The sequence below is a fragment of the Elusimicrobium simillimum genome (assembly GCF_049639735.1).
Lineage (GTDB): Bacteria > Elusimicrobiota > Elusimicrobia > Elusimicrobiales > Elusimicrobiaceae > Elusimicrobium > Elusimicrobium simillimum.
In genome coordinates this window covers 1,669,403-1,784,745 of the sequence record NZ_JBEVVA010000003.1, presented here as the reverse complement: position 1 = coordinate 1,784,745, position 115,343 = coordinate 1,669,403, and the positions used below count along the sequence as shown (strand labels likewise).

Sequence of the window (115,343 nt, the reverse complement as noted above, 5' to 3'; positions counted from 1 at the left end):
ATATGTATAAGGGCTGCCTGGCGGTATTCTTATCTGTTTTTATAACGGCGCTGGCGTACCAGCAGGGCAAATTAAATAAGTATTACATTGCCGCGCCATTTGCGCTTTTTGCCGTTATGCTGCCGTTTAATTTACCTATAATTTACGGTGTTATTTACCTGCTTATAGGCCAGTATTTTAGAGATATTAAAATAAAAATCTTATCTTACGCAGTGCTTACGGGCGGTATAATTTACCTGTATTATAATTTAGACACAACTTTGCTGGCAAAGTCAGTACTGCTTATGGCCAGCGGCGCGGTTGTACTGGCGGCGTATTATTTAATAAAGAGGTTTAACTATGCGCGCTAAACTTTTTTTAATTTTTTCAGGTGTAATAATTCTTATATTTTTGGGCATGATAGCGCAAAAGCAGTATGTGCTGGCCAAAGGCAAAACTTTTTATATGGAGCTTGCCCCCGTTGACCCCCGCTCTCTTATGCAGGGCGATTATATGGCGCTAAACTACAGGATAAACACCAACACAGTTAACCCAAATAAAAAAGACTATGTCTGCCTTATTTTAGATTCCAAAAGCATAGGCAGGCACTTAGAAGACCTTATATCTGAAAAGTGCACGGGCGACGCAGTGTGGCTGAAAGTTTACAAAAAACGTTACGGCTACCGCTTGGCGCCGGAATCATTTTTCTTCCAAGAAGGCTATGCCAAGTTATATGACAATGCCAAATACGCCGTGTTAAAGGCCGACGGTAAAGGCGGCGTAGTGCTTAAAGATTTAGCAGGCGCAGATTTAAAGGAGATTCACCCGTAATGCCGCAATATTTAGCAGACATTAACGCAGACATTTTTACTATAACAGGTGACGAAGCCAAACACCTGGCCGCCGCCATGCGCGCGCAAGCGGGCGACAGTATAAAAATATTTGACGGCAACGGCAAAAAGTTTGCCGCCGTAATAAAAAATGTCAGCAAAAGCCTTGTCAGCGGCACTATTGAGCGCGAACTGCCCGTTAAACTGCCGTACTACAACCTTACGCTTTGCTTTGCCCCCGTCGGGCGTGGTGAAGTGGAAGAGATTTTAGACAAAGGCACGCAGCTTGGCGTAAGCAGGTTTTTACCTATAATAACAGCCCGCACTGAGCATGACGTAATTAAAAAATGGGATAGTAAAAAAGACCGCTGGGAAAGCATTATTTTAGCCGCCGTAAAACAGTGCGAAACAGGCAACATTCCCGCCTTGCTTGCCCCCGTAAAATTTGCCGCCGCGCTGGAAAATGACGGCGTAAATATAATGGCGTACGAACGCGAGGAAGCAACCACTCTTTTAAGCGCCCTGGGGCAAGAAAAAAGCATTAACATTTTTATAGGCCCCGTAGGCGGTTTTACTGATGAAGAGGCCGCGCTTGCGTTAAGCAAAGGCGCAAAACTTTGCACGCTTGGCGTAAACATAATGCGTGCAGAAACCGCCGCCATAGCGGCCGCCGCCATAACTTTGCAAAAAAGCTATTAACAGATTTTTATATTCAGTTATTTATAAGGTAGGGGCGGAGCTTGTCTCCGCCCGCATGTCACATAGATTTTATTAATGGAAAGTAAAAAATGAAAGTATTTATAAAAACATTCGGCTGCCGTGTTAACCAGGTAGAGTCGCAGGCTATAAGAGAGCAGTTTACACGCGGCGGGGCAGATTTTGTTGCCAATTTTGAAGAGGCTGACCTTTGCCTGCTTAACACCTGCACCGTAACAGCTAAGGCAGACAGCGACGTGGAAAAACTTACCCGCCAAATCTCTTCCCGCAACCCGGCCGCGCGCCTTATACTAACAGGCTGCTACGCCGCCGCGCATGAGGGCAAAATAAAAACCGCTTTCCCCAACGCCGAAATTATTAATAAGTACGACATAGGCAAAGAAGTTTTTCATACCGAGGACGTTTGCTGGACAGTCAGCGGCGCCGAGGGCCGCAGCCGCGCTTTTGTAAAAATACAGGACGGGTGCGACTGCTTTTGCTCATACTGCATAGTGCCTTTTGCCAGAAACAGAAAAGTTTCTAAACCTATGTTAGACACACTTTTTGAAATAGAAAAATTAGTGGCCGCCGGCTTTAAAGAAATTGTGCTTACCGGTATAAATATAGGTAACTATAAATGCCCGGTTACGGGCGTTGACCTGGCCGTGCTGGCGGGGGAAATTTTTAAGCTGGAAGGCAAGTTTAGAATAAGATTTTCATCAATAGAACTTAATACCGTGACGGACGCTTTACTTAAAGCTGCTAAAGAGGGCGGCGATAAATTTTGTAATTACTTTCACATTCCGCTGCAAAGCGGCAGCACAAAAATTTTGAAAGATATGAACCGCCACTATAGTACCGAGCAGTACGCCGCACGTATTGCCCAGATTCGCGCTATGTTTCCGGGCATTGGTATTTACGCCGATATTATAGCGGGTTATCCTACCGAGACTGAAGAAGACTTTACCGCCGCTTATAAATTTGTAGAAGAGTTAGAGCTTAGCGGGTTACATGTGTTTAGTTATTCCAGCCGGCCCGGCACGGCGGCAGCGCAGCTGCCGCAACACAGTGCGGAAGTAATTAAACAACGCGCGGACAAACTGCGCGAACTTGACGCAAGCCTGCGTGCCAATTTTGCCAAAGCGCAAATAGGCAATAGTGTACAGGTGCTTATAGAGCGCACCAAAAACAGCGTTACCACCGGCGTAGCCGGCAATTTTGTAAGAATAAATTTCAATACCCCAGCCAGGCAGGGCGACCTGGTAAACGCCAAAGTAATATCATCAAACGATGCGGAGTGCACGGCTGAATATGAAAAATAAAAAAATACTTTTTATACTTTTGTTTCTATTCTTTATTTTCCCATTTTCCTACGGTGGGGAACTGCGCGGCGTGTGGATAGCCACAGTGGAAAATATAGACTGGCCTTCCAAGCAAGGCCTTAGCGCGGAAGAACAAAAGGCGGAACTCGCCGCCATGCTGGACAGCCTTAAAGAAATGGGTTTTAACACAATATTTTTACAGGTAAGGCCAACGGCCGACACATTGTGGCCGTCTAATTTAGAGCCGTGGTCACAATGGCTTAGCGGTGAGCAGGGCAAATACCCGGGGTATGACCCGCTGGCTTTTGCCGTGTATGAAGCGCACAAAAGAGACATGAAGATACATGCTTGGTTTAACCCGTTTAGAGTTGGCAAAGCAAAACTAACCAAAACGCACCCCGCCCGCCAACATAAAGACTGGGTAATAAAATACGGTGACAAAAAATATTTTGACCCCGGTAACCCGGCGGCAAGAGCGCATAATATTAATGTAATTATGGAAGTGGTTGAAAAGTACGATATTGACGGCGTGCATATAGACGACTACTTTTACCCATACCCAATAGAAAAGAAAGACAAAAATATACCTTTTAAAGATAAAAAAAGCTTTAAACGCTATGCCGCCAAAGGCCAGCCGCTTGACGACTGGCGCAGGCAAAACATTAATACCTTTATAAGAGATTTAAAAACCAAAATAAAAGCCGCCAAGCCCGGCCTCCCCTTTGGCATAAGCCCGTTTGGTATATGGCGAAATAAAGAGGATGACACCGCAGGCTCGGATACTACGGCTTTTAGCAGTTACAGCGGTATTTACGCGGACAGCAGGCTTTGGGTTAAAGAGGGGTTGGTTGACTATATAGTACCGCAGATTTACTGGCATTTTGAGCATGAGAAGGCGCCATATGGTAAAGTGCTTGACTGGTGGCAGGGGGAAATTGCCTGCCTGGATAACGCCCCGCAGCTCTATATCGGCCTGGCAGCCTATAAGCACGGTACGCCGCAGTGGGCTGATAAATATGAAATATCCCGCCAGGTTGCCTATGCCCGTGAAAAGCCCGAGGTTGGCGGCTTTGTTTACTTTAGCGCCAGCAAGGTTTTGGCGGATAATAACGGTATATATGGGCTTATTTGCGATATTCACCGCCCGTTTAACCCCGCGGACCTATTTTAAGCAATACCCCCGCTAATTTGTTATAATAAGTATATACAAATTGCAGTTAAATTCTAGGCAAGAGTAGGTAAAACAATGGTAGCCGGAAAAACAACCAAAAAAAAAGTAGTAAAAACATCTAAAAAATCTGACACAGATTTATGCGTTCTTATCCTTGCCGGCGGCAAGGGTACAAGGATGTATTCCGCTTTGCCAAAACCTTTACACAAAGTAGCGGGTAAACCCATGCTGGCCCACATATTAAAAACAGCACAGCAGTTAAAGCCTTCGGCCATAGGCATACTTACCGGGCACGAGGCTAAACTTACACAAAATTTAATTAAAGAGAGTCTTGCAACCTGGGGTATTAACACCAAGGTTGTTTTTACTTTACAGCGTGAGCTTAACGGGTCGGGCACGGCGGTAAAGGACTCGCTTTCATTTCTTAAAAACTATAAATCAGTACTTATCCTTTCAGGCGACGCGCCTTTAATAAAAACAGAAACTTTAGCGCAAATGTATTTACAATTTAGGGCCGAAAATTCTAAATGTACCGTGCTCAGCGTAACTGTGGATAATCCTTTTGGCTACGGCCGCATAGTGCGTAACGCCAACGGTATTTTTGAGTTTATTGTAGAAGAAACCAGCGCCAGCACCAGACAAAAAGAAATTACGGAAATTAACTCCGGCATGTATTTATTTGACGTGGCCGCGCTTACCGCCGCGCTTAAAAAGCTGCAGCCCAAAGGGCCTAAAAAAGAATATTACCTTACCGATTGTATAGAAATTATTAAGACGGCCGGCGGTACGGTGTCAGTTTTTAATACGGAAGATTCCACCCAGGCGCTTGGCGTTAACAGCAAGGTACAGCTGGCCGAGGCCGAGGCTATTATGCGTGACCGCAAGGTGGTAGAACTTTTAGAAGCCGGCGTAACCATAATGAGGCCCGAGACTGTGGACGTAGACACAGACGCGAATGTAGCGGCGGACGCGGTGATATTCCCAAACAATTTTATCTATGGCAGCACCACAATTGCCACAGGCGCGGTAATAGAGCCTAACTGTTATATAGTTGACTCTGTTATAGAAGAAGGCGCTATTATAAAGGCGGGCTCTTATATAGAAAGCGCCGTTATCGGCCCCAAGGCCCAGGTTGGCCCCTACGCGCACCTGCGCAGCGGCACCGTGCTTAAAGAGGGCGCTAAAGTAGGTAATTACTGCGAAACCAAAAAGTCTGTTATAGGCAAAGGGTCTAAGGTTAACCACCTCAGCTATATTGGCGACACTGTTATGGGCGCCAAGGTTAACGTAGGCGCGGGTACAATAACCTGTAACTACGACGGTGTTAACAAGCACAAAACAACAATTGGAGATAATGTCTTTATAGGTTCTAACACAAATTTAGTTGCACCTGTTACGCTCGCTGACAATAGTAAAACCGGCGCCGGTTCCACCATTACGGAGAATGTGGAAAAGGGCGCCCTTGCTATTGCCCGCGCGCGCCAGGTAATTATAAAGAAAAGAGGAAAGTAAGCCTAATGAAAACAGTTACCGGAGACTTAAAAGTCTTTGCAGGAAATTCTAACAGACCGCTGGCCCTTGAAATATGCAAGCATTTAAATATTGAACTTGGCAGAGCGCATGTGGAAAGATTTGCAGACGGTGAAATTGATGTTCAAGTGTTAGAAAGCGTGCGCGGACATGACTGCTATATTATACAAAGCACTTGCACCCCCGTTAATGAAAACCTGATGGAACTTTTAATTATGATAGACGCTTTTAAAAGGGCCAGCGCCGGTAAAATAACAGCGGTTTTACCTTACTTTGGTTATGCCAGGGCGGACAGAAAGGCCAGCCCCCGCGTGCCTATAACAGCTAAACTTGTTTGTAACCTTATTACCCAGGCGGGCGCCGACCGTGTGATGACTGTTGACCTGCACGCCGGGCAGATACAGGGCTTCTTTGATATCCCGGTGGACCATTTGCGCGCAAGAGGCGTATTTTTAGACTACTTTAGAGATTTAAAAAAGAGCGAAGATTTAGTAGTGGTATCGCCTGACGTAGGCGGCGTGGAACGCGCCAGAAAGTTTGCCGCGCGTATGGACGCGGGGCTTGTTATTATAGACAAACGCCGCCCCAAAGCAAACGAGGCTGTTGTATACAATATTATCGGCGATGTAAAAGATAAAACTTGTATTATTTTTGATGATATCGCTGATACGGCAGGCACGCTTGGCGTAGTGTCAACCAAACTTAAAGAGAGCGGCGCCAAACATATTTACGCTGTTTGCACGCACGGTATTTTGTCACGCAACGGTGTGGAGAAGATTAATAACTCACCCATAGAAAAGCTGGTTATATCAGACTCTTTGCCCGCTAACAGAAACTTAGGTCCCAAGGTAGATATACTTTCTATATCATACTTACTGGCCGAGGCTATTAAGCGTAACCATGACGGCATGTCAATCAGCGACATGTTTAAATAAATAAAAATAAATTTTATAGTAGTAGAAATTCGGAGGAAGTAAAATGGAAATAAAAATAAATGCTGAAGTAAGAGAAAAAGCAGGTGTAAAAGGCGCTCTTAGTTCAATCAGAGCTGCAAAAAACGTACCTGCTGTTATCTATGGCGGCAAAAAAGAGCCGGTGGTCATTTCTATAGCGGAAAAAGATCTCAACTCTATTTTAAAAAGTGGCGCTAACACAATAGTCACCTTAACTTTACCTGCAGGCGAAGAAAAGGCCATTATTAAAGAAGTACAGTACCACGTCGTCAAAGATACACCTAACCATGTGGATTTTCTTAGAATCTCCATGACAGAAAAGATTGAAGTTGTGGTACCTGTTAAACTTATTGGTGAATCTCCCGACGTTAAGATGTACGGCGCTATGGTAAACCAGGTTTTAAGAGAACTCCACGTACGCGCGTTACCCGCTGCAATCCCGCACGAAATCTTGGTAGACATCAAGACACTCACAATTGCTAAACCTATAACAATTGCTGACCTTGGCCTGTCTAAAGATGTAGAAGTAGTAGGCGGCGATGACAGAGCTATCGTCCATCTTATGGTACCCAGAGCGGAAGCTGAAGAAGCCGCACCGGCCGACGCCGCTGCCCAGCCCGAAAGCTCCAGCACCAAAGGTAAAAAAGACGAAGACGGCAACGTAGCCAAAAAATAAACTATGATACGTTTGATTGTCGGCCTGGGTAACCCCGGCGAGCAGTACTCAAATACAAGACACAACGCGGGTTTTATGGTTGTGGACAAGTTGGCCGCCAAGCTTGGCGTAAGGTTTGAATCTTACAAAAACTTGGGGGAGTACGCTAAAGCGGCAATTAACGGCAACACAGTTTATTTGGCAAAGCCTTTGACGTATATGAACGAATCCGGCAAGATGGTTAGTCATCTTGCCGGATTTTATAAAATAAAACCGCAGGAAATTTTGGTTTGTTTTGACGATATGTCTATTGACCTTGGCACCGTGCGTATGCGCCTTAGCGGCAGCGCGGGCGGGCAAAACGGCATGAAGAGTATTATAGCGCACCTTGGCACGCAAGATATACCGAGACTGCGTTTTGGCATAGGTCCCAAGCCAGAAAGGTTTGACGCTGCGGCCTATGTGTTGTCCAAATTTACCTCATCAGAAAAAGAAGTTTTATCTTCCACACTTACCACAGCGGCCGAAGCGGCCGAAGCGGTAGTCACTGACGGCCTGGACCGCGCCATGAATAAGTACAACAAATAATTCCTTATTCCAATACATCTAAGCTTCCATATTTGATTTCTTTTTTATTTTTTTCACACTAACGTACATAATCAGTACGCCGCGCGTGAAATAAAATAAAAAATAAATTCAAATCTGTAAGCGAATGATAAATAAAGCCTGTTTGCCTTCCGTTGTGGTTAAAAATTTTATTCAAACAATGTTCAAAAAGTACCATTAAAACACTTATTGATATTGCCGCTCCTAACGGCGTGGCAAAACAACAAGCACCGAATCACAATACTTTATTATTTTTTATCTTGTATTTTTTTGTCTAATTTTATAATCCATTCCTGGATGGCTTTTGTATCATCCATATCGCCTTTAAATTTATAGTCAGGTTTGTAAGTTTCGTTGTCCTTACGGGGGCGGTTTATATAACCGTTATAGGAAATAGAAAATTTGCCTAAGCCGGACGGCAGTTCTGCGTCCCTCTTTTGCATATATTTTGTGTCGCCGTCGGTTGCTTGGCCTATTTGCGTGATATTGCCAATGCCTTTAATAATATCCATAAAATCTAAGCATGCGCTAAAGCAAACATTGTCTGTTAAAACATATACTCTTGCCGCAACAGGCTCTTTTTGGGCGGAGGAGATATTTTCTTTTTCTTCTTTATACCAGCATATGTCTTTACCATCAGCTATAGCGTCGGCCAGGCAGGCAATTTCATCTTTAGTTTGTTCTTCCACGTCGTAGAATTTAGCCGCTTCTTTAAAGGACTTTAAACTCCACTCTGTGGCGCGGTAATATTCTTTTTCATCTTTAAATACTTGCTGTTTTACGTAGTCTATATATTGTTTGCCATATAAAGCGGACAAAAGCAGCTCGCCATTATAGCTGCTGCCGCCACCATTATAGCGCACGTCAAAAACTATAATATCTTTATTTTTTAGTTTTTTAAGTTCCGGCACTAATTTGCTAAACAGGCCTTCTTTCTCATTAAAAGTATTAATATAAACCCATGCGCTGTTGTCAGCAAAGTTTTCTATGGAAATGGGTTTGCGCAACTGCTTAAAATTTTTTAATGAGGACTTTTTTATAAAAGAACTCATGTATTCTTTATTATTAAACCACACGCTCATGTGTCCGTCTTTAAACGGAGTAAGAAAGCCCCGCAAAGATTTTTGATAGTCAAATTCTGTTTTTGCTTTTAACGCGTTTTTTCTGGCTTTTTTATATTCTTTTTCTAGCTTTTTATTAAAGGTAGGATTCTCGGGGTCAACTCCGCCGGCGTGATTATCCCGGTACATTTGGTGCATATAGTCTAGGTCTGTGACGGCTGTTTTTGCCCAATTTGTTTCACTTTGGGCAAAAATAGAAGATGCTAAAAGTATGCTTAAAAAGAGGAAAGACAGTTTTTTCATATTCAGAAATCCTTTGTTAGTTTTTTATTAGGTAGGTTGCTATTATCACTACGCCCAAAACTATACGGTACACTACAAAAATATTGAAGTTGTGCTTTTGTATATACGTCATTAAAAATTTAATAACCAGCCAGCCGCCTATAAGCGCGGTTATAAAGCCGCATATAAACGCCGTGTTAATATCAGCTATATTTATATCTTTCAGCTTTAGCACGGCCGCGCCTGCTATTACCGGTACGGAAAGTAAAAATGATATTTTGGCACTCTCCTTTCTGGTAAAGCCCAGCAGTAAGGCCGCCGTTATTGTAATGCCTGAGCGGGAAACCCCGGGCATTAACGCCAGCGTCTGCGCTAAACCTATTATAAGCGCGGTTTTTACGGTGAGGATATTGCCTTTAGCTCCGCCCTTTCTATCGGCATAAGCCAAAATGAGCGCAAACACTATTAAAGCAATAGCTATTAAAAAAGGAGAGCGGAAAGTGGTTTCTATAATATCTTCAAGCAACAGCCCCGCTATAGCGGCGGGGACGGTGGCCAATACCAATAGCCACAGCGTCTTACCTTCGGCAGTGGCAGGCTTGGTCAGCCCGTCTTTAATAATATGAAACCATTCTTTTCTAAAATAAAACAGCACGGCAAACAGCGTAGCGGCATGCAGCGCAATGTCATAGGTAACACCTTGGTAGGCGTTGCCCATAAGCCACGGCATCAGCACAAGATGGGCGGAGCTTGATATAGGTAAAAATTCGCCCGCAGCCTGTACTATGCCTAGTAATATCGCGCTGGTTATCGTCATAATGTTGTATAGTCGCTAAGCGGTTTCATGTTGATAACGGTAAAGTCGTCGGTAAAATCGAGTATGGCAAACTCCGCCGGGCTAAGCGCTATGTGTGTGTTAGACAGCGCGGTTACAAGCGCGCTTAAATCAGGGTTGTGGCCCACCACTACTATTACCTCGTTGGGGGCGATATTATCTTTAATAAACTGCCACATATCCGGCATGGGTGTATTGCCGTCAAGTTCCGTGCATACTTCCACGGGCACGTTGTTGCTAAGCCTTTCCGTCAGAATGTCGGCCGTTTGCTTGGCGCGCAGGCGGGGGCTGGTTAATATTTTTTTAGGGTTAAGGGCCTTGGCTTCAAGGGCTATGGCCGCATGCTCCGCCGCTGCTATGCCTTTGTCTGAAAGGGGGCGCAGTGCGTCGGTCTTTACATCTGTATCTACGGCGCTGAGCGCGTAGGAGTGGCGCATAAAAACAATTCTTTTCATGTATAAATTATATATCATTATTGTATGAAGTTGATACACGGTTCTTACCAGTCTCTGGAAAATTATTTTTGCGCCTATATCAAGGAGATTAAGACTAGTCCCCTTGATAAAGTGCTTGTTGTCACGCCGTCCGGCCGCCTGTCGCGCTACCTGGCCGCCGCGCTTACTACGCGTATGGGGGCCACCTCAAATATCAGCTTAATCAAATTTTCCAATATAGCCGCGCGGGTGGATAAAGAGTTTAACCCCGCCGCCCCGCCGTTGCTTGCAAGCAACGCCTTGCAGGACTTTATACTCAAAAATATCGCTGACCCGCACGCAAAACGCGGCTACGTAACCTCGCTTAAATCAACACTGCGTGATTTGGCCGACGGTCTGGTAGACGCCGCCACCGTTAAAGAGCACGCGGCAGAAGGCGCGTTTGGCGCAAAAGAAGATAATGACTATATGGCCGGGCTTATGGATACATTGTCCAAATATAAAACCGCTTTATCCTCTGTGCCCGGCATGCGTTCATATTACGATTACTTTGACGGAGTGTTAGAAAATATTCCGCAGTCTGCCTACCTGGCCGGGTTTAAAAAAATTGTTTTTTACGGGTTTTATGATTTTACCGGTATACAGTTAGAAATTTTTAATACTATTCGCCAACACTACGACTGCGCGCTTTTCTTTCCGTACCAAAAAACGCCGGCGTACAACTTTGTGTCCAAATTTTTTGAGTCTAATATTTTAGGCATGGCAAGTGAAGTTGTTGCGGCTGATGGCGGCGTGCAAACCGCGCTTGGCCGCGCGGCAGACAGTTTGTTTAACCCGTTGGTCAATTTTGAAGGTAAGACTGGCGGTGTAAGCGTAGTAAGCGCCTCCGGCCCGCGCGGCGAACTTTACGGCGCGGCAAAAACAATTTTGGGTTTAGTAGAAACTCACGGTTACAAGTTTGCCGACATCGCCGTGGCCGCCCGTACGGACGCTGAGTATAAAAATGATATTTTTAATATTTTCGAGCAAAACAAAATACCGCTTAATATGTCGGCCGCCACGCCGCTGCTCTCGCACCCGCTGGCGGTGTTTTGTTTTAATTTGCTTAACTTGTCTGCCAACGGTTTTGACAGGCGTGATGTGGGCGCGGTAGTTTCCAGCCCGTATTTTTTGCTTAAAAATAATTGGAAGTTTGTTGTACGTAATTCTCTTGCAGAGCGCGGGCTAAACCAGTGGACAACTTTGCTTGATATTAAAGAGTCTGAAGCCAACTCATCTTTTGTCGCATGGCTTAACAATATAGATAACTCTCTTAAAATGCTTGATAAACCTTACCCTTGGGATATTTTGGCCGATCACGCTTTAACCATACTGCGCTCTTACACGGATGTTGATTTTACCGAGCATGAAAAGTCCGTTTTTGCCGCTGTAGAAGACGCTCTTAACCAAATTAAACAATATTCTCTCATAACCCCCGCCGCCAAAGAGGGTGAGTTTTTAGAAGAACTGCAAAACATACTGGCGGGCCTTACCATAAATAAAGTGGAAGCGGCCGAAATGGGCGTAACTTTTGGCGACGCGCTTGGCCTGAGGGGGCAAAGTTTTAGGGCGGTAATTTTACTTGGCGTAAATGAAAAGGTATTCCCGCAAATTGTGCGCGAGGACCCTATGCTGCGTGACAAATACCGCCGTACCTTACGTGACGTGCAAGGTTATTGGGTAGGGCAAAAGCTGGACAGGTTTGACGAGGAAAGACTGCTTTTTAATTTCTTGGTTACGGCGGCGCGGGAAAAGCTGTTTTTATTTTTCGAGAGGTCTGACGAAGGCGGCAAAGCGCTGGCCCCGTCGCTTTACCTCTCGGAACTTTGCCGCGCGGCCAACATTGATATGGAAGCCGTGCTTACCAATATCAGCCGCCGTGAACTGGAAAAATATTTTGAAACTGCCCAGCCGCTTTTAAATAAAAAGGAAGTATCGGTAAAAATATCCTCACTGCCGGGCGCACAGGAAAGTTATACGGGCGCGGGCTTTGACTACAATAGTTTTGCCGCGCAGTTTACGGCTGCCCAGCGCATAGGCTCTTACGGCGACATCGGCCCGCACGACGGCGTTGTAGACATGAGTGAGGGTAAAGAAATTATGGACAGGGTGAATAATGGCGGCTTTTCCGCCAGCAGTTTACAAATTTTAGCGCAGTGCCCAATGCGATTTTTCCTCACGCGCGGCGTCGGGCTGGAAGATGAAGTTGAAACGCTTAAACGTGACGAACTGGCCTCTAATCTTAAGGGTATTATTTACCACAAAATTTTACAGCGTTTGTATTCAGAGCTCCGCCCGCCCTATACGGCGCCTATGTTGCTAAGCAAGCTTGAGGAAATTATTTCAACCGAACTTGCTTTTGAGCGTTATAAAGAGTTTGGCATGTACCCCGTTGTATGGCGTGTGATAACGGCAAAAATGCGCGGGTACCTTGAGGATTTTGTGCAAAAAGATTTAGCCGCCATGGAAGGCTTTGCGCCGACGGTATTTGAGCTGCCAGCCGTCATGTCCGCCACTTTTGACGACTATACAATAAAACTGCGCGGCTATATTGACCGCGCTGATACGCGCGGCGGCGAGTATAGGATTATTGATTACAAAACCTCGCAGTCTTCAGTTAAAGATTTAACTAAAGTTGTGTTCGCCAAAAAATACTTACAACCTATGGTTTACCCATTACTGGCGGAAAGTTCAGGCCAGTTTAGCGGCAAAACATTTGAAAGTTTTTCTTTCTTAAATATAGAAAAGGGTTACTTCCAACGCACGCTTAGCGCCGACGGGCGTGATATGATAAAAAACAAGTTTGAAAATTTTATGAGCGTGATACTGTCTTTCATAAAATTCGGCAAGTTTTTCTTAAACGACAGCGAGCTGCACTGCCCGTACTGCTCCTTCGCTGGCGTTTGCCGCAAAGGCGGGGCGTACACGCTTATACGCGCCAGAGGCAGCGACTATTTTAAAGAATTAGAGAGTTTTAAAAATGATTAATGTGCGTGACCAAGAGGCCCGTTCCTGCGCTATTACCACTACCGACAAAAACATAGTGGTAGAGGCCGGCGCCGGCACCGGCAAAACAACTTTGCTTATTTCCCGTTTATGCTACCTTATGATTGCTAAGGGTATAAATGTGGAGCGCCTTGTCGCGCTTACTTTTACGGAAAAGGCGGCTACGGAAATTAAAGTGCGTCTTGCCCAACAGCTGCAGAAAATTTTAAAAGAAGTTAATAATCCGGCAACCAAAGATAATATAACAAAAGACCTGCTGGCCAACCTTGACGCCGCCGATATTACCGCCCGTGCGCAAAGTGTGCTGGAGCGGCTGGACCGTGGTTTTATCAGCACCATACACGGGTTTTGCTCGTATATTTTAAGTTCTTACCCTGTAGAGGCGGGCATCTCGCCCACAGCGGTAATAGACGAAGGTTCGCGCCGTGAAAATATTTTTAAACGCCAGTGGTACAAGTGGCTGGACACAGAACTTGCCGAGGACGGCCCGCAGGCGGATAAATGGGCGCGTGTACTTGCCGAAATAAATTTAGAAGACATTTATAATTACGCCTTAGAAATGAGCAGCGGCAAAATTGAGGACTATCACCCGCTCTCACACAGCAAAATGCTTAGCGAAGTCTGCTTTGAAAACGCCAGCGTGGCGGAGCAAATGTCTACCGCTTTTATACCCGCCGGCAAAAGCAGAAAGATTGAGCGCGCCTTAGCGTCGGCCGCGCTTGTCCTGCAGGAAAGCGGTTTTTGTTTAAAGGAAGGCAGGCTGAGCGCGGACAACCCGCCGCCGGACGCCGTTACAAGTTCCGACCAGGCCAAAGGCTGGGACGACGAAAATTTTGAAACCGCGCAGCGCATTGTGGAGTTTGCCCGCGCCATACACCCCGCCCGCCAGGCGCTTGTAAAAGAAGTGTTTGAGTTAGTTGAAACTTTTGTGCGTGACGTGCGTGAGAATTTTGCCAGGCAGGGGCTTATTTCTTTTGACGATTTGCTTGTTAAAACACGCAATCTTTTAAAAAATAATTTAAGTGTGCGTAACGCTCTTAAAAAACAATTTGAAATTTTATTTGTAGACGAGTTTCAAGACACAGACCCTGTACAGGGCGAGCTGCTGCTGTTTTTAGCGGAAGAGGACGACTCCTCCGCCAAAACCTGGCAGGATATTAAACTGAAACCCGGTAAACTTTTTGTAGTGGGCGACCCAAAGCAGTCTATTTACCGTTTTAGAGGCGCGGACATTACCGCCTATCATTTATTTACCGAGCTTATTTTAAAGCAAGGCGGCACACAGTGCTTTTTGCAAACCAATTTTAGAAGTGCGGCAAATATAATAGATTTTGTTAACCGTGTGGGCGATACTGTTATAAGAGAGGCCACCGGCTTTCAGCCCGCCTATGTGCCTATATTCGCGCACAAGACCGTGGCCGACCCTGCTGTAGAAGAAGTTATTATAAAAAGTGATACCAAGCAAAGCGCCAATGATAACCGCCATAACCAGGCCGAGTTTACGGCCAAGTGGATTAAAGATAATGTGGGGGTGTATAAACGGGCCGACGGTAAAACGCTGGATTATAAAGACATTTGTATTTTAATGCGAACATCGGGCGCGTTTAATATTTTTACTGACGCGCTTAAGCGCCACGGCGTAAAATATACAGTGGAAGAAGACAGAAATTTTTATACAGCGCAGGAAATTACGGACCTTCTTACACTGCTTGCCCTATTAGAAAACCCGCGCGATAAAACCGCCTTGGCGGGCGTGCTGCGCACGCCGTTTGCGGGGTTTACTGACAGCGAGCTTTACAATATTTTTAAACTTGAACTTACTGATATCTACGCCAAAGCTTTACCTGCCCAGTATAATAGACTGCGGGAGTTTTACGCCCAGCTCAGGCCGCTGGCCGCGCAGGTGGGCCGTGTTACGCTTGGCGAGTTAATACAAAATATTTTAAACACAACTATGTTTGTGGAATGCGCCCAGCGTGCTTATAATGGCGAGCAAACAATATCTAACATTAATAAATTTGCCGCGCTTACCGCGCGTGAGGCCGCCAACGCGCCGCTTAGTTTGGGCCAGTTTTTAAGTAATATTAAAGACTCCGCCAAGCAAACGCGCGGCGAGGGCGAGTCGCCTTTGGCGGACGAATTTTTAAGTACTGTCAGCATAATGACTATACATAAGTCTAAAGGGTTGGAGTTTCCTGTCGTCTTTCTGGCCGATACCTTTAGAGTGGAAACTAACAAAAGTAATGACTACGCATACAGCTGGTTCCACAATATGCACGGCCTTAAGGCGGGCGGCTTTGCCGACGCCAACTTAGCGTTTTTAGAAGTGCAGGCGGTGTGGCACAGCAAGGCCGAAGAGGCGCGAATATTATATGTAGCGCTTACAAGAGCAAAAGACAAGCTTTTTATACTTGGAAATGCGGAGCAAGGTAAAAAAACAGCTGCCCGGCATTTTATGAACGCAGGTGTGTGGCCGGTGGATATGGACGGGTTTCCCATAAAACCATTGGTTAACGTTGATATTACTTACGAAGACTTTAAAAAGCCCGAAGACTTTATTTATAAAGTAGACGCGAGTGCGTCACAGCAGGGCGCTTTTGAAGGCGGCGATAAATGGCTGGCGGCCTGGAACAAAAGGGCCGCGCTGTATGACGCTGTAAAGCAGGAGCGGCTGTTTATATCGCCAAGTTCGCTGGGTAAACCCGCAGCTGCCGTAAAAACCGCTGCTAACGCCGCCACGCTTACGGGTGACGTTTGCCATAAAGTTATGGAGATGTGGGACTTTAAAACACAAATTACAGCCGAAAATATTGACGCCGCCATAGCGCTGCTTGATGTGCCGCAGGAATTTTTGGGTGAGGTGAGGCACGACGCTATAAATATTTTTACCGTATTTAATTTCTCACCTGTGTTTGATGAATTTACGGAGTTAAAAGTATTGGCCAGAGAAATGCCCTTTACAAAATATGAAAACGGTAAAATTATAAACGGCGTAATAGACTTAGTGGCCGAGTATAAAGGCAAGCTTACAGTATTTGACTATAAAACTGACCGCGCGGAAAACCCGGCTGTTTACCAAGCGCAGCTAGACAGCTACAAAACGACCGCTAAAGAGATTTTTAAGACGGACGCTGACAGTGCCATACTGTTCCTGCGGCTTGGTAAAATTATATAATGTAGTATAAGCAACTCAGGAGGAAATATGTTAGGTAAATTAAAAGATTTATGGCAGTTAAAGGGCCAAATGGCTGAAATTAAAAAACGCCTGGACGCCATGGTTATAAAAGTGGAAAGCCCGGCAAAAATATTTGAAATTACAATTTCAGGTTCGCAAGAAGTGCAGGACGTTAAAATTATGGGCAATTTATCCGCCTATACAAACGCGCAGATTGAGCAAGACATGAAAGAAGCTTTTAACAAAGCGGCCAGAGATTCACAAGCCATGGCCGCACAGGTAATGGGCAGTCTGGCCGGGATAACCCCGCCCCAAGCTTAAGGCGCGTTACCCCAAAGCTTTGGCGAATTTTTTATTTTTCCGGGCCTCACCGTACGCTTCGCCTTAAGTACTTGGTCGGCCCGGAGAAAATCAAAAATTCACTCAAATCTTCGGGGCCCCAGATTTTATGATATTAGTTGGAAAGGAGGGGGATATGGTTGATTTAAAGGGAAAACATGTTACTGTTGTGGGGGTTTCTGAAGACCCTACAAAGTACGGTAATAAAATATTTAAAACATTAAGACAGGACGGCCTGGATGTATACGCCGTTGGCAAACGCGGCGGGCAAGTGGCCGGGGCCGAGGTTTATAAAACCCTTTCCGAAGTTCCCGGTAAGGTTGATTTTGTCATTATGGTTGTGCCCCCGCCGGCCGCTGTGCCTGTGGTGGAAGAAGCCATAAAACTGGGCGTAAAAGAAATGTGGTTTCAGCCCGGCGCCGAAAACCCCGAGGCCGAAAAATTGGCAAATGATAATGGTATAAAAACCACCTCCCGCGCGTGCGTTATGGTGCAAGGCGGTTTTTGGTAATGCAAAAAGTTCTGCTTAAAAGGTCAGGTACCGGGGTAAGCGCGTTGGCGCTGGGTACCTGGGCAATAGGCGGCAAGCAGTGGGGTGAAACAGACGACAATACTTCTATTGCCGCTATAAAAGCGGCGGTTGGCGCAGGTATGACATTTGTAGATACCGCGCCTATATACGGCTTTGGCCATAGTGAAGGACTTGTAGGCAAAGCGGTTAAAGGCATGCGTGAAAGAGTTTTTATAGCAACAAAGTGCGGGCTGATTGGGCAGGGCGGCGGATTTCCTAAAAAAGATCTTTCGGCCGCCAGCATAAATGCTGAGGTTGAAGAATCTCTACGAAGATTAGGTACGGATTATATAGACCTTTACCAAACACACTGGCCCGATAAAAATACTGCGTTAGAAGAAACTTACGGCGCTTTATTAAAACTTAAAGAGCAGGGTAAAATTAAGCACATAGGCGCGTGTAACGTTGGTATAGAACTGCTGCGAGATATAGATAAAATTTGCCCGCTTGATACCGTACAAAACGAGTATTCTTTTTTTAAGCAAAATATGGGCGATGACGTTTTTGATTATTGCGAAAAAAACGGCATCGGCTTTTTAGGCTACGGCCCGCTTGCCGGCGGTATTTTGAGTGGCAAGTATGACAAAGCGCCCAATCTGCCCAATTCTGACCCAAGAAATTTTTTCTACCGTTTGTACAGAGGCGAAGCTTTTGAAAACGCGAAAGCAGCCGTAGCCAGGTTTAAAGAAATTGGTCAAAAATATAATAAACCTACAGCTGCCGTGGCCATTAACTGGGCTAGAGCGCAGCGCCCTTTTATTATACCGCTGGTGGGCGCTAAAACGGCCGCGCAAGCCGCAGAGAACGCACAGGCTGCAACCTTTGAACTTACTAAAACCGACGTGGACTTTTTAAATGGAAATTAAAGATTTGCAGGCGTACCTAACCGCTGTTTTACCCCGTGTGGGTGTAAATAAAACACGCGAGCTGGTGCGCCTTTTATTTGAAATAAATAAACGTGACGGCAGCAGTTTGGCCGACATTTTGCCTGCTTCTAAAAACCTTAATTTTGAATCAGCCAAGAAAATTCTTTTACAAAAACGCTACCCTAAAAACTTTGGTAAAGTGCCGCTTTCCGCTTTTTACCTGCCCAGTTTAGATTTAGATTTTTACTCTAAGGCGGAACTAAACGGCGGGGATTTTTACCCTAAAGATATATTTATTGACGCCGCCGTAAAAGACACGCCGCTGGCTGTGCGGGCGGTAAAAATGTTTCCGCTGGCTAACGTAACAGTGCTTGATAAAAAGCGGCAGGTTGGGGATAAAGACTATTCCAAACGTACAAAGACACTGTATATTTCAGAAGAGAAATTTGATTTTATTAAACGCTGCCCATGCACTGCCGGGGCGGCCGGGTGCGGGTATAACTTGGTTAATTTGGGCTTTGGGTGCGTGTATGAGTGCGCCTATTGCTTCCTTCAGCAATACCAAAATTTACACGCGGTTATGTTGCCAGCCAATATAGATTCTTTTTTAGAAAAAATAGACTGCGCGGCGCTTAACAAAGGCCCTTTTGAGCGTATACGCATAGGCAGCGGGGAGTTTACGGATTCGTTGGTTTTTGACCATATTACGCAGTATTCTACCGATATTATTAACTTTTTCCGCACTCGCCCGCATATAGATTTTGAGTTTAAAACCAAAAGCGTAAATATTGATAATATTTTAGCGCAAGAACCGTGTGAAAACATAGTTGTAGGCTGGAGTGTAAACACCCCTAAAATTATTGAAACAGTGGAATTTTTAACGCCGAATTTACCAACCCGCCTGGCCGCAGCTAAAAAGGTGGCAGCCGCAGGGTTTGGCGTGGCGTTCCATTTTGACCCCGTTATAATTTATGACGGCTGGCAAGAGGATTATAAAAACGTTATAAAACAAATTTACGATACCGTGGGGCATGCCGCCGTGCGCTGGATAAGCGTGGGCACCTTGCGCTTTAGCCGTGAACTTAAAAAGATTGTAGAGGCCCGCCACCCGGGCGTAAATATGCTGCTGGAGGAGTTTTTGCTGGGGTACGACGGTAAAATGAGGTACTCTGACCAGGACAGGACGGCGGTATATGACATTATGATGACGGAACTTAAAAAACACTTTCCTAAAGCGGTAGTTTACCTGTGTATGGAAAACGCCGGGATTAATAAGATTTATAAATAAATATTACATAAAGTCATGTTGAGGAGGTGCGGTAACATGTGTATCTGCTGCTTTTAAGCGGGCGGAGACTAGCTCCGCCCCTACGGTTTTTATATTGTGTGTTTTCGGATGACTTTATTTATTACAAATAAAAACACCCCCGGCGATATACCGGGGGTGTTTTTAGTTCAAATTACAAAACTTTGTTTATTTCTTCGGCAAAAGGATGCTGCGGGTTGTAGCCGCTCCATATTTTTACCAATTGGTGCTTTTTGTTAAGCAGTACAAAGTGCGGTACGCCGTTAACATGGCATTCCTGCGCCAGTTCCGCGCCGTTGTAAATAACATTAAAGTTAATACCCATTTCTTTTTGGTATGCCGCGGGGCCGCCGGGCACAGGGTCGGCAAATACGCCTAAAATGGCCACGCCTTTGGGGCCGAACTCATTTTGAAGGGTTATAATTTGCGGAATTGAAGCCTTGCAATAACCGCAGCTTGTGGACATAAACATAAGAAACACAGGTTTACCTTTGGCAACTGTTTCGCTGTCAAATTGCGTGCCGTCGATGCTGGGTAAGTTAAAAGCAACCTTAGGCCCGGAGAAACTGCAAGCGCTCATTAAAAGTGTAAGCGCCGTTAAAGCTATTAAATATTTTTTCATAAAAATATTATACTTTATTGGTTGACTAATAGCTATTGAAAAAAGGCATAAAAATGATAAACTATATTATATCCAACAGGAGGATTATTTTATGTTTAATAAGAAAGGTTTTACATTAATTGAGCTGCTTGTAGTAGTGCTTATTATAGGCATACTCTCGGCCGTCGCGTTGCCCCAGTATACAAAAACGGTTGAAAAGTCCCGCGCGTCGGAAGCTATTTTGAACCTTAAGGCTATTACAGATTCCGCCAATAGATATTATATGATGAAAAACAAATATACAGGCATTGTGCTTGGCTCAACCACAGACACGGAAGGTAAAGGCAATTTAGATATTGAACCGCCCGTGGCCGGCGCAAACAGCAAATATGATTATTTTCATGTCTCCCCCGCAGCAGCCAATTTTGTAATTTATGGTTGCAGAAGATCAGGCACAGATGCTGTGTTAAACCTGACAGACGCTACCACAAAAGCGTTATACTGCTTGCAGTTTAACAGCGCGTCTGGGCAGTTAACAAACAGATATTGCGTGGAAGATAAAGATAATTACTGCAATACAATTAAATTAGACTAATAGTATTTTTTACAAAATAAACCCCACGGGTCAAATGGACCCGTGGGGTTTTTATTGTGTTGTATTCAAATCTTACATACTCCAGTGCGGGGTAAAAGAGTTGCCTTTTACATCCACCAGTAAGTGCGGGGCGGAGCCGTCGGCGTCCATCACGTATATCTGCCTTCGGCCTTTGCGGGTGGTGGTAAACGCTATAAAGCGGCCGTCGGGGGACCAGGTAGGGTCCTCATTATTGGCGGAGTCTGAGGTTAACTGCCTTATTTGCGTGCCTGTGATATCTACTAAAAAGATATCAATAGGGTTTACGCTTGCGGTACGGCCGGCAAATACTATCCACTCGCCTGTGGGTGACCACTGCGGCGTGTCCGCCCAGTTAAGCGACGCTGTTACGCGCCTTGTTGCGCCGGTGGCAAGTTCCATAACATAAATCTGCGGGTTGCCGGAGCGGTTGGATACAAATGTTATAAAACGGCCATCGGGTGAGTAGGACGGGGAGCCGTCTACCGCCGCGTTGGATCCCAACTGCGTGCTTTTGCCTGTGTCTAAATTAAGTTCGTATATGGTGGGGTTACGAGTGCCTGAACGTGTAAGCACTATTGAGCGGCCGTCCGGTGAAACGCCGCCTATAAGTTCCAGCCCTTTTGTCATTGCCACGGGTTCCACTTTGCCCGCCGCTAAGTCTATGGCGAAAATATCGGGGTTATTATACCTGTATGATGTATAGTATATTTTACCGTCTTTACTCCAGCGGGGCAGTATGGCTATGGATTTGTCCGTAGTAAGTTTTTTAAAGTTATTGCCGTCATAGTCAGCTATGTAAATTTCTTTATTGCCGGTGGCGTTGTTGGAAAACGCTATGCGTGTGTCGGCTATGCCGCGCTTGCCGGTAAGTTCCTTTACAATCTGGTCGCTGGCTATGTGTGATAGGCGGCGCATGGCGTTTTGTTTACCCTTATAGCTTCTGGCGAAAACGGGTGCTTTTGTAATGGCGTTTAATACGTAAATTTTTATAACGTAATCGTCATCGCCCTCTATGGCTACGTCGCCAAATACTACGTATTGTATGCCAAGTTTTTCCCACTGTTCAAGCGGTTTAGTATAGTCTGATATTGTAATTTCGGGGCCGTTTTCTTTAATATCAAAGTGCCTGCTGAACATAAGGTCGCCGCGCATGGTCTCGTGCACCTCTTTAGCTTCTTTTTTTGCGTGCGGGTCATGCTGGTACGCGGCAATGCCAAGGGGCAGCAACTCGCTGCCGCCTTTGGAGTTAATGCCTATATAAACGTCAGTCTGCGCGAGCACAGTGACGGGTAACATCAAAAGTACTAAAATTTTAATTAATCTCATATTGTTTTATTTTATTGCCGCAAGCTCTTTTGCCGCTACTTTGGCTTCCGCGCTTTTTGGGAAGTCCTGCGACACGGACTGCAGGTATTTCTTAGCCTCTGTCTTTTTATTTAAAGGTAAGATTGACTGGGCGTATTTAAGCCTGTAGGCGGCTGTTTTTTTGCTTTTAGGGTATTTTTGCATCAGCGTGGCGTAAACTACCGCCGCTTCTTTCCATTCTTTTTTGCCGTAGTGGGCGTCGCCTATAAGTGCGTTTGCTTCTTCCACCAGTTCGCCTTCCGGGTACTTGGTAAGGTAGAGGTTAAAGCCTTCTATGGCGGAATCGTACTTCTTTTCATTTAAATTAGTTTTAGCGTTTTCAAAAATTGTTGTGGGCAGCACAATGGCGGCTTCCGCGGCGTGCTGGGCTACCGTTGAGGTTGCTACAGACAGGTCGTCAAGCTTGGCGGAAAGGCGGGTAATCATCTCCCCGGTTTCGTGCATGTTCTCATTGGTTACGTTGATGTCTGTGCTAAGTTCTTCTATTTTATAAGAAAGGTCAGCCTGGTTTTCCTGCATTTCTGAGAGTATTTTGGTGAGTGAGGATATCTGCGTTTTAAGGTCTCTCATATCCTTATCTGTGGCGCAGCCGTAAAAAACAAAAGAGCCCAGACCTAAGATAAAAAATGATTTAAGTAGATTTTTCATATAAGCCCGGGCTCCTTGAAACTAAAAATATTTACAACTTATTTTACTGTTAAGACTGTTTCGGCTCTTCTGTTCTGAGAGTAACATCTTTCGTTTGTCTCGTAGCAGAGAGGTCTTTCTTCACCGTAAGAAACTGTGGTAAGGTTTGTGGCCTTAATACCGAGTCTGGTGTAGTAGTTCTTAACTTCTGTGGCTCTTTTTTCGCCTAAGGCGATGTTGTAGGCGATTGTGCCTCTTTCATCACAATGGCCTTCTACAACCACGTTGAAAACCGCGTTGGCGGCTCTTGTTTTGATAAGTTTAGCGTTGTCGGCTAAAATCTGTTTGGCTGAGTCAGAAAGATTGTACTTATCAAGCGCAAAGTTGACTTGGCGAAGCGCAATTTCTGTGTTCTGAACGTCAACTACGACAGGTGTTTCTTCAACAATTACTTCTACTGTTGTAGGAGCGTTGAGGTTTTCGTCTGTCATCATGTCATCTTCAGTCGTGTTTTTTTTGCAAGCGGCCAAGCTTAAGGCTAAGCAGGCTACTAAAGCAAGTTTTACTAAGTTTTTCATGTGTATCTCCTTTAATAAATAGGGTTTGCACCCCTCATACGTAAATTTTACAAACTTTTTATGCAAAATTGTAAGCAAATAATGATTATGATAAAAGCTTAGCAAATATCCCGTTAAGTATACCGGGGTTGGCTTTGCCTTTGCTCTTCTTCATAACAGCGCCCACAAGCGCGCCTATAGCCTTGGCGTTGCCGGCTTTAACGTCGGCAGCCATTTTGGGGTTTTCTTCTATAGCTTCTTTGGCCCAAAGTTCCAGCTGCGCTGTGTCAGACACTTGCTCCAGCCCCATTTCACGCACAAGCTCGGCGGGGTCTTTTTGCGTTTCCCAAACGGCTTCAAAAACTTTTTTGGCCTGAGCGCGCGATATTTTGCCGCTGTCGCACAGGTTAATAATTTTACCCAGAGCCGCCGCTTTTACGGGGCTGTCTTCCAGGTCCAATTTGGCTGTATTAAGGGCGCCAAGTAAATCAGTGGTAATCCAGTTTGCCGCGCTTTTGGGCTGCGCTTCAGTCTTAACAACATCTTCATAATACTCAGACAAAGCGCGCGCGCTGGTAAGCACACCTGCGTCATAGTCAGATAAAGCGTAGTCGGCAACAAAGCGGGCTTTTCTTGCTAAAGGCATTTCGGGCTGGTTTTTAACAATTGTTTCCAGCCATCCGGCGTCTAAATGTAAAGGTTTAAGGTCCGGGTCCGGAAAATAGCGGTAATCCACGGCGTCCTCTTTAGAGCGCATGGGTACTGTTACGCCTTTATCTTTGTCAAAAAGTACGGTTTGCTGTTTAATTGCCTCACCGTTATTTAACGCTTCGGCCTGGCGTTTTATTTCATAATTTAGAGCGTCTTTTACGGCTTTAAAAGAGTTAAGGTTTTTAACTTCTACCTTTGTGCCAAAAGCGGTTGTGCCCTGCTCGCGCAACGACACGTTTACGTCTACTCTAAGTTCGCCCTTTTCCATATCGCAATTGGACGCGCCCACCCACTGGATATTAGCTTTAAGGGCGGTTAAAAAGTTGTACGCTTCATCGGCGCTGTGCATATCAGGGTCAGACACTATTTCCAGCAGCGGGGTGCCCGCGCGGTTAAGGTCTATTAAAGAGTAAGTGTCGTGGTGGACGGATTTGCCGGCGTCCTCTTCCATATGGGCGCGGGTTATGCCTATTTTGCGGCCGTCTACTTCAATGTAGCCGTGTTCTGATATGGGTCTGAAAAGCTGGGTTATCTGGTAGCCTTTGGGTAAATCCGGGTAAAAATAGTTTTTGCGGTCAAAAACAGATGTCTGGTTTATTTTAAGGTTAAGCGCTAAGGCCGCTTTTACCGCCAGTTCAACCGCGCCTTGGTTAAGCACGGGTAATGCCCCCGGCTGGGCGCTGCATACAGGGCAAACGGCGCTGTTGGGGGCCGCTTCATCAGGCATGCCGCTGGGGCATGAGCAAAAAAGTTTGCTGTTGGTTTTTAACTGCAAATGTATTTCCAGGCCTATTACAGGTTCAAATTGTTTTGTCATATGTAATATAATATCAAATATGAAACGCGTTTTTAATGAGTATTCTTATAAGAAGGGCGCCGCCGTCAGCGTTGCCAGTACCGCGCTGTGGAAGCTGGTGTCTTTTGCCAACAGCATTTTAATAGCGTTTTGGTTTGGCACTTCTTACGGGGCGGACCTTTATTTTTACCTTATTATATTGGCGGGTATTTTTACGCAGGTGTTTTTAAGCTTAAATACCAATAATATTATACCCCAGGCCATGCACCTGGGCGCGGGGGATAAACAGGGCGAAATAAAATTTTTAAATTGCTTTATAGTTTTTTACATGGTGTTTGGCGTTTTGCTGTGCCTGGCGGGCGCGGCAGCGCCCGCAATGTGGCTGGGGCTATTGTCGCGTTTTGACTATGGCGGCATGGCGGCCCGGGCACTTTTTTGCTTGGCTTTGGTTTATTTTGCGCTCTACATTCTTACGCAATTTTTAATTAATATTTTAGAACGCCACAAAGTTTTTGGCATAGCTTATTTTTACCCGCTTAACGCTATTATGCCTTTTATATTTTTAGTTGTTTTGCATGATAAGATAGGTATAGCGGGTATGCTGTGCGGGTTTATAGCGGCGTTAGCTATTCAGGCAATAATATGTTTGGCTGTTATGTTTGGTAAGCTTGGTTGGAAAGTAGAATTTGCGGGTGCGGGTTTTACTAAACAATTTTGGCATAATACGTTGGCGTCTTTGGGGGCGGAGGCTGTGCAGGTGCTTACGTCTTTTATACCGGTGTTTTTTATGAGCGGCTACGCCGCCGGCATAGTAAGCGCGTACAATTATTCCAAGCAGGTTACAGATTCTCCTACAGAAATTATTACAAACCGTGTGGTTAACGTTGCCAAAATTAATTTTAACGATTTGGCCGCCAAAGGCGATAATGCCGGGCTGGCAAAATCATTTTATAAAACGCTTTTAATACTTTTGCTAATAATGTCGCCAATAGCAGTGTTTACGGGGCTGTTTGCGCAAGATATTATAAGGTTGTTTTTTGAGCGCGGCAGTTTTAGCGCGGCTGATACAAAAAATACGGCGCTTTTTGTAACGCTTTTTATGCCTAATATTATTTTACTGTTACCGTCATTTTTACACAGAGCTTTAGCTTCCGCCGCAAGAAAACTGAAAGAGTTTTTCATCTACCAAATTATAAGCATGGCGGTATTTTTACTGGCGATATTTGTTTGCATGGGCCGTATGGAAGCGTACGGTTACCCAGTGGCGTTTATTATAAGTAATATATTTTGGCTGGGGTTTGCGTTTATGTTTATGAAGAGACACTTTAACTTTATCAGCCACGGGCGCACGCTGCGCATATTATTTCAGGTAGCATTTTTAGCGTGCGCTGCTGTAATACCCAGCTTGCTGATAGAAAGGTTTTTTAGTGTTCTTATTGTAAGAATTTTTATTTGCGGCGCGTTATATGTAACGCTGTTTGCGCTTCTGGCGCGCGCGGCGTATATTAAAATTTGGAGGAAGTTATGCCATTAACAACTGTCGCGTTGTCATTTTTGGCTATCATTATTATTGCCATATTTTTTATTAAACCTTATGAAAAGGGGCAGGCCGCCTACAGAAAAGCGGCTATTAAAAAAGTATGGGGCAAAAAACCTTTGCCGCCTGAGGGCAGTGACGCCCGCGCCCTTTTGGAAAATGAAATAGCGGCGGAAATGAACAAAATTACAGTTAAAAAACCAGCTTCAGCGCGTTGGGTTATGCTTCTTATAATACCGTTCATATTTATACTGGCCCGCGATAAAAGTAAAATGATGTATAAAGACACTAAGCTAAAAGTTAAAAAAGTTAATACTCAGCCTGAAAATACTTATAAAAAACCGATAACGCAGCCTGGTTCTAATGCCGCAGCCTCTCAGCCCGCGGTTGCTGTCCAGCCGCGCCGCACGCATGCTCCTGTACAAAAAAGCTATTTAACTATAAATAAAGATTTTATTCCCGCTGCAGGCCAAAGTTATTTGGTGCTTAGAGTGTATAAAGAATGGGCCGATGTTGTAGGGCGCATGGCGGAAAATGTGAATGAACGCGCCGCGCTTTATAACAAAAACTGCAAAATGTCTTTTTTAGGTTTTGACGGCGACAAAATGTATTTTGCTTTGTGTAAAGAAGCCTTGGACAGTAATGTAGATTTTTTTAATTTTATTACACAAAATATATCTTTCTCATTCCCGCGCCACAACGCCAATATAGGCAACGCCATAAGATACGGCGGTGTGCGAAATTACGACGAAAATAAACTTGTGGTTACCGTGTCTGAAGAGTATTCCAAAATGCTTGTGGACAGCCAGATAAAAAACGGTAATGACGAGCTTAAAGGCGGGCGCCTAAACTCATCTTATTACAAAATTAAAGATTTTAAACTTACGCGCGGCGCCAAAGGCGAACTGGTGTTAAATATTTGGTTTAATTCCCGCAAAGATTTAGACGGCTTTTATAATATAGGCATTGCCAGTAACTTAATTACGCAGCCCGAACTTTTTATAGGCGGCCTGCCGGACGATTTGTCGGCCAAAATATCTTTTGAGCCTAAGAAAGAGAAGGAAGTTGACAGCGGCGGTTTTGTATTTATAGACGGTACGGAGTTTTAGATATTTTAATGAGAAATAAAAAAGCGCCAACTTTTGTTGGCGCTTTTTGTATGTATGTCAGATTTAAAATTGGCCCCAGAGTATTTGTTCAAGTTCTAAGGTAACGCCGCTTTTTTCTTTTACTATGCGTTTAACCTCGTCCATCAGGTTTTTAATGTCTTCTGCGGTGGCTTGGTTAAAATTAACTATAAACCCGGCGTGCTTTTCAGACACCTTGGCCCCGCCTATGCTTAAGCCTCTTAAGCCCGCTTCGTCTATCAGCCTGGAGGCGTAGTCCCCCGCCGGGCGTTTAAATACGCTGCCTGCCGAAGGTAAATCTAAAGGCTGGTTTAATATACGTTTGTTAAGCACCAGGTTGCGTGTTTCCGTAAGAGCTTTGTAATCATCTTTTTTAAGTTTAAACGCGGCAGAGATAATAATATAATCCTCAATGCCCGGCACACTGCGGTAGCCGTAATCTATTTTATCTTTAGTTATTATAGACGGGTGCCCGGCGTAATCTATAACCTCAAAATACTCAAGAGAGTCAAAAGTTTCCTGGCCAAACGCGCCCGCGTTCATTCTAACCGCGCCGCCTATGGAGCCCGGTATGCCCGACATTTTTTCCATACCCGCCAGTCCGTCTTCCACGGCAATTTCTATCAGTTTATCCAGCGCCAGCCCTGCCTCCGCCTTTACTGTGTCCCCGGTTATGGAAACTTCTTCCATGCGTTTGGTAGAGCAGGTTATCCCCGGCAGGCCTTTGTCGCTTACTAAAATGTTAGAGCCAAAGCCTATTATCCTTATTTCCGTACAAGTAAGGTTTGCCAGTTTTAAAACAAAACTCCAGTCTTCTACTGTTTTTGGGTAAACAAGCGCCTCGGCCTTACCGCCCGTTTTGTAGGTGGTGTGCTCGCTCATCGGCGCGTCAAACTGGCAGTTCTCGCCAAAAAATTCTTTTAACTCTTCTTTAAAATCCATCTTGCTTCCTTATATAAAGGGCGCGTTGCCGCGCCCCGGTTAACTAAAATCTGGCGCCTACGCCCGCCTGGTAAATTTTGGTGCTGCTGGCTTGTGTATAAGAACCAAAAACGTAGAGGAACGGGAACGGCGTTACATTAAGCCCGGCGGTAAACCTGGTGCCGTCATGGTCATAAGATTTGCCGTCAAAGCTGGTGCCTGTGCTTTTAACTTCCAGATCCGTGTAATCATAACCAACGCCTACGTAAGGCTCAAGTATCAATACTTTTACAGACGCGCTGACTGAGGCGGAAAAGTGGTCCGCGCTGTAGTAATCTGTTTTCATTCTGTCATAAAAAGCGCCGGCTGTAATGTCGGGGAAAAACGGCAATATAGATGCGCCCACCAAACTCCACTTAAGGCCGCCGCCAATGCTGGTAAGACCGTCGTAGGATGTGCCTCTGGCGCTAAGGTTAAGGCCCAAGATAGGCAGTTTGGCGTTGCCGTATACCATAGGCATAAAAACGTAATCGTTATCGGCGTCAGAATCAATTTTATTGTTAGGGTCCATAAAGTTAGCCACTACGCCCACGTCAAAACCCGGGAAAGAAACGGTGGAACCGTTATGAAAGTCCGTCACGCCGGCTATTAAGCCAAGGTCTCTTGCGTAGGACTCAATATCGCCCGCTGTGGCGGCGCTTATATGTTTTTTAAAGTCATCATCAAACCCCGCGTGCGCGGCGGCGGCTATGAATAAACAGCATACTGCTATTAATAATTTTTTCATCCTATCTCCTTTTGAAAAAAAACTCTATATATACTATCATAAAAAATGAAGATTTATAATACAAGGAGTTTTTATGGCAGACATAAACGCGGGTAAATTACCAACCAAGAAGATTGACACAGAACTTCTTAAAAAAGAGTTTTTTAAACCAACGGGGGAAATTGCCAAAGTTAAGTTTGGCACGTCTGGCCACAGGGGGGTGCTGGGGGCGGGTTTTTGCGAGCTGCACGCCAAGGCCATAGCGCAGGCGGTGGCCGATATGCATAACGAGGCCAAAATTACAGGCCCCGTGCTTGTAGGCGGCGACACCAGACTGATGTCACGCACAGTGTCAGAAATTTGCGCCGGCGTTTTGGCCGCCAATAATATACCTGTAATACTACCGGACATCCCGCTGCCTACGCCTGTATTTTCAACAGAAATTTTACTTGGCCGCGCCGTGGCCTGCCTTAACGGCACAGCCAGCCATAATCCGCCCCAAGATATGGGCCTTAAATATAACCCTGCCAACGGCGGCCCGGCGGGTTCTGAAATAACCACAAAAATAGAAAATTACGCTAATAACTATCTTGACCATCCCGAAAAAATAAAAATTATACCGTTGGAAGAAGCTAAGGCAAAAGGGCTTATTAAAAATGAAGACGTTGTAACACCTTATGTAAACGAACTTGCCAGAGTAATAGATTTTGAAGCTATCAGGTCTGCCGGGGTTAAGGCCGCCATACACCCAATGGGCGGTACAAGCCTGCCTTTTTATAAAGCCATAAAAGAAAAGTACGGTCTTGATAATATGACAATAGTGGACGAGACTATAGACCCTACTTTTTACTTTATACCGCTTGACCATGACGGGCAAACCAGGATGGACCCGTCCTCACAGTACCCCATGAAACCGCTTATTGATATTGTGGCCTCGGGCGAGTACGCCTTTGCTGGCGCCAGCGACCCTGACGCAGACCGCTTTGGCTGTGCTACAAAAGATGGCGGGTTAATTAACCCCAACCACGCGCTTTGCGTAATGGCAAAATACCTTATAGAAAAAAGTAACCCAGACGCCAATATGTTCATAGGCCGCACGCTTGGCACTACGCATACTTTGGATAGGATCGCGGGTAAAGCGGGCATAGGCGTGGACGAAAAAAATGTAGGTTTTAAAAACTTTGTTGACGGCATTAAAGCGGGCCGTTACGTACTGTGCGGCGAGGAATCGGCTGGTATGTCTATGAGCGGCTGGACCACTGAAAAGGACGGCATTTTCGCCGTGCTTTTACTGCTTGAAATTATGTCTAAACAAGGCGATATAAGCAAGCTTTACAGTGATATCTGCGCTGAGTACGGCACCTCACACTATACCCGCATAGATATTCCCACAGACGACAAAACCAAAAACACCATAAAAGCGCTTAAAGCTATAGATGTTAAGTTTAAATCCGTAGCGGGCGAGGAGGTGGTAAACGTGCGCGACAGCGACGGTATAAAAGTTTATCTTACCAACTCATGGTTTTTAGTGCGCCCCAGCGGGACGGAAAACATTATCAAGTTTTACTGCGAAACATTTTCAGACGAAAAACATTTGCAGGAAGTTATAAAAGACGGGTCCGCCGCTATGGGGATAAAGTTAGGTTAAGGGGAGATAAATGAAAAAATTAATATTATCTGTTACGGCTTTGGCTTTGGCCGCCGTCAGTTACGGGAGCGCTATGAATACTATGTTTAAGGGGGATGCCCTGCGTTTTAATTACACGCCTGAGGAAGTGCTGGAAATAGAAAGAATAGCTTCTTTAGATTTTGAGACTGAGGTAAATAAAATTACCGCTTTAAGCCCTGCCGAAAGAAATTTTGACAACACGCTGCTTGCCTTTGAACGCGCTTTTACGGCCTATTGGTACGTGCCTAAATCACTGGCGTTGTTAACTTATTTTCACGAGGACGCAGGTGTGCGTGAAGCGGCTGCTAAGCTGGAATCAAAAGGTTCGCAGTTTAAGGCTGATATTTTAGCAAGAAAAAACATTTATAAAGCGTTAAAAGAATACGCCGACAAGCAGCCTAAACTTGCCAAAGAAGAACAAAAACTTTTAGAATTTTGGCTCTCACGTTTTGAGCGCGCCGGCGCGGAATTGGAGGGGCAGGACGCTTTGCGCTACGCCACTCTTACCAGGCAAAAAATGGAAGACATTACCAAGTTTAATGTTAATATTATGAACCATTATGACAAGCTGGAGCTTACCCGTGAGCAATTAGACGGCATGAGCGACGTTTACATAAACCGCCTTGGCAGAACAGAAGACGGTAAATATATCGTCACTTTAAAATACCCTGACTATAACCCCTTTATGGCCAACGCTACCAATGAAGAAGCCAGAAAAGCGCTGCAAATAAAATTTGCCAACCGCGGCGGCGAGGAAAACGTAAAACTGTTAGAAAAAGTGCTTGCCGTACGCTCCGAAACTTCCCGCATGCTGGGCTTTAAAGACCACCCGCAATATGTGTTGGAAGACCGCATGGCCAAAGACGAAAAAACTTTGACCAAGTTTCTCTCAGATATAGAAAAAAACCTAAAACCTATCGGCAAAGACGAGCTTAAACAGTACAAAGCGTTAAAGGCGGAGATGACAGGCAAAAAAGCTAAAGATTTTAACCTGTGGGACTACCCGTACTACTATAACCAGTACATGAAAAAGTATTACAATGTAGACCACGAAAAAATAAAAGAATACTTTACCACGGATACCGTGATAGACGGTATGTTTGATACTTTTGGCAATTTGTTCAGCTTAAAATTTGAGAAGGCGGACCTGCCCAAATGGCACAAAGACGTGCTTACCTATAAAATAAAAGACGCCGCCACAGGCGAGCATATTTCTAACTTTTATATGGACCTTTACCCCCGTGACGGCAAGTACACGCACGCCGCTTGCTGGAGTTTTATTGACGGCCACCTTAAGGCGGACGGTGCGTATCAAACCCCGTCAGTTGTAATAGCGTCCAACATGAACCCGCCGGGCAACGGCATACCGTCGCTGCTTAACCATAGCGAAGTGGAAACATTATTTCACGAGTTTGGGCACGTATTGCAAATGTCGCTCACTCACCCAAAATACGCTTCTTTAGGCGGCGATAATATAGCGTGGGATTATATAGAAACACATTCGCAATTGTTAGAAAATTGGGCGTGGAACAAAAAAGTGCTTGCCAAAATTTCAAAGCATTACAAAACGGGCGAGCCGCTGCCCGAAGCCATGGCGGATAGTTTAATAGCGTCCAAACACGCGGGCGTAGCGCTGCCAATGCTTAGGCAAAACTTTCAGGGCCAGTTGGACTATCAATATCACAAATCCAACAAACCTGTGGACACAACCAAGGTATATGAAAAGCTTATTAAAAAGATTTACATGATACCCGTTACCCCGGGCACGCACCCGCAGGGCAACTTCGCGCACATTATGTCGCTTACTGACCCTTACGACGTGGGATATTATGTATACGCCTGGTCGCTGGTAATAGCGGACGATATATTTTCAAAATTTGAGGCGCATGGCCTGGAAAATAAAGAGCTGGGCGCGGAGCTTAGAAAATATATTTATACGCCTGGCATGACTGAGGACCCCAACGATATGGTAGCCAAGTTCCTTGGCAGGCCGTACAATAATCACGCTTTCTTAAAAAGCTACGGTGTAAAAGTAAAATAAAAAAGTTTGTTGAAAAGCCCCGCCAAACGGCGGGGCGTATTAATAAGTAAAAGTTTTGAAAGTTGTTAAATGCGAAGCATTGTTCAAAACTTAGGTTTTTGCGAAGTAAAAAGCCCCGCCGGTTGGCGGGGCTTTTGTTTTACCTATGGGGTAAAACAAAACACCCGGCCGTATGGCCGGGTGTTAAAGGGGGACTAAAGTATTGCTTAGTTGCCTTCTCTTGAGCTTTGGCATACCACGCAATATCTTGCGAAGGGTAATGCCTTGATTCTCTTTTTAGGCAGTACGGCGCGGCAGTACTCGCATTTACCATAAATGCCTTTGTCAATTTTTCTTAAAGCGCTTTCTATTTGGTCAATGGTTGTCTGCGAGTTGTCGGCCTGCTCAAACAACATTTCTTTGTCTAAGCTTTGCGTGGCCACGTCAATAGGATCGCCAAAGGAAGTGTCCGGCATTTCCATTTCTTTTTTATCTTTAAGGCGGGCCAGTGCGTCGTCGCGCAGGTCAATTAAATGGTTTTTAATTTCTTTAATTTCCGCCGCACTCAGCGTTTCACCGGCGGCCGCTTTTAAGGGCACTATAACAGGTTTTTTGGCCGGTTCAAATCTTTTAACTTCTTTTTTACTGTTTTGACTACGGCCTTTTTTACTGTTTTAACTTTCTTTTCAACAGCCTTTTTAATAGGCTTTATTTGTTTAACAGCTTTTTTTGCTGTTTTCTGCACAGCCTTTTTTACGGTTTTTAACGTTTTAGCCTTTTTGCTTACTGCTTTTTGTACTTTTGCAGCTTTTTTGTTTGATTGTTTTTTTAATGTATTCACTTTTTTTGTCATTTTCTTGATGTCTTTTTTTATAGTTTTTTTAATTTTTGCCGCTTTCTTTGCTATAGGTTTTTTAGGCGCCGTTTTTTTGACGGCCTTTTTAACCGGTTTTACAATCTTTTTAGAAGCGGTCTTTTTTGGCGCAGCTTTTTTGGTTATTTTTCTAGCTGCGGTTTTAATTTTTTTAACAACTTTCTTTGCCATATAATCCCCCGTTTAAAAATTATATTTGACTAATCTACCATATAAAAATATGTTTGTCCACCACCCGCGCGGCATGGGCTGCGCTGGTAATTACATTATAGTCAGTTAAACTGACGGCGCCCCTTGCGCGCCAAAGTCAGCTTATATTTACCTTTATTTTTATAATGCTGTAAAAAATGATAAAATAACTATACACTAATACCGTTTTTGGCGGTTTAAACCCCATGGCGGAATCTAATAAAGTGTATATTTCCTGTGAATACGGAAAATATGATATAATATTATCACTATGTTACCTACATACAGACCAAATAAAAGAAAAAGAGCTAAAAGCGTAGGCTTTAGAGCTAGAATGGAGACAGCCGGTGGCAGAAAAGTGCTCAGCGCACGCAGGGCCAAAGGCAGAAAACACCTTATTGCAAAATAAGGCGGTGTCTAATTACGGCCTTACCAAAGACAACCGTTTACACCTTAAGAGAGATTTTGAGGACATATTTAAAAACGGTAAAAAAGTTTCGCATGGCGGACTTGTTTTATGGTACAGGCCAAGTTCTGCGGGCGGGCATGCCCCGCCGCGGATGGGAATAGCAGTATCAAGAAAGCTGGGCATAGCGCCCAAACGTAACCGCGTTAAAAGACTTCTCAGAGAGGTTTTTAGACTTAACAGACATAAACTTAGTAGCGGCGTGGCGTTCGTCATAAGCCCGCGCGAAAGCGGTAATTTAAAAGATTTGACTTCAGTACAAAATGCTGTTTTTGAACTTTGGAAGAAAGCCGGTATATTAAACTGCGAGGACAATTAAAGTCCGGTAAGCAGGATTAAATGAAACGTATTTCACTTTTAGCAAGAAAAGCTGTTGTATTTTTTTTAGACGTATTTAAAATTTTTGTGCGTCCTGTCATGGGGCCTGCGGCTTGCAGGTTTTACCCGTCATGCACGCAGTATACAAAGCAAGCTATTATGAAGTACGGGCTTTTTAAAGGTAGTTTTCTGTCAGGCAAAAGGATACTTAAGTGCCATCCTTTTCACCCGGGCGGATATGACCCTGTACCTTAAATGTCGCAGTTAAGCTAAAAACCTCTCTAAAAAGAGGATTTATGGATAATAAAAAGTTTATGGTGCCGTTTTTAGTGTTTTTTATAGCGCTAATGGCATATAACCAATTTGTAGCTTTACCCAAAGCGCAAAAGCTGCAAGCAGAAAAAGCGGCCGCCACGGCTGCCTTAGAAGAAGCTCAAACCCAAACTACTGCCCAATCAGTAACCTCCGCCGGTATTATTACCTCAAATGTAATTAAAGACGTTAAAACCTCTGACAAAGAAGAGTTGTATTCTTTTTCTACCGCTACGGCGGACATTGTGTTTACGTCAAAAGGCGCGGGCATTAAAGATTTTGTCTTTAAAGACTGCGTAGGCGATGTTAACCTTACGCCTTACACGGGGGAATCCTTTTACACTACTTTCCCCGGGCTTAACTTTAAAGAAACATCCAAAACAGCAAATTCCATCACATTCGCCGCTAACATTAATAATGTAACGGTGTCCAAGATTTATACCTTTAATGAAAACGGTATAAACAACCTTCAGCTTATCTTTAATAATAACAATAATAAAGAAGTGGCTATAGACCAGTTTTATTTTAACTTTGGTCCGGGTCTTGGCACGGTGGAAAGCGAAAAGTCAGACAACGGCAGAGAAATGAAAGCTGTTTACTCCGTACAGCAGCCGGGCAAAAGCCTCAAGGTTATTAACAGAGGTAAAGAAGACTTAGAAGACAGCGTGCAGGACGGCAATTGGCTGTGGGCAGGTTTAACCAACAGGTACTTTTTGGCGGTTATTATGCCAAAAAACTGGAAATCCGGCATTTTGGAATACGACATTAAACCTGTTGATAAAGTAAAAAGATTTTTTGGTATTTTGGGCACAAGCAAAGTGGAAGGCCCTTTACTTAAAATTGACGTTCCGGCCATGGTATTAGCGGCAAAATCAAAGACAGTGCTTGATTCCGACTTTTACTTCGGCCCTAAAGATTATAAAGAGTTTGAAAAGCTGCCTTATCAATTAGACAGGTCTATTGATTTCGGCTTTTTTGGTACTCTGGGCAAGATGGTGCGCTCACTTTTAGTGACGCTCTATAAATACACGGGCAACTATGGGTTTTCCATAATCATAGTGGCCATATTATTCCAGGCTATCATGTTAAAGTTTACGATTATGCAGCAAAAATCTACACTTACCATGAAAAAAGTACAGCCTGAAATGAAGCGAATTCAAGAACAGTACAAAAACGACCAGGCCGCACAACAGCAGGCGCTTATGGCTCTGTACAAAAAGCACAACTTCAACCCGTTTATGGGCTGTTTACCGCTGCTTATACAAATGCCCATATTCTTAGCCTTGTTCAACGCGTTCCGCACTTCATGGGACTTGCACGGCGCTACGTTTATATTCTGGATAAAAGACTTATCAGCCAAAGACCCGTACTATGTATTACCCATAGTAATGGGCGCTATCATGTTCTTCCAGCAAAAAATTTCCGCCCCTACAGGCGGCGATCCTACACAGACAGCCATGCTTAAATGGATGCCGGTTATATTCACATTTGTGTTTATTAACTTCCCGGCGGGCTTGGTGCTGTACTGGTTGACCAATAGTATCATTAGTTTAGTAATTCAATTAATCATAAACAAAAGGGCGGAAAAAGCCGCTTAATTAATTGCAGAGGATTTATTTTATGGCAAGAAAAACAAAAATACAGGCAAAAGACGTAGACACAGCTATAGCCCAAGGTTTAAAAGAACTTGGCTTAAGGCGTGACCAGGCGGAAGTTACAGTAATCAGCCGCCCCACAAAAGGGTTTTTAGGCATAGGCGCTAAACCCGCGGTTGTGGAAATAAGACAGAAACGCTGGCAGGGCGGCAACCTTGACTCACAGATTTACATGGACGTACCTAAAAAGAGCTCTGGCAGAGGCGGGTCCTCCTCCTCACGCGGCGGCAGAAAAGGCGGCAGAAGCGACAGGAATGAAAGAAGCGAACGTCCGGACCGCGCGGATAAACCTTTTAAATCTGACCGTACGGACAAACCGGCCAGAGGCGAGAGCAGGTTTAAAAAAGGCGGCAGAAAAGGAGCGCCCAAACCGGCCAGAAGAGAGAGAATATCAGAACCTAAAGCCCCCAAAGCTAACGAGGCCCAGCTGTTACCCTCACTCGCAATACAAAACACCGTTATACCTGAAAACCTTAAAGCTCCTATGCAGGATGCCAAAGAACTGCTTAGCAAATTGCTTGAGCATATGGGTGTAAAAACAGAAAACCTTAATGTTTGGTGGGACGCCGCCCAACAAAGAATTTTAATTACCTTTGACTGTGACCACCCGGCCATAGTTATAGGTAAAGAGGGCAAAACGCTGGAGGCTGTGCAATATCTTTTAACATTGTCTCTCAGCAGACATTTTGCCACACCTATATCAGTAATGGCCGACACGCAGAACTACTGGAGAAAGGCCGAAGACAAACTTAACGCCGAAATTGAACGCGGTATAACCACAGTTAAAAACGGCGGTTCAGTATACCGCTTACGCCCTATGCCAGCGCAGATGAGACGCTTTGTACACCGCGCCTTAGAAACCAACGAGTTTGTTGAAACAGCTTCTGAGGGTGAGGGTAAATGGCGCAAAGTTATTATCAAAACCCGTGTTAACCCCATAGGTTCTAATAAACAGACGGAAGAAGAAAAAGCCGCCGATGCCGCCGCAAGAACGCCCATTAAATGCGCCAGCGACGAGCTTGACGCCGAGACAGAACGCGCGGAGCGCAAACTTGACGCGCAGGAAGCGGCCGAAGTTTTAACCGTGGAAGAAAACAGGGCGGAAAACGCCACCCCCGTTATGGTAACGGAATCTGTTTGCGTGGCTGAGGTTACGGTTGAAGGGCAGACAACAAGCGCCTGCGAAATAGAAGTTACCCGTGAAGAAGTTGTGCTTGAAAACGCGCCTAACTCACAGGAACCTATAGAGCAGGAGTCATGCGGATTTCCCGAAGTAAAAACAGAAGGCGACATAGCCGCCAACGTTCAAGAAGCGGAAGCCCAGCAAGCTGAGGAAGAAAATAAAGAAGAAACTCCCGCCGCTTAACACAAAATATATTAAACAAAAACCCCCGCTAATCTGCGGGGGTTTTTGTTTGTAAGCACGTTTAATATGTTGTTGAATATTAAATAAAAAAAGTTTGTCATGCTGAGGAGCAGCCCAAAGCTGCGACGTGAACATCTACCGCTTGAGCCGTTTTGCTTTGCGTAGCAAAGGTTATTAATGCTGTAAAAGATAATACTGATTGCCGGGTACTTTAATTTAAGCGTGTATTTTTTTACGTAAAGCGCGGGTTGTATAAAAAGTTTTTTCTTTTACTTTTATAAAAGCCTGCTTTTGCGCTTTTCTTGTCTGAAAATGGCGTTTTATTGAATATGGTATAGCCACAAAAAACGTTATCATCTGTATTATGGGGAACTGCACGGAGCCCAGCGTATATAACTGTTCTTCTGTTTCCATAAGCGCTTTTATTTGCGTGTAAAACGGGGTGGGGACTTCTTTTAAAGCGGATTTTAACGCTTCTATTTTGCTGTGCAAAAACGCCGCTGTCTGCCCGTCTATATTATAAGAAACAACCATAAAAGGCTGTTTTAGTTTAAGGTACGGAATATCACGCAAAAAGTCTTTTGCCCTTTCGCGCAGCTCGGCCACACGCGGGTCTTTACTCATTACCAGGCTGCCTATATCGGGTACAAATATACCCTGCTCTGCCGCGTATAGGCGTATAAGCTTTTCAAATTGTCTTTCAATATCAGTAGTGTAAGCCAGTTTTTTTACCATGTCAAAATTATAACAATTTTATCCTTTAATATTCTATATTTAACCTCCCAAAATGGTAAAATATGTTTAGGTTCCCAGTACATTTTTAACTCTTGGTTCATTTGCCTAAAAACATGGCGTAAGACCAGTAGGGAAAATGTCCTGGCATTAGGTACCGCCATGTTTTTAGGCAAACCCTAAAGGGCTAAGTGTATTTTTGAAAATTTTAATTTTTTTGCTCCTTAAATACGATAAAGTATTCTCGTCGCAAATAAAATTAAAATTTTCTAAAAATCCACAATAGCGAACCAAGAGTTAAAAACGCACTGGAAACCTATGGAAAATGATACTGTCTGCGCCGTTACAACAGGTGCGGGCGGGGCTGTCGCTATGCTCCGCCTTAGCGGCCCTGCGGCGTGGTCTGCGGTGAAAACTTTGGCCAAGCGGGATTTTGCGCCCGAGCCTAACCGTGTTTATCTTCTTAAACTATACGACGGCGGCGCAGTGCTGGACCAAACGCTTGTAACATTCTTCCAAGGCCCCAAAAGCTTTACAGGTGAGGACGTGGCCGAAATCGCCTGCCACGGCTCACCATATATAAAAGGCAGGCTTTTAGAAATTTTACAGCCCCTTGGCGTACGCCCGGCAAAAAACGGCGAGTTTACTATGAGGGCGTTTCTTAACGGTAAAATGGATATTACCCAGGCTCAAGGCCTTTGCGATTTAATAGCGGCTGACAACGCCATGGCCCACGGCGCCGCCATGCACAGCATGGAGGGCAAATTATCAGAAAAATTTAAAAACATTAAAAACTCCCTTTCAGAACTTCTGGCGCAAATAGAAGTGCGCCTTGACGATGTGGACGAAGAAATGACCCCTCTTGACCCCGCTTACGTAAACGGTATATTGGGCGAGGTTACAACTTCCGTTAAAGACTTAATCGATACCTTCCGCACCGGTAAATTTATAAAAGACGGTATAAAAGTAAGTATAGTTGGCGTGCCAAACGCGGGCAAAAGCAGTTTGCTTAACGCTATACTGGGCTACGATAGGGCGATAGTGTCTGAAGTAAGCGGCACCACGCGCGACACTATTGAGGACGCTTTTGATTACAAAGGCCACAAAATAATTTTAACCGATACGGCGGGCATACGCGCCCACACGCTTGACGCGGCGGAAAAACAGGGCATGGAGCGCAGCCTCTTGGCGGCTAAAAAAGCGGATATTATTATTTTTACCATAGACTCGTCCGTTCGCACCAATCCCGATGAAATTAAATTTTGGGACAGCATTAATACTCTTGGTAAAAAAATAATTTTAGCCTGTAATAAAACAGATATAGCCTTTCACGAGCCAAAACTGCTTGGCGAGTATGACACGGTAAAAGTTTCCTCCACAAACGGTGACGGTATAGAAGAACTTAAACAAGCAATTGTAAACGCCGTTGATATGGGGCATGTGGATTTAAACTCCAATATCATAACCTCAGCTGTGCAGTATGACATGCTGGTTAAGACGGCAACAGAAATGGAAGACGCTTTGAAAACCGTTGCCAGCGGCATAGGCATGGAATTTACGGCCGAGCATATCAGACGCGCATTATTTCATCTTAAAGAAATCATAGGCGAGGTTTACGCCGACGATATTTTAGGTATAATTTTTTCCAAATTTTGCGTAGGCAAGTAATAGCTGTATTTCAACTTTTATTCCCTCGCCCCACCGGGGGAGAGGGCAAGGGTGAGGGGGAAAGTACGCAAAATGTACACAAGCATGCGCCGTACAGCAAAACCTAACTCTCTTATGTTAATGGGCAACACTAAAAGCTTGGCGGATAGTAAAAAGACAGCGGAAAGAATTTAAAAATGTACACACATAAAGAAAATTACGACGTTATAGTAGTAGGCGGCGGGCACGCGGGCTGTGAGGCCGCGTTAGCTTCGGCGCGGCTTGGCGCACGCACTTTATTAATCACGCAAAATTTAGATACTATAGCGCAAATGTCGTGCAACCCGTCCATAGGCGGCCTTGCCAAAGGGCAAATTGTGCGTGAGATTGACGCGCTTGGCGGCGCTATGGGCCGCGTGGCCGATATCAGCGCATTGCATTACCATATGCTTAACACGGGTAAAGGCCCGGCGGTGCACTCCCCGCGCGTACAGTGTGACAAAAAAATCTACCAGTTTACCTACAAAGAACTTTTAGAATCACAGGATAATTTAGAACTAATGCAAGACGAAGTAAAAGAACTTTTAATTGATGGCGCAGTGCTTAAAGGCGTAAGCACGGTGCGCGGTACGGCCTATAACGGCAAAGCTGTTGTGCTTACAACAGGCACATTTTTAGGCGGGGTTATACATATAGGCGGCACCACCATGCAGGGCGGCAGATACGGCGACGCGCCCAGTAATTACCTTACCGCCAGCCTTAACAGCCTTGGCCTAAACGTATTACGTTTTAAGACGGGCACGCCAATGCGTATTAACGCTAAAAATGTAGATTTTACGCCGTTTAGAGAGCAGCCGTCCGATAACCCGTTTGAGTCTATGTCAGTTTTTACAGTTCCGTTCACACGTCATTTTATGTCATGTTATATTACCAGGACAACGGCGGCCACGCATAAAATTTTAGAAGAAAATATGTCCCGCTCCGCCTTGTACTCTGGCCAAATTAAGGCGCTGGGGCCCCGCTATTGCCCGTCTGTGGAAGACAAAATTGTTAAGTTTAACACGGCCGAGTCTCACCCCATTTTCCTAGAGCCTGAGGGCTTTAATACAAAAGAATATTACATACAAGGCCTGTCTACCAGTATGCCTGAGGATGTTCAGCGTGAATTGCTGTTGTCTATACCCGGCCTGGAACGCGCTTCTCTCACCCGACCGGGGTACGCCATAGAATATGATTTTGTTGACCCTATGGAACTTTACCCCACTATGGAAGTTAAAAAACTGCCGGGCCTTTACCACGCAGGCCAAATTAACGGCACAACAGGTTATGAAGAAGCCGGCGCGCAAGGTTTAGTGGCCGGCGTAAACGCCGTGCTTAAAATACGCGGGGCGGAGCCTTTTATACTCAGGCGCGACCAGGCCTATATAGGCGTAATGATTGACGACCTTGTTAACAAAGGCGTTAACGAGCCATACCGCATGTTTACCAGCCGCGCAGAATACCGCATAATGCTGCGTACAGACAATGCCGACCTTAGGCTTACGGATATTGGGCTGGAAGTGGGTAGCGTGCCGGCGCATTATAAAACCGCTTTTGAAAACTACAAAAGCATGGTGGCGGTTTTCCAGAAAGATATTAACGCCGCTACGCCTGATTTAGATATTGCCCCGTGGCGCGCGGCAAGCGCGCGCAGAACCGCGGAAGTTGACAAAATGTACAGCGGCTATTATGACCGCTTTAAGAAAGACGCCGAAAAGCTGGCGCAGGCAGACAACATTGTTATACCTGACGGCTTCGACCCGTCCGCAGTAAAAGGCATTTTAATAGAATCCAGCCAAAAGCTTAAAAAAGTTATGCCAAAAACGCTTGGCCAGGCCGCCAGAATACCGGGCATTACGCCGGCCGATGTACAGCTTTTAGCCGTGCATATAGAAAGATACAGGACAGAAAACAGTGCAAAAAATAAATGATTTTATAAACTTCCTTAACCTGAACTTAACCACAGAGCAAATGACCACTCTTGAGGGCTATGTAGACGCCGTCTGGCAAAAAAAAGACGACATGAACCTGACCAGCGTGGATAGCAAAACCGAGCTTTGGGGCCGTCATATTGCCGACGGCTTGCAGGCCGCCGCCCTTATAAAATCTATGGGCGGGGAAGCCAAAACCATAGCGGACCTTGGCAGCGGTGCGGGCTTTATAGGTATAAGCGTTGCCGTGGCTTTACCAAACGCGCAAGTTACGCTTGTGGAAAGCCTGGAAAAGCGTTGCAAATTTATGCAGTGGGTTGTATTAAAACTTGGCATTAAAAATGTTACTATTTTAAATATACGCGCTGGACAAGGCGAACATGAAAAGTATGACTTTGTGCTTGAGCGCGCTATGGGCAAGTTGGAAGATATTTTAGACATTTGCCTGGGTTATGTTAAGGAAGACGGCTATTTTATACCCTTTCAGTCTGACGCTGAAGCGGGCGAGGGTTACGGCGGCAAAGCTGTAAAATATACATTGCCGGCGGACCAAAGAGAAAGAAGTTTAATTGTGATACATGGACATCGTTAAAAAACTGCAAATAATCTTTTGGTTTTTAGCGGCACTGCTTATAGTGCCGCCGGTGCTGCATTATTTTGATATACCTTTAAACGTAGCCGTAAGGCGCGTGCTCATGCTGCCGCCGGAGCCCGAGAAAGAACCCGAGGTCATTGACCATGACACCGTACACCAGGTTTTTGGCATAGCCAAGAGCGCGGCCGAAGAATCTATACAAGAAGCGCTGCCGCATACTAAAATAAGCCTTACGCCTGAAGAGTACACAGCCCAAACTACTGATATTAAAGACCGTATAACGGGGCTGGAAAAGTACGCCTCGCTGGCTAAAAACCCTGAGTTTAGCACTAGCGGTGTGCCGCCTGTGTTTGAGCAGAAAAAGTTTACCAATAAAATTAAGTGGATAGGCCCGCCATCGGGCTTTACCACTAAAGAAACGTACAATTTTATGGTGTACCGTGAGAAGAAAGAACTGTCACCCAAAATGGCCGCGCTGTTAAATAAAATACATGGCAATCTTATGCTGGACCTTTTGCCTTTTACCATGGTGGTAAAACCCAGCAAAATACTTTTAATGATGTTTAGTAACCAGGAAAGTTACAGCAGTTTTACGCAGCGCCCGCCATGGTCCGGCGCGGCGGCTGATATTGAGCGCGACACTCTTTATGTAGTTGAAAACGACGGCTTTTACCCGCTTTCAGTGCACGAGCTTACGCATTTATATTTTGACGGGTTTTTCTTGCCGGGCCAGGCGCCGCTGTGGCTGTCTGAGGGCATGGCCGTTTATATGCAGTCGCACACCGCGCACGGGGAACCTGAGTGGGTTAAAAGGTCTGTGGCTAAATTTAAAAAGGGCCAGTACATGGCGTTTGAGGATTTTGTAAAAATTACCTCACTTGAGAATTTTACAAGCGAGCAGGCTGAAATGTGGTACTCGCAATCCTACAGTATTGTTAAATACATGATGAATATGAGAACACGTGACGACTTTTATAAATTTTGCGTTAATATTAAAAGTGATATGCCAGAATATCAGGCTTTATACCGCGCTTACGGGCTGCCGTTTACCAGGTTCTCGGTATTAGAAAACGTGTGGCTGCATGATTTGCAAAAAACAGAACAAACGGCTGATTTTGGCGTGCCGCCACAAACACGCGGCGCCCCCGCAAGACCGCAAAGGGGTATAAATGGCTGATAATTGGACACATATCCCCGTAATGGCGGCTGAAATAGTCGAGCATCTGCTTACCAAACCTGACGGTGTTTACGTGGACGGTACGCTGGGCCTTGGCGGGCACGCAAAATATTTTTTACAGCGTCTTGGCCCCGGCGCTAAAATTTTAGGTTTTGATAAAGACGCCGCGGCCATAAAAATGGCTACGGAGCGTGTAGCGGACGGCAGGCTGCAAGCTTTTAATAAAAGTTATGAGGACATGCGTGAAGTAATGAACAGTCTTGGCATATCCGGCGCTGACGGCATACTTTTAGATTTAGGGTTAAGTTCATATCAATTGGACGACGGCGGGCGCGGGTTCAGCTTTATGGCTGACGGCCCGCTTGATATGCGTTTTAATCCGCTGGCACAGTTAACCGCTAAAGAAGTGGTTAATACGTACCCGGTAGAAGAGTTAGAAAAAATATTTGCGGGTTACGGCGAGGAACCGCTGGCCGCCAGAATAGCGGTGGAAATTTTTAGAGCCAGAAGAAACGGCGAAATCGCCACAACCGCCCAGCTGGCAAAGGTGGTAGAGTCTGTGTCGCCAAGGCGCGGCAAAACGCACCCGGCCACAAAAATATTTCAAGCCTTAAGAATAGAAGTAAATGACGAGCTGGGCACAGTGGAGCGCGGGGCCAAAATGCTGCCTGGCTGCCTTGTAAATGGCGGTAGAGCGGCGGTGATAACATTTCATTCTTTAGAAGACAGAATAGTAAAAAATATTTTTAAATCTTTGGCGGCTGAGGGCAGCATAAAACTGGTTAATAAAAAAGTAATAGAGCCCACCTGGGACGAGATAAAAAACAACCCCAGAAGCAGAAGCGCCAAACTGCGTATAGTAGAGAAACTTTAATGAAAACATTTTTTTGGCTTTTTGTAACGGCGGTGTTTTGCCTGATACTGGCGTTCCAGCGTGTTGAGGAGCGCAGGATAGGCATAGAAGTAGCCAAAATAGAAAGTGCGGTTTCTTTAAAAGAATCACGCAACCAGTATTTGCGCTTTCAAATAAATGCGCTTAACTCGCCCGCCATTATTAATAAAAACGCCGAGGAAAAGCTGGACATGCGCCTTACCCCTTTAAAAAACGTTGTGGTGGTTAAATAGTGGACAATTTTAATTACAATACTAAAACCAGGTTAAAAATATGCGGGCTGTTATGTTTGCTGCCCGTGGTGTTTATTTCTGTCAGGCTGGTTTATTTGCAGACATTTAAGCATGAGGAATTTAGCGCGCGCACAGAACGTTCTATTTACGCTTACCTGGCGGAAGACCGCATAAGAGGCAACATCTTAGACGTAAACGGCAGTATTATGGCGGAAAGCTTGCGTACACACTCCTGCGCCGTGCTTAAAAAATATGTTAACGATAAAGACAAAGCCGTGGCCGTACTATCGGCAACGCTCGGCATTCCCAAGGCGGAAATATTAAATAAGTGGAAAACAAAAGACAACTTTTTCTACGTACAAAAAAAGATTAAGCCTGAAGTATACTCCAAACTTTTAGAAGAAATTAAAAAACATAAACTGGCGGGGATTGAGTTAAGCCCCGAGTACGAACGCATACACCCCTATGACCAAATGGCTATAGACCTTATAGGCGCGGCCAATTCAAAAAACTTAGGCCTTTCCGGCATAGAGCAGTTGTTTAATAAAGAGCTTAGCCAAGATATAGGCAGTAAGCGCGCTATGCGCGCGCGCAGAGGGCAGATTATCTACGAACGCGCCATGAAGGAAGAAGAAAAAATTTCTGACGTATACTTAACCATAGACAGCCTGGCGCAGTATTATGTGGAAGATATTTTAAAAAAATACGTAATAGCAAACGACGCCCAGCGCGGCATGGCCATAGTGCAGGACCCTAACACAGGCAATATTATAGCCGCCGCCTCTTACCCGGTTAAAGACGGGCAGTCAATGCCCTTTCAGTTTACGTACGAGCCAGGCTCCACCTTTAAAGCCGTTACTGCGGCCGCCGCGTTAGATTCCGGCATAGCTAATATAAAAGATAAATATAATTTTGAGGAAGACGCCAGATGGATGGTTACCCCCGGTTTTTACGTGCGCGACGCCAGAGTAGCGCAGGGCAAGCAGCTGGGGCTTAGTGAAATTATGGAAGTATCTTCTAACAGAGGCACTGCCAGGCTGGCTGTTGATTTGGGCGCGAAAGACTTTTTCTATTACATAAAGTCATTTGGCTTTGGCACTAAGACAGATATCGGCTTTCAGGGCGAGGCCAGGGGTAATGTGCGCCCGTTTAATAAATGGACTAAAGTTGACACCGCCAGCGCGGGTTACGGGTATGGCGTTTCACTTACCGGCATACAGCTGATTTCCGCCTACAGCGCTATTGCCAACGGCGGGCACCTTATGCAGCCGCATATTATCAGCCGCATTACGGCGCAAAACGGTAAAGTTGTTTATAAAGCTAAACCTAATAAAATAAGAAAAGTTTTAAAGCCCGAGACAACTAAAGACATGAACATGGTTTTAAGAAACGTAGTTACCAAAGGCACCGCTAAAAGGGCGCAGATAGATGGCTTTAGCGTGGCGGGCAAGACAGGCACGGCCGAGAAGTTAGACGAGCACGGCGGTTACGCCAAGGGCAGCCATATAGTGTCTTTCTGCGGTTTTGTACCGGCAAGCAGGCCTGTGTTTACAATACTTTTTGTGCTGGACCAGCCGGCTAAGCCGATATTCGGCGGACAAAGCGCGGCGCCGGCGTTTGCGGAAATAGCGTCAAAACTGCTTTCCATATACGCGGTAGAGCCAGATGATGTACACAAGATTTAAGGAGTTTATTTTATGCATCTTAATTTGACATTAGAAAAATTTAGCAAAATTACTCAGGGCATTATAGTGCAGGGCGACCCGGCGCTTAAATTTGACAGCTTTGTTACTGATACCCGCGTGCTTAAAAAAGGCGACATTTTCTGGGCGCTTAAAGGCGTAAGTTTTGACGGGCACGATTTTATACAAAACGCTATTGATAAAGGCATAACTTTAGTAGTGGCCCGCCACGGCGCAAGCAAGGGCCTTAAACTTAAAAAAGCGGCTTTTATTGAAGTGGAAGACACTTTGCTTGCCTTACAAACGCTTGCGGGGTATCATAGAAAGCAGTTTGATTTACGTTTGGCCGCCATAACAGGTTCCAACGGTAAAAGCACCACTAAACAAATGTTGCTTTCCATATGTAAAACAGCTGGCGTCACACGTGCCAATATGGGCAACCTTAACAACCAATTTGGTTTGCCATTTTCACTTTTAGAAATTGACGCTAAAGATAAATACGGCGTGTTTGAGCTGGGCGCGTCTAAAAAGGGCGACATACTTGAGATTGTAACACCCGCTATGCCTGACGTGGGTATTATCACAAATATCGCCGCCGCCCACCTGGAATTTTTTAAAGATATAAACACGGTTTACGAAACTAAGACGGAAATTATACAAGGCCTGAACCACGGCGGTATTTTGGTGTATAACTCTGACGATCTTATGCTCAGGAAGCTAAAAACAGACTACAAAGGCAAAACGATAACATTCGGTTTTAAAAGCGGCGCGGATATTTTGATAAAAAATAAAAAGAATTTTGAATTTACCTACAAAGGTGAAACATTTTCATTCGATTTAAATTTAGAAAAACACAATAAACTTAACGCCGCCGCCGCCGCTGCCGGGGCCATTGCACTGGGGCTGTACAAAGACAATATAGAGCGCGGTCTTATGAATTACGAGCCTATGCCCATGCGTATGCAGCATGTGGAAAAGAACGGCGTCAACTTTATTTTAGACTGTTACAACGCCAACCCCGCTTCCATGAAAAACGCCATAACATTGTTGGGCAAAGAACACAAAGGCCCCAAAATTGCCGTGCTGGGTGATATGAAAGAACTTGGCAAAGCGTCCAAGCGTTACCACGGCCAGCTGGCCAAGGCGCTTACGGGCAGCCATATTGACTATGCTTTCCTTTCCGGCCCGGAAATGGAGGCCGCCAGTAAAGCTTTACAAGCAAAAAACGCTAATATAAAGGTAAAATATTCTTTAGAATATAAAGGCTGGATTAAAGACCTTAAAAAACTGTTGAAAACTGTTAAAGGCACTTGCCTTATAAAAGCGTCCCGCTCAATGAATTACGAAAATATTTTTAATGAAATTGTTAAATAACCCTAAGGAGCCTTAAATGCTTTACTATTTGTCTTTTTTAAAACACGATATAAGCTTTTTTAACGTATTTAGTTACATCACTTTTAGGGCGGGCGGCGCTATTATTACCGCGCTGCTTATAATATTGGTAATAGGCCCAGCCGTTATACGCAAACTTTCAAGTTATAAAATACAGCAGTTGCAGCGTGACTGTGGCCCGGCGTCGCACCTTAGCAAGCACGGTACGCCGACTATGGGCGGCATACTTATAATAATAGCGTTAATTGTAAGCGTACTTTTATGGGCCCGTCTGGACAGCGCTTATACATGGATACTTTTATTTACATCAGTTATGCTTAGCGCGGCGGGCATTTTAGACGACTATACCAAGCTTGTTAAAAAGAACCCCGAGGGCATGCCGTCTTGGGTTAAGTTCAGCATACAGATTTTAACGTCTTTTGTGGTGGTGTTTTACCTTACTATGTACCCGCCCTCGGCGCAGCACGCCTTTGAAATCAGCGTGCCGTTTTTTAACAAACTTTTTATTAACTTAGGCGCGTTTTATTTGATATTTGCGATGTTGTTAATTGTAGGGTCCTCCAACGCCACAAACCTTACTGACGGTCTGGACGGGTTGGCTGCCGGCTCAATGGTGTTGTGCGCGGGTACTTACGCAATATTTGCGTACCTGGCCGGTAATATAAACTTTGCCGATTACCTTAAAATTATTTACGTGCCGGGCGCGGGGGAAATAACAGTATTTTTATGCGCTATTGTGGGGGCATGTTTGGGATTTTTGTGGTTTAACACGTACCCCGCGCAGGTTTTTATGGGGGATACAAGCTCACTATTTTTAGGCGGTGTTTTAGGCGTAAGCGCGCTTTGCGTAAAGCAGGAACTGCTGCTGCCTATAGCCGGCGGTATATTTGTGATGGAGACGCTGTCTGTTATGCTGCAAATGGGATACTTCCGCGCGACAAAGGGCAAACGCCTTTTTAAAATGGCGCCGCTGCACCATCACTTTGAATTAAAAGGCTGGCCGGAACCTAAAGTAACTGTACGTTTTTGGATAATAGGAATAGTGCTTACACTTTTGGCCTTAGCTTCACTTAAAATAAGATAATGAGAAATAATAATTTGTACCTAAAAAAACCTGTAATAGCCAAAAAGCGCGTGGAACCTAAGCGGGCGCAGTCGCCCTTTCTCATGCCTGACAAAAAGCTTTTGTTTATCATGCTTGCGCTAATGTTGTTTGGTCTTATTTTTACATATTCTTCCAGCGCGTTTGAGTCAGGGTCTCTTTTTAAACGCCAGGTAATTTTTGATACTATGGGCCTTATAGGCGCGCTTATACTCAGCCAGTTCTACACCAAAATCCAACAAAAAATCAGCCCTATGTACGTGCTTTACGGCGCGTGGATATTGCTTGTCATAGTGTTGTTTACCCCAAAAGTAGCTAACGTACACAGGTGGATAAACCTTGGTTTTTTTAATTTGCAGCCCTCGGAACTGGCAAAGCCCGCGCTTATAATTTATATGGCGTATTACTTTGACAATATTTCCGTAAGTATCAGTAAATCTTTCGCCGTTATAGTACCGCCGCTGGTTATAACGGGTATTACGCTGTTTCTTATGATGTTGGCGCCGGAGCTGGGTACGCCTGTGCTGTTATTTTCCGTAGTGTTTTTAATGCTGTTTGTGGCGGGGGCCAAAATAAAACATTTACTTTTGGTTTTGGCGGCCGCTATACCGGTGGTTTTATACCAATTGGTGTTTTATTCCTACAGGTTAAAAAGAGTTTTTTCTTTTTTATCGCCTGAGGCCACGGCCGACTCTACCGGGTACCAGTTGTACCAGTCATTTTTGGCTATAGGTTCGGGTGGATGGTTTGGTAAAGGGTTAGGAAATTCTGAACTGAAACTGCAGTATTTACCGGCGGCGCATACAGATTTTATTTTCGCTATTATCGCGGAAGAAGTGGGGCTTATTGGCGTACTTATAATAATAGCCATGTTTACCTGGCTGCTTGTGTGCGGCATTAAAATAGCCCTAAATTGTAAGAGAACGTTTAACACTATGCTTGTGCTGGGGTTAACGCTTACAATAGTATTACAGGCGTTCTTTAATATGGGCGTGGCCACAGGGCTGCTGCCTACTAAAGGGCTGCCGCTGCCGTTCTTTTCGTACGGCGGGTCATCTGTGCTGGTAACGCTGGCTATGATGGGGATAATACTAAACGTAGCGGCTGTAGAGAGCGAAAACCGCTAAAATATTTATATAATGAAAGTCTAGACTACTAAGAGGTTTTGTAATGAAAAGATTTATAATAGCGTCAGGCGGAACAGGCGGGCATTTTTACCCGGGGTTCTCACTTGGCAAAGAGCTTATTAAAAGAGGGCACGAGGTTTTATTCATAGTAAGAAAAGAAGACTCTGCCATAAAAACACTTGAGAAAAACGGACTCAAGTATAAAGAAATTAATTTTACGGGTTTACCCAGGTCAATTAACCCGCTGCGCTTTATAGCGTTTGGTTTTAAATTTGTAGTCGCGTTCGCGCAGACACGTCGTATTATGGTTAACTTTAAACCCGATGTATGTGTAGGTATGGGCGGGTATATATCGTTCCCGTTAATAGTGTGGGCGCGCGTAAAAGGCATAAAGAGCGCGGTGCATGACTCTAATACCAAAATAGGTTTGGCCAATAAAATATCGGCAAAATTTACAAACCTCTTCCTATTAGGTTTACCAACATCAGACGACATTAAAAATACCAAACTTGTAGGCACGCCTATAAGGGAGGAATTTGGCCTGCCTTTTAACAGAGAAGAAACTTTACGCTCACGCGGCCTTAACCCTGCTTTGGCCACAATACTTGTGTTTGGCGGATCGCAGGGCAGCAAACAGTTAAATATTGCCATAAGCAAAGCGGCTAAAAAAATTGTTAAGAAAAACGATACCGTACAGTTTGTGCATATAAGCGGCGACAAAGGTTATGAACGCTTAAAGCAGGAGTACCGCGGCGTGCGTAATATACGTTTGTTCGCCTATTGCCATGATATATACTTTCTTATGCGCGCGGCGGATTTTGTGGTATGCCGCAGCGGCGCCAGCACGATAGCGGAGCTTTACGCCACACGCAAACCCGCTGTATTAGTGCCTTTCCCGTACGCGGCGGGCAACCACCAGTATTACAACGGGCTGCTTCTTAAAAAAGCCGGGTGTGCCGAGATGTTTGTGGAAAACGAAAACCTTTCCGCCCAGCTTTATGAGTATATAGCCGGCGTAGCCAAAAATAAAAATATTTTAGAATTTATGGAACGCGGCTATGAAATGCTGGAACTGCCGAACCCGCTAAAATCAGCGCAGATTATAGCCGACACCGTAGAAAATTTATAAAAATAAAACCCCCGACTAGTCGGGGTTTTTGCAAGACAGCATTCGCTTAGCGAATGAAATAATTTTAAATAAAATATTAAAGATATTTTATTTAAACAACATGTTTTTTAGGTCTTCCTTAAGCCTGGCTTTTTCCTGTTTTATATAAGCTTCTTTATAAACGTCAAAGTCTCTGATGTGGCGGTCTACAATATCAGTGCTGATTATTTTAAACTCAGAAGAGGTTACCCTGCCGTCTATACTCCATCTCTTAGATAGCACACCGGCCACTTGGCCTATTTTTATATATTCATCCCATGTGCCCAGGCAGTCGTCTGTATAACTCATAATACCGTCGCTGAAGTAATCAAGCGTTTTGTTTGATTCGGTATTAAACTGGCTAAGGTCCACGCCTTCGCTTTGAAGCGCTTTTAGAATAACGCTGTTAATTTTATAATTTTTTCTGGCGGTAACCAGCCTGTAGGTTTTATTTTCAGATGTGCTTGGCCTGAGTATGTACATATGGGCGGAGGTGCCGTCTGTCACTAAACTTCTGATTGTTTCTTGTTTCAGCACAGGTATGCCGTTTTTATAGTATGTTTGATGAGGGCAGAAGCTTTTAAAAAAATGGTCTCTGCCAAAATATTTTTTATCAAACTTGTCTATATAGGCCAGTATGCCGTCCACTTCATCACAGCTCATGTGGCGCATGTATTGCATAAGTCCTGTGCCCGGCGTGACGGAGGCGTGCATAAGGTCTGTTTTAATCGGTTGGCCGTAGTACATAAGTTTGTCTTCTTTAATCAACGCTGAGTTTATTTCTTTTATGCTGATATCGGTATACTGGTCAGCCAAAGTAAAGGCGTGGCCAAGTTCGTGCGCTAAGACTGTAAACGCTGTAAGCGTTTCTCTAAAACCGGTAGCCTGCCATAAAGCGTTTTGCTCACGTGCTGTATATTTTGCGCCTGCCGCCGCTTTTCTGAAAATAGCGGATACCTCTTTAACGTTCTCTTTTTCTTCCGCGGTTAAATCAGAAAAATAAGGCTCCATAATATTGGCGTGCGCACGCGTCATGGTGATAATAGGGTTATGTTCGGCCGTAAAAGAACCGTACACATCCTCCATACCTTCAGGCGCAAAAGAGTCTGATATTATAAAACTTATATCAGCCTCTGCCGTGTTGTGCTTGTAATCAGGAAATAATCTTACAAACTCCGGATAAGCCTGCATATTGCAGGAACGCAAACGTTCAAGTTTAAAAGATTTTTCTAAGGTCTTTAAGGCGTGGTCAAACTCTTTCTCACGCCCGGCGGTTTTAACGCGTAACGCTATACCGTAAGTCCATTCTCTTATAGCGGCGCGTATTTGAACGTTAAGTTGGTCTTCGGTAATAAACTCAGCGGGGCCCTCTGGCAACGCTATACAATATGTAATAGTGTTTGCCCCTCTGAGTATCTTTTCAAGCAGAAACTTTTTGGGTCCCCTTTGCTCAATATCATCTAAATGAGCGTAAGGCGACGCAAGCAGTAACCCCGTCTGCGAAAAAAGTACAACTATTATTAATACTATTTTTTTCACAACTACCCCTTTTTATAAAAAAAGCCTAAATAGAATTTCTTTAGTTGTCTATTTAGGCATGTCTTGCTTTATATAATATAACTATTTTCAATTATTATTTCAAGGGCCAAAAGACCTAATTTTGGATATAGGTCTAAATTCCCTTACATCCAAACACAAGCTGTAAATTAAGGGCGTTTAAATTTTCGCCGCGCATGACGTGTATTCTTTTAATTGGCGCGCTGCCTTTCCACGGCCAAAAACTTATGCCGCGCCTTGTCCCGTAGTCCATTATATAACCGGCCTTAAGTACCAGTGAGCGTACGCGTTTATCTGCGGAGCCAAATGGGTAACAAAAACTTAAACATGGTTTGCCAAGGCGCTCTTCTATTAATTTTTTGCTTTCAGTAAGTTCGTATAAAACTTCCGCGTCGCTAAGTGAGCGCAGCCTAAGGTGGTTCATGCCGTGCGAGGCAAAGCTTACCAGACCAGACGCCGCCATTTCCGCCGCCTGTTCCCAGGTAAGCATACTATCTTTAATGCCTATTTGGGCGGTGTTTAAAAAAATATTTGCCTTAATATTTAGTTTTTTTAGTACCGGGTAAGCGTGTGTGTAGTTGTCTTGCCAGCCGTCGTCAAAGGTTATTAAAATTGATTTTTTTGGCAAGGCTGTTTTATTTATAAAAGCGTGCTCTGCGGTCTCAAAAGATATTGGGGTGTAACCTTTGCTCAAAATATATTTAAGCTGCGTCTCAAAAAAATTTTCATCTATAAAAAAAGGTTCTTCCTGTGTGATTGTAACGGGGCCAAAGTGGTGGTACATAAGGCATGTCAGTTTTGGCGCGGTAAGGTACCAAAGCGTAAAAATAAAGACTGCCGCGCAGGCCAGCATAAGCGTAATTAAAATAAAAAACAAAATTACGCTATTTGCCATTTTTTCTTATTTCCCAAAGTTTTACATATTTTACAAACGGGTATAAAGAGGAAAAGAACGCCCACAAAAAACCTTGAAAGCCGTCTAATATCCCCAGCCTGATTATGTATATTTTAAAGAAATCAAAAGGCGGGCGCAGTATTTGTATGGGGTTAAATTTTTTGCCCTGGTCATATTTTGTTTGAGCGCCAAGTGAGGTGTATTTATTAAATTTATCAAAATATTGGTAAATGCTTGTATAGGGCGTATGGTCTATAACATTTTTTAATTTACCGGTTTTGCCGTCGGCAGTCAGTACTTCATGCACTTTGCCGCCCTCATAACGCGCGTTTGCGCTGCGGCGCACCAGGCGCAGTTTATAGTTGCCTTTAAGGCCGCTGTGGTTCATTTTCCTGCCAAGGAAAATATTTTTAGAAGGTAAAAGAAAACCGTTGCAGTCAGTGTCTTTAACCGTTTCTAAAATCTCTTTTTTAAGTTCTTCTGAAAGTTTTTCATCAGCGTCTAGGTTAAGCACCCAGTCTTTTGTGGCCTGGGCAAGGGCGAAGCCTTTTTGCAGGGTAAAAGAGTCAAACACACGGGTAAAAACTTTAGCGCCAAGGCTCTCGGCTATTTTAACGGTATTATCTGTGGATTGGCCGTCCACAAGAATAACCTCGTCCGCCACGCCCTCTACGCTTTTTAGGCAGGCGGCGATATTATGTTCTTCATTTTTGGTAATTATTATAAGTGAAATTGACATAATTTATTATACATTTATTTCTATAGCTATAGGACAATGGTCTGACCCTTGCACGTCTGACATTATGTAAGACTTTTTAACTTTATTTTTGGATAGGGTATCTATCATAAAATAGTCTATACGCCAGCCTACGTTGCGCTCACGCGCTTTAGTTTTGTAATCCCACCAGGTGTAGTGTCCGCCGTCAGTGGTAAACATACGGAAGGTATCTGTCAGTCCGCCGTCAAAAAATTTATCCAGCCACGCGCGTTCTTTTGGTAAAAAGCCTGTGTTCCCCTCGTTTTCTTTTGGGCGGGCAAGGTCAATTTCTTGGTGGGCGGTATTAACGTCGCCGCAGACAACAACGGTTTTTTTCTTCATTAGTTTTTGGGTAAGCTTTAAAAAAGCGTCGTAAAAGCGCAGTTTATAGTCTATTCTGTGTTCACCTTGGCCGCCGTTGGGGTAGTAGATGTTTATAAAATAATATGAATCAAATTCAAGTACAAGAGTGCGGCCCTCACCGTCTAGGGCTGGGTCTCCTATAGACTCACTCACGCTAAGCGCGGGACTTTTGGAATAGACGGCTACGCCGCTGTAGCCCTTTTTTTCAGCTGTGCTGAAATAGGCATGATAGCCGGCTGGGGACTGTAAGGTTTGGGGCAACTGGTCCGGGGAGGCCTTGGTCTCCTGCAATGCCAAAATATCAGGCGATTCTTTGCTAAACCACTCCTCAAACCCTTTTTTGGCCACGGCGCGCAGGCCGTTAACGTTCCAGGATATAAATTTTTTTGTCATAGCTCCCCCTTTGGTACTTACAACCAATCTTTAATAATGCTAAAATTAATTATAGAAAATTTAACGGAGTACTTTATGATTAAAAAAGGCAAATGTTTATTTACGTCAGAGTCAGTTGGTGAGGGTCACCCCGATAAGATGTGCGACGCTATTTCAGACGCTATACTTGACGCTATTTTAGCCAAAGATAAAAACGCGCGCGTAGCGTGCGAGACTTATGTTACCCGCGGTCTGGTAGTGGTAGGGGGGGAAATAACCACCAACACCTGGGTAGATACAGACGCTATAGCCAGAGAAGAAATTAAAACAATAGGCTATATAGACGCCAAATACGGCTTTAACCACGAGACATGCGCTATTTTAAATGTTATAGGCAAGCAGTCGCCTGACATCAGCCAAGGTGTTGACCACGGCGGCGCGGGTGACCAGGGGCTTATGGTTGGTTACGCGGTAAATGAAACTAAAGAGCTTATGCCCATAACCTTAGTGCTTTCCAATAAAATTGTTAAAGCGCTGGCCGTTGCCAGGCGCGGCGGCAAGCTGCCCTTTATAGGGCCGGACTGTAAAAGCCAGATTACCTTTGAATATGTTGACGGCAAACCTGTAAGGATTGACACGGTTGTAGTTTCCACCCAGCACACGGTTGACGTGCTGGATAAAACAGGCAAACACATGACCGAAGCCGCCAAAAAGAAAATTATTGATGTTGTAGTTATGCCAATAATAAAAAAATGGGCTGATAAAAACACCAAGATTTATATTAACCCGACAGGTAAGTTTGTAATAGGCGGCCCGCAGTCAGATACAGGCATGACCGGGCGCAAAATTATTGTAGACACCTACGGCGGCCGCTGCCCGCACGGCGGGGGGGCGTTCTCCGGCAAAGACCCAACCAAGGTTGACCGCAGCGCGGCTTATATGGCCCGTTATATAGCCAAAAATATTGTTGCCGCCGGGCTGGCGCATGAGTGCACCGTGCAAGTGGCCTACGCCATAGGCAGGGCAGAGCCTGTGGGCTTTTATGTGGACACGCATGAAACAGGCAAAATTGACGAGGGCAGGCTTACGGCTATAGCTAAAAAAGTTTTTCCGCTTACGCCTAAAGGCATTATAGAGCACTTTAAACTCAGGCGTCCCATTTATAAAGCGACCGCCGCTTACGGCCACTTTGGCAGAGAGCAGTTTCCGTGGGAAAAAACGGATAAAGCCGCCGCCTTAAAGAAGGCCGCGGGAATTTAAAATAGAAAACAAAAGCCCCGCTCATTTTTTTGAGCGGGGCTTTTGTTTGTTTAAATTTAAAACTATTTGGTTGCTAACTTAACCTGGTCTCTATATTTAGCCACTACTGTTTTTAATTTTGTGTAATAGTCTTCTTTAGAAATAGGGGTTTTGTTATTGGCCATGTTGGTAAGTTCCGTGTTCATATTGTTAAATACGGAGGTAAGCCTGTCATAGTTGCTGCCGCCTTTCTCGTAGATTAAGGTGTCTAAAAGGTCTTTATTGCTGGCTTTATAAAAAGAAGCTACTTCCGCCGTGGTCATGGTGCCAACGGCATTTTTGCTGAGCATTTTAATATTTTGATTCCCCGCGCATGCCGCAAGTAAAATTGTTGTTAAAGCTAAGGCTATTGTCTTTTTCATATACTCTCCTAATTATAGTTTTTCAAAATCTTATTTATTTTATCGGTATATTTTACAGTTACTTTATCCGCTTTTTTTACAAAATCTTCTTCCCCGGCGGTGTTGTGCATAAGCACCAATAGTTCTTGTTCCATATTGGTAAGCTCTACTTCGCACGCGGTTGCGGCTTGCGCGCCGTATCTGTTTTTAATACTGTTTATAAGCTTTTTGTTATTGTTATTAATAACTGCGAGCTTTTGCATTCTTTTATTTATGTCTTTACTTTTTAATAAAGTTACACCAGGTTGGTTAGCGTTATGCTTTACCTGGGCCGTGGGCACGCTCATCCCCTGCTGCAACATTGCTTGCTGTACCTGCGGGTTTTGCGTAAGCAAATAAAGCTGCACAACATCCACCCCGCACCCGCTAAGCGTAAGCGCGGTAAGCATAGTTAACATAATATAAAAATGCTTTTTCATATATTTATTATATTAAAATTATACAACATTTGATAACCGTCATCTAAATAGATAAAAATAAGAAAATTACCACTTGAATTATAGTTATAAATAACTATAATATATTTTAGCTATATTAATGGGCGGTAAAAATATTGGAAAAAGAATTTTACCAAATGGATTTTGTAGACGAATCCTGCGCGGGTGAAGACGGCGGCATACTCATACTGTGGTGCCGTTTTATGGGGCGGCTGACGCCGCTTTCGGTTAAATGCTGCGTAAATATAAAAGATGAAATACGCCTTTATAACGAAGCGCAGCCTATGCGCCAGAGCGCCAATAACAAAATAATATTTTCTTGTATAAAAACAGCGGTTTCACGGCAAGATAAAGAGGTTTTTTTGAAGGCTATTCACCGCCATTTGCATTATAATATTACGCGTTACGAGGCTTTGTACCACAAAATTTCAACCAGCCCTTCAGTGGGTCTTAAAGGGTAAACAACCCCGCCTTTGGGCGGGGCTTTTTGTATGATAATTCCTTATTCCACGGCACGCCAGGTTTCCATTTTTGGCGGATTTTAAATTTTTTGAAGCTCACCGTAGCTACGCTACTTGAATGTCGCTTAAAGAAAATTTAAACTCCACTCAAAAATGAAAACGATGTATAAATGAAGTGCGGCACACTTTCGTTGTGCAAACTATGTTAAAAATATTTATTTAAAATATTATTTAGACAATAAAAACTCCCCCGGTTTTACCGGGGGAGTTTGTTTTTAAATTTTACTGTACGCCAAGTATGTTTTTAGAGTCTGACGTAAGCGGTGTAAGCTGCTTACTTGTTTGGTTATAATTAAAGCGGTATATAATCCTCAAAGAATCTTTAACATCCGGGTTTGGCGGTACATTTGCTGATATTGAGTAGTTGTCATACCCGTCAGTATCAACTTGCTTGGAGGACCAATTTATTTGTTGTATAAGCGTGGGGTGTTTGGCGTTAATTGTAGCTTCCAGTGTAGAGCCGTTAGGTAAAGTATAGCTTTTTACTTCGTCTATAACAGGGTCAACGCTTGTGATGGGTAAAGGCAGCTGCTCTGTATTACCAAACTCGCCTTCAGGCATGGTTGTGGAGGGCTCATAAGGTATAGGGTCTACTATGGGCTGTTGCGCCGGGGCCGCGGGCTTTTTGCCAAGCAGGCCAAATGAATCCGGCAATATATTTGTGAAAACCAACCCTACGTAAGCAAGCGCAAGTAATATTAAACCAAAAACGGCAGGCAATATTTTTTTGGCGGTGCTTGGTTTAGGCGTGGTTTCTTCTAATGTGCCAAACTGGTCAATGCCGTCAATTCTTTCCGTATTTTCATTAGCCATTTCAGCTTGTTTGGCGGATGATATTAACGGGTTTGTTTTAATGTCGGCCGGTTTAACGCGTTTTAAAACAGGTGTGGCTATAGGCGCGTTAAGGTCAACCTCATTGTCTTCCAGGCTGGAGATAATGTCCTGTGATTCTGAAGAACCTTCTTCTTTCTTTTCTTTTTCTAAGCTGCTTGGCGGCACGAAGTCTGAAATAAGAGAGGTGGCCTCGTTAAGCTGAATTTCAGGCACTGTGTTCATTTTTGTTTGAAGCACAGTTTCATCTTTGGCGCCGTCTTTTACTGCCATTAAATCTTCAAACTCAACCACAGGTTCTTCTTTTTTAGGTTCCGGCTGTAAAAGCGGGGCTTTATATAATGAGTCTAAAGCGGACGCCACTACGGCAGAGTCTTCTTCCGCGTGCTGGGGCGGCTGGGTAAATGTTTTTGTAAGGTTAAGAGTGTCGTGTATTTCCTCAAGCTCGATAGGCTCAAGTTTTATAGGTTCTATAACGGGTTCTTCCGGTTTAAAGTCCGGTAAGGGCGCAGGGGTTTCGTGCGGTTGCAAAGTGTCGGGTTCCGCTTCCTGTACTGGCACAATTTCTTCAAGATTAAGTTCCTCTTTAGTGGCCAGGTCCGGGGTTTCGTTAAGGGGCGCTATGGCGTCCTGCGGGTTTACGATATCTACGGCTTCAGGTTCTATTTCTTTGCCCAGCTCAGGCATATCCGCCGAGCCAAAAGAATCTACAATATTCTCTTCGGCTTTTACTTCCGCGGCCTGCACTTCTTCCTGTGCGGCTTCTTTAACCGCCGCGTTATCAAGCACCGGCGCCATATCCATTTGCGGGGGGTATTGTCTTCCGCTATGGATTCTACCTTAGGTTTGTCTTCCTGCGGTTGCGAGGGGATAATTACGTCGCCATGTTTTTGGGTGTCAAGCTCTGTAATAGCTTTTTCAAAGGGGTCTTCTTCATGGCCGGCGTTTTGTAACGGTAAAGGTGCGGCGTAAGATGTTCTTTCGGAAAGGTTTTGCACTTCATTATTAAGTCTTTCAATTTGTTTGCTGAGCGCGGCAATCTGCTCAAGCAACGCTGCGTTAACCGCGGCTTGTGAAGCGTCTACCGTTGTTGTTTGCGCGGGACGTTTGGAAACGTCGCTCGCCGCTATATAAGTGGCTGTGCCGGTGCCTGTATCAAGGTGTCTTTCAGATACGGCGTCTGTGGTAGCGTCGGGAATATGGATAACTGAGCTTGCTTTAACCCATTCCTGTGACGCGCCTTCTTCTATCACCTCGGAACAGATTAAAGTGTCCGGAGTAAAGCCGTCCAATTGCGGAATTTGGCTTTCCTCATACGGCCCCATAACTTTATCATTTATATAAACCCAATATCTCATAGTTTTTTCCCTTTTTTAAATTTAGTTTGTATATACAAAATAGGATAGCAAATTTTCCGTAAATATCAAACCGTTTTTATGATTCAAAAATTGATGAAAGCGACTCAGCGGCCGCAGGCGGCGCGTTAAGATAATTTGCTTTAATCTGCGCGGCTGTTATTTTTGCTCTGTCCTTAGAGGGGATTTTGGTAAGAATTTCCGATATTTCTTCAAGCTCCGCGCCGTCTTGCAGCTGTTCAAATACAAAATTTGTTATCTCGCCGCTGGAGGTGCCGTTAAGCTGCGCTATAAGCGCCTCAAGCGCGTAAAGATGTTTTTCCTGGTCGGTCTTCCAAAATGAGTAGGGGGTTAAAGAGGAATCAAAAAACGCCATAATATCTTCCGGGCTTAATGTGCCAAGATATTTTTTAAGCACTTCCGGCGCAAGGCCTTCTGTAAGAGATTTTGCCTTAAGGTCGCGCCTGTAGGTGGCTTGGGTGGCGGCCTCGGCCTCTGTTATTTTACCAAGCAGCACCTTTGCGGCAAGGTCATTGTTTTCCGCAGGGCCGCTGCAGTAGTTAAGGTTACCAAGTATTGTGTTAAATTTTTCCAGCAGCTCTTCCACCTTGCTTTTACCGGCGAATTTCTTGGCTATATCATAGGTAAAACCTTCAAAACATTCATGCTTGGCAAGCGCTTTTCTAAAAATACTTCTGTCTTTAAATTTTTGCGCCCTTTTCATGGCTATGTCCAGGCTTTCCTGCGAGCCTTCCGTAAGTACGCCTATGGCAAGGCCAAGGTTTTCTTCTTTTATTTCTGAAAACGGCAGGCGTTTTAAAATAGCGTCCAGCGTGTAAATAACGTCGCGCGTGGTTTTTGTCCTCAGGTAGCGGCAGCCCAATACAAAAATATCATCCTCAGCCACCGCGTAAGGTATTTCTTTTGCCATTGCCGTAAAATTAACGGCGTCCTGCAAAGTAAGAAAACCGTTTAAAGTTTTCACCGTAAGAAAAGATGTTAAAGCCGGCTTATCAAAAATATTTTGCAGTTTTGCCAGAACATCGTCAAAGTCAGATTTAAAATGTTTGGCGCCGTAGGTGGCGTAGATAGACAGTAAGCGGTAACAGTCTTTAAGAGGTATTTTATATTTAAGAGTGTAAGCCTCTATGTCTTCTTTATTTTGTTTGGAATGGTCTTTGGCGTGCTTGGCGTCAAGCGCTTTTTGTTCCAGGCGGTTAACCGCTTCTAAGGCAAGCTCCTGTGATTCTTTTTCTTTATATCCTACGGCAGCTAAAGCCTCTGAAAACTCTTCGTCAAAATTAAAGACGGAGGCGGTGGACGCGTAAAAAGCCGTCAGTAAATCTCTTGTTTTATAAGGCAGGCCGAGCACACGCTGAAACTTGGCTATAGAGTCTTTATTTTTAATAATTCTAAGCGCTTTTGCGGCGGCGGGCACGGTAACTTTATCTAAAAGTATTTTAGCTACGTAGTCTTCACGTTCGGGTATGTTAAAAAGCAAATCTTCTTTAAGTTTATTAACTTCCTGCGCTAACTGTTTGGCGCTTTTTTTGTTGGCGTAGGCGTACGCAATCTTCTCCGCCACGTCGTCCTGCACTTTGGGCAGTGTGGCGGCGATGCATTGGTAAACGGCCTCCAACGAGTTTTGCGCGGCGGTTTGCGTGGGCATTAAGCGGCCTCCAGCGTTTTTACGCTTTGATCTATAGTCTGTTCTAAAAGCGAAACTATAGCGGCGTCTTTTACATAGGGCAAATTGATTTTCATGTTTTCCACACAGCATTTTAAACAGGCGTTAAGCATGTGTACGCCGCTGTTAAGGTCCGACATGATAATGGGGGAAATACCGCTTTTAATATTGTCAGAAAGTTTTAAAGTTTTTAATACTTCCAGCGCGCAGTTAACGGGGATTACGGCTATCTCTTTTAAAGCGGGGGCCATGGATATGGACGGGTCCGCCTTGGCGGCTTTTTTGGTGTCTAAATATTTTTTGTAGGCTACGCTGTCTTCCGACACTAAATTTTTAAATGTGCCCAGACATGCGTTCATTTCACCCAGTACGTTGTTAAGTGCGGGTTTAACGTCTTCCGGCGTGGCTTTTAGTTTAAGAGTGGTGGATATCGCCATCATGATAAGCGCACAGCCAAAAGCGCCCGCCGCCGCCGCGGCGCTGCCGCCGCCGGGCGTAGCGTTGCCTGATGCTAACGCGTCAATATACTGCTCTATACCTGCTTTCCATTCAAACTGTGACATAAGTTACTCCGTTTTACGGTATAACTACTAAAGAGCGGCCGTCTTTTTCAGGCGCGTGCGGGTCCAGTTTTTGCGCACCGTCAACTATAAAAATATATTTATATTCGCCTGGATAGATGATAAAGCTGGCCTGCCATACGCCGTTAATTTTTTTAAGCGGCTGCGGTTTGGCCATGGTAAACCCGCTGGATATGCGCACGTTTTTAGCGTCGTCAAAATATTTGAAGGTAACTTTTCTGGTTTTGCCTTTTGTAGGTTCTATAACAACGCTTTGCTTTTTTTCTACTTTAGGCTGCTCAGGTTCGGCGGGTTTGGGCGTGGTTTGGGGCGCTGGCTGCTGCGCGGGAATATCGTTTAAGGCTGATTGCGGTTTTGGTTCCGCTTTAGGTTCCGGCGTTGGTGTTAGCAGTTTGGGTTCCTGCGCGGGGGCCTGCGCTACGGCTGTGGCGGGCGGGTCGTCTGCGGGAACTTCTTTTACCGGTATATTGTCTTTGCCGGGCGTTGGCGCGGCAAATTTATTGGAAATAGACTGGTACGCTAAAAAGCCGAAAAATACCAAGGCTATTATGTCTACAAAAATAAGAAACAGCCAAAAGTCTTTTGACTTTTTTTTGTTTTCAAGTTTGGGTTCAACATTAAAATCTTCTTCAGACATAGCCCCTCCGACTCAAAATTAAAAATTAAAAAATATATCAAAAGCGGGCGATGGGAATCGAACCCACGTCTAAAGCTTGGGAAGCTCTCGTTCTACCATTGAACTACGCCCGCGTATAAAATCATTCTACAATATATTGGTGATTAAATGAATTAGGAGTTTTTTTAAACATAGTTCCGCTCTTTGAGAGCGGGATTCTTTTTTTATCGTCAAAAAGAATCCAAAACCCTCGCCCCGCTATTTTCGCGCAAGGTACTCTTAAGGGTTTTTGAATAACTCATAAAAAATTTTATTGTAGTACTGCGCCAATAATTTTTTATTCAAGCAGAATTCAAAAAATACCCTTAAAAACTTTATATTGCCGCTCATAAACTGCGGGGCAAAGAAGAAAACTAAAAGCTTGTTAGGAATTATATGACGGCGGCATTTATAGTAAGCTGCTACGCAGCGTGATAAATCCCTCAGCACTGCGTGCCACTCCACTACTAAAGGGAGATAAAAAATTATTTGGTGGTTACGCCTTGGTTTTTTAGAAATGCTATGGCGTCGGCTTTGGTTTTTACTTTGCCCTCAACCTGCGCTATGGCCACCGCTTCCAGCAGTTCGCCCACCAGCGGGCCGGGTTTAAGTTCTAAGGCTTTCATAATTTCTTTACCGTCTATTATTTTAGGCGGGTTGATTTTGGGCGCTTGTTCAAAATATTTTTTAAGCATAAAGTTAAGCACTTGCATATGGCGCAGCGTCTTGCTTACATTGCCGTGGTCTTTACTTTCGTCAATAGTCATAACGCGCTTGGTTGTAAGGGGGAGGATTTTGGCAAGTTCTTTATCCGTAACATAGCTGGCGTAGTCCGCCCAGCACAGCATCAGCATAGGCACGCCCGCGTCGCCCATATCACGGAAAAACTTGTAAATGCCGCGGTCTGTTAAAATATCATTGCTGGCTAAATTGCTTGGGCGCAGGTGTTCGCGTATCATGGCTGATATTAAGCGTATGTCAGCGGTGCTGTAGCGTAAGTTTTTTAAAATATCCTCAGCCATACGCGCGCCTATTTCCTCATGGAAAAAGAAGCGCAGCCTGCCGTCCACCATTTTGGCGGTGGCGGGTTTTGCAATGTCATGGAGCAGCGCAGTCACTTTATATATGGACGGGTGCTCTAAAAACGGTTGTAGTTTTTTATAGTATTTGGGGAAAATTATTTTTGGGTTATTTAGCAGTTCTTCCATACGGCGCACTACTTGCATGGTGTGCTTAAATACGCCGCCCTTGCCGTAGTAAACCTCGGCGCATTTGCGCTGGTCTTCCAGTAACGGAAAAAGCGCTGTAAGCAGGCCCAGCTTGTCCATGAGCTCTATGTATTTGAAAGAATCGGCGCAATTAAAAATCCTCACCAGTTCCTCACGGGTACGCTCGCCCGCGCTTTTGGTAATAAGCTTGGCGTGTTTTTTAATTTGCAAGGCGGTGGCGGGCGCTATTTTAAAGTTTAATTCCGCCGCTGTACGTACTGCGCGTAACGTCCTGATGGGATCGTCTTTAAAAACACTTTCTGAGTTGGAGCGTATTGTTTTGGCTTTTAAATCTTTTACGCCTTTTACAATATCCACCAGTTCAGCGGGTTTTAATTTTGTAATTTTTACGCTTGTTCTGCCGTCTTTTACTATTACCTTAATATCAAGCGGTTTTTGCACGGGGTAGGCAAGCGCGTTTACGGTAAAATCACGGCGTTTTAAATCATCTTCAAAGGTTTTGCCCTGGTATGCGGTAAGGTCAATTTGCAAATTTTCTTTACGGGTAATTACACGCCATACGCCAAACTCCGCGTCCATTTCGAATGCGGCGGCTTTTAGCTTTTTAGCAAGTGCCAGTGCGGCGGGTTTTACGGCTTCTTTAGGTAAGGCTATATCGATGTCGCCGCTTTGGCGTTTAAGCAAAGCGTCGCGCACGCAGCCGCCTACATAGTAGCCGTCTGTTATAACCTGCGCAATTATTTTAGCAATATTATTCATACATAGTTATTTGCTCTCCTCGCCCCACCGGGGGAGAGGAAGTTTTTTCGCGTCGTTTTTTTGCGAAGCAAAAATGCGAAAAAGCAGGTGAGGGGGAATGTGCTGTTATTAAATTAGTTTTCATTCGTTTTAGTCTTACTGCAACTTCCCCCTCACCCTGCCCTCTCCCCCAGTGGGGCGAGGGATATATACGGCTTTTTCTTTTGTTCTAATTTTTTAAAAGCATAGGCCGCTGCAATCTCTTTGCCCTGGGCCGCCAATTGGAGTGCATACGCAAGAGAATAACTCAGGAAAGAACGCTTGTTTTAATACTAACAATCCGCCTAGTAAAATAATAATAAATAAAACCGTAATTATTATTTTTTTCTTTTATTCTTCTTCAGCGGCCGGAGCAAGACGTGTTTTTAGTTTTTCTACGGCGTCTTTTCTAAGCTCGCGTTTTAATATTTTTCTAAGCGAGTTTTTGGGCAGTTCATCCATAAACTCTATGTCGCGCGGGCGTTTGTAGTTGTCCAGACCTTGCCTTAAATATTTTTTAAAGGCCGCTTCGTCAAATTCTATGCCTTTGGCTTTTACGGCGTACAGTTTAATAAACTCGCCGCCTCTGCCGTCCGGCACGCCGATAATGGCGCACTCTTCCAGGCCCGGGAATTCCATTATTTTTGCTTCCACCTGAGCGGAAAATACCTTAAGCCCTTTTATAATAATCATGTCTTTTTTACGGTCTTTAATAAATATAAAGCCTTCATCATCCACCAGGCCGATGTCGCCGCTTTTAAACCAGCCGTCTTTTGTAAAAGCTTCGGCCGTGCCTTGCGGGTTATTGTGGTATTTGTGAAATACGTTGGGGCCTTTTATACAAATTTCACCTTCGGTATTTCTAGGTAAATCTTTTTCGTCGTCATCTTTAATGGCTATTTTTACGCTTGGCAGCGCGGGGCCGACGGAACCTTTTTTATTTTTATTTTCAAGGTTAACGCTTACAACCGGGCTGCATTCTGTAAGGCCGTAGCCTTCTAAGAGTGTAATGCCGAGGTTCTTTTCAAAGTGGTCGTGCGACTCTTTGTTTAAAGGCGCTGCGCCGCTTATGCAAAAGCGTACTTTTCTAAACGCCCAGTATTGCATGTACAGCCTTTTAATGCCTCTGGCCTCTTTAGCAAGTACTGAAAATAACTGCGGTATGGCAATAAATATTGTCACCTTTTCCACGCCCATTAAGTGCAGCCATGTGCCCGGCGGGGTGATATTGGCGGAAATTACGGTTTTTAGGCCCAGGTAAAGCGGCAGCACAACGCATACCATCCACGCGAATGTGTGGAACATGGGTAACAGACAGATAAGCGCGTCTTCGCCGCCTATTTTAAAACTTTGCGCACAGGAAATAATGTTAGACGCCAGGTTGCCGTGTGTGATAACCGCGCCCTTAGGCGTGCCCGTTGTGCCGGAGGTGTAAAGAATAAAAGCGTCGTCGTCAAGTTTAACTTTTACGTTTAACACTTCGTCAATAACGCGGCTGGCCTCAATTTCCTGTATAAAATTTTTAACTTCCGGGTCTTCCTGGTAATTTTCCGGCAGGTTGGTGCAGAAAATGGTTTGCAAGGTTGGTGTAAGCTGTTTAACTTTTTGGTAAATTTTTAAAAAGTCCATTTGCGTTACAACCATTTTAGACTGCGAGTCTTCTAAAATAAATTTGATTTCCTCAATCTTGGAAATCATAAAGTTTATTGGTACAGCCACCGCGCCAATTTTGTATAAAGCGAACGAGGCTATGACAAACCAAATAGAGTTTTTATGTACTATGGCAACTTTGTCGCCTTTTCTTACGCCGTAAGACCAAAACATGTCGGCGCATTTATCTACCTGCATCTGCAGTTCGTGGTAAGTATATTTTTTGCCTTCAAAAACGGCGGCAATACGTTCGGGGTAGCGGTAGGCGGAGTCGGCCAGCGCAGTGTATAAATCTTTTCTTCTTATCATTTAATCCTCACAAATAAAATACAAGGGTGCATTGACGCTGTTTAAGCGCCTGCGTTGAGTCAATTTTGATAAATTTTACATTTTATTTTGCGTGCGGGTATAGCGTAAAGCTATATCCCAGCAAAAAAAATATAAAATTTATCAAAATTGACTCAACCCGTAGGGCCGCACTCCTTTTTTGTAAATTACCACTTTTTTATTCCTCAGATAGCCCACACTATCATCGTCGTAAAAAAGTGGTAATTTACGAAAAAATGATAGCGGCGCAGGTGCTTAAACAGCGTCAATGCACCCTAGTGCTTTAATACTTTTACTTATATTGGTTGCGTCAACTTATATTCTATAAAATTAGTGCTGCCTTGGGTCCAGTATGTCTCTAAAAGCGTCGCCAAGTAAATTCCACCCAAGCACAAACAGCAGCAGCGCCGTACCCGGTATTAATATAGTGTGCGCGTAGGCAAACGGGTTGGAGGATGAGCCCAAAATCCAATTACGCGCCATTGCAATTAACTGCCCCCAATCGGCCGTGCCCGGCGGCGAGCCTAAACCTAAAAAGCTTAGCGAGCTTGCCGTAAGCACAATATACCCAATATCTAAACTTGCCACAATTACGGACGGGTAAATAGAGTTGGGAATAATATGTTTAAAAAATATTCTTGGCCCGCTTGCGCCCATAGTTTTGGCCGCCAGCACGTACTCACGCTCTTTTACGCTGAGCACGTCGCCGCGTATTAAACGCGCGTAACTTGGCCACGCAACGGCGGTTAAAGCTATAATCATATTTTTAAGTTCGGGCCCCAGCATAGCCGCTATCACCATGGCCAGCACCAGGCTTGGTATGGCAAAAACAACGTCTGTCAGGCGCATGAGAACCTCGTCCACCCAGCCGCCGGCGTAGGCAGCGGTGCCGCCAACAATAATGCCTATTAACATGGCAAAAAATACTACCGTTATGCCAACCTTAAACGCCATGCGGCTGCCCCATACTATGGCGTAGAAAATATCATACTGCTGCTCCGTTGTGCCAAAAATATTTTGCGCGCTTGGCGCTACGGGCGCCACGCTGTAGCCGTGTTGGGGCAATTGGTAAGGGTCAAAACTTTGCGGCGGTGCTATGAACGGAGCAAACACAGCTATCAGTAAAAATACAGCCACTAGTGTAAGGCCAACCAACGCGCTTTTGCTTCTGCAAATTCTTTTAAAAATATTATTCATAGCGTATCCTCGGGTCGAACGCTGTGTAAAGCATGTCCGCTATTAAATTGCCTATTACAAATAAAAACGCCACCATGCAAGAAAACCCCAGTACGCCCGGTATGTCAAGCTGCTGGGCGCACGTTACGCCAAAGCGGCCTATGCCGGGGTAGGCGAAAATTGTTTCTATAATAACAGTGCCGCCAAGCAGGCGTACAAACTGTATGCTGGAAAGCGTGACAACGGGGATAATGGCGTTTTTGGCGGCGTGTTTAAAAACCACTTGGTTTTCGCTCAGGCCTTTGGCGCGGGCTGTGCGTATGTAGTCTTTGCCAAGTTCCTCAAGCATGGAGCTGCGCATAACGCGCATCATTAAAGCAAATGAGCCTGCGCATAAAGTAATTGCCGGTAAAAATAAATGCTTAAGCACATCAACAAAAACCTGAAAGTTACCGTTTAAAAGAGAGTCTAATAACAACAGCCCGGTGTATATTTTAAAGTTAGGCCCGTTAATAATAAGGTCAGAAGCAAAAGAATACCGTCCGGGCGCGAACCAGCCCAGCTTGCCGTAAAAAAACATCAGCAGTATAAGCCCCAGCACAAATATAGGCATGGAGAATGTGCCAACGCTAAACAGCCGTATAAGGTTGTCTTGCCACCGGTTCTTTTTAACAGCGCTTATTATACCCAGCCAAACGCCAAAAAATACTACCAAGATCATGGTAAAAAACGCCAGCTCAATAGTAGCGGGCAAATATTGTTTAAGCGCTTTAGCCACAGGCATGTTAGCGGTTTGCGAGTAGCCAAACTGGCCTTTGGCAATGCCGGCAATCCAGCGGCCGTATTGTTTAAAAACGGAATCGTTAAGCCCGTATTTTTCTATAACTTCGTCCAGCGAGCCCATTTGCCTGGGGTCTTCAATATACAGGCTGGCGCGGCGCACGGGGCTTAAAGTTTGCGTTAAGCAAAATAGTAAAAATGTTGCGCCAAGCATTACAAAAGGCAGCATTATAAGGCGGCGTAAAATAAATTTAACCATTGCTTGCTCCCGTAAAATTAATTTGCGGCGTGGCGGCCAGTAGCGTTTTGGTGTAGTCGCGTTTGGGGTTGTCTAAAATGTCGCAGGCCGGGCCTTCTTCTTCCACAATGCCTTTATTCATAACGGCTATACGGTCGCACAGAAACCTGGCGGCGTTAATATCGTGCGAGATAAATAAAACGCTTAAGTTAAACTTTTCTTTAATCTCTTTAAGCAGGTTAAGCACCTGCGCTTGAACTGATACGTCCAACGCGCTGGTAGGCTCGTCCGCTATAAGCAGTTTTGGGTTTAGCGCAAGCGCGCGGGCTATGGCCACGCGCTGCCTTTGTCCGCCCGAAAACTGGTGAGGATAACGGCCTAAATATTCTTGGCTGAGGCCTACGGAAGATAATAGTGAGATTAACTTTTCTTCCCTTTCCTGCTTGCCCAAAAACATTTTGTGTATATTATAAGGTTCTGAGATTAAGGCGCGTACCGTCATGCGCGGGTCCAGGCTGGAGTACGGGTCTTGAAATATGGCGGCGACACCTTTTTTAATTTCTTTAAGTTCGGCCTTGGGGGCGGCAAAAATATTTTTGTTATCTATATATACTTCACCTTTCGCCTCTTCCAGCCCCAGCACAATTTTGGCAAGTGTGGTTTTGCCGCAGCCGGACTCGCCCACCAAACCAAGCACGCTGCCTTGCTTAAGCGTTAAATTTACGCCGTGCAGTACGTCCGCTGTTTTTATTTTGCCAAACAGCAGTCCGGTTTTATAGTAAGACTTAGTTAAGTTTTTTATTTTTAAAATATCAGTCATTTTCACTCAAATAGCATCTGGTTTTTCTGCCGTTTAACGTAAAAACGGGCGGGTTGGACGCGGCGCATTTAGGCATGCGTTTTTTGCACCTTGGCTCAAACGGGCAGCCTGTAAAAACTTCGCCCGCTACAGGCGGTGCGCCCTCAATGGCGTGTAATCTGTTTTGTCCTGTTTTGGCCGGGACTGCGCTTTCTATAAGGCCAAGCGAGTACGGGTGCAGCGGCTTGGAAAATAGTTCGTTTGCTGTAGACTCCTCCGCGCTTTGCCCAGCGTAAAGTACAAGTACATTGCCGCCAAGTTCACTTACTAAAGCCAGGTTGTGGGTGATAAAGATTAAGGCCATGTTACGCTGCGTCTGTAAATTTTTAAGCAGAGTTATAATTTGCTTTTGTATGGTAACGTCCAGCGCGGTGGTAGGCTCGTCCGCTATTAAAATATCCGGCGCGCAGGCCAAGGCCATGGCTATCATAATACGCTGCCTTTGCCCGCCGGAAAATTCGTGCGGGTAGGAGTTGTATTTGGCGCCGCCGTCTTTTATTTCCACTTGCTCAAGTAAATCAATTACCTTGGACTCAACAGTTTTTTTATCAGCCTGGTTGTGGGCAAGCAGCGTTTCTGCAATTTGGTTGCCTATGGTAAGCACCGGGTTAAGGCTGGTCATAGGGTCCTGGAAAATCATGGCTATGCGCCGCCCGCGTATATCACGCATTTGTTTAGAGGAGAGTTTAAGCAGGTTTTTTCCCTCAAAAATTATTTCGCCCTCAACTTTGGCCGTGTCACCCAGCAGGCCAAGTATGCTAAGCGCGTGCACTGTTTTGCCTGAGCCGGACTCACCCACTACAGACAGGGTTTGCCCCGCGTAAAGGGTGTAGTTTAGCGCACTCAAAACTTTTGTTTTTTTGCCAAAAGAATTAAAGCTGACAGAGAGGTTTTTTATCTCCAAAGCGGGTTTTGTAGCACTTTCCATATAAAAATTATAGCAGATATGTATATATTGTATATACATTTGGGCGTTAAAATTTGTAAACTTCTAGTATGAGAAAATTTCTCCTTTTATTACCTTTATTGTTTATAGCCTGCGGCGAAAAGGGCTTGCCTGTTACAACAGTTACCCTGCCTGACGGCATAAAAATTAAGGCGGAAGTTGCTTCTACGCCGGAAGCTACAGAGCGCGGGCTTATGTATAGGGAAAGTTTGGATAAAGACAGAGGTATGCTGTTTGTTTTTGAAGAAGAAGACTATCACATTTTTTGGATGAAAAACACTTTTATAGATTTAGATATGGTGTTTATGAATAAAGACAAAGTAGTGCAGTGTGTTTACATTAATGTGCCCGCGTCTACCGCGTTTACACGCGCAGAAGACGTGGCGTTGGCCGACTGTGACGATACAATGTACGTGCTTGAAGTTGCGGCGGGCGTGGCGGCGGATATTTATTATGGACAAAGGCTGGAGTTTTAATGATTAAGAAAAATTTACTTTTCGCGCTTTTCGCTCTCACTTACGTAAGTGTGAGCGCCGGCGCGTGGGTAAATATGGAAAACACTGCCCGTGACCATTTAGTAAATCTTATAGCTATAGACACCTCTCAGCCCGATGGCAACGAAACCGACGCCGCCAGGTACATATATAAGGTGTTTAACGACCATAATATTGACTGGGAAATTTACCAGCCCGAGAAGAATAGAGCGTCAATTTCAGCCGTAATCAAAGGCAGCGACCCTGAGGCCAAGCCGCTTATGCTGTTAACGCATTTAGACACAGTAGCCGCCGGCGCGGGGTGGGAGCACCAGCCGCTTAAAGCCACCTTTGAAGACGGGCATATATACGGCCTGGGCACTACGGATGATAAAAACTTTACAGCCATTTACCTTACAATTTTTACCTGGCTTAAAAAAAATAACATTACGCCCAACCGGGATATTATATTTTTAGCCACTGCCGATGAAGAGGCGGGTAGTAATAAAGGTATTAAGTGGCTTATCAACAGTTCCTATTGGCAAAACATCAAGCCCGGTTACGCTCTTAACGAGGGCGGCAGCGTTATAATTGAGCAGGATCACAAGCCGCTTGTTTTTGTGGAAGCCGCCACCAAAATGTATATGGATATTAAAATAACCGCAAGCGCAAAAGGGGGGCATTCCTCTACGGCTACGGTTGAAAACAACGCTGTGTATAATTTGTCGCAGGCTCTCTCAAAAATAGAAAAAATGCAGCACAGTTACTCTCTTACCCCGTTTGTTAAAGAATTTTTTGTAAATATTTCCGGCACGCAGGATGAAGACGCCAAGACCACCATACAGATATTGCTGGGGGCTAATAAGGCCGAGGCCGCTATGGCGGCGGGTATAATATCGGACGATCCTTTCTTTAAAACCCAGCTGCAAGACACTATTACCCCCACGGTTTTATCTTCTGGCGTTGACGCTAATGTTAACCCGGAGGAGGCCGTGGCAATACTTAACTGCCGCCTGCTGCCCACCACGGACCCGCAGGCTTTTGTGGAAAAAATAAAAAAGATGTTTGAAGGCGATGAAAATATTTTTGTGGAAGTTGTGGAGGCGCCTAAAACGCCGTTTCCGCAGCCTTCTGACGGTACAGACGGCCTGTACGCCGCTATAAAAGAAGCGGCGAATACTGTTTTCCCAGAGTCTGTTACACTGCTTGGCATGACGCCCGCTTCCAGCGATAGCGAGTTTTTAAGAAGAGAAGGCGTGATAACCTACGGTATAGGCGCCCCGTCTGACCCGGACAGTACGGAGGGCCGCGGCCACGCGCCAAATGAGTTTATTAAAGAGGAATCTTTTTACAAGCAATTAAGGTTTTTTACAAACACGGTTTACAATTTTACTGTGGGTGACGGCAGCCTTGGCGGTTATTTAACAAAGGATAATCCTTCCGAAACAGAGATTGAGAACAAATAAAAAACGGCGGTTTTTATAAGCCGCCGTTTTTTATGTGCAAATTACATAGCGTATATTTTTGTGCTGCCTGATATAGTGGGGGTTGTTCCGTTGCCAAGACCAAGGCAGACCTTGTCCGCGTCGGTATCTTTGGTTGCCTGGCAGGTCATTTTACCGGTATTTTTATTTATTATTATTTTGTAATATTCGTTTTCGCTGAGCGTTCTTGTCGCTTCTACCGCGTTTCCTATTAATGTTATTGTACTGTAATCATTTGTAAGCGTGCTTCTGGGGTTTTCTGACGTGCCGGAATAAGTGCCTTCCAATTCAATATCTAAGTTGTTAAAGTCTGTGACGGACTTAGCAAGAATACTTATATTATTTCTAAATGAGTAACGTTCCATAGAGTTGTAAATATCTCTGGTAAGTTTTACAAGTTCAGTGGCTTTAGCCTTTTCAACGGTAAGTGTGTATTGCGGTATGGCTATAACGGCCAATATAGCCACTACGCATACTACTACTAATAATTCTATTAATGTAAATCCTTCCGCCTTCGCTGTGCTATGGCGCGATTTGTAATTTTTCATGAGTGCCCTCCTAAAATGCTACAATTAGAGTATATGAAAAAGATACTAAACTTACAATGTATAAATTGCGGTAAAGAATACAAAACAAGTGAAGCGGATTTTTTATGCGCGTCGTGCGGCGGCAATTTAGAAATAAATTATGACTATAAACTTATTTCCAAACGTTTTAAAGTCAGCCACATGGCCGATAACCACCAATACGATATGTGGCGTTATATGGACCTTTTACCTATTAATGACCACGACAAAGTGCCACACGTGCACGTGGGCGGCACGCCAATGTATGATAACAAAGAACTGGCGGATGAACTGGGTATAACCAAACTTTTAATTAAAGACGAGGGCCGCAACCCCACAGGGTCCATAAAAGATAGAGGCAGCGCGGTAGCCGTTGCCAGGGGTATAGAACTGGACGTGGACGTTATAGCGGACGCGTCTACCGGCAACGCCAGTGACTCTCTTGCCTGTTTAACGGCCTCACTGCCAATACAATCAGTAGTTTTTACCACCAAAGACGCGCCTTACCCAAAGCTTACGCAGCTGCTTGTTTATGGCGCTAAAGTTTATATGGTAGACGGTTCTTACGATGACGCTTTTGAACTTTGCAAAAAAGCTGTGGAAGAGTACGGCTGGTATTCCCGCGCGGCCGGGTTTAACCCGTTTACGCGCGAGGGTAAAAAAACCTGCGCCTTTGAAATATGCGAGCAACTTGATTGGGAAGCGCCCGATAAAGTTATAGTCGCCGTTGGCGACGGCACCGTTATAAGCGGCCTGTGGAAAGGTTTTGTAGACTTTCAAAAATTAGGCATTTTGGAAAAAATGCCCCAGATGATAGCTGTGCAGGCAGAAGGCAGCGCCGCCATAAAAGAAGCTTTTGAGAACTCCGCTGAAGTGCACTCTGTTAAAGCGCACACGGTGGCTGACAGTATTTTAGTTAACTATCCTAAAGACGCGCAGCTTGCAATTCAGGCGTTGCAAGAATCTAACGGTATGGCTATAACCGTGACGGATGAGGAAATTATTGCCGCCATACCGGAGCTTGCGCGCAAAGCAAATATTTTTGCCGAGCCCGCCGGCGCGGCTGTTTACGCCGGGCTTAAAAAACTGGTGGCGGATGGTAAAATAGAACAGGATGAGACGGTGGCCATAATAATTGGCGGTAACGGTTTAAAAGATACTTATACCATTACCAAAACCTTGTCTAAGCCGGAGATTATAAAACCTGATTTTGAGGCTTTTAAGTTAATAGCTAAGGAACAAGGGCTTATAAAGTAATTTTTAAAAAACGGGGGGCTTTTACAAGTCCCCTTTAGTATGTTAAAATTAATACAATTGTTATTTTAAAATTAAGAGAGAGTTATGGGAAAAAGAAGACTTGCAAGAGAATACGCTTTACAAACATTGTACTTTGTGGACACCGGCAAAATAAATAATGACGGTGTGTCCTCCTATAAAGAAGACTTTAGGGAAGCGCTGGACGCGGATTCTTACAGCTTTTGCGTTTCCATTATAGACGGCACTCTTAAAAATATTGAAGATTTAGACAAAATAATAACCAAGTACGCCAAAAACTGGTCTCTTGCACGCATGAGCGTGGTGGACCGCTCAATACTGCGCCTGGCCGCGTACGAACTTACCGTCAGCGAAGAGCGCACCCCCGTCGCCGCGGTTATTGACGAAGCCATAGAACTGGCCAAAAAATTCTCTACAGAAAACTCCAGCCGCTTTATAAATGGTCTTTTAGACCAAATAAAAAAAGAGCGTAAAAATGGACAAAACTAAAAGTGAAATTGATAAGTTAAAAGCTCTTATTAATTACCACAACAATCTTTACTACAACCAAGATAATCCGGAAATTTCAGACGCGCAGTATGACCAACTATACTCCCGCCTGAAAACGCTGGAAGCGCTTAACCCGGACCTTATTACCAAAGACTCGCCGACACAAAAAATTGGCGGCGTTGCCTCACGCACTTTTACCGCTGTTACGCATTTAACGCCGATGATGTCGCTGGATAACACCTACTCCGCTGAAGAAGTTTTGCGCTGGTACGAGCGCTGCCAAAAAAGTTTGGCGGCAGACACCTTTGATATGGTGGCGGAAGCTAAGATAGACGGCGTGTCATGCTCGCTTACTTATGATAACGGGCACCTTGTTATAGCGTCTACCCGCGGCGACGGTAAAGTTGGCGAAAACGTTACCGCTAATATTAAAACAATTAAAGATATTCCGCACACAATTCCGCTAAAAGAAAAAATAGAAATACGCGGCGAAATTTACATAGAAAAAAAAGATTTGGAACGCTTGAACGCCGAGCAGGAGGCCGAAGGTGAAAACCCTTTTGCCAATACACGTAACGCCGCCGCCGGTTCCATCAGGCAAAAAGACAGCGCGGTTACCGCGCGCAGGCCGCTTAAATTTTTTGCCCACTCTTTTGGCTTTGGCGATATTAAAGTTGGCAGTTTTTCAGAGTTTATTGATTTGTGCAGGTCTTGGGGTTTTGGCATTTCCCCGCAGAGAATTAAGACGGCCATAATACAAGATGTTTTAGATTTTTATAATAACTTTGACGCCGCCCGCCACAGCATACCTTTTGACGTAGACGGCGTGGTAGTAAAAGTAGACAGTTTTGCGCTGCAGCGTGTGCTTGGCATAACGGCCAAAAGCCCCCGCTGGGCAATAGCGTTTAAGTACCCGGCCCCGCAAGCGCAAACGGTGCTTAACAAAATCATATTTTCAGTAGGCAGAACAGGCGTAATTACGCCTGTGGCGCAGCTTGACCCTGTGCACGTTGCTGGTGTTGTAATATCAAACGCCACCTTACATAATTTTGACGAAATAGACCGCCTTGGCGTTAGCGAGGGCGACACCGTTATTATTGAGCGCGCCGGCGAGGTTATACCCAAGGTTGTCAGCGTTGTTAAAAAGGGCAACGGGCAGCCCGTTAAACTGCCTACAAACTGCCCGTCGTGCGGTTCAATACTTTACAAAGATGAGGAAGAGGTTGCGCTGCGCTGCATTAACCCCGCCTGCCCCGCGCAGCTGCGCGGGCACTTGCTGCACTTTGCCTCGCGCGGCGCTATGGATATAGACGGTTTTGGCGACGCTGTGGTAGACCAGGTGCTTGAAAAGGGCTACGTAAAAGATTTTGCGGATATTTACAATTTAACGCTGATGCATCTTATGACGTTGGAACTTTTTAAAGAAAAAAAGGCGGGTAATTTGCTTGCCGCTATAGAGTCCGGCAAGTCACGCCCGTTAAGCCGTTTGTTATATGCGCTTGGCATTAGGCATGTCGGGCAAAAAACGGCCGAAATTATAGCAAACCATTTTGGTAATATGGACGCTGTTTTATCGGCGGAATTGGAAGATTTGCAAAAAATTAACGAGGTCGGCCCCATAGTCGGCCAAAGTATTTTTGATTTTATGCAAAGCGCCAAGGCCAAGGCGGAAATTGAACGCCTTAGAACCGCCGGGGTCAATTTTATACAACCGCAGACCGAGCAGGCGGGCAGTTCTTTAGCCGGCAAAACTTTTGTGTTTACCGGGGAACTTACCGTGCCCAGGACAGAGGCCGAGGCCATGGCAAAATCATACGGCGCAAAAGTGTCAGGTTCGGTATCATCCAAAACCTCTTACGTGGTTGCGGGGGCGGACGCCGGCAGCAAACTTGCCAAAGCGCAAAAATTGGGCGTAACCGTTCTTACGGAAGAAGAATTCCGTGCCATGCTTAAATAGTTATAACAATTTTATCCACAAATAAAAACTGTAGGGGCGGAGCTTGTCTCCGCCCTTTTAATGTGTTTAATATCCGCCTGCTAAACTGGGTAACGGCGGGCGGAGGCAGGCCCCGCCCCTACAGTTTGTATAAACGCACTAAAAACATAAAAAATAACGCCATATAAAATATTCCACAATCAGGTAATAATTAGTAGAATTATATATATGGCAATAATATTCATACAAATTTCTATTTTATTTTTATCTGTTGTTCTGCATGAAATCGCGCACGGTTACACTGCGTACCGCCGCGGCGATGACACCGCTTACCTGATGGGCCGCTTAACTTTAAACCCCGTCAGCCATGTCGATATTTTTGGCACTATAGTTATGCCCGTTTTGTGCTATATATCTGGCTTGCCTATGTTTGGCTGGGCCAAACCTGTGCCAGTTAACACCACCCGCCTGCACCGCCCCCGCCATGACATGGGTGTGGTAGCGGCCGCCGGCCCGCTTACCAACATAAGTATAGCCTTGGTTTTGGCTATAGTTTTAAAAATTTCTTTTCACATCGACCCATCTTTAATTTTTACCGTAAACGAGACCAACCCCAACTTAATAGGCCAGACGGCGTATATGAGCATAATGACATACGGCGTGCTTATCAATATTCTGCTTGCCGTGTTTAACATGATACCCGTGCTGCCGCTTGACGGCGGGCGCGTGCTCAGCGCTATACTGCCCATAAATATGTCTGACAAATACGCGCAGTTTGAGCGTTACGGGCTTATGGTTATAATGGCTTTTGTTGTTTTTGGCGGCGGCAGGTTGTTGTCGCCGGTGGTAAATTTTGCGTACAGCGCTTTAATTTATTTAATTATCGGAGTAAGAGTATGAGCGAAGTTAAAACAAACAATATTGTAGTTTCCGGCATGAGGCCCACGGGGCGTTTACACCTGGGCAATTATCACGGTGCGCTTAAAAACTGGGTTGAGCTGCAGGATAAATATAAATGTTATTTTTTTGTGGCGGATTTACATTCTTTAACCACGGCCTATGACAGAACGGAGAACATAGCCGAGAACAGTTTTAACATGGTGGTAGACTGGCTGACGGCGGGGCTGGACCCTAAAAAATGCACGCTGTTTGTGCAGTCGCACGTGCCGCAAATAAGTGAACTCAGCCTGATACTTGGCATGATAACGCCTATGGGTTGGCTGCTTCGTAACCCGTCTTACAAAGAGCAGCTTATGGAAATTTTTAAGAAAAAGTACGCGGGTCAAGAAAGCAATGTAAGTGTGGAGCGTTCTGAACAGCGTGAGGACGGCAAACTTGTTATGGCGCAAAAAGTTACGCTTGCCGGCGGCCTTAGCGACTTGTCTGAACAAGAACTTTCAGAACTTTCTTCATACGGTTTTCTTGGTTACCCCGTGCTTATGGCTACGGATATTTTAGTGCATAAAGCGGCTTTGGTGCCCGTAGGGCAGGACCAAACCGCGCACGTGGAAATAGCGCGTGATATCGTACGCAGATTTGCAGACACTTACCATACGGATATTTTAATTGAACCTAAACCTTTATTTACAAAAGTTTCAAAGGTGCCGGGGCTTGACGGGCGCAAAATGTCCAAGTCATACAACAACACTATTGAGCTGGGCGAAGACGTAGAGTCTGTACGTAAAAAAGTTATGTCTATGTTTACCGACCCCAATAAAAAACGCGCAAATGACCCGGGTAACCCAGACGACTGTGTGGTATACGCCTTTCACAAAATTTACAACCCCAACTATGAGGCCAGACACGCGGAGTGTAAAGCCGGCGCGCTTGGCTGCGTGGCGTGTAAAAAACAGCTTTTTGAACTTATGGAGCCTGAACTAAAAGGTTTTAACGAGCGCCGCCAAATATTCGCGGCCGACAGGGGCGTAATAGAAGCCATTATAAAAAACGAGGCGAAGGAAGCGCAAAAATCCGCCCAGGCAACCTTGGACGAAGTTAAAAAGGTTATGAGGATTATATGATAAAGGAATCCGTAATAAATATTCAGACCGACGTCTTTGAAGGGCCTATGGACCTTTTGCTGCACCTTATCAAAAAAGACAATTTGAATATTTATGACATCAACATCTCAGACATTACCAAGCAGTACCTGGAATATCTTGAGATTATGAAAAGCCTTAACCTTGAAATAGCCGGGGACTTTCTTGTAATGGCCACCACGCTTATGCAGATAAAGGCAAAACAGCTTTTGCCCTCACAGGCGCCTACCACTGAGGAAGACGGCCCCAACCCGACGCAGGACCTTATTAACAAAATTGTTGAGTATCAAAAGTTTAAAGAAGCCGGCAAATACCTTGACGGCCGTTTTGAGGAATTTAAAGATAACTTTTACCGCAGCGCACCCATTTTTGACAGCGGGGAGCGCGTGCTTAATTTGCAAATGTTTGACCTGCTGGCGGCTGTTAAAAGAGCGTTTGATAAATTGGACGAAAAGCAGCACATGGACATGCTGCAGGTGGAAGAGTTTCCCATTGAAAAAAAGATGGATAAAATAGCGCACATGCTTGGCGCGCGCCCGTGGGTGCTGCTGGACGATATTTTTGCCGGCGAAACAAAAAAACGCGGCATAATAACATGTTTTTTAGCCATGCTTGAGCTTATGAAAATAAGAAAGATTTTAGCCCGGCAAGACGAGAAAAACGGTGAAATACGCCTTTATTTAAACCCTGAAAATAAAAACGTTGATTATAAAGATTTATTCAAAGCGCAGGAGAGTAACGATGGAAACCAGTAACGAAACAGAACTGTTAAAAAGCGAAGACGCTAAAAAAATAATAGAAAATTTACTTTTTATTACCGACCGCCCTTTAACGGCTAAAAGAATAGCCGAAGTTGTGGAAGGCATTAACGCGGGCGACGCGGTGGACGCCGTTACCGCTTTGCAAAAAGAATACGCTGACAGCGGGCGCAGCATACAAATAGTAGAAATAGGCGGCGGGTTCCAAATGTCAACCAAGCCCGAATACGGCCGCTGGGTAAGAAAACTTTATAACGAAAAAATGACGGCCAAACTTTCCAACGCAGCTTTAGAAACGCTGGCTATAATCGCCTACAAACAGCCCGTTACCCGCGCAGAGGTGGAGGCTATAAGAGGCGTGGACATAGGCGGCCCGCTTGAAAAAATTTTAGAACGCGGCCTTGTGCGCATACTTGGTAAACGTGATACAATAGGCAAGCCTATGGTTTACGGCACTACGGACGAATTTTTAAGACTGTTCGGCCTTAACAAAGTTACTGATTTGCCGGACATCGATATTTTTGCCGCCAAAACTGCGCCTGTGGACGAGCAGGGCAACTTGCCTTTTGAAGACAGTTCCAGCGCCGCCATTATCCCGCTGGATGAGGACGATGAGATTACTTTTGAAACGCAGGAAGTTTTTGTAAAAACAGACGCTGAGGGCGGCGTGGAAGAAGTATTAATATCCACCGAAACAGAAACAATTGCCGCCGCAAACACTGACGAAGACGCCGCGGATGAAGAAGAGCAGGAAGAAGAAACGGAAGAAACTGCTGTAAGCGAAACAGAAGAGATAAAATAAAATCAGGAGCGGTTATGAATATAGTTTTAGCTTCTAGCGAGGCATTTCCCTTTTGTAAAACAGGCGGGCTGGCGGACGTGGTAGGTTCTTTAGCTAAAGAGCTTGCCAAATATAAAGGCAACAAAGTTGTTTTGTTTCTGCCGCATTATAAGGATATTAACAGAGTGGCGTCGCTTAAAGTGGTGCCCGGCACGTTCTTAATACCCGTGGGCGACCGTTTGGAAAGCGCGTCTTTGTCTTACCTTAACTGGGGTTCTGTTTTAGTATTCTTTATAAACAACGCCAAGTATTTTGACCGCCGCGGTTTTTACCGTAACGAAACGGGCGACTTTCCTGATAACGACGAACGCTTTATTTTCTTTTCCCGCGCTGTGCTTGAGTCATGCAAATATATAGGCTTTAGGCCTGAGGTTATACACGCCCATGACTGGCAGGCGGGTTTGCTGCCGGCTTACCTTAAAACCGTTTATAAAACGGACGCTTTTTTTACCCGCACCAGAAGTTTATTTACCATACATAACATGGCTTACCAGGGCAAATACCCGTACTCCGCTTTTGTAAAAGCGGGCTTTTACGGCGTGGATTATGTGCCCGAAAGGTTTGAATATTACGGCGGCATAAGCTACCTTAAAAGCGGTATTGTGTACGCTGATTTTGTTAATACCGTCAGCCCTAACTACGCAAGAGAAGTGTCTGAGTCGCAAAAAATGGGCTTTGGCATGGAAGGCCTGCTTAAATACAGGGGCGACACGTTTAAAGGTATACTCAACGGTCTTGATATAGGCGTGTGGGACCCTGAGCATGACCCGCTTACCCCGTTCGCCTATGACAGCTTTTCCCCGGTAAAGGGGAAAGCCTCCTGCAAACAATTTTTACAAAAAATGCTTGGGCTGGAGCAAAACCCCAAAATACCTTTAGTAGGTATAGTTTCCAGAATGGACTACCAAAAAGGACTGGACCTTATACCCGGCGTAGTAGAAAAAATGAAAGGCAAAGTACAGTTTGCCGTAGTTGGCACAGGCGATAAAGGCATGGAACGCGCGTTTGTGTCACTGGCTAAAAATAATGTAGGCAGCGTGGCGTATGTGTCTAAGGTTGATGAAGACCTGGCGCATAAAGTTTACGCCGGTTCAGACATGTTTTTAATGCCGTCGCGTTTTGAGCCGTGCGGCCTCAGCCAAATGATTTCCATGCGTTACGGCACGGTGCCTTTGGTGGCCAATGTTGGCGGTTTGGTGGATACGGTAATTGAGTATAACGGCAAAACCCCGAAGGCGACAGGCTTTTTTATCCACTCTTTTAGCGAGACTGGGATAATAAAAACTTTAGAGGGCGCCATGCAGTGTTTTGATGATAAACGCGTGTGGGGCCTGCTTGTTAAAAACGGTATGGAGACTGATTTTTCCTGGACAAAAAGCGCCCAGGAATACCAGGATTTATACAAAAAAATTATTTCAAAGTAAGGGGAAAGTATGAAGAAAATAGCAGCGGTACTTGCGGTATTATTTTTAGTAAGCGGCCTGGCATACGCCCAGGAAGCCAAAAATATTATTTTGATTATTGTTGACGGCGGCGGCCCGCAGGAATTTGGCTTTTTAGCGCAGTACGCCAGGTACGCGCCCAACTCACCGTATGCCGACAAAACATCTAACCTGGAAAAGTATTTTAATAAATCCAACATAGGTTTAACTCTTACCAATACCTACGCTACATTGGTTACAGATTCGGCCGCGTCAGGCACGCAGATTGCCACGGGGCATTACACATTGCCCGGCGCGGTTGGCATGGATTATGACGGTAAAAAAGTAGGTTCTATTTTAGAGGCCGCGCGTGAAGCGGGTAAATCAACAGGCCTTATCACAACCGTTTATTTACAGGATGCTACGCCGTCTGTTTTTGCCGCGCACCAGATTAACAGGGGCCTTAAAGACGCCATTGCCAAAGACATGCTTAACGCTAATGTTGACGTTATGCTTGGCGGCGGCGCAAAACACTTTAGGCCGTTGTTTAACGATTTTAAAACCAACGGTTATGCAGTGGCCCAGACAAAAGAAGAATTTTTAAATTTACCTACCGAAAAGGGCAGCAAGCTTTTAGGCGTATTTGCGGAAACAGAGTTACCATATGTTATATATAAGGATAACAACGTGCCGACATTAAAAGAAATGACCGAAAAAGCCTTAACACTGCTCAGCAAAAATGAAAAAGGCTTCTTTTTAATGGCGGAAGCCGGCAAAGTAGACTGGGTGCTGCACGCTAATGACGCCGCGTCTACACTGCACGAACTTTTAGAATTTGACGAAACTTTAGGTTATGTTATGGACTGGGCGGCCAAGCGCAACGACACTCTTGTCGTGCTTACGGCAGACCATGAGACAGGCGGTTTTGGCTTTAACTATTTTAAAGTAAAAGGCGAAGCGCTTGAAAAGGCCAAAGCCAGCGGCGAAGTGCTTTACGATAATAACAACACAAACTACGTGCACCCAACAGTGTTTGACGCTCTTATGCAGCATAAAGCGCTTTACTACCACGCCAATGATAAATTTAATTCACTGCCTAAAAAGCAGAAAAAAGAAAAAATGTTAGCGCAAATATTTTCTGAAACAACAGGGCAGGAGCTGCCGCAGTATTTATATAAAGGATGTAAAGATATTGAATGCGTGGCAAAACGCTATGATAAATCTTTAGGCATAGTATGGTCAACGGGCGCACACAGCGCTACGCCGGTTGCGGTAGCGGCCTACGGCCCTACGCAAGACTCTTACAATGGCTTGTACCATACAACAGATTTAAACAAAAAAATGAGAGCCAGCCTTGGTGTAAAATAGGGGTTATATGAAAGAAAGTAAAAAAGTAGCTGAGTTAGAAACTTCTCTTCAGGCGTGCAGGGTGGAGCAGCGCGTTTCGCGCGGGTATAAAAGAGTATTCTTTTTAACCTTGCTTATTGCTTTGCTTATGCAGTCTTTTTGCTTTTTTTACATGCAGGCCCGCCAGGTAAGTGACGTGCTGCACGGGGATTTTAAAATAATTTTAACTTTAAACTCCGCCCTTACGGCGCAGCGTGTTAATGAAATAGGCGAGGCGCTGTCTAATAACGGCGACGTGCTAAGCTTAAAGTTTTTATCGGCGGACGACGCTTTTGAACTTATTAAAGAGCAAAACCCGCGTTTGGCCGAAAACTTTGTGTTTTTAGGCCGCAGGCCGATGGCGGAATATTTTGAGCTTACTGTAAGCGACGCCGTGCTTTCAGACATAGACACCTGGATAGCCGACAATATTACCGCGCAAATACCCGATGTTACGCATTATTACAAAAGCAGCGCGGCCTCGGCGGCGGCGTACTCAAGCAGGCTGATAAAATTTTTAAATTTGGTAGCGGCTATGATGCTGGTGGTGCTGTTCTCCTTTGTACTATTTGTAGAGGGTTACAGTATAAAAACGGTGGAGTCACGCTGGGGCGCGGCGTTTATAGCGCTGCTGTCTTACGGCATTTCTTTTGGCGTTTTTTACCAGCTGCTTTTGCCGCTTAAAGAAGTTGGCGGCGGGTTTTTTATTTTTACGATAGTAGAAATACAGTGCATAATAGCTTTAGCTGTAGCCTTAACGGGCTGGGTGCTTTCTAAATGGAAAAGATTTTAACTTTTATTTTACTGCTGGCGTTATTTACACCTGCGTGGGCGGACCCTTCGCAGAGTGACCTTAGCGCGTTAGAAATAAAAGCAAAAGAAAAAGAAGAAGAACTTAAAAAATACCAGGAAGAAGAAAAAAAGCTTAACCGCGAACTTTCCACCTTAGAAAAGCGGCAGGTGCAAACGCAGCAGCTTATTAATAAAATTGAGTACGATATGAACATTGTTGAGCGCAGTAAAATTACGGCGGCCAACAAAAAAGAAGCGTTAGAGCGTTCGCAGCCGGTGTGGGAAAACTCACTTGAGAAAGAGGCCGAAATTTTTATTACCCAGCTACTTGCGGACTGGAACTATTTTGACAGCGACGATATTGCAACAAACGTTTTAATTAACCGCGCGCTTGAAAAGAAGTCGGCGTTTACATCAGAGCTTAAAAAAGAAAATAAAATAGCGCAAGATAAAATAGAAAGCTTTGAGGAGCGCAACAGGCGCCTGCAGCAGGAAAACGAAAAGGTGGCCCAGCAGCGCTCACTGCTTACAAAAGATTTTCAGAAGGTAAAGGTTGACCTTAACGTTAACAAAAAAAAGTACGACGCGGCCAAAAAAGAACTGGAAGAGCTTAACAAATCCGCTGAGGAAATGAAAAATTTACTTAGCGCGGCCGAAGAAAAACGTAAAAAAGCCGCCACTAAAGAAGCCAAGGCCAAGGGCGACACACAAACACCCGTTGTTAAGGCTGAGATTGACGTAAAGAGGAACACTTTACCGCACCCTGTCAGCGGGGAAGTTTTTAGCAAATTTGGCAAAGAGTATAATAAGAATTTAAATACATGGATTTTCCGTGACGGCGTAAAAATTGGCGCAAGAAAAGGCGAGACTGTTTACACCGTGGCGGAGGGCACAGTAATATACGCGGGCGCATTTAGAAGTTACGGCAACGTTATTATTGTTGATCACGGCAAAGGCTTTTTTACTATATACGGTTATTTAAACAGGATAGACGTGGATAAGGGTGATACTCTGGGTTCCCGCTCTCCAATTGGCGTGGTGGGCGTGGATAATTACCAGGGCTCTATGGGTACGGGCCGTACGGCTTTATACTTTGAAGTGCGCCAGGGCGCCACAGCGGTAGACCCGGAACTTTGGCTGGAATAAATTTACTTTTATTATAAGGATAAACAATGAACAAAAAATTTAATAAACAGGCAATTTTGCTTACAGTAGTATTTTTCTTGGGGACGCTGTTCCCGCACGCTTATTCGGCCATAGATTCAGGCCTGCAAAAGCTTAGAACATTAGTCAATGTTTTGGATTATGTAAAAAATAATTACGTAGAAGACACCAAAACCGAAGACTTGGTAAACGGCGCTATAAAAGGCGTTATGGGCAGCTTGGATTTGTTTTCAGAATATCTGCCGCCCAAAGAATATAAAGAATTACAGACAGGCACTAAGGGCGAGTTTGGCGGCGTAGGCATACGTTTAACGCAAGGCGACGGGTATTTGGAAATTTCTTCACCCATGCCCGGCACGCCCGCGTTTGAAGCAAAAATAATGCCTAAAGACAGAATTATAACTATAGATAACGCCGATGTAAAAGATTTAACTTTAGACGAAGCGGTAGAAAAAATGCGCGGCAAGCCAGGTACCAAAGTAAAACTTACAATTATGCGTAAAAAAGCCGACAGCGAAGATTTTGAAACATTGCCTGTATTTGTTTTAAAGCGTGCCAACATCGTGCCCGAAGTTGTTTATTATAGAATGCTGGAAGATAATATAGGCTATATATATGTAGTGGATTTCTCCGGCCATACTATGGAAAAGCTGCACAAAGCGCTTAAAGATTTGCAGGCCAAAGGTATGAAAGGCCTGGTGCTTGACCTGCGTTTTAACCCCGGCGGCCTTTTGGGCGCGGCGGTGGATATGGCGGGCGTATTTATAGGCGATGAAAAACTTTTAGTTTATACGCAAGGCAGAAGGGCGGAATACTACCAGGAATATAAAGCGCCGTCAAAAGCGCAGTACAAAGATATACCTATGGTAATGCTTGTTAACGAGGCCTCCGCCAGCGGCAGTGAGATTGTAGCGGGCGCGTTGCAGGATTATAAACGCGCGGTAATTGCCGGCGCCAGAACATACGGCAAAGCCAGCGTACAGCAGGTGCAGCCGCTTAACGACGGCAGCGCCATACGCTTAACCATAGCGCATTATTATACCCCGCTTGGCCGCCTTATACACCGCGACCATAAAGATAAAAAAACCAAAGACACCGGCGGCATTTTGCCTAACGTTCTTATCAAACCCAACTCTGATGACATAGCGCAGATATATACAATGTATAACATGGCGGTGCATACGCCGGGTAAAGCAACAGAGTACGCTAAAGTTAACGACGAAGCTTTAGATGTAGCCAAAGACCTGCTTAAAGATAATGCTAAATTTGAACTGGCTTTAGAGGGCAAATACGAACTTCCTAAAAAAGAAGAAAAAAAGGAAGACAAAAAAGATTCTAAAGAAACAAAAGAAGAAGAAGTAAAAAAATAAATATGAAAGAAAATATAACTATACTTGGCATAGAAACCACTTGTGACGAAACTTCCGCCGCTATACTTAAAGGCGGCAGCGAGCTTGTGTCAAATATAGTGCACAGCCAGATAGATATTCATAAAAAATACTGCGGTGTAGTGCCCGAGCTTGCCAGCCGCGCCCACGCCACAAAAGTGGCCGAGGTTGTTAAAGAAGCGCTTGGCACGAGCAAAATAGATATGGTGGCCTTTGCCAGCGGCCCCGGCCTGCCCGGCGGGCTTATGGTGGGCAGAGTAGCGGCTGAGACTGTGGCCACTCTTTACAATGTGCCCGTTATTGGCGTTAACCACCTTGAGGGCCATTTGTTTGCCTGCGAATTTGACGTAATTGACGGCAAAATAAAAGCGGCAAAAAAACTTGAATTTCCACTGGTAGCATTAATAGTTTCAGGCGGACATACTGATCTGTGGTACGTAAAAAATTACGGTGATTATAAAATGCTGGGCCGCACGCGCGACGACGCCGCGGGCGAGGCTTTTGACAAAGTTTCTAAGCTGCTTGGCCTTGGCTACCCCGGCGGGCCTGTTGTAGCTAAAGAAGCGTTAAAGGGCAACCCGGACGCAATAAAATTTCCGCGCCCTATGATGCCCGGCACGTTCGAATTTTCTTTTAGCGGTATAAAAACGGCCGTCAGCTATTACCTGCGTGACCATAAGGATATTAATAAGGCCGACGTTTGCGCAAGCTTCCAAATGGCTGTGGTGGAAACGCTGGTGGCAAAAACTTTTCAGGCGGTAAAAAAGTATAAAGTAAAAAATGTCGCAGTAGGCGGCGGCGTTGCCGCTAACGAACTTTTAAAACAAATGATGACCGCCCGCGGGCAGAAGGAAAATGTAAAAGTATCTTTTGTGCCAAGGGCATTATCATCAGACAACGGCGCCATGATAGCGCTGGCGGGATTTAAAAAAGTCATGTTTTCTGGTAAGATGGATAGTAATATAAAAATAAATCCTAATATGGTTGTAAAAAACTGGGAGTAGCATGTTACTATGGATGATGCCGGACTCCGGCTCAAACACAAAAAAAGATTTTGAGAGTTTTATAAAATCATTTAAAAGCAAAAACCCTGACATACAAGTTAGGGTTGAGTATATTACACGCCATAATTTGTGGAACAAACTTTTTTTAATGCGCTTTGAAAACAGCGGCGAGCAAATGCCCGACATTATTGAAGTGCCGCACAACTGGACACCGTTTTTAATAGCCACCAATCTTATAGAAAACCTTTCCGTATTGGACCCGTCTTTAAGTTTAAATAAATTTTTAGCGCCCTTAATACCGCACTGTTATAAGGCGGGCACCAAAGATATTTACGCGCTGCCGTGGTGGATGGACGTTATGGCATTGCACTACCGCACAGACCATTTAAAAAGAGTAAGCGATGACCCCGTTAAAGATTTAAATACTTGGGAAGGCTTTCTTAACATATGCGGTAAGCTTAAAGAAGAATTTGCCGGTGACCAAAATTATTTTCCGTTGCAAAATAGCGACTGGCGCGGCAGCCTTTCCGTACGCAGTATTTTACCTTGTATTTGGGGCCGCGGCAGCGACTTGTTTGCAGAAAACGGCGAAAAGAGCTGTTTTAATGATATGCAGTTTGTGCTGGGTATGGAAGATTACATAACTTTAGCTACTAAAAATTTTATGCCCGTGCTGCGTGAAAAAGGTTCGCTCGGCACCATGGTCAGCGGGCGCGCAAGCATGTTTATGACGCGCAGGCAAGGTATAAGTTTGTTTGATTCCAAATCAAATAAGCTGGAAGTTAAAACGCTGCCGGTACCTTCAACAGGCGGCGAACATATATCATTTTTATCAGGTATAAACGTGGTGGTTAACCGCAAAAGTACTAAAAAAGAAGAAGCGCTTGAGTTTATAAAATGGCTTATGCAGCGCGAAAACCAAATTAAGTATTCCACCATTATGGAAGTGTTCCCCTCAGACGAAGAAAGCTTTGATGAGTTTATATTTTCATCGCCCGTGCGCATGCAAACATACGCCAAAATTATGGCCAGCGCCAGAACGGTAAGCACCAACCTTGTTACGGCTACCGCAACTAAAATTCTTAATGAAGTTCTGGACCGTGTGGCGTCTGAAATTATTAAAGGCACCTACACCCGGGATATTTTACTGGAACAGCTTTACCGCGCCTCGGTAGAGGCGGATTATTTATTGGATTTGTACGGCAATTAAACAGGATTAACATGTTTAAAAACAAACATAAACCAAACGCGCAGCTTTATTATTTTCATAAAGAACTTAACCAGTCTTTTAAAGACACGTTTTCTCTTTTAAATAAAGCTTTGCCGTTAATGCAGAAGATTCTTGAATTAGACAGAATTTATTTTTTTAACTGGTCTAAAGAAGATGATATGCTGGCGCTAAGCATGTTGTGTAAAGACGGCGAATGCTTTGACATGCAGGAAAATATTTCCACAATTACCCAGGCGCAGTTAATGAAAGAGCTTGTTATGAAAGGCTACGCCGTTTCCAACGAGCTCAGCTACCCGGCGGTTTACGTTCTGCTTAAATGGAAGGCGCCCGGCATTTATGAACACGGCGACACCGCGCAGTCCATGCGCATGCGTTACGGTGTGCTGCGCCTGGAGCGTTTTTCAAAATCTAAAAAGTTTACGCCAAAAGATATTGACCTTGTGCTTGGTCTGGCAAGCGAGCTTTCGCACAACATGATTAATACTGAAATTGACCAGGACAACGCCGAACGTCTGCGCCTGGCCACCAAACTTAACGAGCTTGCCACAGTGTTTGCCAACTCAATGCGCTTTAACGACGCTATCGAAATTATTTTAAAAGGCGTGCAAAAAACTTTTAAATTTGACCGTGTAAGAATGTATCTTTTTGATTACAAAGGCGAACATGTGCGCGCCATGTTAAGCACGGACATCGCGGGCAACGTTGTGCGTAAAGAGGGGGAAATCCCCGCAGAAGAAGTACGCGCGGTAACAGAACAGGAAAAAGATTTTAATTCCCGCGTGCTCAGCCTGCCGCTTAACGTAAGCGGTAAGCGCGTTGGCATTATGATTTTTGACAATTTACTTTCCAGGCGCGTTATTACGGCGCTGGATTTTTCGCACGTAAAACAGTTTGCCGCGCAAATAGCTTTGGCCATAGATAACGCCGTTTTGTTTGAGCGCGTGCAGGATTTATATAATTATGACGAGCTTACCAAACTGCCCGTAAGGCGTTACTTTAACGAAAAACTTTCTGAGGAAATTTACCGCTCCAAACGCTTTGAGCTTACCATGTCCGTTATCATCATAGACATTGACCATTTTAAAAATATCAACGATACTTTCGGCCACCACACCGGCGACATTGTGCTTAAAAAAATAAGCGAGGTTATTTTAGGCAGCCTGCGCCAGACAGATTTTCCGTGCCGTTACGGCGGCGACGAAATTATGATAATGCTGCCCCGCACCAGCGGCAACGAGGCCAAGTTTATAGCCAAGCGCATAGCCCAGCGCGTGCGTGAGGTAGAACTTTCTACGGAATATACAAACGGGCAGGAATACGGTTTGTCCATTTCGCAGGGGATAGCGGTTTTCCCGCAGGACTCGCGCGACGCCATAGATTTGTTTAATAAGGCCGACCGTGCTTTGTATTACGCCAAAAATAAAGAGCGCGGCACCTACGCGTTGTATAACGAAATCCCGCTTGAAGACAGGTAGCCGTCCATACTTGTATTCTACCGTAAAATCTAAAACACTCGTTTCTTTTTCATAAAAAATGTAGGGGCGGAGCTTGTCTCCGCCCCGCTGTCACCTAGTTTAACGGGTGGCAGATAATGGCATGCAGCGCTTTAAGCGGGCGGAGACCAGCTCCGCCCCTACAGTTTTTTGTGTAAACATGTTGGCGCCAAAACAACAATACTTTTTAGATATGATAGTTTGCCGGCAAAACAAGTTGTGTCCATATTTTCTCCCTTTTGTAAAGGGGAGTACCCGCAAAGCGGGGGAGGGGTTTATATATAAAAAGTCTTCTTAAACCCGCTTTGATCTTATATAATAATCATTAATGGAATAAAAATAATTACAATTATTGTTGACAACTGTGAAAAAAGTTGTCAGAATCTATTAGTATGGTTGTATTGTATAATGTATTTGTATAATTTCTTTGAAGTAATAAATGATTTTTATTCGTAAAGTTTTAACAGGTTTTGCGTTTACAGTGTAGTATGTTTCTGTTGGTAAAGCCTGCAATCTAAAATTAAATAGGTTTATGGTAAAAAAAATGATGAGTAAAACAAAAACAAAAACTTCCTCAAATTTACTTCAGAAAAACTTGCTTTATAAAGTAATTTTTTCTTTAATCCTAACAACGTTGTTTACCTACGCCCAAGCGCAAAAAGCCGTAATCGGCGACGTATACGTGGCTTACCCCAGCCAATCCGGGAATATCGCGCTTAACTACTGTAACGGCAGCATTCCTGTTACAGGCGGAATTGATGCAATAAGAAGTTTTTATGAAAAGGCCATTGCCCCGGTGTCTTCCACAGACCCAACCGTAAACTCGGCGTTAATAGAATTTGACAAACCTTTTAATTGGGGCGCTTCCGCCGGACCGGACGGTGATACCGGTTACAGGTACCCCAACCATTGTTTATATCTTTGTATGGATATACAGTGTTCCAGTTCAAGCAGCCCTTCAAATCCCTCACCTTCTTTTCCTATAGAATCAGCAAGGTTTGAAATTTTTAAATTTTTAGAACAAAACAATCCTAATAACGAACAGTCTTCTCCGCCAATCAGAACAATGCAGATGTTTCCTACGACAGGTGCATATAAATGCGCTGGTTACCAGTGGACATTCGCTGCTACAGGCGAAGTTTCTAATACCTCTATTAGACCGGATTTATCTGGCGGTGGCTATCCAACCAACTTGACTTGTAACGATGGTGGTGCTTGTACGGAAACCAACGGCACGAAAATTGATGATTCATCTAACAAACTTACTTTTTGTACAGCGTGGGACGGTTCTTATAATTTTGACAGTGAATTTGCCAAAACAAACGGTACATTTGGTATAAGGGCAAATATTCAATCCTCATACCAACCGCCCCCAACTCTGTCTGAATCTCCTATAGAAATTAACCAGACAGCCACCTACCCCGCCGCTAACCAGCAGCCTATTATGGTTGACGTTACGGACGTGCACTCAGTGCGCGCCACACCTACGGTGGTTGGTAAGTTGGACGCTGTTTTTGCCCAGCCTTATGACATTAAATACAGGCTAAGCAAAGACGCGCTGGTTACCATGAAAATTTTTGACGGCAGCAGGCAAGTACCTATAATTACGGACCCTGCCACATCCGGTTACAATGCCGCGTATTTAAAAAGAACTTTAATACAGAACGAGCCGCGCCTTGGCGAACGTTCACCTGACGGCGGCCAGACATCTGACAACAATAACGTCGCTTTAATTGAAGTAGAACATTGGGACGGCCGCGATGATACCGCACGTTTACTGCCCAGGGGCAACTATTTAGTTTCCACCGTAGCCACCGCCACGGACGAATGGAATACGGATACGGCCAGAGAAAAAACGTATCAAATTTCACTAGACCCCCTTAAAATTACTGATATTCAGGAAATAGGCCTTAACAAGCAATCCACAGGCATTGCCCAGGTTAACTATCTGTTAACAGAGGCTGCCACATCATACTTTAGAGTATACCCCCCGGGTACAACTATTACAGATATGTACACCCCCGGCACAGGCAAAGGCACACCCCCGGCAGTCAGCGTGGGCGCCGCCAACTATATTTACAGCTCTACAGAGCAAAAAGGTTCCAGAGAGACAGTAAACACCAAATGGGACGGCACCTGTAATAACCCTAACGGTTGCACATTAGAAACCATAGCGGATTCTACCTCTATAAAGGTGTACGCTAACGGCGCTTCTATAGTGGCGGCAGATAATCCGGTTATGTGCGCCAATTCCTCATGTGACCTTAATGCCAGCTTTGCCAAGGACGCCCAGTTCCCCGCCACGTCATACGCGGGCGCAGCTATAAGCATATGGAATAAGGTTGGTTACGGTTCCACATTGCCCGCAGGTTCCACAGCGGCAGAAGCCACGGCGATACTTTTAACAGTACCGTCAGGCGATAATTACACAATAAACGACAAATGTCTTTCCGCCAACGGCTGCGCTTATGAAAAGACATATGTTAACAACGCTTCAATCCCGGCGGGTACATGTAATTATGACATGGGTTGTACTATTACAAATGTAAGGTCAGCCACATTACCTTATGCGCCCACAACAGTAAATGTTGGCTATGGCGCGACGTACACTTCACAACTTTGTTACAGCACAGCAGGGTGTAAACTGCAAAACGCCTATACTCAAGGTTCTACAATAACAGCGGCGGACCCTATTATAAGGTCTTCCTACGTTTCCAGGCAATATGCCGCAAACGCTGATATCAGCGGTTTAACCTGCGGGCAGTCCCCTTATTGTAAGGTATCTTCAACAATAGCCAGCGGCGCGGCGATACCGGCCAACAGCTATTGTAACCAGGCCACCTGTAACGCGGACTCTATCTTTACCTTTAATAATGGTATACCAATACCGCTGCCGGCCACCTGCCAGTCAACGGAATGCCAGATACTTACCACAACAGGTTCCGCCACAACGGAAACCAAAAACTACGCCTATGGCCAGTACGTGCCGGACGGCGACTATGTGTACGTGCTGTGGGCGGAAATACCGTACGCCAGCACCTATACCAATATGAACGGCGATAGGTTTGACGGCGTAAAATCCCGCTTGTACCACAACGGTATTTTACCTGTTAACCGCGGGCAGGTAGACATTAACATACAGGCTATTGAATACGCTACAATAGGCTCCAGCCCTATTGCCTACGGTTTAGACCCGTTTGTATTCAAATACACCATTTCACGCGACGCGCCAACAACGGTAACTATTAAGAACTCGGCCAACGTAACAGTAAAAACATTGGCTAAAGACCAGCAGACTGTTGAAAAGCAGGTCAATACCTTAACCTGGGACGGTATAGACGATTACGGCCGTTACGTGGCTGATGGTACATACGTTCTTGAAATTACCGCTAAAGACCCAATATTTACGGATATTATATATTCAAGAAAATCGCTCTTTCCTGTGGATTTATTTAGGGTAGTGGACGTGACCGATACCCCGCTGCTTTCAGACACTCTGTCAAAAGCGACATTATCATATTCGTTATCTAAGGTAATGGACGTATCAGTATATATATATGAAAAAGGTACTGTTATACCTAATGATAAGACAGTGGCCTGGCCCCCTGTTGACGCGGACGGCAGAGTTAATGCCGGCGTGTCGGTTAACGCCATGCCTATCAAAACATTTAGAGGCACCAGACCCGGCGAGGGTAATGCAAGCGTAGAGTCATGGGACGGCACGAGAGACGCTGACTCCAGCTTTGTATCAGACGGACAGTATCCTTATATTATAGTAGCCCGCCCCGCGCAGGAAGCTACAATATACTATGACCAGGACGCCAACCCCATACTGCCCGCCAACTTCGCGGGTAACGCGCCTGCCGACTTAACTTTACCTGCCGGCAGCAGAACCGGCGGTTACGGCGTAATTTATTCTACAGACCATCCTACAGGCTACATAACAGTAGCGCGCGGTCCCGTATACTTCTTAGACGAAGTTACAATAACAGCGGCCAGCCCGCAGTTGGTTAACTCCACAGGTACGGCAGTAAGAATACCGCCTTATACAATTAACTTTACCCCGTCACGTACGGCCAAGGTAGATATTGACGTTCTTTCACCTAACGGTAAAGACTGTTACGGCAACTATGTGTCGGGCAATGACAGAGAAGTTTGCCGCGTACTTAGAGACACAGGCTTTAACGAATATGGCGAACAAAACATTTACGAGGGCAACCTGCTTGCTAAAGTACAATGGGACGGCAGAGACGACAGAGGCAACTATTTAGCATCAGGTCTTTATACTGTAAGGCTGCGCGCTAACGGTTATCCGTTTGCCGTTAACTCACCTGTATATACAGGTAAGATGACGCTTTGTACTGAATCAGGCACAAACTCTACCTATAATAAGTGTACTACGGCGCAAAAGCAGCTTATAGGAGTATGCCCCGACGGTAAAGACGGTGTGTGGGACGCTACCAACCCGTCAGACCGCAAGATTATATGCGACTACAATTATGAAGTAAGAGTAGAAGTGCCCATAAACGCCAATATCTTCCAGATTTACGACAGAGACATTGAAGTAATATCTGAACGTAACCAGGCGGGCGCATTCTTCTACCAGGCTTCAGTGCCTATGAAGGTTGCTATACAAATATTTAAACCGGGCACACGTATTAACAACTATTCTACCGGTGAAGTAATCGGCCCGGATGACCAGACAGCCGCTACCTTATATTGCGACGAGGTTACAGGTGTGCCTAAAAATTGTGCAACCAGCGAAATAGACGATCCTGCGACCGTAGGCACAGGCTGTTATCTTACAGGCGCTGCAGGCAGCGGGCAGCAGGCAATTTACTGCCCCGGCCCCAACGTGTCCTCAGAGCGTGATCTGCTGGTTAAAGCAATTGTGGGTATGAGGCCCAACGCTGTTTCTATACAAGAAGTATGGGACGGTAAAGACTTTGCCATGCAAGACGTGCCGGACGGCACTTATCCTTTCAGGTATGTTACCACGGCTGAAGATAACAGCACGCACATAGACAGCTTTTACGGTGACATCTCAGATACCAAATACATTGCTGACTGGAGCGTGTTTGGCAACATGGTAGGCTGGTTTACCGTGGCGCGCGGCGACGGAAGATTTGTATGCGAAGACTTTAAAAAAGCCACAATCTTCTACCCCAACCCGTTCAGGGCAAATACAGGTAAGTTTGAAGTAACCAAAATACCTGTCCCGGGCGAGTTGACTATTAAGATTTACAACATAGCGGGCGACCTTGTCAGAACAAGCGGTTACCAGTGTACGGACGTAAATAACAACACTATAACGGTGGGCTCGTCTATAGCCATTAACCCTGACAATAATATCAAGGACGCCACCAAGCAGACAGATGACTTTACTAATCTGAGAAACGCGGCCTTACGCTGCGAATGGGACAAGAAAAACGACCACGGCAAAACAGTTGCCAGGGGCGTATACTTGGCCTTGATAGACTTTAAGGCAACAGGCGGCGGCAAGGAATATTGCCAGAAAGTTGTCAAAATCTTAATACCATAGGTAAAATAAAGAATATGAATAAATACTTTAAAAGATTAGTTATTTTGACAATACTGGCAATGTGCTCCACGGCACTATTTGCTAAGGACAGCAAGTGGGCTGGTACCAGCGCCAGCGCGTTCTTAAAAATACCCGCAGGCAGCCCCAGGGCGCAGGCTTTGGGCAACGCTTACGCCTCTTTGGCAGAGGGCGCGGACGCTATTTACTGGAACCCGGCCGGCCTTTCAACAGCCACTACCAAAGAGGTTCACGTTTCATACCTCCAGTGGATTGGCGATTATAAAGCCAGAACGCTTGCCTTTGTGCAGCCTATGGGTAAAACCATAATAGCTTTCTCAGGCAACTACATGGATATTGACGGCTTTGAATGGAAAGACGAACAAGGTATCCCTACCTCTGAGGGTGTTAACGGCGACGTTAGAAACTTTGTAGGTACGGTATCCATAGCCAGAGGATTTTTTGACAATATCCTGCAACTGGGCGGTACGTTTAAATATGTTAACGAAAATAACGTAGGCGAACATTACAATAATATAGCCTTTGACGTAGGCGCTAAATTAGATTTTAACAGAGTGGGCTTAGGTTTTGCCGCTGTTAACCTTGGCGACAGCGATGAAGTGCCCACAGGCCTTAGAGGCGGCGCGCACTTTAAAACCAAGTACTACACCATTGTCGGCGAAGTTATAAAATATACCGACTACAAACTGCAGTACGGCGTAGGCTTGGAAATACATATACCGGAAGACCTGTTACAGGTTGCCCGTTTTGACCTGCGCGCGGGTTACTACTCACGCGATAAAGCTGGTATTAACGAGGACTCTTGGACAGAATCTTTAGGTTTGGATAAAACAAACCAGGTATCATTCGGTTTTGGTTTATACAGCAACGAGATCTTTGGCTACGGTACGTCAATTGATTTCGCTATGACGCCTTTTGGCGCGCTGGGCACGGTGTATAACGTGTCTGTAGGCTTACAGTTTTAATAACGGTGAGTTATGGTGTATGGTAAAACATTAAAAAATAAAAAGGGCCAGGCCGCGGTAGAATATATACTTGTAACGGCGTCACTTTTTATTATGTTTATTATGTTTTACGTTTTCTACACCAATATTGTTCCCGTACAGTTTGAACAAGGCGCGCGTGTAATATTAACTGTGTATGAGCCCAAATAAATTTGTTTTAAAATAGAGTGATTTAAAAAGTAAACGGAGGACGTAAAAATGAAATTAATAGTTAAAATGCAGGTTGCCTTAGCGCAGCTTAAAAACAAAAAAGGGCAAGGCACGGTAGAATACGCCCTTATGTTAGCGGTTATCGTCGGTATCGCTCTGGCGGCCGGCCTTGCTTTGAAACAGTTCATGCCTGAGCTTTTCGAAAACGTCAAACAGAGAGTGCTTGGCGGGCTTGGCGGCATCTAATTTTGCTTATGATACGCAGACGTGGCGGGCAGACAATTGTTGAGTTAATGCTTGTTCTCCCGGTTTTCATGTACATGCTGTTTTTGGTACTGGAACTTGGCAACATAGCATACCACACCATTTTGGCCCACCACTCTGCGTATGAAATGGCAAGAGTAGGCGCGCTTGTAGGCGTAAGAAGATTAGGCGGACCGACGGATAAGAGTTATGTGGACTCTAAGCTTAAAGAGCAGGTGGCGTTAATATTTCAGGCTGCGCAGCTTAAACCCACGTTTACAACAGCGGTAAAAAGAACAAGTTTTGACCCTCAGATATCGGGCAACGCGCACCCTAATGAGGACCTTATAGTAGAACTGACGTACCCGGTAAGGCTGATATTCCCGGGCACAAACATAGTGTTTGCAGACCAGCCAAAACGCGTGGGGATAAAGTATCTTAAAGCCACGGTAAGAATGCCTGTGGAAAGAAGGCATATTAACTAAATTTGTAAATTTATATTTGGAGTAAGGAGTGAGTTAAAATGAAGAAACTAATGCCGATAATTGTTGCGGTAATAGCAGCAGTTGTTTATATGTTTATTTTATCATCTAACCAAAAAAGATTTCAGGAAGACAGCAATATAGAATCAGTAATTGTTGCCGCCAGGAATTTGCCTGAGAGAAAGGTTATTGCCAGGGGGACCTTATGTTTGTGCAGGTGCCCAGCAAATATATACAAAAAGACGCGTACCTTTTTACTAAAGACTCCGATATAACAAAATTAGAAAATAATCTTGTTACCAAAATAGCCATACCCACCGGCAACCAGGTGACCAAAGCGGCATTAACGTCACTCAGCGCGGAGGCGGGGCTTTCCTCTAGGGTGCCGCCCTTATGGAGAGGTTTTGTTTTAACGGACGTTCCGGCCGCCGTAGCCAACCTTATTAAACCGGACGATTGGGTGGACATACTGTTAACATTTGAGGTTAACACAAAAGCGGGCAACAGAGAAAGAATTACCGCTACAATTTTACAGAGAATAAAAGTTTTAGGCGTAGGCAGTGATTTAGGCCAAGGTATGGACGCTGCGCAGTTAAGGGCGACACGTGACAGCAATTCAGCGGCGTCGGCTTTTTCAGATTCTTCCGCAATCAGTCTTGCCTTGGACCCCAGAGACGCGCAGTATTTGGCTTTGGCCAAGTCCGAGGGCGACATTACGCTGGTTGTAAGAAACGCGACAAACACCGGTATACATTCTATTCCGATAGCAAGTCTTACGGAAATGTTTAAATAATAACAGGACACTACAATGAAAAATAAAAAGCTTCTATCTAAAATATTCTTAGCGTCTTTAATAGCGCTGCTTTCTGTGCCAAGCGCCTATGCGCAGCGTAAGACTGACCTTATTTCAGTAAGCGCCGACATAGTTGAAATCAGCGGTTCGCTGCAAAATACCATAGGTTTTTCATGGTACAATATCATAGACTTTGCCGAAAAGGAAATACCGGGCATACTGGAAATAGGTTCCTTTGAGAGAAAAACAGCGCTTAACACCAGGCTTAAATTTATGGAAACAGAAGGTAAAGCGCAGGTTATCTCTAACCCGAAAATTGTTACCAAAAACGGCGTAAGCGCCAACATTTCCGTAGGCGGCCAAATACCTATGCCTGAGGTCAACTCACAGGGCGTGGGCACATCGCTTAATGAATACGGCGTTATGTTAAACGTACTTCCTACAATTATTAGAGAAAGGGGCAATATTATTAACCTTTCCGTAGAGTTAGAAGTTTCCACGCCGGACTACTCAAGAGTAGTTGTGGTAGGCTCCACCACAATACCGTCTTTTAACAAAAGAACAATTAAAACACAAGTTGAGCTTAACAGCGGCGAAACGCTGGTTATAGGCGGCCTTAAACAAAGCAATATTAACGTATCTATAGACAGAGTGCCGTTACTTGGCAGACTGCCTTTAATTGGCCTGCTTTTTAGAAGTAAAGATAAAACGGAAGAACAGAGATCGCTCTTCTTATTTGTTACAGTAGAAATTGTGGAGTAACCCGGTATGGACATGGAACAAGGCAAAAATGAAGGCAAAATAATAGCATTTACCGGCCCTAAAGAGGGTGCAGGGCGCACTACCCTTTTGCTCAATTTAGCCGTGCTTTGGGCAGGGCAGCAGAAGCGCCCGGTGCTTATTGTTCCGTTAGACCCTTTAGCAAGACAAGAACATACATTTTATTTAGATATCAGAACGCCTGTAACGGTGGCTGATATTGTTAAAAGTTTAGGTTCCACCACCATAGCGGTGGCGGGCGGGCTGCTGCGCGGTAAAATATCTATGTCGCAGTACGGCGTTGGCGTTATGCCCCTTGGCAATACCAGGCCGCAGGTTTCAGCCATTACGCCTAAGCTTATTATGCCTATACTTTCCAGGCTTTCGCAAACTTTTGATATATTTTTAGATGTGGATTCATCTTTCCCCATGCAGTCTTTCGCGTTTGATATTTCAGACAAACTTTTTTGGGTCACACAGGCCACGCGCAACCATTTAAACACAACGGTTAAAATGTTTAACGACTATAAGGAAATGAGCTTCCCCATGGAGCGCATGGACGTTGTGTGTAATATGTACGACCTGCCGGGCTCCATACCGCATGAGGAAGTGGACAAATTTTTTACAAGTTTAGGTAAAGACGTTTCAGTTTTTCTGCCGTGGGATGACAGTGTGATGGCGGCGTCTAACAGGCGCGAGATAGAGGCTATTACCAACCCGCAGTCACAATGGGTTAAAGACGGCCTTAGAATTTTAATTGAAAGAATTAACAGCGCTGCCCCCACTCTTAAAGATTGGATGACCAGCGTAAGCGACGAGGAGTTTACCCAAGCCTCTAAAGACGTATGGAACGCTGTTGTGGGCGGCGGCGCCTCGGGCGCGGCCATGCCTACATTTAAGCATGACGCTGAAAGTGAAGACGAAGAAAAAATGTCTTTCTGGGACGAGCTTAAAAAGAAAGTACACAAAGACGTTATTAAAACGCTGGAAGTGGAAAGAATTGTAATTAGCGACGAAACCAACAGCGAGCAAACCAGAAAAAGAGTTTCCGATATTATTGAAGAAATTTTACAGCGCCAGGCAAACTTACAGTTTTCAAGAGAGCAGCGCGTAAGGTTTGCCACGGAGTTATTGGACGAAATTTTAGGTTTAGGCCCGTTGGAAGGCTTGATGAGGGACCCGGGCGTAACAGAAATCATGGTTAACTCTTTTGACAAAATTTTTATTGAACAAAAGGGTAAACTTACGCTTACCAAATACAGATTTAGAAATAACGACCAGGTTGTACAGGTTATTAAAAGAATCGTGGCCCCGCTGGGCAGACGTATAGACGAGTCCGTCCCGCTGGTTGACGCGCGTCTTAAAGACGGCTCGCGTGTTAACGCTATTATAGCGCCGCTTGCTGTTTCCGGCCCGTCGCTTACTATAAGAAGATTCTCACAAAAACCTTTCGGCCCGGAAGATTACTTCCGCTTTGGCACCATTAGCCGCGAGTGTATGGAATTTTTAGAACAGTGCGTTAAAATAAGAAAGAACGTTATTATTTCCGGCGGTACCGGTACCGGTAAAACCACATTCTTAAACGCTTTGTCCAGTTATATTCCGTCTGACGAACGTATTATTACCGTGGAAGATACCGCGGAACTCAGGCTGCAGCAAATACACTGGATTTCGCTTGAAAGCAGGCCGGCTAACATTGAGGGTAAAGGTGAAATTACCATTAAAGATTTAGTTAAAAACTGTCTGCGTATGAGACCTGACAGAATTGTAGTTGGCGAGTGCCGCGGCGCGGAAGCCTTGGACATGTTACAAGCCATGAACACCGGCCACGACGGTTCTTTGGCCACAATTCACGCCAACACCCCAAGAGACGGTCTTACCCGTCTTGAAGCTATGTGTATGATGGCCAGCGCGGAGCTGCCTATTTGGGCTATTAGGGAAATGGTGTCGTCAGCTGTTAACATGATAGTACAGCTTTCCAGGTTTTCTGATGGTTCCAGAAAGGTTACGCATATTACAGAGATAGCGGGCCAAAAAGACGGCAACATTGTTACTAACGACCTTTTTAGATATACCCAAACAGGTATTAACGAGGAAACCGGTAAAGTGGAAGGCTTTTTCGCTCCTACGGGTAATAAGCCGTTATTCTTTGATGAATTTAAATCTAAGGGTATAAATATACCTGAAGAAATGTTCGCGCCGCAGGCACCGTCCGCGCCGCAGCAATAGGTTAATTAATGAAAAAAATATTATTCTTAACGTTATGCGCCGTTTTACTCAGCACATTTGCCAGGGCCGCCGCTTTTAGCAGTGAAGAGCAGCGCATAGTTTCCTGCGCGCGTGAAAGAACATATATTTTATACAGGTTTTTAGACCCTAAAATACCGGTCGCCAACAAGTCTTACACATTATCATCAGCGTGCGGCGGCAGCGAGGATAAACCCATTACCCCGCCGCAGTGGCTGCTTACCGAGCTTCCCAAAATGGAAGAACGCGCCGTAGCGTTTAACCAAAAAGACCAAAAAACGCAGAATGAAGCGGACGTATGGATGATAGCCTTGGCCAACATTATTGAGTATTTAAAAAATACCGAGCAAATGTTTGACCCTAAGTATATTTCCACGCCGGACAAACTGGCGGATTCTTACATGAAGCAGCGCGCGCAGTTTGTGTCTTCAATAGACAAGCTTAACACGCCTATTAAAGTGGGCAAAACATCTTACAGCGTAAGCAATTCTTTTGAGGGCAGAGCCAGAAGTTTAATACCTACCTTAGAGCTTATTAATAATGAAATGGACTCTACCGTTTCAGCGTTCGCGGGTTCTTCAGTAGAGCGCGAGGATAAGTTTAGATTATCGGCCGTTGCCGTGGCTATGCTTGCAAACAACTTTTACGGGCAGTTTTTTATGGACCCGCTGCCTCTTGTCCCCGATCCTAACTCCTACACCCAGCTTAGAACACGTAATAATTTTGCTCTTATTTTAATGATGATAGGCACCGTGGTGGTATTTTTTGGCACGCTTTATTACATAATGGAGACTGAGGACCAAATCAGCGCTTCAATAGATAAATATATGAAGCGTACCAACACCTGGGCGGAAGATTTTAACAGGCAGTTTATAGCTGTTAACGTTAAATATATTGTTATAGGCACGGTGCTGTTCTTCGCGTTTTTTGGTTTACTCTTTGGCTTTGCGATGGGCGGGTTTACCGGTGTTATAGCGTTTTTAATTGTTACGGGCGTAGGCGTATATCTTGGTAAAAACATGCCGGGTTTTGTGCTTAAGAGGATGAAGCAGTTTAGAGGCAGCAAAATAAGTTCGCAGCTTATGGACTCTCTAATTTTACTGTCTAACTCACTTAAGGCGGGTATGGACATTGTGCAGGCTTTTGAAATGGTTTCTAAAGACATGAAACCGCCTATATCGGACGAGTTTGGCCTTGTTATTAAAAACTACCAGTTGGGCGCGTCGTTTGAGGCAGCGCTTGAAACTATGGAAGACCGTATAGAAAACAGAATGTTGTCCTACATGATTAAAGCTATTATTTTACAGCGCCAGGTGGGCGGTAATTTAACAAAGATTTTTGAACGTATAGTTGAAACAATCAGAGAAGAAAGTAAGTTAGAAGATAAGCTTCAGTCCATGACGGCGCAGCAGAGAATACAGTCCATTGTGGTCAGCTTGATGCCGTGGCTGATGGTGGGTGTTATGTTTCTGTTCAGGCCGGACGAAATGTTTGCTTTTTATTCCACGGGTATCGGGTTCTTTCTGCTGCTGTTCTGCTTTATCTGGATTATGATTGGTATGAAGATGATCAGCAAAATTGGGGAGATAAAGGTATAACTTATGACAGTATTTCTTAATATTTGTTTACTTATAGGCGTGTTTGCCACATTCGTGGCCGTCATAATGATTTTCAGCCCCGAAGAAAAGGGCATGGAAGTCACGGACATTCAGGCCAGGCGCGCTAAAGCCACGTCCAGCTTTGCCTCTATTAAAGAGAATACTTTATGGGGTAAATTATGTTTGTATGTTTTAGAGGCTTTTAAGCTGGAAAAATCGCTTGAACAGCAGCATCTTTTACTTGGCAGCCCCGAGAAACCTTTGCCGGTGGATTTATTATACCAAAAGATAGCGGGCGCCATATTGTTGCCTATAATTACATTTTTATTGTTTCAAAGCATAGTGTTTTCATTTATATGTATACCGTTGGGTTTTTATATTCCCACGGCTTTAATTAATTCTAAAATACAACAGCGCCAGCGCAATATTTTGGGCAACTTTTCTACCACGGTTGACCTTATGGCGCTTATTATCGAGTCCGGCCTGGACTACATGACGGCTGCGGACAGAATTATAAAAATAGCCAAAGAAAAAACAGTTTTAGAGGAAGAGCTTGAAAAAATGCTTCAGGAAGTTAAACTGGGCTACTCCAGGCGCGAGGCGCTGGAGCGTCTTGCCGCCAGAACAAACGTGCAGGAAATACGCTCGTTTGTGGGGCTTATTATACAGTCGGACGAGCTGGGTACAAGTTTGGTAGATTTGTTAAGAAATTTCTCTATAGACTTACGTTTTAGAAGGTTAAATAAAGCGGAAAAGCTGGCCGCGCAGGCAAGCACAAAGATGTTGATGCCGTTATTTTTATTTATTTTTCCTACGGTTTTTATTTTAATTTTAGCGCCTATGGCCAGCAGTCTTATTTCAAGCGGCGGCATAGGTTTTTAACATAACTTTGAGGTTTTTATGAATAAAAAAATAATATTAACAGTAAGCACGGTTTTAGCGGTATGTTTTGTAAGCTCCGCCGTTTTTGCCCAGGAGAGACTTAGAACCAGGGGTAAAGAAAACGGTATGATACTGGACCTTACCAGATTCTCTTTGGGCACCATGAACAATGTGGAAGATAAAAAACAGTATCTTTCCACCATACAGTTAGAAAAGCAAAGAATACAAAACTATACTCTTGGCGTGGTATATGAAAACGCCTACACATTTTACCGCCGCGGCGACTATCAGCGCGCGCAGGAACTGGCTCAGGCAATTTTAGCGGTTGACCCGGAATTTAAAAACGCGCGTACTTTGGCCGAGCAAGCGCACCGCATGGGCACCTACGGTACGGTTAGCGAGGCTGAAATTGTCGCCGCCAAAACCGCCGAGGGCCAGCGCCTTTACGAACTTGGCAGACTGGTTGAGGCCAACAGAAAATTTGAAGAAATTTTAGCCATACAGCCAAGCAACGGCGCCGCCAGAAACTGGATAGCCAAAATTGATAAAGAAATAGCCGTTGAGCACGAACGCCGCGGCGACGAAGCCTACGCCGCTAAAGATTACGACAAAGCTTTGGACCAGTGGTACAGCGCTTTGCTTATAAAAAAATCTGACACAGGCCTGGTAAACAAAATTACCAAGACTGAAAAACAGATTAAAGATACGCAGCTGCAGGCCGCCATGAAAGAGGGCGCTGAAAATTACGCCAACGGCAAATATCTTGCCGCTTACAACGCTTTTGACAAAGCTTTAAAAATACAGCCCGGCGAGCCTAAAGCGCAAAAATTTGCCTCACAGCTTAGGACGGAAATCGCGCAAGGTTACGTGGACTCCGGCAACAGAAATTACTACGCGGGTAAGTATGATAACGCCATTGCCAACTGGCAGGCCGCCAAGCAGTGGGGGTATGACTCCGCGCCGTTAGATAACGCTATCAAAAAAGCCAGAAACGCTAAATTGGCGCCTAAGAAAACCACCACCAAAACCACAACAGGCACCAAGACGCCCGATACAACGCCTGTGGAGCCGGATGAATTTAAACCTATTATAGAGGAGCCTGACTTTAAGGCCCCGCTGCCCACGGTAGATTCCGCCAGAGTGTCTGAGGAAAACAGAAGACTTTCGCAGGAAGCGTACACAAGAGGCGCCCGCGCTTTTAACGACGAGGACTACGAAACCGCGCGTAAAGAATGGACGGCCGCCCGCCAGCTTGACCCGGGTAACTCAGACGCTGAACAGGGCTTAAGAAGAGTGCAGGAAATGTTGGAGGTAAGATAAATGAAGCTTAGCTTAAAGTGGTTTGTCTGTTTTGCCGCTACCGCCTTATATGTAATTATAATGGGGGGGCTGTTCTTTTACAACTTGTTCAACTTTATGTTTGACCACAAGCTTCAAAATGAAATTGCCGAGGAAGTGCGTTCACGCGCTTCTGTAATGGCGCACGGCCTTGCCTCACAGCCGGGCTTGATTACCTTTGACGAACTGCAGTTAATGAATAACTGGATAAGAACGGACGACCGTATACAGGGCATAATTTACCTTAACAGCGACGCTTCCATCCGCTGGCACCGCGACGGCAGTTTGATTAAAAAGACTTATGATGACGCCAGAGCGGAGGATATTTTTGCCACAGGCGCCGTAGTGCAGGCGTTTAACAGGGGCGTGGTAAAAACAGTAATGTACGGCAACGGCAATTATTATGATATGGCGTTCCCGCTGCGCGCCGCGCAAAACGAGCTTATAGGCGTGGTTAATATACAAGTGTCCAGAGTGTCGGCCAAGCAATTGGTTAATGACGCGCTGGTAAAATACGCCTACAGCACGTTTATTATTATGATTTTGATGGGCGGTATTTTGTATATTTTCATATACGCAAAAATAGTCAGCCCTTTAGTTAACCTAAGAGGCGCGGTTGAAACGGTTTCTTTAAAAGATTTAAAACTTAATTTTAAAAACCGTAACGACGAAATAGGCGACGTGGCCTCCGCTGTGACAGAGCTTTTGGGTCGCGTTAAAAAAGAATTTAAAGGTATTGAGTCACAATCCAAAAAGAAAAAAGACGTTGAGCAGCTTTGGTGGAAGGCGCTGCTTGCGGTAGCTATTTCCAAAGGTTCCAGAGCTTTAGTGGTGGATAATGACAACAATATTATGTTTGCCAACTTTGAAATTTCTGTTAAAAAAGACGGCCCGCTGCACCTGTTAGATATTTTTGACGGGCAGCAAAGCCAGATAATAGAAATTATTGGCAAAGCAATGGATACCCCGGGTAAAGTGTACAAAGGGGAAGCGTCCGTAGGCGACGGTAAATTTATAATTAGGGCCGTGCAGCTGCCCAGCGCGGAAAACAACGCAAGAACAATGATAGTACTTGAGCCTGAAAAATAAAAAAATTGTATTATTTAGATATAGCTTTGAGGAGATTAACTATGAGAATAGAAATTAAAAAAGTAAGTATTATGTCAATGCTTTTCTCCGCATTACCGATAGCGGTATTTGCGGTTATGCTTATATGGGGGCTCATAAATATTTTTGGCGGCAACCAGACCTCCACTTCAGTTTTTGGGTTAATTATGTCCGCCGTGGCCATGGCCGTGGTAAGGACGCTTATCCTTATGGTTTGCGCTGTGGTGGGCGGCTTTGTTTATAACCTTCTTTGCGCTATAGGCCTTAAAGGCTTTAGAATGGATTTGGAAGATAAATAGGTTAAACTAAAATGAAAAAGACAACATTACTTTTACTCGCGTTAGTATTTGTTTTTGGCGCTTGCTCTAAAACGGCCCAAACAACAACAGCGTCCGCCACGCCTAATGTGACGGAAGAAGTGGCGGCGGTTCCTTTTGATATGGTTATTATAGAAACCCCGGTTTCACCCGGCACCGGTATGGAAGACCCGGCGCTTACGCGCGGGCTTGAAATGTTTGCCAAAGCGCCCGCCAACATTACAAAAGTTGATTATGCTTTAGCTAAAGACGCTCCTGAATATGCCGGTCTTGATATGAGCTATATGCCTTTATATCTTATTAAAAAGAATGAAGCCACCATGGCCGCTTTTAACGAACATATTAAAGCGGGTTATATCAAAACACACGGTGACTTTATAGTATTTGAACGCCAGACAAGAAAGGGTATATATATGGACAAAAAATTACAGTCTAACACACTGGAAATTTTTGTCATGTCACAGTGCCCTTACGGCGCTATGGCGGAAAATAAAGTTATAGACGCGCAAAAAGCCGGTAAAATAGGCAAAGATATTAAAATAAAACTGCGCTATATTGTTACCGATATGGGCAACGGCGATTTTAGAAGTTTGCACGGCCCGGCTGAATGGGAAGAAAACGTAAGACAATTGATTATACAGAAATACTATCCTTCAAAATTATGGAAGTATCTTGAGGAAAGAAATAAAAACTACATTTCTTCCAGATGGGATGTTGCTTTAAAAGCCGCGGGCATACCCGTGAACAATGTCACATCCAAATGGGACGAAGGCGTAAAAATGTTGCAGCAGGACGCTAAGTATTCGCAAGAGTTTAGGGTAAGCGGTTCGCCGTCTTTCCTGTGGGAAGGCAGAACAGTGCTTGACTTTGGCTCTGTCGGCCAGGTAAAGGGCTTAGAGTTTCTTAGCCCCACTGCGCCTGGCGCCGCACCCGGCGCCCCGGCTGTTAACCCCGGCAGCTGCTAAACGGGCAAAATAAAATATTTTGTTTTTTCAGGGGGCATTAGTGCCCCCTTATATATTAAAGAACTATGTCAAGACACCAGTCAAAAAGTTTGTTTACCGCTATTGTTAAGGTGCTGTTAATTACAGCGCTGGTACCTGTTATTGTGTTTGGGGCGTATATGTTTATTATAGACTCCCGCATGATAAAGGCGGAACTTTTTGACAAACAGTCATTTATGAACATGACTGTGGAAAATACGGTAAGAAGCTTTTTTGGTAAAAAACGCGGTTTGCTGCGTTCTTTTTTAAACTTTCATTATGTGTATGCTAAGCACCCCGGTATTAACAGGGGTGACCTGCAAAGTATGATGGGTATGTACCCGCAGGATATTAACGCTATAGCTTTTATGGATAATAAAGGCGTTATAAGGAACGCTATAGGCAATCTTAACCTTACCACAGGGCGCAACGGCGAGCTTAACGCTATTAAATATCTTTCTTTAAATAAAGGGGAAGATTACATTGGTGTTATTAAGACAGAAAGCGGCGGCAGGCACAGTATAGTGATTTCTGTTCCTTATATGGAAAATAAAAAAGTACAGGGTGTGCTTATAGCGCGCATCAGCCTGGCCGAAATGGTGGAAAGTTTAGAAGATATTTTTGTGGAAGGTATGTTTTATGGTATTTTTACCACGGACGGCAATGTTATAGCATCTTCCACGCCGGTAACTGAAGATATTGTAAACGCGCTAAAATCTATGAACGGCAAACGCAGCGTGGAGGCTAAGTTTAGCGACGGCAAAAAGCATCTTATAACTACCAGCGTTATCAGCGCCACAGGCTGGATAGTTTATGTGCAGCAGCCTTCGCAAACCTGGACCAGGATTATCAGCAAAAACTCGGAATCCGTTTACATTGTACTTGGTATGATTGTGGGCGTAATAATATTTGTGCTGCTATTAAGTAAAGTTGCTATTAAACCTATTGTGCAGCCTATGAAGTTGTTGGAAGACGCCGCCGCCGCGCTTAGTAAAGGCCAGTACGATTACCTGCCTAAAATTGACAAAATACCTGACAATGAAGTGGGCGATTTGTTTAGCGCGTTTATAAAAATGTCGCAGTCTCTTAAGGAGCAGCGTGAAGATATTTTAAAAGCGGAAAAAAACCTTTCCGACACCAACGCCATACTTGAGCGTAAGGTGGAAGAACGCACCCGCGCGCTGGGCCGCGCCACAGACGCGCTGGTTAAAAAAGAACGTTTAGCCGCCATAGGTGAGCTGGCTTCTATTATCAGCCATGAAATAAGAAATCCGCTTGCCGTTATCAGCAATTCTTCTAAACTTATTAAAGCTATTGTGGGTGAAGAAAACCCCAAGCTGCAAAAGCAGTTTAATATTATAGACAGCGAGGTCCGCCAAGCCAACAGAATTGTTGAAGAAGTGCTTGGTTACGCGCGCGACAGAAAACAAATTTTAACTGAAGTTGACCTTAATACTTATGTTAAGGAGCTTATTGCCACGCAGCCTGTACCGGAAAATATTAAGGTAGAAACATTGTTAGACGAACAAAGCGCCGTTATTAAAATTGACGCCGAGGAAATGAAGCAGGCTTTACGCAACCTTATAGGCAACGCGGTAGAAGTTATGCCCAGCGGCGGTACGCTTAATATAGGCACTAAAGTAGGCAAAAAAGTTGTATGCATTTGCATAAGCGACGAGGGTGTAGGCATGGGTGAGGACACTCTGCTTAAAATATTTACGCCGTTTTTTACCACCAAAGCAAGGGGCACCGGCCTGGGCCTGGCTGTGGTTAAAAAAGCCGTGGGCAACAATAAAGGCAAAATGTTTGTAGAGAGCGAAAAGGGCAGCGGCACCAAGTTTAAAATATATCTTAGAAGGTAATTATGGAAAAACAAGCAAAAGTATTAGTGGTGGACGACGACAAAAACTTAAGGGAAACTCTGGCTGACCTGCTTGAGATGGAGGGCTACAGCGTGTATCAAGCCGGCGACGGCAAAGAGTGTTTGGACCTTGTCGCGTCCGAATTTTTTAACGTTATAATAATGGACTACAACCTGCCCGATGTGACGGGGCTTGAGATTATTAAACAAATAAGAACCTTTAACTCTGAAACGCAGATTCTTATGGTTACGGCGCACGCGTCTCTCAACGCTATGATAGGCGCCATGCAGGAGAGCGTGTATGACTTTCTTATTAAACCGGTGGATTTTGATTACCTTAAAAGAACAATTAAAAGAGCTTTAGAAAAGTTTTATTTGGAACAAAGCAACAAAGAACTTTTGCAGCAGCTTACCAAAAGTAACGAGGACCTTAAAAAGCTTGATAACATGAAGTCCAGGTTTTTCTCCATCGTCTCGCATGACCTGTCTAACTCTCTCATGACTCTTAAGATGAGTTTTGACATGTTCAAAAAGAAAATTGTGTTAGACGAAGACCAGACAAAAAAACTTGGTTTCATGCAGGAAAGTGTGGACCAGATAGAATTTTTAATACGTGACCTTGTGGACTGGGCGGCTATTGAAAGGGGCAAACTGAGAATAGAAATAAGACCTTTTAACCTTACCGCTGTCGTGCGCAACATTGCCGAGGTTTTTAAAGAAAAAGGCATAAGCACTAAAGGCGTTGCTGTTACGTTTGAGTCCGCCGGCGACATTACCGTCAGCGCGGACGAGAAGAGGATTAAGCAGGTAGTGTCAAACCTGCTGGAAAACGCTTTAAGGCATTCTGATAACAACGGTATGATTGAAGTAAAAATCAGTAAAATTGATGAAAAAAATGCTAAAGTATCGGTTAAGGATAATGGCGACGGCATCGACTCTAAGGACGCGCCGCAGCTTTTTGACAGTTTTTCCCAAATTGGGGAAAAGGGCAAAGTCGGCCGCTTAGGGCTGGGGCTTTCTATATCAAAAGATATTGTTACTAACCATGGCGGCAAAATTTGGGCGGAAAGTGAAGGCAAAGGTAAGGGCGCGACGTTCTCGTTTACCCTGCCGCTTTCCCATTAAAAAATTTAATACATCAAACGGAGCTCAATATTATGGCTGAGAAAAAAAAGAGAGTTAAAATAGTTATAGTGGACGACCAGACCCTTTTTAGAGAGGGTATTAAGGACGTTTTAACTGGAGAAAAATGGATAGAGGTTATTGGTGAAGGCGCCGACGGTGAAGAAGCCGTTGCGTTAGCCAAAAAGCTTAAACCGGATGTGATTCTCATGGACATTAAACTGCCCAAAATGGACGGTATAACAGCCACACGTAAAATACGTGAGGAAAACCCCGACATTAACGTTCTCATGCTTTCCAGCTTTGAGGACGAAGCGCACGTGCTTGACGCCATACAGGCGGGCGCTAACGGTTATTTGTCCAAAATGTTACCCGCGTCCGAACTTTTGAACTCTATCAAAACCTTCACCAGCGAAGGTCTTATGATACCCCAGCAGCTTATGGGCAAACTGCTACACGGGCTTAGAAAGATGGGCGACAACGGCACCCCGTCGCAGGCGCTTCTTACCAAAACAGAAATTAAAGTTATTGACCTGCTTGGCAAAGGCCTTAGCAATAAAGAACTGGCGACAGAGCTTAGCTGCAGCGTCAAAACTATTAAGAACCACCTTAACAGCGCGTTCCATAAACTGGGCGTAAGCAGCAGGACGGAAGCTGTGGTAAAGGCTATTGAAAAAGGTCTTATTTCGTCGGAAGACTCCAGAACCTGCTAGGAGTTACAATGCAGTTAAAAAAGTTTTTTGTTAAAGATAAAAAAGGTCAAAGCACTGTTGAGTTTATGTTGTTGCTCGGCACAGTGGTAAGTTTAATTTTGACCTTTTTTGTCTTATTTCACGAAAAGCTTGCGGGTATGTTTTTTTATCTTATAGGCGGGGTGCTTGGGTAATGATAGGTATATTTAGCACTATGCTTAACGGCTTACGCGGCAAAAGGGGGCAGTTTCTGCTTCCCGCGGTTATGCTTGTGCCTATAGTGCTGCTTATTATTTATCTTATTTACGAGACCGCCAAACTCTCCAGAGAAAAAATTAAACAACAGTTCGCCATAGACTCCTCGGTAGTGGTGGAGATGCAGCCCGCAGCCACCATTCTTAACGCTACCGCCTATATGAACGGCGCTATGCCTTACAGGCTGTTTAGAGGGGAGATGAACATTCCCATCCAGCACAAAGACGGCGGGGAAACTCTTACAATTTACGACTGGTTTTACCGCGGCGGCGCGTTCCCCGGCGCGGGTAATATGGATGATGAAGGCTCTTGGGCGCCTAAAGACACTGACCAGCAATGGGATATTAAGTACGCCGCGGGCATGCGCCCCGGCTGGGATAAAGAGGCCCCTACGCTTGATGAAGACGCCTGGTTAACTCTTACTGACCGTGAGATATCAGACAAATATTATGTTAACAGAACGGTGTTTGGCCAGTTTTTCAAAATGTACATGATTTATTATAACGTACTTGGCGATATACAGAAAGAGCAGTATAACGTTTATAAAGATTTATCTGAGAAACAAAGCTTTTTCAGGAAGTCATACTGTATGAATTTAGGTGAAGATGTTAACATGTCTATATGCGGTAAAGAGGGCGCGCGGTCGTTTAGCGGATTAAATATCAGGATGGATGAGATGCGCCTTAAAAAATTTATAGCCAACTATGCTGAACTTGAACAGTTTGGCACGCAATATTGGCACTTTGGCGCTATTGACCCGCCGACGCAATATGTCATATCGGACTATCATTCCGAGGATTCCGTTTACCAGTTTTCTTTTCCGGACGCGGGCTCAAGAACTGTACTTAAAAAAATGTACAGGGGTGTGGATGTTGTGCAGCCTTTTACGCCGCCTAACAACTATTTTAATATTAATCTTACCCGCTACAACCCGCGCGTAAGGGCAAAAGTTTCTATTCAGTGCGGTAACAAAAATAACAACTGCGTCTGGCCCAAACCCACGTCTAAATACCAGGTGAGGTTAGAGCCATGATAAGAAAGTATTTTGTTGTCAACCGCCGCGGTCAGGCCACAACAGAGGTTGTGCTGCTGCTGCCGTTATTTTTAATTTTTATACTTTTTATGTCCAAAATATTCGCGCTGCTGGTGCTGGTGCAAAAGATGGAAATTGCCGCCACTTATGCCGCGCGCCGCTGGCAGTTGGAGGCGCACCCGGACGAATACTACGCATCCGGCTGGGACAAAAACTTTTTACTTAAAGATATAGAAAAGTCAGTTTCTGAATACATCGGTTTTAACAATATGGCTACAAGAAACTTTTTAAGTTTAAGCACCATGAAGCTGGACGTTAAAAGAACGCAGGTATGGAACGAGATTATTTTAACCGTACACACCCGCCCCGTACGCGCGGGCATACTGTGCAACTACAATAAACATAAAATATGCGAAGACCAGCGTATTAGGGAAAACTGTTACCGCGGGTTCAGCTACCTGTGCGAAGCGGGCGGCCAACTGCCGCCTGTAAGAAAGTTTGTTTCCAACAGAGACAGGCCAAACTCCTTTGAACTTAATATAAGAAAAAGAAAATAATTAATATAAAAAAAATGCCCCGCTCAGTTTGAGCGGGGCATTTTAATTTCAAAAATATTTTACATTAAAAGCGGTACCATAACAAATGACAGCATCATGCCAAAACTATAGCTTGATATATTTGTTACCAGCGCCAGTAGTACAGAGTCGTGCAGGTTAATGCGGCGTTTGTTAAGCAGGTATATCAGCCCAACCTCAATTAAAAAGGTTAGTATCCATATAATATAAGACTGCGCTATATAGCGTGGCAGCAGAAACCATGTGGCGGGCAGCGTAAGAATGTTAGCTATCACTACTGCTTTCATTATAGAGAAAGGCTTTTTCATTACCGCTAAAAATGCCAGCGCGGCCAGAATTTCAAGTATAAAAGAGCTTACTACTGAAAATATAGTGTCCAGCTTAAGCATTTCACTTACGGTGTTGGAAGATTCTTTAAAAGATATTTTAAGGTCGTCGCCGTTTATATCAACGGTGTATTTAGAAAATATTTTTTCGTGCACTTTAAAAACATTGCTTTCTCTTTGTACTCCGTCTGAAAACATTACAAAAAGTTTAGCGTAAGGTTTAAAGTCATAGGTTACTGCGTGGCAGGTGTCGCGGTCGCAATAAAGCTTTTGCATGCCATAATGGCCGAGAGGTTCGCTTTTGTCGCACAGCGCGTCGGCGCATACAATAAGCTCTGAATATTCCGGCACAATTTGCAATTTCTCAGAGTTTTTGTTTGTGAAAATAAAGTCAATCTCGGGCTTTGGTGAAAAGTCAGCATGCGCGCACACAGCCGCCGTCATAAGTAAAAGGAATAGAATTTTCTTCATAAAACACCTTTGTATAAAATCTTATTTTTATTATATCATTATATAAAGAATAGGAGAATCAATATGTTCACAGATAAAGAATTGCAAAAATACGCCCAAGTGCTTGTCTGGGCGCTTAAACAGGCCAGGACGGGGAAATTTAAAAAATATGACTCAATTTTGGTGCGTTATGACGCCGCCGCCACAACGCTTGCGGACAGGGTGTTTGAAATACTTATTAAAGAAAAATTCAATCCTGTTTTACAAATGTTAAACTCAGAAGCCAGC

At 44.6% G+C, this 115,343-nt stretch carries 107 protein-coding genes and 1 tRNA gene (2 of these 108 running past the window's edge); 75 read left to right on the top strand and 33 right to left on the bottom strand.

The annotated features are described in order from the left end of the window. From AAIR98_RS09075 to pth, 9 genes are all read left to right on the top strand, one after another. Nucleotides 1-350, top strand: the end of a protein-coding gene (locus AAIR98_RS09075; protein WP_423971877.1) for a DUF4401 domain-containing protein. The gene continues 691 nt to the left of window position 1, outside the view; only the last 350 of its 1,041 coding nucleotides appear in the window; the start codon falls outside the window, past its left edge; its stop codon occupies nt 348-350. Then, nucleotides 340-810 carry a GDYXXLXY domain-containing protein gene (locus AAIR98_RS09070; protein ID WP_423971876.1) on the top strand — a complete coding sequence of 157 codons (471 nt, stop codon included), beginning with the start codon at nt 340-342 and terminating at the stop codon, nt 808-810. The genes AAIR98_RS09075 and AAIR98_RS09070 overlap by 11 nt, the downstream gene beginning before the upstream one ends. Further along, on the top strand, nt 810-1,508 hold the full coding sequence (locus AAIR98_RS09065; RefSeq protein WP_423971875.1) for an RsmE family RNA methyltransferase: 699 nt from the start codon (nt 810-812) through the stop codon (nt 1,506-1,508). Before AAIR98_RS09070 ends, AAIR98_RS09065 begins: the two co-directional genes overlap by 1 nt. 89 nt (nt 1,509-1,597) lie before the next feature. Further along, the gene (mtaB, locus tag AAIR98_RS09060; protein WP_423971874.1) at nt 1,598-2,827 is read left to right on the top strand and encodes a tRNA (N(6)-L-threonylcarbamoyladenosine(37)-C(2))-methylthiotransferase MtaB; all 1,230 of its coding nucleotides are present in this window, start codon (nt 1,598-1,600) and stop codon (nt 2,825-2,827) included. Next, entirely contained in the window at nt 2,817-3,998 is a 1,182-nt protein-coding gene (locus AAIR98_RS09055; RefSeq protein WP_423971873.1) for a glycoside hydrolase family 10-like protein, read from the top strand. The genes mtaB and AAIR98_RS09055 overlap by 11 nt, the downstream gene beginning before the upstream one ends. 75 nt (nt 3,999-4,073) lie before the next feature. After that, the gene (gene glmU / locus AAIR98_RS09050; protein WP_423971872.1) at nt 4,074-5,510 is read left to right on the top strand and encodes a bifunctional UDP-N-acetylglucosamine diphosphorylase/glucosamine-1-phosphate N-acetyltransferase GlmU; all 1,437 of its coding nucleotides are present in this window, start codon (nt 4,074-4,076) and stop codon (nt 5,508-5,510) included. A 5-nt stretch (nt 5,511-5,515) separates the two neighbouring features. Continuing rightward, nucleotides 5,516-6,463 carry a ribose-phosphate diphosphokinase gene (locus AAIR98_RS09045; RefSeq protein ID WP_423971871.1) on the top strand — a complete coding sequence of 316 codons (948 nt, stop codon included), beginning with the start codon at nt 5,516-5,518 and terminating at the stop codon, nt 6,461-6,463. A gap of 43 nt (nt 6,464-6,506) precedes the next feature. After that, nucleotides 6,507-7,157 carry a 50S ribosomal protein L25 gene (locus tag AAIR98_RS09040; RefSeq protein ID WP_423971870.1) on the top strand — a complete coding sequence of 217 codons (651 nt, stop codon included), beginning with the start codon at nt 6,507-6,509 and terminating at the stop codon, nt 7,155-7,157. A gap of 3 nt (nt 7,158-7,160) precedes the next feature. Beyond that, complete coding sequence (gene pth, locus AAIR98_RS09035) at nt 7,161-7,724, top strand: aminoacyl-tRNA hydrolase (RefSeq protein ID WP_423971869.1); 564 nt, start codon at nt 7,161-7,163, stop codon at nt 7,722-7,724. Nucleotides 7,725-7,990: 266 nt separating this feature from the next. Here the strand turns inward: pth and AAIR98_RS09030 are convergent, their stop codons facing one another. The 3 genes from AAIR98_RS09030 to AAIR98_RS09020 are packed head-to-tail and all read right to left on the bottom strand — an operon-like array spanning nt 7,991 to nt 10,375. Beyond that, nucleotides 7,991-9,106: a S41 family peptidase gene (locus AAIR98_RS09030; RefSeq protein WP_423971868.1), complete on the bottom strand. Its 1,116-nt coding sequence runs from the start codon at nt 9,104-9,106 to the stop codon at nt 7,991-7,993. Between the two features lie 16 nt (nt 9,107-9,122). After that, nucleotides 9,123-9,902, bottom strand: coding sequence for an undecaprenyl-diphosphate phosphatase (locus tag AAIR98_RS09025; RefSeq protein ID WP_423971867.1), 780 nt, complete (start codon nt 9,900-9,902; stop codon nt 9,123-9,125). Next, on the bottom strand, nt 9,899-10,375 hold the full coding sequence (locus AAIR98_RS09020) for a SixA phosphatase family protein (protein ID WP_423971866.1): 477 nt from the start codon (nt 10,373-10,375) through the stop codon (nt 9,899-9,901). Before AAIR98_RS09020 ends, AAIR98_RS09025 begins: the two co-directional genes overlap by 4 nt. A gap of 24 nt (nt 10,376-10,399) precedes the next feature. Between AAIR98_RS09020 and AAIR98_RS09015 the strand changes: the two genes are divergently transcribed. From AAIR98_RS09015 to AAIR98_RS08990, 6 genes are all read left to right on the top strand, one after another. Beyond that, complete coding sequence (locus tag AAIR98_RS09015) at nt 10,400-13,381, top strand: PD-(D/E)XK nuclease family protein (protein ID WP_423971865.1); 2,982 nt, start codon at nt 10,400-10,402, stop codon at nt 13,379-13,381. Beyond that, complete coding sequence (locus AAIR98_RS09010; protein ID WP_423971864.1) at nt 13,374-16,574, top strand: UvrD-helicase domain-containing protein; 3,201 nt, start codon at nt 13,374-13,376, stop codon at nt 16,572-16,574. Before AAIR98_RS09015 ends, AAIR98_RS09010 begins: the two co-directional genes overlap by 8 nt. Before the next feature lie 27 nt (nt 16,575-16,601). Continuing rightward, nucleotides 16,602-16,895: a YbaB/EbfC family nucleoid-associated protein gene (locus AAIR98_RS09005; RefSeq protein WP_423971863.1), complete on the top strand. Its 294-nt coding sequence runs from the start codon at nt 16,602-16,604 to the stop codon at nt 16,893-16,895. A gap of 154 nt (nt 16,896-17,049) precedes the next feature. Beyond that, complete coding sequence (locus AAIR98_RS09000; protein ID WP_423971862.1) at nt 17,050-17,424, top strand: CoA-binding protein; 375 nt, start codon at nt 17,050-17,052, stop codon at nt 17,422-17,424. Next, nucleotides 17,424-18,350, top strand: a complete 927-nt coding sequence (locus AAIR98_RS08995; protein ID WP_423971861.1) for an aldo/keto reductase — start codon at nt 17,424-17,426, stop codon at nt 18,348-18,350. Before AAIR98_RS09000 ends, AAIR98_RS08995 begins: the two co-directional genes overlap by 1 nt. Beyond that, a complete protein-coding gene (locus AAIR98_RS08990) occupies nt 18,340-19,638 on the top strand; it encodes an SPL family radical SAM protein (RefSeq protein ID WP_423971860.1) in 1,299 nt (432 codons plus the stop codon). The genes AAIR98_RS08995 and AAIR98_RS08990 overlap by 11 nt, the downstream gene beginning before the upstream one ends. 172 nt (nt 19,639-19,810) lie before the next feature. Here AAIR98_RS08990 and AAIR98_RS08985 read toward each other — a convergent pair whose 3' ends face one another. Continuing rightward, a complete protein-coding gene (locus tag AAIR98_RS08985) occupies nt 19,811-20,278 on the bottom strand; it encodes a TlpA disulfide reductase family protein (protein WP_423971859.1) in 468 nt (155 codons plus the stop codon). A gap of 91 nt (nt 20,279-20,369) precedes the next feature. On the opposite strand from AAIR98_RS08985, the gene AAIR98_RS08980 reads away from it, so the two are divergent. After that, nucleotides 20,370-20,852, top strand: a complete 483-nt coding sequence (locus AAIR98_RS08980) for a type IV pilin protein (protein ID WP_423971858.1) — start codon at nt 20,370-20,372, stop codon at nt 20,850-20,852. Nucleotides 20,853-20,924: 72 nt separating this feature from the next. Here AAIR98_RS08980 and AAIR98_RS08975 read toward each other — a convergent pair whose 3' ends face one another. From AAIR98_RS08975 to gatB, 4 genes are all read right to left on the bottom strand, one after another. Beyond that, nucleotides 20,925-22,199, bottom strand: a complete 1,275-nt coding sequence (locus AAIR98_RS08975; RefSeq protein WP_423971857.1) for a DUF5050 domain-containing protein — start codon at nt 22,197-22,199, stop codon at nt 20,925-20,927. A gap of 6 nt (nt 22,200-22,205) precedes the next feature. After that, nucleotides 22,206-22,886, bottom strand: a complete 681-nt coding sequence (locus AAIR98_RS08970) for a tetratricopeptide repeat protein (protein ID WP_423971856.1) — start codon at nt 22,884-22,886, stop codon at nt 22,206-22,208. A gap of 38 nt (nt 22,887-22,924) precedes the next feature. Continuing rightward, nucleotides 22,925-23,443: an OmpA family protein gene (locus tag AAIR98_RS08965; RefSeq protein WP_423971855.1), complete on the bottom strand. Its 519-nt coding sequence runs from the start codon at nt 23,441-23,443 to the stop codon at nt 22,925-22,927. Nucleotides 23,444-23,528: 85 nt separating this feature from the next. Beyond that, the gene (gatB, locus tag AAIR98_RS08960) at nt 23,529-24,950 is read right to left on the bottom strand and encodes an Asp-tRNA(Asn)/Glu-tRNA(Gln) amidotransferase subunit GatB (protein ID WP_423971854.1); all 1,422 of its coding nucleotides are present in this window, start codon (nt 24,948-24,950) and stop codon (nt 23,529-23,531) included. Between the two features lie 19 nt (nt 24,951-24,969). On the opposite strand from gatB, the gene AAIR98_RS08955 reads away from it, so the two are divergent. Both AAIR98_RS08955 and AAIR98_RS08950 read left to right on the top strand, forming a co-directional pair. Next, nucleotides 24,970-26,463 (top strand): lipid II flippase MurJ, encoded by a 1,494-nt coding sequence (locus tag AAIR98_RS08955; protein ID WP_423971853.1) that lies wholly within the window; start codon nt 24,970-24,972, stop codon nt 26,461-26,463. Next, entirely contained in the window at nt 26,454-27,575 is a 1,122-nt protein-coding gene (locus AAIR98_RS08950; RefSeq protein WP_423971852.1) for a hypothetical protein, read from the top strand. Before AAIR98_RS08955 ends, AAIR98_RS08950 begins: the two co-directional genes overlap by 10 nt. A gap of 63 nt (nt 27,576-27,638) precedes the next feature. Here the strand turns inward: AAIR98_RS08950 and murB are convergent, their stop codons facing one another. After that, the gene (murB, locus tag AAIR98_RS08945; protein ID WP_423971851.1) at nt 27,639-28,535 is read right to left on the bottom strand and encodes a UDP-N-acetylmuramate dehydrogenase; all 897 of its coding nucleotides are present in this window, start codon (nt 28,533-28,535) and stop codon (nt 27,639-27,641) included. A 43-nt stretch (nt 28,536-28,578) separates the two neighbouring features. Then, complete coding sequence (locus AAIR98_RS08940) at nt 28,579-29,301, bottom strand: hypothetical protein (protein ID WP_423971850.1); 723 nt, start codon at nt 29,299-29,301, stop codon at nt 28,579-28,581. Nucleotides 29,302-29,374: 73 nt separating this feature from the next. Between AAIR98_RS08940 and AAIR98_RS08935 the strand changes: the two genes are divergently transcribed. Together AAIR98_RS08935 and AAIR98_RS08930 are read left to right on the top strand one after the other, a co-directional pair. Next, complete coding sequence (locus tag AAIR98_RS08935; RefSeq protein WP_423971849.1) at nt 29,375-30,928, top strand: phosphohexomutase domain-containing protein; 1,554 nt, start codon at nt 29,375-29,377, stop codon at nt 30,926-30,928. A 10-nt stretch (nt 30,929-30,938) separates the two neighbouring features. Then, nucleotides 30,939-32,990 (top strand): M3 family metallopeptidase, encoded by a 2,052-nt coding sequence (locus AAIR98_RS08930; protein ID WP_423971848.1) that lies wholly within the window; start codon nt 30,939-30,941, stop codon nt 32,988-32,990. A gap of 206 nt (nt 32,991-33,196) precedes the next feature. On the opposite strand, the gene AAIR98_RS08925 is transcribed toward AAIR98_RS08930, so the two are convergent. Together AAIR98_RS08925 and AAIR98_RS08920 are read right to left on the bottom strand one after the other, a co-directional pair. Next, nucleotides 33,197-33,568: a TraR/DksA family transcriptional regulator gene (locus AAIR98_RS08925; RefSeq protein WP_423971847.1), complete on the bottom strand. Its 372-nt coding sequence runs from the start codon at nt 33,566-33,568 to the stop codon at nt 33,197-33,199. After that, nucleotides 33,568-34,014, bottom strand: coding sequence for a histidine biosynthesis protein HisIE (locus tag AAIR98_RS08920; RefSeq protein WP_423971846.1), 447 nt, complete (start codon nt 34,012-34,014; stop codon nt 33,568-33,570). Before AAIR98_RS08920 ends, AAIR98_RS08925 begins: the two co-directional genes overlap by 1 nt. Before the next feature lie 289 nt (nt 34,015-34,303). Between AAIR98_RS08920 and rpmH the strand changes: the two genes are divergently transcribed. Genes rpmH through jag form a run of 5 tightly spaced genes read left to right on the top strand, consistent with a single transcriptional unit; the run spans nt 34,304 to nt 38,149 of the window. Next, nucleotides 34,304-34,441: a 50S ribosomal protein L34 gene (gene rpmH, locus AAIR98_RS08915; protein ID WP_423971845.1), complete on the top strand. Its 138-nt coding sequence runs from the start codon at nt 34,304-34,306 to the stop codon at nt 34,439-34,441. Continuing rightward, nucleotides 34,380-34,817, top strand: a complete 438-nt coding sequence (gene rnpA / locus AAIR98_RS08910) for a ribonuclease P protein component (protein WP_423971844.1) — start codon at nt 34,380-34,382, stop codon at nt 34,815-34,817. Before rpmH ends, rnpA begins: the two co-directional genes overlap by 62 nt. Nucleotides 34,818-34,837: 20 nt before the next feature. Then, the gene (gene yidD, locus AAIR98_RS08905; protein WP_423971843.1) at nt 34,838-35,071 is read left to right on the top strand and encodes a membrane protein insertion efficiency factor YidD; all 234 of its coding nucleotides are present in this window, start codon (nt 34,838-34,840) and stop codon (nt 35,069-35,071) included. A 41-nt stretch (nt 35,072-35,112) separates the two neighbouring features. Continuing rightward, on the top strand, nt 35,113-36,726 hold the full coding sequence (gene yidC, locus AAIR98_RS08900) for a membrane protein insertase YidC (RefSeq protein ID WP_423971842.1): 1,614 nt from the start codon (nt 35,113-35,115) through the stop codon (nt 36,724-36,726). Nucleotides 36,727-36,748: 22 nt separating this feature from the next. After that, a complete protein-coding gene (gene jag / locus AAIR98_RS08895; protein WP_423971841.1) occupies nt 36,749-38,149 on the top strand; it encodes an RNA-binding cell elongation regulator Jag/EloR in 1,401 nt (466 codons plus the stop codon). A gap of 216 nt (nt 38,150-38,365) precedes the next feature. On the opposite strand, the gene AAIR98_RS08890 is transcribed toward jag, so the two are convergent. Further along, on the bottom strand, nt 38,366-38,884 hold the full coding sequence (locus tag AAIR98_RS08890; RefSeq protein WP_423971840.1) for a hypothetical protein: 519 nt from the start codon (nt 38,882-38,884) through the stop codon (nt 38,366-38,368). A gap of 315 nt (nt 38,885-39,199) precedes the next feature. Between AAIR98_RS08890 and mnmE the strand changes: the two genes are divergently transcribed. From mnmE to AAIR98_RS08835, 11 genes are all read left to right on the top strand, one after another. Then, nucleotides 39,200-40,549 carry a tRNA uridine-5-carboxymethylaminomethyl(34) synthesis GTPase MnmE gene (gene mnmE / locus AAIR98_RS08885; RefSeq protein ID WP_423971839.1) on the top strand — a complete coding sequence of 450 codons (1,350 nt, stop codon included), beginning with the start codon at nt 39,200-39,202 and terminating at the stop codon, nt 40,547-40,549. A 176-nt stretch (nt 40,550-40,725) separates the two neighbouring features. Further along, nucleotides 40,726-42,498, top strand: a complete 1,773-nt coding sequence (gene mnmG, locus AAIR98_RS08880; protein WP_423971838.1) for a tRNA uridine-5-carboxymethylaminomethyl(34) synthesis enzyme MnmG — start codon at nt 40,726-40,728, stop codon at nt 42,496-42,498. Beyond that, on the top strand, nt 42,482-43,090 hold the full coding sequence (gene rsmG / locus AAIR98_RS08875) for a 16S rRNA (guanine(527)-N(7))-methyltransferase RsmG (protein WP_423971837.1): 609 nt from the start codon (nt 42,482-42,484) through the stop codon (nt 43,088-43,090). The genes mnmG and rsmG overlap by 17 nt, the downstream gene beginning before the upstream one ends. Next, on the top strand, nt 43,077-44,270 hold the full coding sequence (locus tag AAIR98_RS08870) for a peptidase MA family metallohydrolase (protein ID WP_423971836.1): 1,194 nt from the start codon (nt 43,077-43,079) through the stop codon (nt 44,268-44,270). Before rsmG ends, AAIR98_RS08870 begins: the two co-directional genes overlap by 14 nt. Further along, nucleotides 44,263-45,144, top strand: coding sequence for a 16S rRNA (cytosine(1402)-N(4))-methyltransferase RsmH (gene rsmH, locus AAIR98_RS08865; protein ID WP_423971835.1), 882 nt, complete (start codon nt 44,263-44,265; stop codon nt 45,142-45,144). The genes AAIR98_RS08870 and rsmH overlap by 8 nt, the downstream gene beginning before the upstream one ends. After that, nucleotides 45,144-45,395, top strand: a complete 252-nt coding sequence (locus AAIR98_RS08860; RefSeq protein ID WP_423971834.1) for an FtsB/FtsL family cell division protein — start codon at nt 45,144-45,146, stop codon at nt 45,393-45,395. Before rsmH ends, AAIR98_RS08860 begins: the two co-directional genes overlap by 1 nt. Further along, entirely contained in the window at nt 45,395-47,080 is a 1,686-nt protein-coding gene (locus tag AAIR98_RS08855; RefSeq protein ID WP_423971833.1) for a peptidoglycan D,D-transpeptidase FtsI family protein, read from the top strand. The genes AAIR98_RS08860 and AAIR98_RS08855 overlap by 1 nt, the downstream gene beginning before the upstream one ends. Nucleotides 47,081-47,092: 12 nt before the next feature. Beyond that, nucleotides 47,093-48,451: a UDP-N-acetylmuramoyl-tripeptide--D-alanyl-D-alanine ligase gene (locus tag AAIR98_RS08850; RefSeq protein ID WP_423971832.1), complete on the top strand. Its 1,359-nt coding sequence runs from the start codon at nt 47,093-47,095 to the stop codon at nt 48,449-48,451. Between the two features lie 16 nt (nt 48,452-48,467). After that, the gene (gene mraY, locus AAIR98_RS08845; RefSeq protein WP_423971831.1) at nt 48,468-49,553 is read left to right on the top strand and encodes a phospho-N-acetylmuramoyl-pentapeptide-transferase; all 1,086 of its coding nucleotides are present in this window, start codon (nt 48,468-48,470) and stop codon (nt 49,551-49,553) included. Beyond that, a complete protein-coding gene (ftsW, locus tag AAIR98_RS08840; protein ID WP_423971830.1) occupies nt 49,553-50,698 on the top strand; it encodes a putative lipid II flippase FtsW in 1,146 nt (381 codons plus the stop codon). The genes mraY and ftsW overlap by 1 nt, the downstream gene beginning before the upstream one ends. A 43-nt stretch (nt 50,699-50,741) precedes the next feature. Continuing rightward, complete coding sequence (locus tag AAIR98_RS08835) at nt 50,742-51,827, top strand: UDP-N-acetylglucosamine--N-acetylmuramyl-(pentapeptide) pyrophosphoryl-undecaprenol N-acetylglucosamine transferase (RefSeq protein ID WP_423971829.1); 1,086 nt, start codon at nt 50,742-50,744, stop codon at nt 51,825-51,827. 87 nt (nt 51,828-51,914) lie between these two features. Here AAIR98_RS08835 and AAIR98_RS08830 read toward each other — a convergent pair whose 3' ends face one another. The 4 genes from AAIR98_RS08830 to AAIR98_RS08815 all read right to left on the bottom strand — a co-directional run bounded on the left by AAIR98_RS08830 (nt 51,915) and on the right by AAIR98_RS08815 (nt 55,810). Next, nucleotides 51,915-53,384, bottom strand: a complete 1,470-nt coding sequence (locus AAIR98_RS08830; protein WP_423971828.1) for a hypothetical protein — start codon at nt 53,382-53,384, stop codon at nt 51,915-51,917. A 133-nt stretch (nt 53,385-53,517) separates the two neighbouring features. Beyond that, on the bottom strand, nt 53,518-54,297 hold the full coding sequence (locus AAIR98_RS08825; RefSeq protein ID WP_423971827.1) for a polysaccharide deacetylase family protein: 780 nt from the start codon (nt 54,295-54,297) through the stop codon (nt 53,518-53,520). Further along, the gene (locus AAIR98_RS08820; protein WP_423971826.1) at nt 54,287-55,036 is read right to left on the bottom strand and encodes a glycosyltransferase family 2 protein; all 750 of its coding nucleotides are present in this window, start codon (nt 55,034-55,036) and stop codon (nt 54,287-54,289) included. The genes AAIR98_RS08825 and AAIR98_RS08820 overlap by 11 nt, the downstream gene beginning before the upstream one ends. A gap of 6 nt (nt 55,037-55,042) precedes the next feature. Next, nucleotides 55,043-55,810 carry an exodeoxyribonuclease III gene (locus AAIR98_RS08815; protein ID WP_423971825.1) on the bottom strand — a complete coding sequence of 256 codons (768 nt, stop codon included), beginning with the start codon at nt 55,808-55,810 and terminating at the stop codon, nt 55,043-55,045. Nucleotides 55,811-55,885: 75 nt separating this feature from the next. Between AAIR98_RS08815 and metK the strand changes: the two genes are divergently transcribed. Beyond that, on the top strand, nt 55,886-57,049 hold the full coding sequence (gene metK, locus AAIR98_RS08810; RefSeq protein WP_423971824.1) for a methionine adenosyltransferase: 1,164 nt from the start codon (nt 55,886-55,888) through the stop codon (nt 57,047-57,049). Nucleotides 57,050-57,111: 62 nt separating this feature from the next. Here the strand turns inward: metK and AAIR98_RS08805 are convergent, their stop codons facing one another. Further along, a complete protein-coding gene (locus tag AAIR98_RS08805) occupies nt 57,112-57,450 on the bottom strand; it encodes a hypothetical protein (RefSeq protein ID WP_423971823.1) in 339 nt (112 codons plus the stop codon). An 8-nt stretch (nt 57,451-57,458) separates the two neighbouring features. Further along, a complete protein-coding gene (locus tag AAIR98_RS08800; protein WP_423971822.1) occupies nt 57,459-57,908 on the bottom strand; it encodes a hypothetical protein in 450 nt (149 codons plus the stop codon). Between the two features lie 134 nt (nt 57,909-58,042). Between AAIR98_RS08800 and AAIR98_RS08795 the strand changes: the two genes are divergently transcribed. Then, nucleotides 58,043-58,387 carry a hypothetical protein gene (locus AAIR98_RS08795; protein WP_423971821.1) on the top strand — a complete coding sequence of 115 codons (345 nt, stop codon included), beginning with the start codon at nt 58,043-58,045 and terminating at the stop codon, nt 58,385-58,387. A gap of 282 nt (nt 58,388-58,669) precedes the next feature. Here AAIR98_RS08795 and AAIR98_RS08790 read toward each other — a convergent pair whose 3' ends face one another. From AAIR98_RS08790 to AAIR98_RS08735, 12 genes are all read right to left on the bottom strand, one after another. Then, nucleotides 58,670-60,082 (bottom strand): hypothetical protein, encoded by a 1,413-nt coding sequence (locus AAIR98_RS08790; protein ID WP_423971820.1) that lies wholly within the window; start codon nt 60,080-60,082, stop codon nt 58,670-58,672. Further along, nucleotides 60,007-60,636: a hypothetical protein gene (locus AAIR98_RS08785; RefSeq protein WP_423971819.1), complete on the bottom strand. Its 630-nt coding sequence runs from the start codon at nt 60,634-60,636 to the stop codon at nt 60,007-60,009. The genes AAIR98_RS08790 and AAIR98_RS08785 overlap by 76 nt, the downstream gene beginning before the upstream one ends. A 76-nt stretch (nt 60,637-60,712) precedes the next feature. Beyond that, nucleotides 60,713-62,302, bottom strand: coding sequence for a hypothetical protein (locus AAIR98_RS08780; RefSeq protein WP_423971818.1), 1,590 nt, complete (start codon nt 62,300-62,302; stop codon nt 60,713-60,715). Beyond that, the gene (locus AAIR98_RS08775; RefSeq protein ID WP_423971817.1) at nt 62,302-62,883 is read right to left on the bottom strand and encodes a cyclodeaminase/cyclohydrolase family protein; all 582 of its coding nucleotides are present in this window, start codon (nt 62,881-62,883) and stop codon (nt 62,302-62,304) included. The genes AAIR98_RS08780 and AAIR98_RS08775 overlap by 1 nt, the downstream gene beginning before the upstream one ends. 13 nt (nt 62,884-62,896) lie before the next feature. Then, on the bottom strand, nt 62,897-63,538 hold the full coding sequence (locus AAIR98_RS08770) for an early set domain-containing protein (RefSeq protein ID WP_423971816.1): 642 nt from the start codon (nt 63,536-63,538) through the stop codon (nt 62,897-62,899). A 42-nt stretch (nt 63,539-63,580) separates the two neighbouring features. Further along, nucleotides 63,581-63,651, bottom strand: a tRNA-Gly gene (locus tag AAIR98_RS08765). A gap of 390 nt (nt 63,652-64,041) precedes the next feature. Next, a complete protein-coding gene (locus tag AAIR98_RS08760; RefSeq protein ID WP_423971815.1) occupies nt 64,042-65,544 on the bottom strand; it encodes a CCA tRNA nucleotidyltransferase in 1,503 nt (500 codons plus the stop codon). Nucleotides 65,545-65,913: 369 nt separating this feature from the next. Continuing rightward, entirely contained in the window at nt 65,914-67,521 is a 1,608-nt protein-coding gene (locus AAIR98_RS08755; RefSeq protein ID WP_423971814.1) for an AMP-binding protein, read from the bottom strand. A gap of 348 nt (nt 67,522-67,869) precedes the next feature. After that, on the bottom strand, nt 67,870-68,736 hold the full coding sequence (locus AAIR98_RS08750; protein WP_423971813.1) for an ABC transporter permease: 867 nt from the start codon (nt 68,734-68,736) through the stop codon (nt 67,870-67,872). Beyond that, complete coding sequence (locus tag AAIR98_RS08745; RefSeq protein WP_423971812.1) at nt 68,729-69,754, bottom strand: ABC transporter permease; 1,026 nt, start codon at nt 69,752-69,754, stop codon at nt 68,729-68,731. The genes AAIR98_RS08750 and AAIR98_RS08745 overlap by 8 nt, the downstream gene beginning before the upstream one ends. After that, on the bottom strand, nt 69,747-70,553 hold the full coding sequence (locus AAIR98_RS08740; protein ID WP_423971811.1) for an ABC transporter ATP-binding protein: 807 nt from the start codon (nt 70,551-70,553) through the stop codon (nt 69,747-69,749). The genes AAIR98_RS08745 and AAIR98_RS08740 overlap by 8 nt, the downstream gene beginning before the upstream one ends. Continuing rightward, nucleotides 70,546-71,520 (bottom strand): ABC transporter ATP-binding protein, encoded by a 975-nt coding sequence (locus tag AAIR98_RS08735; protein ID WP_423971810.1) that lies wholly within the window; start codon nt 71,518-71,520, stop codon nt 70,546-70,548. Before AAIR98_RS08735 ends, AAIR98_RS08740 begins: the two co-directional genes overlap by 8 nt. A gap of 68 nt (nt 71,521-71,588) precedes the next feature. Between AAIR98_RS08735 and AAIR98_RS08730 the strand changes: the two genes are divergently transcribed. Beyond that, nucleotides 71,589-72,014, top strand: a complete 426-nt coding sequence (locus AAIR98_RS08730) for a DUF192 domain-containing protein (RefSeq protein WP_423971809.1) — start codon at nt 71,589-71,591, stop codon at nt 72,012-72,014. After that, complete coding sequence (locus AAIR98_RS08725) at nt 72,014-73,477, top strand: M20/M25/M40 family metallo-hydrolase (protein WP_423971808.1); 1,464 nt, start codon at nt 72,014-72,016, stop codon at nt 73,475-73,477. The genes AAIR98_RS08730 and AAIR98_RS08725 overlap by 1 nt, the downstream gene beginning before the upstream one ends. Nucleotides 73,478-73,518: 41 nt before the next feature. On the opposite strand, the gene AAIR98_RS08720 is transcribed toward AAIR98_RS08725, so the two are convergent. Further along, on the bottom strand, nt 73,519-74,043 hold the full coding sequence (locus AAIR98_RS08720) for a type IV pilin protein (RefSeq protein WP_423971807.1): 525 nt from the start codon (nt 74,041-74,043) through the stop codon (nt 73,519-73,521). 33 nt (nt 74,044-74,076) lie between these two features. Between AAIR98_RS08720 and AAIR98_RS08715 the strand changes: the two genes are divergently transcribed. The 34 genes from AAIR98_RS08715 to AAIR98_RS08550 all read left to right on the top strand — a co-directional run bounded on the left by AAIR98_RS08715 (nt 74,077) and on the right by AAIR98_RS08550 (nt 114,261). Then, nucleotides 74,077-75,318: a threonine synthase gene (locus AAIR98_RS08715; RefSeq protein WP_423971806.1), complete on the top strand. Its 1,242-nt coding sequence runs from the start codon at nt 74,077-74,079 to the stop codon at nt 75,316-75,318. Nucleotides 75,319-75,402: 84 nt separating this feature from the next. Then, complete coding sequence (nusB, locus tag AAIR98_RS08710) at nt 75,403-75,825, top strand: transcription antitermination factor NusB (protein ID WP_423971805.1); 423 nt, start codon at nt 75,403-75,405, stop codon at nt 75,823-75,825. Then, the gene (gene ligA / locus AAIR98_RS08705; RefSeq protein WP_423971804.1) at nt 75,812-77,782 is read left to right on the top strand and encodes an NAD-dependent DNA ligase LigA; all 1,971 of its coding nucleotides are present in this window, start codon (nt 75,812-75,814) and stop codon (nt 77,780-77,782) included. Before nusB ends, ligA begins: the two co-directional genes overlap by 14 nt. 207 nt (nt 77,783-77,989) lie before the next feature. After that, on the top strand, nt 77,990-78,661 hold the full coding sequence (locus tag AAIR98_RS08700) for a site-2 protease family protein (RefSeq protein WP_423971803.1): 672 nt from the start codon (nt 77,990-77,992) through the stop codon (nt 78,659-78,661). Next, nucleotides 78,658-79,782, top strand: a complete 1,125-nt coding sequence (gene trpS, locus AAIR98_RS08695) for a tryptophan--tRNA ligase (protein ID WP_423971802.1) — start codon at nt 78,658-78,660, stop codon at nt 79,780-79,782. The genes AAIR98_RS08700 and trpS overlap by 4 nt, the downstream gene beginning before the upstream one ends. After that, nucleotides 79,779-80,555, top strand: a complete 777-nt coding sequence (locus tag AAIR98_RS08690) for a segregation and condensation protein A (RefSeq protein WP_423971801.1) — start codon at nt 79,779-79,781, stop codon at nt 80,553-80,555. The genes trpS and AAIR98_RS08690 overlap by 4 nt, the downstream gene beginning before the upstream one ends. Further along, on the top strand, nt 80,542-81,360 hold the full coding sequence (gene scpB, locus AAIR98_RS08685; protein WP_423971800.1) for an SMC-Scp complex subunit ScpB: 819 nt from the start codon (nt 80,542-80,544) through the stop codon (nt 81,358-81,360). The genes AAIR98_RS08690 and scpB overlap by 14 nt, the downstream gene beginning before the upstream one ends. A 14-nt stretch (nt 81,361-81,374) precedes the next feature. Then, nucleotides 81,375-82,823 (top strand): glycogen synthase, encoded by a 1,449-nt coding sequence (locus AAIR98_RS08680; protein WP_423971799.1) that lies wholly within the window; start codon nt 81,375-81,377, stop codon nt 82,821-82,823. Nucleotides 82,824-82,832: 9 nt separating this feature from the next. Continuing rightward, nucleotides 82,833-84,188 carry an alkaline phosphatase gene (locus AAIR98_RS08675; RefSeq protein ID WP_423971798.1) on the top strand — a complete coding sequence of 452 codons (1,356 nt, stop codon included), beginning with the start codon at nt 82,833-82,835 and terminating at the stop codon, nt 84,186-84,188. Nucleotides 84,189-84,195: 7 nt separating this feature from the next. Beyond that, nucleotides 84,196-84,999: a cell division FtsX domain-containing protein gene (locus AAIR98_RS08670; RefSeq protein ID WP_423971797.1), complete on the top strand. Its 804-nt coding sequence runs from the start codon at nt 84,196-84,198 to the stop codon at nt 84,997-84,999. Further along, on the top strand, nt 84,984-86,144 hold the full coding sequence (locus tag AAIR98_RS08665; protein ID WP_423971796.1) for a murein hydrolase activator EnvC family protein: 1,161 nt from the start codon (nt 84,984-84,986) through the stop codon (nt 86,142-86,144). The genes AAIR98_RS08670 and AAIR98_RS08665 overlap by 16 nt, the downstream gene beginning before the upstream one ends. A 26-nt stretch (nt 86,145-86,170) precedes the next feature. Further along, nucleotides 86,171-87,532, top strand: coding sequence for a S41 family peptidase (locus AAIR98_RS08660; protein WP_423971795.1), 1,362 nt, complete (start codon nt 86,171-86,173; stop codon nt 87,530-87,532). Nucleotides 87,533-87,534: 2 nt separating this feature from the next. After that, nucleotides 87,535-88,554: a tRNA (adenosine(37)-N6)-threonylcarbamoyltransferase complex transferase subunit TsaD gene (gene tsaD / locus AAIR98_RS08655; protein ID WP_423971794.1), complete on the top strand. Its 1,020-nt coding sequence runs from the start codon at nt 87,535-87,537 to the stop codon at nt 88,552-88,554. A 1-nt stretch (nt 88,555) separates the two neighbouring features. Beyond that, nucleotides 88,556-89,764, top strand: a complete 1,209-nt coding sequence (locus tag AAIR98_RS08650) for an extracellular solute-binding protein (protein ID WP_423971793.1) — start codon at nt 88,556-88,558, stop codon at nt 89,762-89,764. 11 nt (nt 89,765-89,775) lie between these two features. After that, the gene (locus tag AAIR98_RS08645; protein WP_423971792.1) at nt 89,776-91,260 is read left to right on the top strand and encodes a sensor domain-containing diguanylate cyclase; all 1,485 of its coding nucleotides are present in this window, start codon (nt 89,776-89,778) and stop codon (nt 91,258-91,260) included. A gap of 550 nt (nt 91,261-91,810) precedes the next feature. Continuing rightward, complete coding sequence (locus AAIR98_RS08640; protein WP_423971791.1) at nt 91,811-96,820, top strand: FlgD immunoglobulin-like domain containing protein; 5,010 nt, start codon at nt 91,811-91,813, stop codon at nt 96,818-96,820. Nucleotides 96,821-96,834: 14 nt separating this feature from the next. Continuing rightward, complete coding sequence (locus AAIR98_RS08635; protein WP_423971790.1) at nt 96,835-97,803, top strand: UPF0164 family protein; 969 nt, start codon at nt 96,835-96,837, stop codon at nt 97,801-97,803. A 12-nt stretch (nt 97,804-97,815) separates the two neighbouring features. Then, entirely contained in the window at nt 97,816-97,992 is a 177-nt protein-coding gene (locus AAIR98_RS08630; protein WP_423971789.1) for a hypothetical protein, read from the top strand. A gap of 48 nt (nt 97,993-98,040) precedes the next feature. Next, on the top strand, nt 98,041-98,238 hold the full coding sequence (locus AAIR98_RS08625) for a class III signal peptide-containing protein (protein WP_423971788.1): 198 nt from the start codon (nt 98,041-98,043) through the stop codon (nt 98,236-98,238). A gap of 8 nt (nt 98,239-98,246) precedes the next feature. Continuing rightward, complete coding sequence (locus AAIR98_RS08620) at nt 98,247-98,720, top strand: TadE family protein (protein WP_423971787.1); 474 nt, start codon at nt 98,247-98,249, stop codon at nt 98,718-98,720. A 202-nt stretch (nt 98,721-98,922) separates the two neighbouring features. After that, nucleotides 98,923-99,510 carry a Flp pilus assembly protein CpaB gene (gene cpaB, locus AAIR98_RS08615; RefSeq protein WP_423971786.1) on the top strand — a complete coding sequence of 196 codons (588 nt, stop codon included), beginning with the start codon at nt 98,923-98,925 and terminating at the stop codon, nt 99,508-99,510. Nucleotides 99,511-99,525: 15 nt separating this feature from the next. Continuing rightward, nucleotides 99,526-100,272, top strand: a complete 747-nt coding sequence (locus AAIR98_RS08610) for a type II and III secretion system protein family protein (RefSeq protein ID WP_423971785.1) — start codon at nt 99,526-99,528, stop codon at nt 100,270-100,272. Nucleotides 100,273-100,278: 6 nt separating this feature from the next. Further along, nucleotides 100,279-102,498: an ATPase, T2SS/T4P/T4SS family gene (locus tag AAIR98_RS08605; RefSeq protein ID WP_423971784.1), complete on the top strand. Its 2,220-nt coding sequence runs from the start codon at nt 100,279-100,281 to the stop codon at nt 102,496-102,498. 8 nt (nt 102,499-102,506) lie between these two features. Beyond that, nucleotides 102,507-104,114: a type II secretion system F family protein gene (locus tag AAIR98_RS08600; protein ID WP_423971783.1), complete on the top strand. Its 1,608-nt coding sequence runs from the start codon at nt 102,507-102,509 to the stop codon at nt 104,112-104,114. A gap of 3 nt (nt 104,115-104,117) precedes the next feature. Further along, complete coding sequence (locus tag AAIR98_RS08595; protein WP_423971782.1) at nt 104,118-104,996, top strand: type II secretion system F family protein; 879 nt, start codon at nt 104,118-104,120, stop codon at nt 104,994-104,996. 18 nt (nt 104,997-105,014) lie between these two features. Further along, nucleotides 105,015-106,316: a tetratricopeptide repeat protein gene (locus tag AAIR98_RS08590; protein WP_423971781.1), complete on the top strand. Its 1,302-nt coding sequence runs from the start codon at nt 105,015-105,017 to the stop codon at nt 106,314-106,316. Further along, nucleotides 106,317-107,423, top strand: a complete 1,107-nt coding sequence (locus AAIR98_RS08585) for a hypothetical protein (protein ID WP_423971780.1) — start codon at nt 106,317-106,319, stop codon at nt 107,421-107,423. Nucleotides 107,424-107,464: 41 nt separating this feature from the next. Beyond that, the gene (locus AAIR98_RS08580; RefSeq protein WP_423971779.1) at nt 107,465-107,740 is read left to right on the top strand and encodes a hypothetical protein; all 276 of its coding nucleotides are present in this window, start codon (nt 107,465-107,467) and stop codon (nt 107,738-107,740) included. Nucleotides 107,741-107,751: 11 nt separating this feature from the next. Continuing rightward, nucleotides 107,752-108,723, top strand: a complete 972-nt coding sequence (locus AAIR98_RS08575) for a hypothetical protein (RefSeq protein WP_423971778.1) — start codon at nt 107,752-107,754, stop codon at nt 108,721-108,723. Between the two features lie 65 nt (nt 108,724-108,788). Beyond that, nucleotides 108,789-110,603 (top strand): ATP-binding protein, encoded by a 1,815-nt coding sequence (locus AAIR98_RS08570; protein ID WP_423971777.1) that lies wholly within the window; start codon nt 108,789-108,791, stop codon nt 110,601-110,603. Between the two features lie 2 nt (nt 110,604-110,605). Next, nucleotides 110,606-111,727, top strand: a complete 1,122-nt coding sequence (locus tag AAIR98_RS08565; protein WP_423971776.1) for a sensor histidine kinase — start codon at nt 110,606-110,608, stop codon at nt 111,725-111,727. 32 nt (nt 111,728-111,759) lie between these two features. Beyond that, nucleotides 111,760-112,437 (top strand): response regulator transcription factor, encoded by a 678-nt coding sequence (locus AAIR98_RS08560; protein ID WP_423971775.1) that lies wholly within the window; start codon nt 111,760-111,762, stop codon nt 112,435-112,437. A 172-nt stretch (nt 112,438-112,609) separates the two neighbouring features. Further along, nucleotides 112,610-113,704, top strand: coding sequence for a hypothetical protein (locus AAIR98_RS08555; RefSeq protein WP_423971774.1), 1,095 nt, complete (start codon nt 112,610-112,612; stop codon nt 113,702-113,704). After that, nucleotides 113,701-114,261, top strand: a complete 561-nt coding sequence (locus AAIR98_RS08550; protein WP_423971773.1) for a hypothetical protein — start codon at nt 113,701-113,703, stop codon at nt 114,259-114,261. Before AAIR98_RS08555 ends, AAIR98_RS08550 begins: the two co-directional genes overlap by 4 nt. 59 nt (nt 114,262-114,320) lie before the next feature. Here the strand turns inward: AAIR98_RS08550 and AAIR98_RS08545 are convergent, their stop codons facing one another. Next, nucleotides 114,321-115,076, bottom strand: coding sequence for a hypothetical protein (locus AAIR98_RS08545; RefSeq protein ID WP_423971772.1), 756 nt, complete (start codon nt 115,074-115,076; stop codon nt 114,321-114,323). Between the two features lie 63 nt (nt 115,077-115,139). Between AAIR98_RS08545 and AAIR98_RS08540 the strand changes: the two genes are divergently transcribed. After that, nucleotides 115,140-115,343 carry the 5' end (the start) of an aminopeptidase gene (locus AAIR98_RS08540; RefSeq protein ID WP_423971771.1) on the top strand. It continues 996 nt past the right edge of the window, so only the first 204 of its 1,200 coding nucleotides appear in the window; it begins with the start codon at nt 115,140-115,142; the stop codon falls past the right edge of the window.

What these genes read in the sequence shown, in the direction of transcription:
- murB (WP_423971851.1), bottom strand. Translation starts at nt 28,535, where the DNA reads ATGGATTTTAAAGAAGAGTTAAAAGAATTTTTTGGCGAGAACTGCCAG.
- AAIR98_RS08990 (WP_423971860.1), top strand. Translation starts at nt 18,340, where the DNA reads ATGGAAATTAAAGATTTGCAGGCGTACCTAACCGCTGTTTTACCCCGT.
- AAIR98_RS08755 (WP_423971814.1), bottom strand. Translation starts at nt 67,521, where the DNA reads ATGATAAGAAGAAAAGATTTATACACTGCGCTGGCCGACTCCGCCTAC.
- AAIR98_RS08950 (WP_423971852.1), top strand. Translation starts at nt 26,454, where the DNA reads ATGCCATTAACAACTGTCGCGTTGTCATTTTTGGCTATCATTATTATT.
- yidC (WP_423971842.1), top strand. Translation starts at nt 35,113, where the DNA reads ATGGATAATAAAAAGTTTATGGTGCCGTTTTTAGTGTTTTTTATAGCG.
- cpaB (WP_423971786.1), top strand. Translation starts at nt 98,923, where the DNA reads ATGTTTGTGCAGGTGCCCAGCAAATATATACAAAAAGACGCGTACCTT.
- AAIR98_RS08590 (WP_423971781.1), top strand. Translation starts at nt 105,015, where the DNA reads ATGAATAAAAAAATAATATTAACAGTAAGCACGGTTTTAGCGGTATGT.
- AAIR98_RS08700 (WP_423971803.1), top strand. Translation starts at nt 77,990, where the DNA reads ATGGCAATAATATTCATACAAATTTCTATTTTATTTTTATCTGTTGTT.
- AAIR98_RS09015 (WP_423971865.1), top strand. Translation starts at nt 10,400, where the DNA reads ATGAAGTTGATACACGGTTCTTACCAGTCTCTGGAAAATTATTTTTGC.
- ligA (WP_423971804.1), top strand. Translation starts at nt 75,812, where the DNA reads ATGGACAAAACTAAAAGTGAAATTGATAAGTTAAAAGCTCTTATTAAT.
- AAIR98_RS08870 (WP_423971836.1), top strand. Translation starts at nt 43,077, where the DNA reads ATGGACATCGTTAAAAAACTGCAAATAATCTTTTGGTTTTTAGCGGCA.
- AAIR98_RS09025 (WP_423971867.1), bottom strand. Translation starts at nt 9,902, where the DNA reads ATGACGATAACCAGCGCGATATTACTAGGCATAGTACAGGCTGCGGGC.
- AAIR98_RS08665 (WP_423971796.1), top strand. Translation starts at nt 84,984, where the DNA reads ATGGAAAAGATTTTAACTTTTATTTTACTGCTGGCGTTATTTACACCT.
- AAIR98_RS08890 (WP_423971840.1), bottom strand. Translation starts at nt 38,884, where the DNA reads ATGGTAAAAAAACTGGCTTACACTACTGATATTGAAAGACAATTTGAA.
- AAIR98_RS08760 (WP_423971815.1), bottom strand. Translation starts at nt 65,544, where the DNA reads ATGAATAATATTGCTAAAATAATTGCGCAGGTTATAACAGACGGCTAC.
- AAIR98_RS08975 (WP_423971857.1), bottom strand. Translation starts at nt 22,199, where the DNA reads ATGAGATTAATTAAAATTTTAGTACTTTTGATGTTACCCGTCACTGTG.
- AAIR98_RS08650 (WP_423971793.1), top strand. Translation starts at nt 88,556, where the DNA reads ATGTTACTATGGATGATGCCGGACTCCGGCTCAAACACAAAAAAAGAT.
- AAIR98_RS08965 (WP_423971855.1), bottom strand. Translation starts at nt 23,443, where the DNA reads ATGAAAAACTTAGTAAAACTTGCTTTAGTAGCCTGCTTAGCCTTAAGC.
- AAIR98_RS08805 (WP_423971823.1), bottom strand. Translation starts at nt 57,450, where the DNA reads ATGAAAAAGACAATAGCCTTAGCTTTAACAACAATTTTACTTGCGGCA.
- AAIR98_RS08860 (WP_423971834.1), top strand. Translation starts at nt 45,144, where the DNA reads ATGAAAACATTTTTTTGGCTTTTTGTAACGGCGGTGTTTTGCCTGATA.
- AAIR98_RS08850 (WP_423971832.1), top strand. Translation starts at nt 47,093, where the DNA reads ATGCATCTTAATTTGACATTAGAAAAATTTAGCAAAATTACTCAGGGC.
- AAIR98_RS08715 (WP_423971806.1), top strand. Translation starts at nt 74,077, where the DNA reads ATGAAAAAGATACTAAACTTACAATGTATAAATTGCGGTAAAGAATAC.
- AAIR98_RS08630 (WP_423971789.1), top strand. Translation starts at nt 97,816, where the DNA reads ATGGTGTATGGTAAAACATTAAAAAATAAAAAGGGCCAGGCCGCGGTA.
- AAIR98_RS08640 (WP_423971791.1), top strand. Translation starts at nt 91,811, where the DNA reads ATGGTAAAAAAAATGATGAGTAAAACAAAAACAAAAACTTCCTCAAAT.
- AAIR98_RS08790 (WP_423971820.1), bottom strand. Translation starts at nt 60,082, where the DNA reads ATGGATATGGCGCCGGTGCTTGATAACGCGGCGGTTAAAGAAGCCGCA.
- AAIR98_RS08620 (WP_423971787.1), top strand. Translation starts at nt 98,247, where the DNA reads ATGATACGCAGACGTGGCGGGCAGACAATTGTTGAGTTAATGCTTGTT.
- AAIR98_RS08815 (WP_423971825.1), bottom strand. Translation starts at nt 55,810, where the DNA reads ATGACAAAAAAATTTATATCCTGGAACGTTAACGGCCTGCGCGCCGTG.
- AAIR98_RS08635 (WP_423971790.1), top strand. Translation starts at nt 96,835, where the DNA reads ATGAATAAATACTTTAAAAGATTAGTTATTTTGACAATACTGGCAATG.
- AAIR98_RS09030 (WP_423971868.1), bottom strand. Translation starts at nt 9,106, where the DNA reads ATGAAAAAACTGTCTTTCCTCTTTTTAAGCATACTTTTAGCATCTTCT.
- AAIR98_RS08645 (WP_423971792.1), top strand. Translation starts at nt 89,776, where the DNA reads ATGTTTAAAAACAAACATAAACCAAACGCGCAGCTTTATTATTTTCAT.
- AAIR98_RS09055 (WP_423971873.1), top strand. Translation starts at nt 2,817, where the DNA reads ATGAAAAATAAAAAAATACTTTTTATACTTTTGTTTCTATTCTTTATT.
- AAIR98_RS09045 (WP_423971871.1), top strand. Translation starts at nt 5,516, where the DNA reads ATGAAAACAGTTACCGGAGACTTAAAAGTCTTTGCAGGAAATTCTAAC.
- AAIR98_RS08970 (WP_423971856.1), bottom strand. Translation starts at nt 22,886, where the DNA reads ATGAAAAATCTACTTAAATCATTTTTTATCTTAGGTCTGGGCTCTTTT.
- AAIR98_RS08730 (WP_423971809.1), top strand. Translation starts at nt 71,589, where the DNA reads ATGAGAAAATTTCTCCTTTTATTACCTTTATTGTTTATAGCCTGCGGC.
- AAIR98_RS08720 (WP_423971807.1), bottom strand. Translation starts at nt 74,043, where the DNA reads ATGAAAAATTACAAATCGCGCCATAGCACAGCGAAGGCGGAAGGATTT.
- AAIR98_RS08605 (WP_423971784.1), top strand. Translation starts at nt 100,279, where the DNA reads ATGGACATGGAACAAGGCAAAAATGAAGGCAAAATAATAGCATTTACC.
- scpB (WP_423971800.1), top strand. Translation starts at nt 80,542, where the DNA reads ATGGAAACCAGTAACGAAACAGAACTGTTAAAAAGCGAAGACGCTAAA.
- rsmH (WP_423971835.1), top strand. Translation starts at nt 44,263, where the DNA reads ATGGCTGATAATTGGACACATATCCCCGTAATGGCGGCTGAAATAGTC.
- AAIR98_RS08680 (WP_423971799.1), top strand. Translation starts at nt 81,375, where the DNA reads ATGAATATAGTTTTAGCTTCTAGCGAGGCATTTCCCTTTTGTAAAACA.
- AAIR98_RS08740 (WP_423971811.1), bottom strand. Translation starts at nt 70,553, where the DNA reads ATGACTGATATTTTAAAAATAAAAAACTTAACTAAGTCTTACTATAAA.
- nusB (WP_423971805.1), top strand. Translation starts at nt 75,403, where the DNA reads ATGGGAAAAAGAAGACTTGCAAGAGAATACGCTTTACAAACATTGTAC.
- AAIR98_RS08745 (WP_423971812.1), bottom strand. Translation starts at nt 69,754, where the DNA reads ATGGTTAAATTTATTTTACGCCGCCTTATAATGCTGCCTTTTGTAATG.
- AAIR98_RS08770 (WP_423971816.1), bottom strand. Translation starts at nt 63,538, where the DNA reads ATGTCTGAAGAAGATTTTAATGTTGAACCCAAACTTGAAAACAAAAAA.
- mraY (WP_423971831.1), top strand. Translation starts at nt 48,468, where the DNA reads ATGCTTTACTATTTGTCTTTTTTAAAACACGATATAAGCTTTTTTAAC.
- AAIR98_RS08750 (WP_423971813.1), bottom strand. Translation starts at nt 68,736, where the DNA reads ATGAATAATATTTTTAAAAGAATTTGCAGAAGCAAAAGCGCGTTGGTT.
- AAIR98_RS08955 (WP_423971853.1), top strand. Translation starts at nt 24,970, where the DNA reads ATGAAACGCGTTTTTAATGAGTATTCTTATAAGAAGGGCGCCGCCGTC.
- AAIR98_RS08775 (WP_423971817.1), bottom strand. Translation starts at nt 62,883, where the DNA reads ATGTCACAGTTTGAATGGAAAGCAGGTATAGAGCAGTATATTGACGCG.
- AAIR98_RS08565 (WP_423971776.1), top strand. Translation starts at nt 110,606, where the DNA reads ATGGAAAAACAAGCAAAAGTATTAGTGGTGGACGACGACAAAAACTTA.
- tsaD (WP_423971794.1), top strand. Translation starts at nt 87,535, where the DNA reads ATGAAAGAAAATATAACTATACTTGGCATAGAAACCACTTGTGACGAA.
- AAIR98_RS08580 (WP_423971779.1), top strand. Translation starts at nt 107,465, where the DNA reads ATGAGAATAGAAATTAAAAAAGTAAGTATTATGTCAATGCTTTTCTCC.
- gatB (WP_423971854.1), bottom strand. Translation starts at nt 24,950, where the DNA reads ATGACAAAACAATTTGAACCTGTAATAGGCCTGGAAATACATTTGCAG.
- ftsW (WP_423971830.1), top strand. Translation starts at nt 49,553, where the DNA reads ATGAGAAATAATAATTTGTACCTAAAAAAACCTGTAATAGCCAAAAAG.
- glmU (WP_423971872.1), top strand. Translation starts at nt 4,074, where the DNA reads ATGGTAGCCGGAAAAACAACCAAAAAAAAAGTAGTAAAAACATCTAAA.
- AAIR98_RS09020 (WP_423971866.1), bottom strand. Translation starts at nt 10,375, where the DNA reads ATGAAAAGAATTGTTTTTATGCGCCACTCCTACGCGCTCAGCGCCGTA.
- AAIR98_RS08560 (WP_423971775.1), top strand. Translation starts at nt 111,760, where the DNA reads ATGGCTGAGAAAAAAAAGAGAGTTAAAATAGTTATAGTGGACGACCAG.
- AAIR98_RS09000 (WP_423971862.1), top strand. Translation starts at nt 17,050, where the DNA reads ATGGTTGATTTAAAGGGAAAACATGTTACTGTTGTGGGGGTTTCTGAA.
- AAIR98_RS08995 (WP_423971861.1), top strand. Translation starts at nt 17,424, where the DNA reads ATGCAAAAAGTTCTGCTTAAAAGGTCAGGTACCGGGGTAAGCGCGTTG.
- AAIR98_RS09065 (WP_423971875.1), top strand. Translation starts at nt 810, where the DNA reads ATGCCGCAATATTTAGCAGACATTAACGCAGACATTTTTACTATAACA.
- AAIR98_RS08545 (WP_423971772.1), bottom strand. Translation starts at nt 115,076, where the DNA reads ATGAAGAAAATTCTATTCCTTTTACTTATGACGGCGGCTGTGTGCGCG.
- AAIR98_RS09005 (WP_423971863.1), top strand. Translation starts at nt 16,602, where the DNA reads ATGTTAGGTAAATTAAAAGATTTATGGCAGTTAAAGGGCCAAATGGCT.
- metK (WP_423971824.1), top strand. Translation starts at nt 55,886, where the DNA reads ATGATTAAAAAAGGCAAATGTTTATTTACGTCAGAGTCAGTTGGTGAG.
- AAIR98_RS08585 (WP_423971780.1), top strand. Translation starts at nt 106,317, where the DNA reads ATGAAGCTTAGCTTAAAGTGGTTTGTCTGTTTTGCCGCTACCGCCTTA.
- AAIR98_RS08825 (WP_423971827.1), bottom strand. Translation starts at nt 54,297, where the DNA reads ATGGCAAATAGCGTAATTTTGTTTTTTATTTTAATTACGCTTATGCTG.
- AAIR98_RS08570 (WP_423971777.1), top strand. Translation starts at nt 108,789, where the DNA reads ATGTCAAGACACCAGTCAAAAAGTTTGTTTACCGCTATTGTTAAGGTG.
- AAIR98_RS08735 (WP_423971810.1), bottom strand. Translation starts at nt 71,520, where the DNA reads ATGGAAAGTGCTACAAAACCCGCTTTGGAGATAAAAAACCTCTCTGTC.
- AAIR98_RS08820 (WP_423971826.1), bottom strand. Translation starts at nt 55,036, where the DNA reads ATGTCAATTTCACTTATAATAATTACCAAAAATGAAGAACATAATATC.
- AAIR98_RS08660 (WP_423971795.1), top strand. Translation starts at nt 86,171, where the DNA reads ATGAACAAAAAATTTAATAAACAGGCAATTTTGCTTACAGTAGTATTT.
- AAIR98_RS08940 (WP_423971850.1), bottom strand. Translation starts at nt 29,301, where the DNA reads ATGAAAAAATTATTAATAGCAGTATGCTGTTTATTCATAGCCGCCGCC.
- AAIR98_RS08575 (WP_423971778.1), top strand. Translation starts at nt 107,752, where the DNA reads ATGAAAAAGACAACATTACTTTTACTCGCGTTAGTATTTGTTTTTGGC.
- AAIR98_RS08600 (WP_423971783.1), top strand. Translation starts at nt 102,507, where the DNA reads ATGAAAAAAATATTATTCTTAACGTTATGCGCCGTTTTACTCAGCACA.
- mnmE (WP_423971839.1), top strand. Translation starts at nt 39,200, where the DNA reads ATGGAAAATGATACTGTCTGCGCCGTTACAACAGGTGCGGGCGGGGCT.
- AAIR98_RS08780 (WP_423971818.1), bottom strand. Translation starts at nt 62,302, where the DNA reads ATGCCCACGCAAACCGCCGCGCAAAACTCGTTGGAGGCCGTTTACCAA.
- pth (WP_423971869.1), top strand. Translation starts at nt 7,161, where the DNA reads ATGATACGTTTGATTGTCGGCCTGGGTAACCCCGGCGAGCAGTACTCA.
- jag (WP_423971841.1), top strand. Translation starts at nt 36,749, where the DNA reads ATGGCAAGAAAAACAAAAATACAGGCAAAAGACGTAGACACAGCTATA.
- AAIR98_RS08835 (WP_423971829.1), top strand. Translation starts at nt 50,742, where the DNA reads ATGAAAAGATTTATAATAGCGTCAGGCGGAACAGGCGGGCATTTTTAC.
- AAIR98_RS08555 (WP_423971774.1), top strand. Translation starts at nt 112,610, where the DNA reads ATGATAGGTATATTTAGCACTATGCTTAACGGCTTACGCGGCAAAAGG.
- AAIR98_RS08980 (WP_423971858.1), top strand. Translation starts at nt 20,370, where the DNA reads ATGTTTAATAAGAAAGGTTTTACATTAATTGAGCTGCTTGTAGTAGTG.
- AAIR98_RS08690 (WP_423971801.1), top strand. Translation starts at nt 79,779, where the DNA reads ATGATAAAGGAATCCGTAATAAATATTCAGACCGACGTCTTTGAAGGG.
- AAIR98_RS08550 (WP_423971773.1), top strand. Translation starts at nt 113,701, where the DNA reads ATGATAAGAAAGTATTTTGTTGTCAACCGCCGCGGTCAGGCCACAACA.
- AAIR98_RS08675 (WP_423971798.1), top strand. Translation starts at nt 82,833, where the DNA reads ATGAAGAAAATAGCAGCGGTACTTGCGGTATTATTTTTAGTAAGCGGC.
- AAIR98_RS08920 (WP_423971846.1), bottom strand. Translation starts at nt 34,014, where the DNA reads ATGGCAAAGAAAGTTGTTAAAAAAATTAAAACCGCAGCTAGAAAAATA.
- AAIR98_RS08935 (WP_423971849.1), top strand. Translation starts at nt 29,375, where the DNA reads ATGGCAGACATAAACGCGGGTAAATTACCAACCAAGAAGATTGACACA.
- AAIR98_RS08725 (WP_423971808.1), top strand. Translation starts at nt 72,014, where the DNA reads ATGATTAAGAAAAATTTACTTTTCGCGCTTTTCGCTCTCACTTACGTA.
- AAIR98_RS08800 (WP_423971822.1), bottom strand. Translation starts at nt 57,908, where the DNA reads ATGAAAAAGCATTTTTATATTATGTTAACTATGCTTACCGCGCTTACG.
- AAIR98_RS08610 (WP_423971785.1), top strand. Translation starts at nt 99,526, where the DNA reads ATGAAAAATAAAAAGCTTCTATCTAAAATATTCTTAGCGTCTTTAATA.
- AAIR98_RS08785 (WP_423971819.1), bottom strand. Translation starts at nt 60,636, where the DNA reads ATGAGATATTGGGTTTATATAAATGATAAAGTTATGGGGCCGTATGAG.
- AAIR98_RS09010 (WP_423971864.1), top strand. Translation starts at nt 13,374, where the DNA reads ATGATTAATGTGCGTGACCAAGAGGCCCGTTCCTGCGCTATTACCACT.
- AAIR98_RS08985 (WP_423971859.1), bottom strand. Translation starts at nt 20,278, where the DNA reads ATGAAAAAATATTTAATAGCTTTAACGGCGCTTACACTTTTAATGAGC.
- mnmG (WP_423971838.1), top strand. Translation starts at nt 40,726, where the DNA reads ATGTACACACATAAAGAAAATTACGACGTTATAGTAGTAGGCGGCGGG.
- rpmH (WP_423971845.1), top strand. Translation starts at nt 34,304, where the DNA reads ATGTTACCTACATACAGACCAAATAAAAGAAAAAGAGCTAAAAGCGTA.
- yidD (WP_423971843.1), top strand. Translation starts at nt 34,838, where the DNA reads ATGAAACGTATTTCACTTTTAGCAAGAAAAGCTGTTGTATTTTTTTTA.
- AAIR98_RS09070 (WP_423971876.1), top strand. Translation starts at nt 340, where the DNA reads ATGCGCGCTAAACTTTTTTTAATTTTTTCAGGTGTAATAATTCTTATA.
- mtaB (WP_423971874.1), top strand. Translation starts at nt 1,598, where the DNA reads ATGAAAGTATTTATAAAAACATTCGGCTGCCGTGTTAACCAGGTAGAG.
- AAIR98_RS08670 (WP_423971797.1), top strand. Translation starts at nt 84,196, where the DNA reads ATGAAAGAAAGTAAAAAAGTAGCTGAGTTAGAAACTTCTCTTCAGGCG.
- AAIR98_RS08930 (WP_423971848.1), top strand. Translation starts at nt 30,939, where the DNA reads ATGAAAAAATTAATATTATCTGTTACGGCTTTGGCTTTGGCCGCCGTC.
- AAIR98_RS08595 (WP_423971782.1), top strand. Translation starts at nt 104,118, where the DNA reads ATGACAGTATTTCTTAATATTTGTTTACTTATAGGCGTGTTTGCCACA.
- AAIR98_RS09040 (WP_423971870.1), top strand. Translation starts at nt 6,507, where the DNA reads ATGGAAATAAAAATAAATGCTGAAGTAAGAGAAAAAGCAGGTGTAAAA.
- trpS (WP_423971802.1), top strand. Translation starts at nt 78,658, where the DNA reads ATGAGCGAAGTTAAAACAAACAATATTGTAGTTTCCGGCATGAGGCCC.
- AAIR98_RS08625 (WP_423971788.1), top strand. Translation starts at nt 98,041, where the DNA reads ATGAAATTAATAGTTAAAATGCAGGTTGCCTTAGCGCAGCTTAAAAAC.